This window comes from Streptomyces sp. NPDC002773, from assembly GCF_040295605.1.
In the GTDB taxonomy this organism is placed as follows: Bacteria; Actinomycetota; Actinomycetes; order Streptomycetales; family Streptomycetaceae; genus Streptomyces.
This window is the reverse complement of the sequence record NZ_JBEOVO010000029.1, coordinates 1-86,121: the sequence shown is the minus strand read 5'-3', so window position 1 is coordinate 86,121 and position 86,121 is coordinate 1. Positions and strand designations below refer to the sequence as shown.

Here is an 86,121-nt window from a genome sequence, read left to right as displayed (position 1 = left end):
GCTGACTACCCGGCCAACACCTGGTCCGGCACGCCGGATGCCAGCAACAACTTCTCCGGCTCGTTCACTTTCACCCCGCCCACCAGCGACGTGGCCACGGTGGAGTACAAGCTCGACGCGGCCACCACCTGGCAGTCCGCCACCACCACCGGCGCGGCCGTCACGAAGACGCTCACCTTCCCCGCCGGCAAGCACACCGTCACCACCCGCACCGTCGACCCCGCCGGCAACGTCTCCGCCCAGAGCACCCACGTCTTCTACGCGGGCTCCGGAGCGGCACTCCTCACCCCCGCCCAGGGCGAACGCCCGGCCCGCCGGGTGAGCCTGGCCGCCGAGGGCCTGACCACCTACACCGGCGTCACCTACCAGTACCGCCGCGGAGAGACCGACACCTGGAAGAACGTCCCCGTCGCCGACGTACGCCAGGGCTCGAACACCGTCCCGGCCTGGCCGGTCGCCGTCACCAACGGCAAGCCCGCCGGGCTGACCTGGAACATCACCGACAGCCTGACCGAAGACGGCCCGATCGAAGTCCGCGCCGCCTTCACCGACGGCACCGCCACCGTCTACTCGCCGGCGAACGAGATCACCGTCGACCGCGACGCCGGCACCGCGCCCGCGCAGGAGACCGGGCCCGGCTCGGTCAACCTGCTCACCGGCGACTACCTCCTGTCCTCCGCCGATGCCTCGCTCTTCGGGCTCTCGGTATCGCGAGCGGCTTCCTCCCGACGCCCCGACGCGGGCTCGAACCAGGAGGGGCAGTCGGCGATCTTCGGTCCCCAGTGGACCTCTGGCGCCGTCGCCGACAGCACGGGGTCGGACTGGTCCTACCTGAAGACGACCTCGGCCACCTCGGTCGCGCTGGTCGACGTCAACGGCGAGGAGCTCGGCTTCACCGCCACCACCGGCGGCGGCTGGAAGTCCGAGCACGGTGCCGAGGACATGAAGCTGAGCGGCGCCCTGACGGGCTCGTTGACACTGAAGGACGCCGAGGGCACCCTCACCGTCTTCACCAAGACGGACGCCGCCGCCACCTCCTGGCAGGTCGCCTCCAGCACCGTGGACGGTCTGGCCCAGACGACGACCACGGTCGTCTCCGAAACCGTCACCGTGGGCGGCAAGAAGCTGGCCCGCCCGAAGCTGACCGTCTCTCCGACCTCGGCCGTTTCTGCCGCGACGTGTACGGCGACCCCGTCCACCAAGGGCTGCCGCGCGCTGGAGTTCGTCTACGCCACGGCCACCACCGGCACCGACACCGTCTTCGGTGACTTCGCCGGCCAGGTGAAGGAGATCCGCGGCTGGTCCACCGAGCCCGGTGCCGCCGCGGCCACCGCCAAGACCGTGCAGAAGTACGCGTACGACGCTTCCGGTCGCCTGCGTGAGGCGTACAACCCGCTCATCACGCCGTTGCTGAAGACGCGGTACGGCTACGACACCGCGGGTCGGGTCACCACCCTGACCCCGCCGGGCCAGCTGCCGTGGTCCTTCACCTACGGCAAGGCCGGCAACGCGGCCACCGCCGGTGACGGCATGCTGTTGAAGGCCAGCCGTTCCGGTCTGCAGCAGGGCACGTCGGACGTCGAGTCCGGTACCGCGTCGACGAGCATCGTCTACGACGTCCCGCTCACCGGCACCAAGGCCCCCTACGCCATGGGCGCAACGGACGTCCAGGCCTGGGGCCAGAACGAGGCCCCGACCGACGCGACCGCTGTCTTCCCGGCGGACGCCGTCCCCGCATCGCACTCCGGCGATCAGCTCGCCTCCGGCGACTACCGGCGGGCGTCCGTCACCTACACCGATGCCTCGGGCCGTGAGGTGAACAGCGCCGCTCCGGGCGGCAACATCTCCACCATCGAGTACGACCAGTTCGGCAACACTGTCGGTGAGCTCACGGCAGGGAACCGGGCCCTGGCTCTCGGCGGCACCGAGGCCGAGCGGGCGACCCTCACCGACCTCGGCATCGTCGGCCTGTCCGCCTCTGACCGCGCCGACCTGCTTTCCTCCAAGACCGTCTACGACTCCACGGGTCTGCGAGGGCTGGAGAGCTTCGGTCCGCTGCGTCGAATCGCCTTGAACGGCGAGTCGGCCGTGGCTCGTTCCTGGACGGTCAACGAGTACGACGCGGGCCGCCCCACCGACGGTACGGCCATCGTCGAGAACCAGATCACCAAGGTCACGACCGGTGCCCAGGTCCTCGGCACCACCGCGATGGCCGACGCTCGCGTGACCCAGACGTTCTACGACTGGGCCACGGGCCTTTCCCCCAAGTCGGTCAAGGACCCTGCCGGTCTGGCCATCACCGAGACCACCGAGTACGACACGCAGGGCCGCGTCACCAAGCAGCGCATGCCCGGTGCGACGGGCACCGACGCCGCCACCCGCGTGACCGTCTACTGGACGGCGGCCGGTTCCGGCGCCTGCAAGGGACGACCGGAGTGGGCCGACCAGGTCTGTTCGACGGGCCCTGCCGGCACCATCACCGGCGGGGGCACCCATCCGGCCGAGCTGCCGACCACCACCAGTGAGTACGACTGGTGGGGCAACGTGGCCAAGGTCAGCCAGACCGCCAACGGCGTCACCCGCGCCAGCACCAACACCTTCGACGGTGCCGGCCGACTGACGAAGACCGCCATGACCGGTGGACTCGGACAGGCAGTTCCGGAGTCCTCCATGGAGTACGACCCGGCCACCGGCCGGGCCTTCAAGACGACGTCGCCGAGCGGCGGGAGCATCGTCAAGGAGTTCGACAAGCTGGGTCGCGAGATCTCCTACGCCGATGCCGACGGCGGGGTGACCCGGACCGAATACGACCTGCTCAACCGCCCGGTCAAGGTAAGCGACTCGGCCCCGTCCACGGTGACGTACACCTACGACACCAACGCGGAGCCCCGTGGTCTGGTCACCACGACCACGGACTCGCTGGCCGGCACCTTCCACGCCACCTACGACGCCGACGGATCCGTCGCCAGCGAGAAGCTCCCCGGCGGCTACACCCTGGCAGTCGGCGACGGCACGACGGGCACCACGTCATCAAGGGTCTACACCCGCGACAGCGACGGCCAGGTCGTCTACTCCGACACCGTCGACAAGTCCGTGCACGGCCAGGTCGCCCGGCACAACGGATGGTCCTCCCAGGACTACGCCTACGACGCCGTTGGCCGCCTCGCCCATGTCAACGACACCGTCGGTGACGTCTGCACCAAGCGGACCTACGGATTCGACAAGCGCACCAACCGCACCAGCCTGACCACCGCGGAAGGCGCCGCCGGCGCCGCGTGCCCCACCACCGGCGGAACCACCACCACCCACACCTACGACAGCGCCGACCGGCTCGTCGACACCGGCTACGTCTACGACGCCGCCGGTCGCACCACCGCCCTGCCCGGCAGCCAGATCGGCTACTACGCCAACGACCTGGTCCACCAGCAGACCACGAGCAGTCAGCGGCAGACCTGGCAGCTCGATGCCGCACAGCGCTTCCGTTCCTGGACCGTCGAAGAGAACATCGACGGCACCTGGACCCAGAGCGCGGTCAAGACCAACCACTACGGCAGCGACGGGGACAGCCCGCGCTGGATCGCCGAGAGCGCGACCGACGGCACCATCAGCCGTAACGTCGCCTCGGCCTCGGGCGGCTTCGCCGCCACCACCAGTGGCACCGGGAACACCGTCCTGCATCTGACGAACACCCACGGAGACGTCGCCCTCCAGCTCCCGCTCGACGCTGCCGACGCCCCCGTGGTCCTGGACAACGACGAGTACGGGAATCCCCGCGCCGGCCAGCCCGCGACCCGGTACAACTGGCTCGGTGGAAAGCAGCGTTCCGCGGAGACGGCCACCGGCCTCACTCTCATGGGCGCCCGCCTCTACAACCCGCAGACGGGACGCTTCCTCTCCAGTGACCCCGTCTTCGGGGGTAACGCCAACGCCTACGACTACTGCATGGGCGACCCCGTCAACTGTACGGACCTCACCGGGATGTACAGCATCAGCGGGCTCCTGCCCGAGGCCGCGGTGTGCGCGCTCTACATCTGGCGCTGCGGTGGAATGATGGCGATCACATGGTGGGCGGTCGAGAAGGCGAAGATCTATCGGGACTCGGCCAAGCAGAACGCGTTCCGCCATTGCATCTGGCAGGCCATGCTCACCTGGTCCTACGGCGCCGGAGTGGCCTCCAGCCTCGGGCGCGCTCACGAAAGAGGTGCGGGAACCACGCAGACGGCACGCGTCGACGTCGCCGTCGACACCTACAACAACGTCCTCGGCCGGCAGGTCGGAAACCAAATCACGGCTTGGACGCACGTGGGAGCGCAGAAGGCTGCCTGCAGTCGCTGCTCCCGACTCATCACGCAACACAAGCTGAAGTCGAACAAGACCGGAAGGTTCCTGTAGTGGGCAGTACCCACATTCGGCATCCTCAGACGTATCCGGAGCCGGCGGAGGTTCGCCACAGCGCGGGCCGACTCGCGTTCGCCATCACCGAGTCCGCCGTCACGGCAGTCCTGTCGGCGGGCTGGCTGCTGCTCGCCCTGGCCATGTACATGGAGTCGTACGACCTCGACCCCAGCGCCCCGCAGCCGCGTGGGCACGGGGAGTTGGCCTTGCTCGCGGTCGGTACCCTCGCCTCCGTCGGGGTGACCTGGATCGTCAGGATCACCCGAAGGCCCCGAGTGCGACTGGTCAATGACGGGATCGTCGCCGTGCGACTGCTCGCCGTCGTGGTCGTCACCGGATTCCTGGGCGCCGATCTGCTCAACGGCTGAACGACACGCGTGGCATGAGGGCTCGTCGGCTTGCCGACGAGCCCTTGTCGTTGCCCGCGACGCTGTCGGCCGTCGAGGGGGTGTTCGGGCCCGTCCGGGCACTCGCTCAGGAGCCGTCGGGGGCGGTGAGGAGGGCGCGGGCGTAGTGGGCGAGGGAGCGGTTGTAGCGGGGCAGCAGGGGGGCGAGGGCGCCGAGGGCGAGGGACGCGGCCTCGCGGTCGCGTCCGGTGTCGGCGAGGGCGAGGGCGAGGAAGGCGTCGACGGCTCCGGCGAGGGCGGTCTCGTCGGCGTCGAGCCGGTCGGCGGTGATGTCCCGTTCGGCGGTGAGGAGTTCGACGCTGCGGTCGGGACGGCCGAGGTTGCGCAGGCTGCTGGCGAGCTGGATGACGGCCCGACGCCGGCGGAGCCCGGTGAGACCCTGGTCCAGGGCCCGCTGGTAGAAGCGGACGGCTTCTTCCGGCTGCCCGGTGGAGTCGTGGGCGGCGCCCTGCTCGAAGAGGGCGGCGGCGTCGTCGTCGATCCGCTCGGCGGCGAGTTCGGCGACGCGGGCGCGGAAGTCGGCGGGCTCGTACGCGTCGACATTCTCCCAGAGGGCGGCGACGCGAAGCTCCCAGCCCTGATCGTTCGTCATGCGGCCAGCCTATCCACCCCCGCAGGAGCGTCGGGCTAGTCCATGTGTACGACGAGGTGGGCGCGGGCGCGGCCTCTGGTGGCCAGGCGGGCGTTCGCCTCGTCCGAGGTGTGGACCCAGCGTTCGGCGTGGGCGCGGGTCTTGCCGAAGCGGATGTGTCGTTCGACGAGCCGGGGGACGCGGTGTTCGTCGTCGAGGTGCACGTACCAGGCCTCGTCGAGGAGGGGCAGGACCCCGGCCCAGGCCCCTTCGTCGTGCAGGAGGTAGTTGCCCTCGGTGATGACGAGCGGGACCCCCGGGTCGACGGGGATCGCTCCGGCGACCGGCTCCTCGAGGGAGCGGTCGAAGGCGGGCGCGTAGACCGTCGTGCCGGGCTCGGGGGCGCGCAGCCGGGCGAGGAGCGCGGTGTACCCGGCGGCGTCGAAGGTGTCGGGCGCGCCCTTCCTGCCGGCCCGGCCGAGGCGTTCCAGTTCGGCCCGGGCCAGGTGGAAGCCGTCCATGGGGACGAGGACGGCGAGCCCGTCGAGACGGTCGACGAGCCGCGCGGCGAGCGTGGACTTCCCGGCGCCCGGCGCGCCGGCGAGGCCGAGGACGCGGCGGGTCCCCGCTCCCCGGACCGGCTCGGCCAGGGCACGCGCGCGCGTGGCGAGGCGCTCGAATTGTTGCGGGTCCATGTCGGGCATTCTCACATCGGGCGCGCCGGTTGACGCGGGTAGATTCATACGTATTACGTTTGCCCCATGCCGTCCATCGCACTCGTGACCCTCGTCGTCCGTGACTACGACGAGGCCGTCGCCTTCTTCACCGACGCCCTCGGATTCGACCTCGTCGAGGACACCGACCGGGGCAACGGCACCCGCTGGGTCGTCGTGCGTCCGCGCGGCGCGGCCGGGGTCGGCGGCCTCGGCAACGCCGGTCTGCTCCTGGCCCGCGCCAAGAACGACGCCGAGGAGGCCTCCGTCGGCAACCAGACGGGTGGCCGGGTCGGCTTCTTCCTCCACACCGAGGACTTCGCCCGCGACCACGACCGGATGACGGCGGCCGGCGTGAAGTTCCTGGAGGAGCCGCGCCACGAGCCCTACGGCTCGGTCGCCGTCTTCGAGGACCTGTACGGCAACCGCTGGGACCTCCTCCAGCCGGCCGATCCGGCCGATCCGGCCGCGTAGGGCCGCTGGGAACTCCTGGTCACGGCCGGAGTCCGACGTGTTCGAGGGCGACCGTGCTGAGGTCCGCGATGGCCTGCCGGTCCCCCTGACGCCAGGCGTCGGCCCATCCGCCGGGCGGGACCGGCAGCTTGGCCAGCGCGCCCGGAGGACCGGTGAGGGCGCGCAGGGCGAGCAGGTCGGCGCCTCCGGGAGCCTCGGCGAGGCGGCGCAGGGTGCTGCTGCGCCGGATCCAGAGCAGACGCGGCGGGAGCCAGATCAGCAGGACGAAGAGCACCGGGATGATGATCAGGGCCGCCGTGATCACGTCGGCGACCTGGCTGACGGTCTCCTGGAGCGACGCTCCCGCGTCGGCGAAGCCGGAGCTGGCGTCGGCCGCGGACTGGAGCGGCTTCTCCAGGACGCCGCCGATGAGCGGCACGTCCGATGCCGCGTCCCCCACGTTGCCGAGCTCCTCGGCGAGGCTGTCGCCGGAACTCTCCACCTTGCGCCCCGGTTCGGCCAGCAGCATGATCGTCCCGCGGACGACGAGGGCCGCCCACACCGCGGCTGCGATCAGGCCCGCGGCGATCAGGTCCACGAGCACCTGGCGGTTCCGACGTGCGGGTGTCTGGGCGTAGAGGCGCAACGGAGGGCTCCCGTCCGAGTCATGGCGTCGAGCGTGTCCGACCACCCCGGCCGCCCAGGTCGCGACTCGGCCGACCGGTCGTCGGAGTCAACTCTTCCACCACACCTCACGGACAAACGTGCGAGACACGGGGCACGCCACCGCCCCCTCGGCGGCGCACCGCCGTCTCAGAGGTGGCCGTCCAGGAACTCCCGGGCCTCGGCGGTGGTCAGTGGCCCTGTGCCGTGCGCCACCGCCTCCCCCTCCTTCAGCAGGACGTAGGACGCGGCTCCGGTGATCCCATAGCGCTGGGTCGCGGCCGGACAGCGCGTGATGTCGGCGCGGACCGCCGTCAGCCGATCCGTGTACTCGTCGGCGATGCCGTCCACGACGAGGTCCATCGCCCGGCAGGGCTCGATCGCCTTGGGCCATGTCCCGACGAAGTACGCGAGGACCGGGACCCGGCTCATCCCGAGGATGAAATCGAACTCCGCGTCCTCACGGGGCTGGTGAACCCGCCTCGCCATGGAAGCTCCTGACCTCGTGTTCCGTCATGACCCATTCCCTCCTCATCATCCTGTATCGAGCCAGGCACGTGGTCATCCGCCCCCCGGAAAACCGCTGTCGTGCGGCACCTCCGGCTCCCTACACTCACGTCTCGGCGCGCACCGCTCGGTGCGCCGCCGAGCCGTCCGGGTCCGAGCGCCCGGCCGTCCGACCGAGGGGAGAAGACCGTGCGCAGCCACCGTGCCGTCGCCGTGTCCTCCTCCCGTGCCCGGTACGACGTGATCCTCGCCTCCTCCGCCGAGCGGTGGCGGCTGCGCGCCCGCCATCGCCGCCCGTGACGTCGTCACACCCCTGACCGTCGTCCGGGAATCGCGCTGCCCTGTTCTCCACGCAGCAGCGAAAGGCACGAGACCGTGCGTACCCCTGACACCCTCACCACCACCGCCGTCCGCAACCTCGGCATCCTCGCCCACGTCGACGCGGGCAAGACCACCGTCACCGAGCGGTTCCTGTACCTCACCGGCGCCACCCACAAGCGCGGCGAGGTCCACGACGGCACGACCGTCACGGACTTCGACCCGCAGGAGCGGGACCGGGGCATCACGATCTTCGCCGCGGCCGTCAGCTGCGACTGGGCCGGGCACCGGATCAACCTGATCGACACCCCGGGTCACGTCGACTTCTCCGACGAGGTCGAGCGTTCCCTGCGCGTCCTCGACGGCGCCGTCGCCGTCTTCGACGCCGTCGCGGGCGTCGAGCCGCAGAGCGAGACGGTGTGGCGGCAGGCCGACCGGCACGGCGTCCCCCGCATCGCGTTCGTCAACAAGCTGGACCGCGCGGGCGCGGACCTCGACAGCGCCGTCGAGTCGATCCGTACGCGGCTCGGTACCGTCCCGCTCCCCGTCCAGCTTCCCCTCGGGCGCGAGGACGGCTTCACCGGCGTCGTGGACCTGGTCCGGATGCGGGCGTACGTGTGGGCCGAAGGCGCCGACACGTACACCGATCAGCCGGTCCCCGACGAGTTCCGCGACGAGGCCCGGCACCGCAGGCGACGCCTTGAGGAGACGGTGGCGGAGCTGCATCCGGGAGCCCTGGAGGAGTTCTGCGCGGATTCCGCGCTCTCCGAGGGGACGCTGAGGGCGGCGCTCCGCGACCTCACCCTCGGCGGGGAGGCCGTGGTCGTCCTCTGCGGCTCGGCGTACCGCAACCGCGGGATCGAGCCGCTCCTCGACGCCGTCGTCGCGTACCTCCCGGCCCCGTCGGACATGCCGCCGGTCCGCGGTGAGGTCCCGGCGGACCCGGAGGCGCCGTTCACCGCGCTCGCGTTCAAGGTGAGCGCGACCGCCACCGGCCGAATGACGTACGTCCGCGTCTACGCGGGCACGATCGCGAAGGGGGACACCGTGCTCGACGCCGTCACCGGCCGCACCGAGCGGATCGCCCGCATCCTGCGGGTCCAGGCCGACCGGGCGACCGAGCTCGACGTGGCGCGCGCCGGTGACATCGTCGCCGTCGTCGGGCCGAAGACCGCCCGCGCCGGCACGACGCTGTGCGCCCCCGGCGCGCCGGTCGTCCTCGAACCGCCGACGACCGCCGACCCGGTGGTCTCGGTCGCGGTGGAGGCCCGCCGGAGCACGGACACCGGCCGCCTGGCTACGGCCCTCGCCCGTCTGTCGGAGGAGGACCCGTCGCTGGTCGTGCGCTCCGACCCGGAGACGGGTCAGACGGTCCTCTCGGGGCTCGGCGAACTGCATCTGGAGGTCGCGGTGGAGAAGCTGCGGCGCGACCGGGGCCTTGAGGTCGCGGTCGGCCGTCCGCAGGTCGCGTACCGGGAGACGGTGGCGGAGGGCGTCACGGGCCTCCTGTACCGGCATGTGAAGCAGGACGGCGGCGCGGGCCAGTTCGCGCACGTCGTCATCGATCTCGAACCTCTCGCCATCGGCGCGGAGTTCGAGTTCCGCTCCACGGTCACGGGCGGGCGTGTCCCGCAGGAGTACGTCCGCGCGGTCGAGGCCGGCTGCCGGGACGCCCTCGTCGAGGGCCCCCTCGGCGGGCACCCGGTGACGGGCGTCCGGGTCACGCTCACGGACGGCGCCACGCATCCGAAGGACTCCTCGGAGATGGCGTTCCGTACGGCGGGCCGCTCCGCGCTCCGCGAGGCGCTCCGCGCGAGTGCCATGACGCTCCTTGAGCCGGTGGCCGAGGTCACGGTCACGGTTCCGGCGGAGTCCGTCGGGACGGTCCTCGGCGACCTCGCGGCGCGCCGGGGCCGGGTCACGGACCAGACGAACCGCTCCGGTACGGCGGTGGTGGCGGCGACGGTCCCGCTGGCCGAACTCTTCGGCTACGCGTCCCGCCTCCGCGGCCGCACCCAGGGCCGGGGCACGTTCACGACCCGCCCGACGGGGTACGCACCGGCGCCGGCGCAGGAGCGTGCGTCTGGCGTGCGGTGACCTGAGGGGGGCGGGGCGCGGGTGCGGGGTGGGGCCGGTCTCCGGCCGGGGGCTGGTCTGCGTCGGGTAGCCGGTCCACCGGCGCGGGCCTCAGCCTCCGGTGGCTGCTGTGAGAACCGCTTCCGTCAGGGACAGGGCCGTGCCCTTCTCGAACTCGGCGGTGTACGAGGGCTCACCCAGCGCCGCCCGGGCCGCCGCGGCAATGCGGTCGACGTCACCGCGTTCGTTCTGCGGGAGCGGCGCGCCGTTGCCGCGTCGGGCCGCGTCCGCGGCGCCCAGGAGGAGGGCGGCGCGGGCGTGGCCGGCGGCCGTGCCCAGGGCCGCGGCGGCTCCCGCGATGCCTTCGAGGGACAGGGCGAGGGCGCGCGGTTCCCCCACCTGCCGTGCGTGGCCGAGCGCGCGGGCGTGGTGGACGGCGGCCTCCGCCGGCCGGCCGCGCAGCTCGGCGACGAAGCCGAGTTCCACGTGGATCAGGTGCTTTCCCGCGGTCGACGAGGGGTACGCGTCGCGCATCGTCAGCAGGTGGCGTTCGGCGCCGTCGAGGTCGCCGGAGCGCCGTGCGCCGAGTGCGAGGCCCATGAGCGCGAACACCTCGCCGTACATGTGCCCCTGCTCGGCGGCGGCGCGACGGGCCCGCTCGTGGAGGGTGCGGGCGGCTTCCCAGTCACCGGCGAGGAGCGCCAGCCGGCCGAGGCCACCCAGGAACGCGGAGGCTTCCGCGGCCATGCCCAGGCCCTCGGCGAGGCGGAGACCTTCGGACTGGCGCGCGGCCGCCTCGGCGTAGTCGCCTGCGATCTCGGCGAGGCTCGCGAGGGGCGTGATGGTCTGCAACTCTCCCCATTTGTCGCCGAGTTCGCGGAACGTCCCGGCCGCGGCGAGGCCATCGCGTCGTGCGGCGCCCAAGTCGCCGACGGCCAGAGCGGTCCGTGCCCGGAGAGCCTGGGCCGCGGCGGTCCCCCAGGGGTCGGCGGCGCGGGTGCAGAGGGCGAGGGCACGCGCGTTGACCTCCTGGGCCGCGGCCGGATCTCCCGCGTGGAAGAGACCGTACGCGAACAGCCACAGTGCGCGACCGCGCCTGCCGGGATCGGCGATGTCCGCCTCGGGGCACTCCCGGTCCGGCGGACGGTGGCCGGTCATCATGGCGAACGCGCCGTGCAGAACGTGCAGTTCGGCCGACTCCGCAGTCGGGTCGTCCCGCAGGGCCTCCGCGACCGTGGCGAGGGTGCGCCGCGCCTCGTGGAGGCGGCCGCGCAGCAGCCACCACGGGCAGAGGGCCGTGGCCAGATGGGTGGCGCCGCCGAGGTCGCCGGTCGCCAGGGCGTGTGCGAGCGCGGCACGGGTGTTGGCGGATTCGGCGTCGAGGCGCGCGAGCCATCGCCCCTGCCCCGACCCACGCAGGTGCGGCTCGGCACGGGTGGCGAGGTCGCGGTAGTACGCGTGGTGGCGTGCCGCCGTGGTCGCGAACTCGCCTGCCTCGTACAGCCGTTCGCGCGCGTAGGCCGCGATGGATTCGAGGAGGCCGTAGCGGGGGCCGTCGGCGGTCGGGGTGACGGTGACCAGGGAGCGGTCGATCAGTCGGCCGACCAGATCGAGTACGTCCTCGGCGGGCGTCCCCTGCCCCGCGCACACGGACTCCGCCGCGTGCAGGGTGCAGCCTCCGGCAGGCACGGCGAGCCGCCGCAGCACGGCCTGCTCGGGCGGGGCGAGCAGGTCCCAGCTCCAGTCGATCACCGCACGCAGCGTCTGCTGACGGGCCGGGAGGCCGCGTTGCCCGGAGTTGAGGATCCGGAACCGGTCGCCGAGGCGTGCGGCGAGCTCGTGGACTCCCAGCGCTCTGACCCTGGTGGCGGCGAGTTCGAGGGCGAGGGGCAGGCCGTCGAGACGACGGCAGATCTCCGCCACGGCGTCGCGGATGGCGTCGGTCTCGACCTCGGTACCGACGTCGGCGTCGGCAGGCGCGTCGGGCTCACAGCCGGTTGCGAGCCCGGCCGCGAATCCGGGCACGGCCGCTGTGGCCCGCTCGACGAACAACTGTGCGGCAGCGCCGGGGTCCAAGGGCGCCACGGCGTAGACCGTCTCCCCGGGCAGGCGCAGGGACTCCCGGCTCGTGGCGAGGATGCCCAGTCCCGGCACGGCGTCGAGCAAAGCCGCGGCGAGTTCGGCCGCCGCTTCGATCACGTGCTCGCAGTTGTCGAGGACGAGGAGGGTCCGGCGGCCGCGCAGGGCAGCGGCAAGCAGCGCGGCCGACGGATCGCGGCCAGGTGCGGCAGGTGGGGCCGTCGCGGTTTGGTGGATACCGAGAGCCGTGGCCACCGCCTGGGCGAGGTCGGAGGTGTCGGCGGGCAGGGCGGCGAGTTCCACGAGGTATACGCCGTCCGGGTCGCCCTCCCGCTCGTCGTCCGGCCCCGCCTCCGCAAGGCGGGTCGCCACGGCCAGCGCGAGCCGGGTCTTGCCCACTCCACCCGGGCCGGTCAGCGTGACGAGGCGCTCGGTACGGAGGAGGCGGGTGACGGCGTCCCGCGCAGGGCCGCGCCCGACCAGGGGCGTCCGCGGGGCGGGCAGGTTCGTGCCCACCGCCCCGCGCGCAGGTGGGGTGCTGATGACCGGAGGCACCGACGGCGGCCCCGCGTCCGGCGCGCCGCCGACCCCCCTCACGGCAACGGCCCGATCGGATGGCCGCCCGGTCGTCTGCGGCCCGCAGTCCTGACGCAGGATCGCCTCGTGCAGCGCGGCCAGTTCCCGGCTCGGGTCGAGGCCCAGTTCGTCCGCGAGGAGCGTGCGCAGTTCCGCGTAGCGGGCGAGCGCCTCGCTCTGCCGGCCCGACCGGTGGAGGGCCCGCATCTGTACGGCGCGGAGCCGTTCGCGCAGCGGATGGCCGGCCACCAGGACGGCCACGTCACCCGGGAGCATCGGATCGCCGAACTCGAGGCGTGCTTCCGCCTGTTCCTCCAGAACGGCGAGCCGCTCCTCGTCGAGACGCTGGACGGCGGGGCGTACGAACTCCTCGTCGGCGAAGTCCGCGTACGCGTCGCCACGCCACAGGTCCAGCGCCTCGGTGAGCGCGGCTGCCCGGGCCCGGGGGTCGGGGACGAGGCGGGCCTGCGCCGCGAGGGACCGGAACCGGACGTCGTCGACCCGGGTCGGGCCGTCGTCCAGGAGCAGCCGGTATCCGGCGGGCTGATGGAGGACGCGGTCGCGGCCGATGGCCCGGCGGAGCTGGGAAACCTTGGCCTGCAGGGCGTTGGCGGGGTTCGCGGGGAGTGCGTCGCCCCAGATGTCGTGGACGAGGCGGTCGGCCGGCACCGGACGGCCCTCGTGCACCAGGAGGTCGGCGAGGAGCGCCCGTACCTTCGTCTCGGGCACCCGTACCGGTTCACCGGCCGCGTCCCACACCGCGACTGGACCGAGCACCCCGAACCTCATGGCATGCACCCTACACAGTCATGATCACCAGCGCCTGCGACCTTCGGCTCCGCCATCAGCGGACCGTCAGCGGACCCGAAGCGGGCGACGGCATCGTCTGGGCATCGGGTCGTCGCGGCCCGGCCGACCCGAACCGCACACGCGAGGGAGCACGACCATGACGACCACGACCACGGACAACCACACCTTCCCGACGCAGGAGGAGCAGGAAGCCGGCGACGTCTCACCGCTGTTCCACCCTGCCCGCCTCGGCGCCCTGCGGCTGCCGAATCGTCTGGTCATGGCACCTATGACCCGTAACCGCGCCGGTGCGACGGGTGTCCCGGAGCCGGTCATGGCCACGTACTACGCCCAGCGTGCGTCCGCCGGGCTGATCATCGCGGAGGCGGCGACCCCCAACGCCGTCGGCGCCACGTACCCCAACATCCCGGCGATCCACGACGACACGCACGTGGCGGGGTGGCGCCGCGTCACCGAGGCCGTACGGGAGGCCGGCGGGCAGATGTTCCTCCAGTTGCAGCACGGCGGCCGGGTCGGGCATCCCGAGACCACCGGGCACCACCCGCTGGCCCCGTCACCGGTGCCACTGCCCGACACGATCTTCACGCCGTCCGGGCACCGGCCGGCCGTCGTCCCGAGGGAGATGACGGAGGCCGACATCCGGGCGACGGTCGCGGACTTCGCCGCGGCCGCGCGCCGTGCGGTGGACGCGGGGTTCGCCGGTGTCGAGGTGCACTCCGCCAACGGCTATCTGCTCCACCAGTTCCTCTCCAGCCACACGAACCGGCGGACTGACGGCTACGGCGGCGAGGTCGCGCACCGCATCCGGTTCACGATCGAGGTCGTCCGCGCGGTCGCCGAGGAGATCGGTCCCGAGCGGGTGGGGGTACGCATCGCTCCCGGCGTCACGGCCAACGGCATGCAGGAGGACGACATCGACGAGGTCTACCCGGCGCTCGTGGACGCGCTTCGCGACCTGGGGCTCGCGTACCTGCACATCGTCTTCGCCGACCCGGACGCGCCGCTGTTCAACACCCTGCGCAAGGCCTGGCCCGGCACGATCGTCGCGAATCCGGCCCTGCCCTGGCCCGGCCCGCTGCCCGCCGACGGCGGCCGCGCCGCCGGTGAGCGCCTGCTGGCTGCGGGAGCGGATCTGATCGCGCTCGGCCGCGCCTTCCTCGCCAACCCCGACCTCGTCACCCGCATCCGCACCGGGGCACCCCTCAACCCGATCCGCGACGCCCACCTGATGTACGTCGGCGGCGAGACGGGCTACACCGACTACCCGACGCTCGAAGGATCCCGGTGAGCGCGTCCGAGATGCCGGATGCGAGGTGGATTCCACTTTCCCTTGTTAGATATTTAGCCAAGATGCTAAATATCTGACATGACAGAAGCTCAAGACGAGGCGGGAGCCTTCCGTGCTCTCGCCGATCCGACGAGGCGCCAGATCCTCGAGGACCTGAGAAGCGGCGAGCTCGCGGCCGGCGCGATCGCGGCCAGGTTCGCGATCAGCGCCCCTTCCATCTCACGGCATCTCGGCGTGCTCAAGGGAGCCGGGCTGGTCACCGAGCGACGGGAGGGCAACCGGATCCTCTATGCGCTGGCCGAGGACCGCCTGGCCGTCTGCATCGGTCGGTTCCTCAGCGCCGTCTGCCCCGAGCAGATCGTGCTTCGCCACACCACATGGCGTCCTGGGGCGCAGAGCGAGGGATCATGAGGCAGCCGCGACTGTCCAGCGTCGTCGAGCGACGGCTACTGGTGAACTACCGAGTCGCTCCAGAGGCCGCAGCACGCCTGCTCCCCGGGCCACTGCGCCCGCAGCTGGTGCACGGCTACGCGGTCGCGGGCATCTGCTTGCTGCGCCTGGGGAGCGTCCGGCCTGCTTGGGCGCCCAAGGCGTTCGGACTGCGGAGCGAGAACGCGGCGCATCGGATCGCCGTCGAGTGGGACGGGCCGGACGGCGTCGAGACCGGCGTCTACATCCCACGACGCGACACCGCCTCGCGGCTCAACGTCTGGGCCGGGGGCCGCCTCTTCCCCGGCGAACACGGCCGAGCCGACTTCGAGGTGCACGAGACACCCGATCAGGTGCGCGTCGCACTGGCGACACGGGATGGCGTCACCCGAGTGGATGTCACCGTCGAGCTGTCCGACGAGCTGCGAGGCAGCGAGCTCTTCGCCGATCTCGCCGAGGCTTCCCACTTCTTCCGGCGCGGGTCAAAGGGCTTCTCGGCCACCAGCTCCGGCCGTCACCTGGACGGCATGGAACTGCGGACCGATGCCTGGCACGTGGAAGCCGGCCGGGTGCGCTCCGCCGCGTCGTCCTTCTTCGACGACCCGGACCGCTTCCCACCGGGGAGCGCGACCCTGGACTGCGCTCTGGTCATGCGCGACGTCCCCGCCGGTTGGCGGCCACTCCCGACCATGGCTTCCGAGCAAGGTGCTCGACCGACCCGCTGAAGCGCTCGGTCTCGCCGGTCGCGGGTGGATCTCATGGGGCACGTAGTCTCGCGGGAATGCACTCTCATGGCGTACGGAATGGCTGACGGGCCGCGCCTCGGGCCGGCCTTCGCCTCCTGGTCCGCGGCAGGCGGATCAACGCCGGCCGGGTCGACCTGGGAAAGGTCTAAGAGGCGGAGGGGTGCAGGGACTCGAAGTGGAAGGCGCTGATGTAGCAGTCGCGGGGCTGCTGGATCGCGAAGGTGATGCAGTCGATCACCGACTGTGCGGCGAGCGGGTCCTGCGCTCCGCGCGGGGTGGCGTCCCATTCCGGGGACAGCGGGTCTCGTCCGCTGTCGAAGTCCGGCGGGAACAGGGAGATGACACGGACGCCCTGGGGGCGCAGGCGCCGTGAGAGCGCTTCGGTGAAGCCCCGCTGACCGTGCTTGGCCGCGAAGTAGGCCTCGTGCGCCACCGGGTGCTGAGCACCGGGGACACCGCAGACGGACACCATCGTGACCACGTCGGGGCGGTCGGAGGCGAGCAGCAGCGGCAGGAAGTTCTTGGTCGCGAGGATGGTGCCGGTGCTGCCCGAGGCGAGCGTGTCGGCCACGTCCTCGTCGGAGACCGAGAGGAGGTCCGGGCCCGCCAGCCAGCGCGCGCCGTTGTTCACGAGGACGTCGATACGATCGGTGCGACGACCGACCGCCGCGGCGAATTCACGGATCGACGCGGGGTCGGCGAGGTCGCAGGCGAAGGCGTGCACGCGGTCGCGTGCACCGTCGTCGTCGTGGGCCCGGCCGTGGCCCGTGGCCCGGTCGCGTATCTCGTCGCGGGTGCGTTCGGCCGCTTCCAGGCTGCGTGCGGCGAGGAAGAGTTCGGCCCCGAGGCCCGCGAAGTGGTGGGCGAGCGCGCGGCCGAAGTCGCGGCCCGCGCCGGTGATGACCACGCGGCGGTCGGTGAGGTTCATGTGTGTCCGTCGATTCTCTCGATCACGTACAAGGCGGCCTAGACGCCGGCTTGTTGAGGGCCGTCGGCCGCGGACGGCGTGCGCCGCTGCCGCCGCATGAGGACCGCCATCCAGACCGCCATCCCCGCGAACAGCACGGCGCCCGCAGCCGACATCACCCCCATGACCGCCGCCCCGCCACCGGCGAGGTCCTCCTCACGGGCGACCACCTGCGGATCGTCCGCCCGGTACCGGATCTCCATGGGGGTGCCGGCCGAACTGTTCATGCCGCCGCTCCCCACGGGCAGGGGCGCCGACACGATCCGCCCGTCGACCTCGAACGAGACCAGGCATCCGCCCGCCATGCAGGGGGCGTTCGTCGTCAGCGTCGCCTGCGCCGGGACGCCGTCCTGGAGGGTACGGAGATGCTGGGCCACCGGAAGCGCCACGAACCCCGACAGCGCGCCCAGGAGCAGCGCGAGTGCCACCGCCAACCACAGTCCCGCACGCACCCCGAGCACGCCCTCGGCCATGTCTTCCGCCCCCTGTGTTCATGTCCGTCCGTCTGTCCGTCCAGTCGAACACGATACGCACAGGGCTGAGGCCGAGCCGGGCGACCGCGTCCGACCCTCGCCTGATCCGCGTCCGATCCGTGTCTGACAGGATGCGTGTATCCGCCCTCCACCGCACCTGGGGCGGCGGGTACACGCGCGACGCGAGGAGCGACACCCCATGAGCACCACCCCCGCCGGTTACCTCTCCGACCTCTTCTCCCTCGCAGGGCGCACCGCCCTCGTCACGGGCGGCAGTTCCGGCATCGGCCGGGCCGTCGCGGGCGGCCTGGCCCGTGCCGGGGCGAGTGTCGTGGTCGTGGCCCGCAAGGAGGCCGAGCTCGTCGCGACCGTCGACGAGCTGACGGGAGACGGTTGCCGGGCCGCGTGGGTGAGCGGCGACCTGAGCACCCGTACGGGGATCAAGGCGGCGGCCGAGCAGGCGGCGGCCGTCTTCGGGGAGCCCGACATCCTGGTCAACTCGGCGGGCATCAACCTCCGCCCGCCGCTCGGTGAGCTGGGCGAGGACGTGTGGGACGCGACCATGGCCGTGAACCTGGAGGCGCCGTTCCTCCTCGGTCAGCGATTCGGTCCCGGCATGGCGGAGCGCGGGTTCGGGCGGATCATCCACATCACCTCGCAGCAGGCGCACCGGGCCTTCGTGCAGAGCGGGGCGTACGGGGTGTCGAAGGGCGCCCTGGAGTCGCTCGCCCGTTCGCAGGCCGAGGCCTGGTCCCCGTACGGCGTCACCTGCAACACCCTCGTCCCCGGCTTCGTACTGACCCCGCTCAACCAGCGCCTCGCCTCCGACCCGGAGAAGGTCACCGCCCTCGCCGCCCGCACGATGGTCGGCCGCAACGGTCTCGCCGAGGACTTCGCGGGCGCGGCCGTCTTCCTCGCGAGCGCCTCGTCCGCGTACGTGACGGGCCAGTCCCTCTTCGTGGACGGCGGCTTGTCCGTCCACTGAAACCGTGCCATCGTCGGCACGCTCCGCAGCGGCCCCGGTACAGGTGGTAATAGCGGTAAACCCCCTGCGCAGCGGCACGACTTCTGCTGAGATGTACCCCCGGCGGGTAGCCGGACGATCATGAGGGACGGGGATGCGACGGGGGTTCGGAGAACGCTTGGGGCTGCCCGGCGCGCTGGGCCCCTTACCCCTCGCGCCACTCGCGCCCGAGTACGCCGAGCTGATGGAGCATCAGCGTACGGCGCGGTTACGGCACTTCGGTGAGGCGCTGGTCGGGAACGGGGAGACGCTGTCCTTCGTGGACGGCCTGTTCCTCTGCGCCGGGAACCGGCGACACCGCATCAGCGCCGCCCGTCTGCGCGACCTCGCGGACACGCGGCCTGCGCAGGGCCCTCTGCTGAGGCTCCTCGCCGACGTCCAGACCCGTGACGCGGCCCTCCTGCGGCGCGTCCTGCTCCACCAACTGGTGTCGCTCCTCCAGGATTCCGGCGGGCGTCGCGCGGTCTCCGGGCTCGGTCTCGACCCGGCCGACGAGGCCGTGCTCGTCCAGGCCGTACCCGGCGTGCCCGTCCTCGACGCCCGGCAGCGCAAGGCGGCCGAGTCCCTCGGCGGGCTCTGGCAGCAGCGCCGGTTACGGGCCGTCGCGAGGGCCCTCGACGCCCTCGGCCCGGGCGTGGTCCGGGTGGACCCCGCCCTCGTGCACCTCGCCTCCCGGCTCGCCCGCCGCCTCGGCCGCTGCGACCGTGCGCTCGCCGACGCTCGCGCCGGCCGGGACGCGGAGACGGCACGCACCCACTATCTGGACGTGCTCGGGCTCGCCGCCGACGACGACACGGCGACACGCGGCCTGATCATGCTGGGGCGGCCACGGCGCCACGAGGACGCCCCGCTGACCGCCCGGCTCTCCGGCGACCGGGTCCTGCTCTCCTGGCCGGTGGCGGACGGGCGGAGTTGGCGTACGATCCGCCTCACCCGGGGCACGGACCGGCCGACCGTGATACCCGTGACCGACTCGGGGCAGCCGGGCACCGCCGTCGATCACCATCCGCGCCGCGGAACCCTCGTGCGGTACGCGGTGTTCCCGCTGCGCGACGGGGTTCCCGACGCGCCTCCGCTGGTCTCGGGGCCCCTGCTCATCGCCCCCGGCGTCGAGGACCTCACCGTCACCGACGGGCCCGCACGGCTCACGGCCCGCTGGACCCGCCCGCCCCGCACCGCCCGCGTGACGGTCGCCCTGCATGCTGCCGCTGCCGGGTCCTCTGCCTCCGCCTCTGCCTCCGTCTCCGCCTCCGCCTCCGCCCCCGCCTCCGCCTCCGCCGGGAACGTCCTCGCGCGCCATGACGTGGGTGCCGACGTGGACACGTACACCTTCACGGGTCTCCGGCCGGGCTCCTACCTCGTCCGTGTCGTCTGCCACCACACCTCGCCCGAGGGCCGGGAGGTGGAGTCCGAGGGTGTACGGGCCTCCGGTGCCGTCCATGTGTGGCCTGAGGCGCTCACCTCGTTCACCGCCGAGCCGGACCCGGGGGGCGGCGTCCGGTTCGCCGGGCAGGGCGCGGCGGGCGCCGAGGTGCGGCTCGTGGCCTGGACCGGCCCGGCGGGGGCGCCGCCCGAGGGCACCGGCCTGCGTACGGACGCCCTGCCCGGCGCGCTCCCCTGGGCCGCGTACGGCACGTCCCACCCCGTGGAACCGCCCTCCGCCTTCGCGGGGCTGGTCGTCGCGGTGGCCGTCCTCGGGGAACGGGCCCTCGTCGGGCCCGCGGTACGGGTCGACGTCCCCGCGCCCGTGACCGGGCTCCAGGGGCTGCGCGAGGCCGGCGGGCAGGTCCGGCTCACCTTCGACTGGCCCGCCGACGCCGGTTCGGTGGAGGCCGAGTGGGAGCAGCGGGGCGCCCGGGACCGTGTCCGGGTCAGCCGGTCGGGATTCTTCCGGGAAGGACTGCGGCTGCCGCTCGGTCCGGCCGCGGCCCGGATAACCGTCCGCGCCACCTCCCGCCACGAGCCGCTCGCCGGATCGCCCGCCGCGGACGTGGAGGACCGGACGGTCGTCGTCCGGCGCGCCCCCGCCGTGCTCGACCTCCCCGCGGAGGTCGTCGTCTCGTACCGTCTCGTGAGCCGACGCCGGGGCCTCACGCGCAGGGCGACACCCGAGGCGATCGAGGTGACGGTAACGGGCGCGGGCGTCGACGGCGCGGGCGTCGACGGCGCCCCCGCCGAGGCGGGCCTGCCCGGCTCCCCCAGCGGCACCCCCGGCGGCGCCGCCCTCCCCGGTTCCTCCCCCGCCCCCGTCGCCACCGCCGACGGCCCGCCCCGGCCCTCCTCCCTCCCCTCCCACCCCTCCCGCCCTTCCCTCCCCGACTTCGTGCTCGTCGGTCGTGCCGGTGACGCCGCCACCGCGCGGCCCCGGCACCAGGAGGACGGTGACGTCCTCGTGCGGTTGACCGGGGCCGAGTTGGCCGCCTCGGCGGGCACGACCCTCGCGCTGCCGGCCGGGCCGCTCCGGCCGCCCTACGCGCTGCGCGCGTTCCTGGCCGGTGACCACGCCGGCTCCGTACGCCTCGAAGAACCCGCCCTCTCGACCCTGGTGGTGCGCTGACATGACGACGGTGATCTGCCCGTACTGCTTCGACCGTTCCCAGGCCTCGCGCCTCCCGTACCGCTGTCTGATGTCCCGTACCGGACTGCGCGGGGGCACCCCCTGCGACCCCGAGCGGGACGACCTGTGGGCGAGCTTCACGGGCGCCGCGGCGCCCCCCGCCGCGTACATGCGGGGCCCGGTCTTCGCCGCGCGCGGCGGACTCGGCAGACTGCGCGGCGGAGGCGGGCGGGCCGAGTGCCCGCGCTGCGGGGTGGCCACGCCCGTCCGGGTGTGCGCGGCCTGCCACAGCGACCTGCCCAGCGACTACTGCGCCCAGGACAGCCGGATCATCGCGCTGATCGGGGCGAAGGCGTCCGGCAAGAGCACCTATGTGTCGGTCCTGGTCAACGAGTTGCGGCACCGGGTCGGGCAGGCGTACGGGGCGGCGCTCGCCGCCATGGGCGACGAGAGCCAGAGCCGTGACCGCGAGATGGCCGAGGACCTGTACGAGCGGCTGCGGCTGCCCGGCGCGACCCGGCCCGCCGCGACCGGGTTCAACGATCCGCTGCTGTACCGGCTGAGCCTGCCGAGGCAGGGCCGCCAGGGCAGCCGGCACACGGCGCTCGTGTTCTTCGACGCGGCTGGTGAGGACCTCAAGTCGGCCGAGTCGATGACCCGTTACACCCAGTACCTGAGCGCGGCCGACGGCATTATCCTGCTCGTCGACCCGCTCCAGCTGGGGGCGGTACGGGACGCGCTGCCCGAGGACGGCGGGCCGCCGCTGCCCTCGCGCGAGACCCCGGCCCTGCAGATCGCCGCCGACGTCGCCACCCAGCTGCGCTCGCACCGCCGGAGCGGCTCGCGCGGCCGGGTGGACACCCCGCTCGCCGTCGCCGTCACCAAGTCGGACACGCTGCGGTCGCTGCTCGACCCGCACTCCCCGCTGCTGCGCAACACCCCGCACTCCGGCGGCCGGTTCGACGAGGCCGACCGGCTCGCCGTCCACGAGGAGACCCGGTCGCTGATGGAGGGCTGGGACTCGGGGGCGCTCTGGCGGCAGCTGGATCGGGACTTCTCCACGGTGTCGCTCTTCGGTCTGTCCGCGCTCGGCTCCCCTCCGCCCTCCGACGCCCCCGCCGACGCGCCGAAGTCCGGTCCGCAGCCGGTCCGCGTCGAGGACCCGCTCCTGTGGCTCCTCGGACGGCGCGGTCTGATCCCGGTCGCCAAGCCGCCGCGCGACGGCGGACCCAAGGGGGGGTCCGCGGCATGAGCCTGCCCCAGATGCACTACACGTCGGCGCCGCCCGGACCGGACGGTTCCGGATTCCGGTTCACCGCCGTCACCCCGGGCGTCCCCTCGTCCGTACTCCGCGAGGCCGAGCAGCTCATCGGGTACGAGCCGCCCCGGGACGCCCCGTCGCGCCCCACGCCCTCGGACCTCGCCCTGTTCCCCGAGATGTTCAGCTACACGCGGCTCTCCGACGGCAGCGGACTGCTCAGCCGTACCGTGTACACGGGCGCCGACTACAGCGGACGGTGGGGCAACTTCCACGCCCACGCCGTCCATCTGACCGCGGGCGACCGGCTGCCCGGCGATCTGCCGCCGATCGCCGCGTGGGGCGCGCCGCAGTGGGCCGACCGCACCCCCGAGGACGGCACACCACCGGCGCTCGACGCCTTCACCCCGGCCCACCCGGCCGGCCTCGAGGCGGAGCTCACGGCGTTCGCGGCCGAGCGGCTGCCCCGGCTCGCGGCCGTCCTGGCCGATCTGCGGCGCCTCGCCGAGACCCCGCACGCCCCGCAGATCGTGCTCGCCGAGGAGGACACCCGGCGGATCGCGCACTGGGTGATGCTGGTGAACGCCGCGCTGCCCCGGGACTTCGCCCGGGCCCTGACGTTCACCACGTACACCCGGCGTCCGCAGCAGGCCCGCCAGCAGATCATCGGGGTACGCCCGGAGGACGTCAGGTCCGTGTCCGGGCAGCCCCACCGGTACAGCGTCCACGACTGCTCCGACCCCTCGGCCGCCCCGGCCGCCGGGGCCGATGCCTGGGCGCGCACCGCGGCGGCCGTCTGGGCCGCCGGCGCGCACCAGCTCCTCCGCCGGGCCGCCGAGACCGCCGGGGCGGAGCCGTTCGCGTCGGGACCGCTGGCCGCGATCGCGCTGGCGCGGGGCATCGCGGTCCCCGAGGACGCGCGGACGGACGCGGTCGCGTGGGTACGCGCCCACCCGGGCGCCCTCGACGAGGCGACGCTCACCCGCTTCCTCAGGGCCGTGTGCGATGTGGACTCCGGCGCGCCCGAACTGCCCTCGGACACCCTGGCGGACCTCCTCGGGGCGCTGCAGGGGCGTGTCTCCGTCGCCCTGACGGCCCCGCTCACCGCGCGGCTCGTCAGCCGGGCCGTACGCGGCGGGGCGACGGCCCTGCCGCCGCTGCCGCCGGAGGCGCTGCCCGAGCCGTACCGGGGCGAGCTGGCCGCCGAGTCCGGCGAGGAGCTGCGCCGGGCGCTCCGGGACCCGCTGACGCCGCTGACCCGGGTCATCGAACTGCTGCGGGTGGCGCGGCTGCTCGGGGTCGCGCACGAGGACCTGTCGGCCGGGCTCGCCGAGCGGTTCCGCGACGGTCTCCTGAGCCGGCCGGGCACCGCCACCGCCGAGGCGATCCGGGACGCGCTCGCCGACTCCGGCGCCCTGCGCGACGAGGTGTCCTTCCTCCTCGACGCACGGGCCTCCGACGACCCGCCGGGCGTCTCCCGCGCCCTGCGGGACGCCCGGCTGCCGGTCGACGGAACGCCCGGGTCGCTGCCCCACCTCCGGATGTGCGTGGCGGCCCCGACACTCCGGCCGGGAGGCACGGGGGGCGTCTCCGGTTCCGGTTCCGGTTCCGGCGTACGGGCCGCCGACGGCGCCGGTGTGCGGGAGCGCGAGCGGGAGCAGGCGTGGTTCCGCGACCGCAACGGCGAGCTGCACAAACTGCTCCGGATCGCCGGGGTGCCCCACCACGAGAGCTCCCTGGTCCTGCGTACGGCGTTCGCGCTGGTCTGGGACGACCGCGTGCCGACGGCGGCCGAGGCGTCCCAGCTCCTGAGCGAGACGGGGGCCCGGCCGCACATCGCCGCCGGGACCTGGGACCACCTGGTGGCCGCGGCGGTCGACGCGCCGACCGACGACAAGGAGGCTCCGCTCCTCGCCCGGCAGCTCCTCGCCACCGCGCCCGACGCCGTGGGGCGTTCGATCCTCGACGACCTGAGGCTGCTGTCGCTCGTCCACGACATGGAGGAGCGCAAGGGCAGCGGCTGGACGTCCCGCGTCCGGGCACTCGCCGGCTCCGCGCGGCCCAATGTCCGCGACCGTGCCACGGCCGTGCTCGCCCGGCGGCTCCTCGACCGGGACCGGCCGGGCGACGAACTCGGGGAGCTGGCCCGCAGCGACGACGGCGACCTCATCGCCGCCTACGCCTCGGCGGCCCGTACGCCGGTCTTCCGCAACGTGCTGCGCGAGACCCCCAGCCGGGCTGCGGACTGTTTCGTCGACTGGAGCGCCCACGTCGGGGCGAGCCCCCGGTGGGACCTGACGCGCCGGGCGCTCCTCGACGAGGTGCTGCGGCCCGTCGTCCAGGGCTTCACCGACGGGGAGGTCTTCGCGGTGGAGCAGGCGCTCGGGCGTCTGTCGGCGAACCGCGCGGCCGACTTCGAGGCGTGGAACCGGCCCACCGGCGGTCTGGGCCGCTTCCTCCGGCGACGCGGGCGCAAACCGGCGACGCCGACGTCCCCCTGGCGGGGCGACGTGAAGCCGCCCGACGGAAAGCAGGGCCGATGACGACGAACGAGCTGACGACGAGCGGGCTGAGGACGAGAGAACTGACAGCAAGCGGGCCGGCATCGCACGGGACGACGACGAACGAGCCGACGAGAGGGCGGTCGACATGACGGGTGCCGAGCTCACCGGGATCACCGTCGACGTACTCGTGGCGGTCACGGGCGCGACCGCCCTCCTGGTCTGCGTGACCTACGCGTTCTGGGTGTTCCTGGCCACGGCCTGCCGGAGCGCCGGAAAGGCGCTCGGCCCGTTCCGGCCGGGGCGGTCCGACAAACGGGTCCTCACGATCGGGACGGAACCGGCCCACCCGTCGTACTGGCACCGGCAGTCGTGGATCGACACGGCCGGCGCCGTACGCCGCTCCTACCGCGCGCTGTGGACGCTGTGGCAGTCGCACTGGATGGTCACCGCCGGGCGGCTCTTCCGGGGCCGGCGGCCGGGCTCGAACAGGCGGGGCGCGAACGCCTTCACCCGCCTGGTCATGCGGCTCGTGGCGCCCGGCACGACGCTCGGCGCGACCGTCGCCGCGCTGCTCGCCACCGCGCTCCACACCCTCGTCCTCACCGTGTTCTGCGCACTTGTCGCGCTCGTCTGGACGTCCTGGGTCCTGACCGTCGGCGTCATACGGACCGCTGAGCGCGGCTCGCTGCTGCTGCGCGGGGTGCGGACGGTCTGCCCGCACCCCGGCTGCCACCGGCCGTTCCCGCTCGCGGCCCACCCCTGCCCGCAGTGCCAGGAGGTCCACACCTCGCTGCGGCCCGGGCGGTACGGGGTGTTCCGGCACGCCTGCCGCTGCGGCGCCCGGCTCCCCGCCTCCCTCCTCTCGGGCCGGGGCCGCACCCCCGCCGAATGCCCTTCGTGCGCACGGCCGTTGCCGCCGTCGGTGGGGACGACGCGGGTCGTCCACGTGCCCCTGATCGGCGGCTCGTCCTCGGGCAAGACGATGCTCGTGGCGGCCGTCGTGGCGGGGCTCCGCTCCTGGTCGGAGCGCGGGGACCTCCGGATGGAGTTCGCATCGGACGCCGACCAGCAGGACGGCGAGGCGCTCGACCGGCAGCTCGAACAGAACGACTGGGCGCGCAAGACACAGGGCGACCAGCGCGCCTGGATGATCCTGGTGGGCAGGGGACGGCGCCGACGGCTCCTGTACCTCTACGACCCGATGGGCGAGTCGCTGCACCAGGCCGACCGGGTGCGCGAACAGCAGTACCTCGCGCACGCCGACGGTGTCCTCTTCGTCGTCGACGTCCTGGCCGACCGTACGGTACGGCGCGCCCTGCACGACGCCGACGACACCCTCGCGGACGGGGCGCGGCCCGCCGCCCAGGGGCCCGTCGACACCTACCAGGGACTCACCGGCGAACTCGCCGCGCTCACCGGCGGCCGTGGTGACCTGCCCGTGGCCGTGGTGGTCACCAAACGGGACGTCCTCGACCGGATCGAGTCGCTGCCCGCCCCGGGGGCGCGGGTCGACGAGTGGCTCTGCGCCATCGGCCTCGGCGGCCTCGTCCGCGGTTTCACGCACGATTTCAAGACGGCGGGCTTCTGGGCGATCAGCGCCTCCGCCGCCACCGGCACCGGAGCGCTGGACTCCGAGCGGCGGCGGGCGGCGGAGCCGGTGCTGTGGCTGCTCGCCCGCTCGGGGCTCCGGGTCGGCGCGCTGGTCGAGTCGCGGGGGCCGATCCCCCGGCAGGGGCGCCGTACCGACACGAAGGGACAGGGGGTTCGACGGGGATGACGGTGGTGACTCCGCGCGTGGCGCGGTCCCGCAAGGCGGTCATGGCGCTGTTCGTGACGGCCTGTGCCGTGGTGTTCGGGGCGGCCGTCTTCGGCGTCCTGTACGCCCTGCCCGGCCTCGTCGAGGAGGTGCGGCTGCTGTGGGAGGAGACCTGGTGACCGGTCGCCGGCCGCTCCTCCTCCGTACCCCCGCCCCCGCTCCCTCCCCCTCCGCCTCTTCCGTACTTCTTCTTCCCTTCCCCTCATCCGATCCCCACCCATCCTCAGGAGGATTCTCGTGACCGAGATCCCCGGCGGCCCCATGGCGAACCGCCCGGTGCACTTCATCTGGCTGCTCGACTGCTCGTACTCGATGCTCGGCGAGAAGATCGGGCAGCTGAACTACGCGATCCGGGAGGCGATCCCGGAGATGCGTTCGGTGGCGCACGACAACCCGGCCGCCCAGCTGCTGCTGCGTACGATCACCTTCTCCACCACCGCCCGCTGGCACCACAAGGACCCCGTGGCGGTGGACGACTTCACCTGGCAGGACGTGCAGCCCGACGGCACGACCAACCTGGGCGAGGCCCTGCACCTGGTGGCCGGGGAGCTGCGTACCCCGCCGATGCCCGAGCGGGCCCTCAAGCCGGTGATCGCCCTGGTCTCGGACGGCGTGCCGACGGACGACTGGCGCGCCGGGCTCAAGGCGATCGACGCCACCCCGTGGGGCCGCAAGGCGGTACGGGTCGCCATCGCGATCGGTTCCGACGCCGACCGCAGCGTGCTCCAGGAGTTCCTGGCCAACCCGGAGCTGCGCCCGCTCGACGCGAACAGCCCCAAGCAGCTGGCCGCCGCCATCCGCTGGGCCTCGACGGCGGCGGTCAAGGCGGCGTCCCAGCCGGTGGCCGGCTCGAACGACACCACCGTCAAGCCGGCGCCGTACGCGCCCCCCGTCCTCTCCGACGACGACGACGAAGACGACGTGTGGTGACCGCCCCACCGGCCTGGGAGACCTTCCACGAGAGCATCCAGGGCGTCAACAAGGCGCGGAACCAGGACCGTTGCCTGGTCCTCGGCGCCGGTACGGCCGAGGATCCGCTGGTCCTCACCGTCGCCGACGGGCACGGCTCGGCCTCGTACCCCCGGAGCCACCTCGGCGCGCACTTCGCGACGGACCTGTTCGCGGACCGGGCCCGCGAGTTCGCGATGTCCGTGGCCGACCGCGACCGGGCGGGCTGGCGCGGGCGGCTGCGGGACTACGCCCGGATCGGGCTGCCGGAGCGGCTGGTCAGGGACTGGCAGGGCAGGGTCCTCGGCCACTGGGACCGCCATCCCACCCCGGACGAGGACCCGAAGTCCCCCGGGCCGATCCTGCGGCTGTACGGGTCGACCCTGATCGGCGCGGTCCTCACGCCGGACCTGTTCGTCGCCTGGCAGCTGGGCGACGGCGAGCTGACCGTGGTGGACGGCGACGGCGAGGTGAGGATGCCGCTGGCGCCCGTACGGGCCGAACTCGGCGACGAGACTGCCTCGTTGTGCATGCGGCACGCGTGGCGGTCGGTCCGGGTGCACTGGGAGCCGCTGCCCGATCCGGAGCGGGCTCCCCGGCTGGTCGCGCTGTCCACGGACGGCCTGTCGAAGAGTTTCGTCTCGGACGAGGGCTTCACCGAGTTCGCGGCGGGGCTGCACCGGCGGCTGGCCGAGCGGGGGGTCCCCGGCGTCGCCGAGGACATCCCGCGGTGGCTGGCCGAGGCGTCCCGGCACTCGGGCGACGACACCACCCTGGTCCTCGCCCGCCGCCCGGCCGAGGCCGCCACCACCGACAAGGCCACGTCCGAAGAGGCCGTGAAGGGTCGGGAAAGCAGCCCCGTCGACCCGCGGATCCCCTACTGCGAGGAGAGAGAACGACCATGAGCGGCATGCTCGACAGCGGAGACACGCTGATCACCGACAGCGGGCAGACGATCGTCGTCGACCGCCTGCTCGGCTCAGGCGGCCAGGGCGAGGTGTACCGGGTCGGCCTGCCCGACGGCAGCGTCAAGGCCCTCAAGTGGTACTACCCGGACAGCGCGACCCCGCAGCAGCGCCGGGTCGTCGAAGACCTGGTGACCCGCGACTTCGACGACGACAGGTTCCTCTGGCCGACGGCCTTCGTCAGCGCGGGCGCCGACCGCTTCGGCTATCTGATGGACGTCCGGCCGGACCGCTTCCGCGGGCTGCCCGAGCTGTTCCGGCGCACGGTGAACACGTCCTTCCGGGCCCTGCTCACCGCCTGTCTGTACACGGTCGAGGCGTACCAGGCGCTGCACTCCAAGGGGATCGCCTACCGGGACATCTCCTGGGGCAACATCTTCTTCGACCCGGCCACCGGCGAGGTCCTCGTCTGCGACAACGACAACGCGGTGGTGGAGGGGGACCAGAGCGGGATCTCCGGGACCATGGGGTTCATGGCTCCCGAGCTGGTCCGCGGGGACCCCGGCGCCCAGCCGGGGACCCAGAGCGACCTGCACTCGCTCTCGGTCCTGCTGTTCATGTTCCTGATGAACCACCACCCGCTCAAGGGCGCCCGTGAGCTGGCCATCCACTGCCTGGACGAGAACGCGGAGCGCAAGCTGTACGGCCGCGAGCCGCTGTTCGTCTTCGACCCGCAGTACACGGACAACCGGCCGGACCCCGTCGAGCACTCCACGGTGCTCGCCCTGTGGCCGCTGGTGCCGCCGTCCGTGCAGGCGCTGTTCGTGCAGAACTTCACGGTCGGGCTGCGGGAGCCGTCGGCCCGGGTCCGCGAGTCGCAGTGGCGGGACGCGCTGCGGGCCGTCCGTGACGCCGTGGTGGAGTGCGCGAACTGCGGCCGGGAGAACATGACGGAGCCGGGCGCGGCCACCCCCGGCACCTGCTGGAAGGACGGCTGCCGCAGCACCCTCGTGCTGCCGCCCCGGCTCGTGGTGACGACCCCGCCGCCGAGGGCGGAGCGGCACATCATGCTCGGCCGGGCCGCCCGGATCCATCTGCACCATCTGAGCCCCGAGCCCTCGCGGCACGACTACTCGGAGGGGAGCCTGGTGGCCGAGCTCGTGGAGCATCCGCAGAAGCCGGGGCGGTACGGGCTCGCCAACCGGTCCTCCACGGCCTGGACGGGCACCCGCTCCGACGGCACCACCCAGCAGGTCGTCCCCGGCCAGACGGTGCCGCTGCGCTCCGGGCTCGCCCTGGAACTGGACGGTGGCGCCAAGGCGGAGGTACGCGCCCGCTAGCGCCCGTCGTTCGGGAGCCCGCCAGGGGATCACATGCCGACGATGCCGGCGATCCCCTGGACCAGGGCGAGACCGCCGCTGCCGACGGCCACGTACGGTTCGATGGCGGCGAACGCGGACCGGATGCGGCCCTGGTCGGCGGGGCGCTGCTCGCGCTGGGCGCTGACGAGTTCGCCGTGCACCGCCTCGGCCTGTTCGACGGCGGTGCGGGCCGCCGCCTCGTCGCGGAGCCACTGGACGAGCCGGGCCGCCATCGCGACGGCGCTCGCCGGGTCCGTGCCGTACTGGTGGATCTCCACCCGGCCGTTGTCCCCGATGTTGCTCCCGGACACCTGGCCGTGGAAGTTGTACGTGTTCATGGGTTTCCTCTCGCTCAGGGCTGGGCGTAGCCGGGCTGGGCCGGCGCCCCCTGCTGCCCGCCCGCTCCGTGCTGGTTGACGACGCCGTGGTTGCCGACGTTGCTGCCGTGGATGTCGCCGGAGATGTTGTACGTCTGGGTGCTGATCACCTGCACCGCCTGATCGTACGAACTGGTGTCCACGTGGTGGTCCTTGAGGAACCGTTCGGTGGCGGTGAGGACGCCGCTCTGCAGCCGGTGCAGGTAGTCCCGGGAGTCGGCGCGGTCGTTGTGCAGCATCTGGTCCCAGGACGAGACGCTCTCCCGGATGCTCCCGGTCGCCCCGTGGTCGAAGACGAGCTGCCGTTCGGAGATCTCCCTGCGCCAGTGCTTGAGTTCACGGGCCCTGCCCCGGGCGCGGCCCCGCCGCTCGGAGTTGCGCCGCCAGGCTCCCCGCAGGTCGGACCCCCAGGCGCGCCGGGTGGCGGAGAGCAGCTTCCAGGTGCGCTCGAAGCCGCGGAACGGCAGGGAGCCCACGCGGTTGTAGACGGTGTCGTCCACGGGCGGGATGACGAAGACCAGCACCTCCCAGGAGAGGCTGGGGTGGTGGAGCCGGGCCCGGAGCTGCATGGTCACGATCACCCGGCCGCCGTCGCTGACGCGCTCCAGGCTGAGGAAGGTCCGCATCCCGGCTCCGGGGTGGAGCAGTCCGGTCCGTACGAGGTCGGTGTCGATCTGGGCGCGGGGCCGGCCCTGCGGTCCCTCCAGGAGTTCGTCGGCGAGGAGTGGGACGTGGTCGCCGCTCACGTAGAGCCGGTTGCGGGCGCGGAGCCCTTCGAGGCCCGCGATCTTCGCCATCTCCTTGGCGACGTAGGTGTGCAGGTCCACGGCGTCGAAGGGGACGATGGTCAGCTTGCGTCCGGGGTTGGCCGGGTCCTCGGCGGGCCGCGAGACGTCGATGGGCTGCCAGACGACGTCCTTGATCTTCGTTCCGCTGCCGACGAAGGGGTGGGTGCGGGCGGCGGCGGCCGTGTACGGCACCACGTTGGCCTTGGCCAGTGCCCTGAGCCGGTCCTCCGCCACCTGTTCGACGGGGTCGGCGAGGGTCTCGGGGCGTTCGGTGCCCCAGTACACGTCCTGGGCCGCGTTCCAGGCCCCCGACAGGGCGGCGTGGACGGCCCACCAGGCGCCGGCGAGGGAGCCGAGCACGATCCCACCGCCCGCCCACAGGCCGGCGGTGTTGCCGCTCACCACGCCCCACACCAGGACGGCGAGCCCGGCCCAGAGGGCGAGGAAGAGGCGGGACAGGAGGCGGTCGCGCCGCTCGGAGCGGCGCACCGCCGCCCGCGCGTGGCGGGCGAGGGCGATCAGGTGGATCCCGAGGGGAAGTCCGAGTGCCGTCATCCGGTCCGCGGTGAGCTCGGTGTCCACCTCGTGGGCGAAGTCCTCGTCGAGGTGGACGTGCGCGCACAGCTGCCGGGTCACCGCGTCCTTGCGGTAGGTCGGAAGCGACGGTAATGCTCTGCGTGCCATGCGGTCTCCCCCTGTGTGTCACCGCACACCCTAGGGAAGTCCGCCCACCGTGTCCCCCGGATCGGCGGGAACGATCAGCTGCCTCCGGGCTCCAGCCGCAGCGAGATCGAGTTGATGCAGTACCGCTGGTCCGTCGGAGTGGGGTACCCCTCCCCCTCGAACACGTGGCCGAGGTGCGAGCCGCAGCGGGAGCAGCGGACCTCGGTACGGAGCATGCCGTGGGTGCGGTCCTCGATCAGTTCGACGGCGGAGCTGTCCTTCGGGTCGAAGAAGGACGGCCAGCCGCAGTGGGACTCGAACTTCTCGTTCGACGTGAACAGCTCCGCGCCGCAGGCCCGGCAGGAGTAGACGCCCTGGGTGGTGGTGTCGGTGTACTCACCGCGGAAGGCGGGCTCGGTGCCCGCCTGGCGCAGTACCTGGTACTCCGCGGGGGACAGCTCCGCACGCCACTGCTCGTCCGGCTTCTCGACGTCGTACGCCATGAGCTCGCTCCCTCTGCTGCTGCGACCGCTGCTTCGACTACTTCGACAGGTGGTCGAGGATCCGCGGACCGAGGTCCGTGACGTCTCCCGCGCCCATCGTCAGAACGAGATCGCCGGGTCCGGCCATTCCCGCCACGGCCTCCGGCACCTCGTCCTTGTCGTGTACGGGCGTCACGTCGGCGCCCGCCTTCCGTGCGGCGGCGATGATCAGCTCGCTGGTGACCCCCGGGATCGGGTCCTCGCGGGCCGGGTAGATGTCGAGGACGACGGACGCGTCGGCGAGGGCCAGCGCGTCGCCCATCTCCTTGCCCAGCTCCTGGGTGCGGGAGAAGAGGTGGGGCTGGAAGACGACGAGGAGCCGGGAGGCTCCGGCGGCGCCGCGCATGGCCTCCAGGTCGGCGGTCATCTCGGTGGGGTGGTGCGCGTACGAGTCGATGACCTGGACGCCCTTGGCCTCGCCCTTGAGCTGGAGGCGGCGGCCGACGCCGGTGTAGGCGGTGAGGGCCTGGGCGAGCTCGGCCGGGTCGATGCCGACGCGGGCGCCGGCGGCGAGGGCCGCGGCGGCGTTGTGGGCGTAGTGGCGGCCGGGGACGGAGACGGTGAAGGTGTGCTCGACGCCGTCGAGGGCGACCGTCACCTCGCTCTTCATCCCGTTCGGGACGATCTTCAGGATGCGGGCGTCGGAGTCCTCGGTCTCGCCGACCGTGACGATGCTCAGGCCCTCGCGGTCGGCGACCCGGCGGGCCAGCTCACGGGCGCCCGCGTGCTCGCCGACGACCAGGGTGCCGCCGGGGCGGATCTTGGCGGTGAAGGCCTCGAAGGACTCGTAGATCTCGTCCATGGAGGCGTAGTTCGCGTGGTGGTCCAGCTCGACGTTGAGGACGATCGCGACCTCGGGGTCGTACTTCTGGAAGCTGCGGTCGCTCTCGTCGGCCTCGGCGACGAAGACCTCGCCGTCGCCGTGCAGGGCGTTGGTGCCGGGGCCCGCGAGGTCGCCGCCGATGGCGTACGAGGGGTCGAGGCCGAGCGCGGTGAGGGCGACGGCCAGCATCGAGGTGGTCGTCGTCTTGCCGTGCGTACCGGCGACGGCGATCGCGCGCAGGCCGTCCATGAGGGAGGCGAGCGCGTCGGAGCGGTGGACGACGGGGATGCCGAGCTCGGCGGCGCGGGCCAGCTCGGGGTTGTCGGCGCGGATGGCGCTGGAGACGACGACGGCGGAGGCGTCGTCGGCGAGGTGCTCGGCGGCGTGGCCGATGTGCACGGTGACGCCCAGGGCGCGCAGCGACTGGGCGGTCGCGGACTCCTTGGCGTCGCTGCCGGCGACCTTGGCGCCGCGCTGGGCGAGGATCTTCGCGATGCCCGACATTCCGGCACCGCCGATGCCGATGAAGTGCGGCCGTTCCATGGCGGCAGGGATGGCGGGTGCCATGCGGATCTCTCCCCGGGGTGCGTCGTGCTCGGAAAACCCCAGCCTAGTGGTTCCGGCCGGGTGGCCCCTGCTGGCCACGGCGGGGCCCGGTGCCGTGCGGGGCCCGGGTCCGCGCCCTCTGCCAGGGGGCGCGGACCCGGGCCCCGGTGTCTTCCGGCTGCCTACTCGTCCACCTGCTCACTGTGGGCGAAGAGCTTGAGCACGGGGACGCCCACCTTGTGGCGGGCCCGGGAGGCCCAGTCCCGGTGGAAGAACTCCTCCACGTAGTGCGGGGCGGTGAGCACGATCACCTCGTCCGCCTTCGACTCGTCGACGACCGCCTTCATCTTGCTGAGCGGGTGGTCCTCGACGACCTGTCCGACCGCTTCGCAGCCGGCGTTTCTCAGTGCCTGGAGCGAGTGCTCCAGGGCCACCTCGGCGGGGACTCTGGCCTCCTTGCCCTCCGGTTCGTCGCCCTCGCGGGCGGCTTCCTTCAGTTCGCCCATGGCGACGTCGTCGATGGCACGCAGGAGTACATCGGCCTGGTCACCCCGCGGCTGCATCAGGACGATGAAGGACACGCCCTCGTCGCCGTGCAGTGTGGTGACGAACTCCACGTCGACGGACGTCAGGGGCTTCTCGATCATGAGAACGCTTGTGAACACCTCAGGAGCCCTTCTGCGGAAACCATCCTTCCCCGTGCCCGCACGGGGTCTGCGACATAAGTGTGCCCAGCGGACGGAAAGCGGAACGACAAATTCCGCCGATTGTCAGATCCGACGGTATCGGGTGAAGAGGAAGCCGTCCTGCTCCAGCACGGAAGCCATGGCGAAGCGTGTCGGGACCGCCACCGCGGGCCCTCCGGCGATCCTCTGGGCGCCCCCCGCCGTCATCGTCGGCGAGACGGTCAGACACAGCTCGTCGAGGACGTCCGCCGCCACGAACTGGCCGAGCAGGCGGGGCCCGCCCTCGGTCAGCTGCCGCCGGAGCCCGCGCTCCGCGAGCACCGCCCTCGCCCGGGCCGGCTCCACCCCCGCGCCCTCGCCCGCCACCAGGACCTCGGCACCGGCCGCGCGGGCGGCCGCGACCCGGTCGGCGGGGGCCGCCGCCCCGGTGAGGACCAGGGTCGGCACCAGCGGCCCGGTGAAGAGCGGAAGGGAGAAGTCCAGCTCCAGGGAGGCGCTGACCACGGCGATCACGGGCGCCGGGCCCTGCCCGGCGGCGACGCGGCGGTCCGCGAAGGCCTCACGCGCGCGTGCCGGGCGGTAACCCTCCAGGCGTACCGTTTCCGCACCCACGACGACGACGTCGGCGAGAGCCCGCAGGGTGCCGAAGATCCGCATGTCGGTGTCGGAGGAGAGCGGCTGGGAGCGCCCGTCGTGCTGTCCGGCCCCGTCGAGCGAGGAGACCATGTTGGCCCGCAGCCACGAGCCCCCCGCGGGGAGCTCGGGGTAGGCGTAGGCGTCGGCGAGCTCGTCGAGGGACCACGCCCGGTCGGCGAGCGACCGCTCCCGGGCGGCGAGGGACCGCTCCCGGCCGGCGGCGGACACCTCCCCGGTGGCGGTCTCGGCCTCGGCCCCCAGGGCGTTCGCGGGGTCTGTCGTGTAGGTCACAGGGAACAGGCGTCGCATCCTCGCAGTCTGACATGGCGCTTACAGTGGGGAACTGTGTCGACCCGTGCCCTTACCGAAGCCGCATCCGCCCCAGCGGCCCCGCTCTCGCTCTGCTCCCGAGAGCCCCACGTCCCCGCCGACCGTCTCGTCGCGGAGATGGTGCCGCCGCCGCGCTTCGACTCCGTACGGTTCGACACCTACCTCCCGGACCCGCACCAGCCCAGCCAGACGGACGCCGTCAAGGCGCTGGGTTCCTTCGCCGAGGGCCTGGGCGGAGCGCACGCCTCCGGTTCCGGGAAGCGCCGCTGGTTCGCCAGGAAGCCGGCCGCCCCCACCGGGCCGCGCGGGGTCTACCTGGACGGCGGGTACGGCGTCGGCAAGACCCACCTGCTCGCCTCGCTGTGGCACGCGACCCCCGCCGAGCCCGCGCTGAAGGCGTTCGGCACCTTCGTCGAGCTGACCAACCTGGTCGGCGCGCTCGGTTTCCAGCAGACGGTGAAGACCCTCGGCGAGCACCGGCTCCTCTGCATCGACGAGTTCGAGCTCGACGACCCGGGCGACACCGTCCTCGTCTCCAGCCTGCTCCGCAAGCTCGTCGAGTCGGGCGTCGCGCTCGCCGCCACCTCCAACACCCTGCCGGGCAAGCTCGGCGAGGGCCGCTTCGCCGCCGCCGACTTCCTCCGCGAGATCCAGGGCCTCTCCGCCCACTTCCAGCCCCTGCGGATCGACGGCGAGGACTACCGCCACCGCGGCCTCCCCGAGGCCCCGGCGCCCCACTCCGACCAGGTCGTCACCGAGACCGCGTACGCGGTGCCCGGCGCCTCCCTCGACGACTTCCCGCACCTGCTCGAACACCTGGCCAGAGTCCACCCGAGCCGGTACGGAGCGCTCACCGACGACCTCACCGCCGTCTGCCTCACCGACGTCCGGCCCGTCCCCGACCAGTCGACGGCCCTCCGCCTCGTCGTCCTGGCCGACCGGCTCTACGACCGCGAGATACCCGTGCTCGCCTCCGGCCTCCCCTTCGACCGGCTCTTCAGCGACGAGATGCTGAACGGCGGCTACCGCAAGAAGTACTTCCGGGCGATCTCCCGGCTCACCGCGCTCGCCCGCGACGCGAAGGGGCTTGTGGCGCAGTAGCTTGGGGGCCGTACCCGATCGAAAGGGATTCACATGGCCACCGTGCGCCACGCACACACCGTCTGGCAGGGCGACCTCCTCAAGGGTTCCGGTGTCGTCACCCTCGACTCCTCCGGTCTCGGCTCGTACGACGTCTCCTGGCCGGCCCGTACCGAGGAGCCGAACGGGAAGACGAGCCCCGAGGAGCTGATCGCCGCCGCGCACTCCTCCTGCTTCTCGATGGCCTTCTCCAACATCCTGGCCAAGGCCGGCAGCGCGCCGACCCGCCTGGAGACCAAGGCCGACGTCACGTTCCAGCCGGGCCAGGGCATCACCGGCATCCACCTCACCGTGCGCGGCGAGGTCCCGGGCCTGGACGCGGACGAGTTCCAGCAGCTCGCGGAGGACGCGAAGAAGAACTGCCCGGTCAGCCAGGCGCTCACGGGCACGACGATCACCCTCACCGCCGAACTGGCCTGATCGCCACCACGGATCGAAACAGGCGCCACACAAGGCAGTTGTGACCCGCATGGTTCACGTGCCACCACCGTGCGTGATACACACATGCGGGTCACACGTCATCGCACACCCCCTGTCCGCCAACAGGAAAAGTGGTTGCCTCATGTCCGCGACACGACGTCAGATCCTGTCCCGCACCGGCGCCTCCGCCGTCGGGATCGCCTTCACCGGCGCCCTCTCCGAACTCTTCGCCGGCAGCGCGGCCGCCGCCGGGAGCGGGAACGGGGGCGGCTACGGCCCCCTCGTCCCCGACCCGGCCGGACTCCTCGACCTCCCGGCCGGCTTCCGCTACCAGGTCCTCTCCCGGCAGGGCGAACCGCTCCGCTCCGGCGAGGGCCGCGTCCCCGGCAACCCCGACGGCATGGGCGCCTTCGCCGGCCGCCGGGGCCGTACGCACCTCGTCCGCAACCACGAGAACCGCAGCACCGCGACCGCGGGCGTCCCGACCGTCCCCGGCCTGACGTACGACCCGGCTGCCAAGGGCGGCTGCACGGCGCTCGAACTCGACGGCCGGAACAACGTCCTCGGCGAGCGGGTCGCCATCGCCGGGACCGCCGTCAACTGCGCGGGCGGGCCCACCCCTTGGCGAACCTGGCTGACCTGCGAGGAGAACGAGGACAAGGCCGGGACGAACGGCTACACCAAGGACCACGGCTTCATCTTCGAGGTCGACGGCGCCGACCCGCACCGCACCGGGGCCGTCCCGCTCACCGCGATGGGCCGCTTCCAGCACGAGGCCATCGCGATCGACCCGTCGAACGGCATCGTGTACGAGACGGAGGACGCCTTCCAGCGTCCCTTCGGCCTCTTCTACCGCTTCCTGCCCCACAGGCCGCTCGGCGGCACCGGTTCGCTGCGCGCGGGCGGCGCCCTGGAGGCCATGCGGGTGCCGGGCGTGCCGGACCTGTCGCTGATCCAGGAGACGGGCGCCCGCTTCGAGGGCGTCGAGTGGGTCCCCGTACCGGATCCGCAGGCGGTGGAGACCCCCATCAGGCTCCAGGACTTCGGCCCGAAGGGCATCACGCACGCGCAGAAGCTGGAGGGCTGCTACTGGGGCGGGAACGCCGTGTACTTCGTGTCCTCCTTCGCGCGCGTCAAGGACGGCTCCCGCGCCACGCACTTCGGGCAGGTCTGGAAGTACGAGCCGCACCGGCGCCGGCTCACGCTCGTCGTCGTCTTCGGCCCGAGCACCGACATCCAGCTGCCGGGCGAGTCACCGGACAACATCTGTCTGGCGCCGAGCGGGGGCCTGATGGTGTGCGAGGACGGCGACGGGGCGCAGCACGTCTACGGGGTGAGCAGGAAGGGCGAGGTGTACGCGCTCGCCCGGGGCGCGCAGAACATCGGCACCCCCGAGGCCCCGGAGTGGGGCGAGTTCGCGGGCGTCGCCTTCTCGCCCGACCGGCAGACGATGTACGTGAACTGCTACACCCCGGGGACGACGTTCGCGGTGACGGGCCCGTGGTGCTGACCTGAGCCGTCGCCCTTCCGACCCGGCCGCCCGCGCTCGCGGGCGGCCGGGTTCCGTCGCAGGATCGGGGGAAGACGGGCGGCGAGGCGGCGGAAGGGGAACGGGATGCCGAAGAACGACGGACCGGGCAAGCGCGGACCGCGCCCCGAATCGCAAGCGACACCGGCACGGGCCCTCCGGGAGGTGCTGCGCGTCCCCGAGGGCGAGCGCGTCGACCTCACCGCGTACGACCCCTCGGCGATTCCGGCGGGTCCCACCGACAAGGCGGCCGGTCTGGCCGCGACCGCCACCCTCGCGCCGCACCTCGCGGACCTCCAGGAACGGCTGTACGCGTCGAGCACGGCCGGTGACCGGCGGCGGGTCCTCCTGGTCCTCCAGGGCATGGACACCAGCGGCAAGGGCGGCACGGTCAAGCACGTGATCGGCCTCTTCAACCCGTCCGGCTGCCGCATCCACGCCTTCAAGGCCCCGACCCAGGAGGAACGGAACCACCCCTTCCTCTGGCGGATCATGAAGGCGCTCCCCGCACCGGGCGAGATCGGCATCTTCGACCGCTCGCACTACGAGGACGTCCTCATCGCGCGCGTGCGGGAGCTGGTCCCCCGCGCGCAGCTCGGCCGCCGCTACGAGCAGATCAACCGCTTCGAGAGGTCCCTCGCGGAGGACGGCGTGAGCGTCGTCAAGGTCTTCCTCCACCTCTCGTACGAGGAACAGCGCGAGCGGCTCCTGGAGCGCCTGGACAACCCCGAGAAGCACTGGAAGTTCAACCCGGGCGACATCGAGGAACGCGCGCTCTGGCCGGCGTACCGCGAGGCCTACGAGATCGCCCTGGAGCGCTGCTCGACGGACGAGGCCCCCTGGTACGTGGTCCCCGCGGACCGCAAGTGGTACCGCAACTGGGCGATCAGCCGACTGCTCCTCGAGCACCTGGAGGCCCTGGACCCGAGGTATCCGCCGGGGGACTACGACGTGGACGAGTGCCGGCGGCGGCTCCTGGCGACATGAGGGACTCGGGTGGTGACTCGGGTGGCGGTGCTGTTGCCGCGTCGCGAGCTTGAACGACATTGATCAGATAACTTCCGATCGTGAACACCTCTGTACGAAGAATGGCAACGCTTGGTCTTCTGGGCACCGTCCTTGTCGGTTGCGGCGGAGGCGCCGCCGAGACCGCCCCGCCCAAGAAGCCGACCGCGACCACCAGCGGGAGCCCCTCCCCCCGGGCCAGCGCGGCGGCCGCCGGGCCCAAGCCCGCGCGCGTCCCCGCCGCGCCGCCCACCATGGCGCCGGGGCCCGGCGGTCTCACCCCCGTGTACGAGCGCCGCGCGAAGGGCGCCGAGAAGGTCGTCGCGCTCACCTTCGACGCCGACATGACGGCCGACCAGGGGCCACGGGCCGCGCGCGGCGAACGCTTCGACAATCCGGAGCTCATCGCGACCCTGCGGCGGCTCAAGGTGGACGCGACCGTGTTCATGACGGGCCGCTGGGCGGAGGAGTACCCCGACCAGGCGAAGTCCATCGGCGGCGATCCGCTCTTCGAGATCGCCAACCACTCCTACAGCCACTACGCCTTCGCGTCCCCCTGCTACGGCCTCCCGACCGTCGCGGGCCCCGACATGACGGCCGACGTCCAGCGGGCCTTCGACGCCTTCCGCGACGCCGGGGCCGTCAACGTCGTCCCGTACTTCCGCTTCCCCGGCGGCTGCTACGACGACGCGGCCCTGCGCGCGCTCGCCCCCGCCGGAGTAACGGCCGTCCAGTGGGACGTGGTCAGCGGCGACGCCTTCGCCAAGGACGCCGACGCCGTCGCCGAACAGGTCGTCGACGGGGTGAAGCCCGGCTCCCTCGTCGTCCTGCACTGCACGCGCAGCGCCGCCCCCGTCACCGAGCGGGCGATCCGCCGGATCGTCCCGGAACTCCGGGCCCGCGGCTACCGCTTCGTGAAGGTCTCCGAACTCATGAGCCGCTGACCCGACGCGCGAAGCCTCAGCCCGTACTCACTCCAGCCGTGCCGTGGCCCGGCAGGCGAGGACCGCCGCCGCGGCGGGCAGGAACACGGCACCGGCGCAGGCGAGCCACGGGGGATCCGCCGTCGCCGTGCGCGAGCCGGTGATCAGGGCGGTCATCGCGTGCTTCGCCGGGGAGCCCGTGGTCACCAGGGCCAGCAACGAGCCGAGGACGAGGGCCGCGAGGGACCAGCCGGGGGCGGGGAGGAAGGGCCGGGAGGTCAGCGCGCCGACGGCGGCGCCGGTGAGGCCGCAGGCCAGTGCCGCGAGGAGGCCGGTGGTCGTGGCGGCGAGCGCCGTGACACCTCGCCGGTTGCAGACCGCCGTCACCGCGAGCACGGCGACCGCGCCGACCAGCGCGGGCAGGGCGGTCCCGGTGGCGAGCGCCGCGAGGTGCGCCCGGCCACGGCCGGCGGCCGCCGCGAGCACGCTCCGGGCGGCGGGCGGCTCCTGCGTCAGACAGATCCGTACGGTCCAGGCGGTCACCGGCAGGAGAGCGGCGGCCGTGAAGCCGAGGGCGCCGAGCACCCGCTCGCCCGGGTTGACGCCGACGCCGACGAAGGCCGCGTACAGGAGGAACGGTGCGAGCCAGCGCTGCGAGCGGAGCAGCAGCCCTGTCTGGTAGCGCAGGAGCGCCGTCATACCCGTACGCCTTCGGTGGTGAGGTGGTGGATGTGCCAGGACGCGGCGAGGAGCGCCCCGAGCAGGGCGTCGGAGTGGGCGGCGTCGACGGTGAGGACGGTGGTGGTCTCGCCGGGCCCCGGCGCGGCGACGACGGGATCACCGGGCAGCCGCGCGGGGAGCGGCCGGAGGCCACCGGAGACGGCGATACGAACGAGGGAGACCGGGGGGCTGATTCCGCGCTCGGGCGAGGCCGTCCCGTACGCCTTCGGCTCCGCTGCCGATTCGGGTGCCGGTTCCGCCTTCCGTACCCGGCCCGACGCCACCGCGTACACCGCGTCCGACTCGCCCGCGAGTCGTCGGGGGTCGTGGTCGACGAAGACGATCGTCGCGCCCGCCGCACGCCGTTCGCGTACGGCCGTGTCCAGCTCCGCACGCGCGCGCGTGTCCAGGCCCGTCCAGGCCTCGTCGAGGACGAGCAGGGCCGGCTCTGCGAGGAACGCCTGGGCGACGGCGATCTTCTGGCTGGTGCCCTTGGAGAGCTCCGCCATGTCCGTAGCCGCGTGCTCCGCGGCCCCGAAGCGTTCCAGCCACTCCCCCGCCCCGGCCCGCGCCGCGGCCCGGCCGAGGCCCTGGACCCGGCCCAGGTGGACCAGGTAGTCGGCGGCCGTGAACGGCAGGGCGACCGGGAAGCGTTCGGGGACGTACGCGGTACGGGCCGGGCGGCCCGTGACCCGGCCCTCGCTGGGCGCGTCGACACCGGCGACGAGCCGCAGCAGCGTGGACTTGCCGGTGCCGTTCGTGCCGACGACCCGGACGAGCGTCGCCGCGGGCAGGTCGAGGCCGACCTCGCGCAGGACCCACGGCCCCCGGAGGCCGTGCCTGCGTCCGACCCGCTCCAGCCTCAACTCGACGAGTTCTTCTGCGGGGTGGCCTCGCTGGGGCGGACGACCACGAAGCCCTGTCCCTCCAGCTTCAGCTGCACCGCCTCGCCCGAACCGCCGCGCATCATCGAGCCGAGCGACTGCGAGCGGTGCAGCGAGGTGTGCAGCTGCTCGCTCCAGCCGACGACGGCGTCCGTGTCGACGAAGACGGGGGCCTGCGGGCTGACGGGGATGACGATCGGGGAGCCCTCGCAGATCAGGGCGACCTTGCCGTAGCCGGAGAAGACGGAGTTGAAGAGGCCGCCGCCGGTCATGCCGGCGCCCTTCACCGTCTTGATCTCGTAGTGGAGGGTGGCGTCGAAGCAGAGCACGTTGCGGCCGTTGACCGAGAACGCTTCGCCCTGCTCGATCTCGACGATGAAGCAGTTCTGCGCCTCGTGCGCGAACCAGGCCTCGCCCTGGCCGCGCACGGCCATCAGCGCCAGCCCCTCGCCCGTGACCGCGCGCTTGAGCAGACCGCCGATGCCCTGGCCCTTGCGCTCGAACTGGAGGTCGCCGCGGAAGGCGATCATCGAACCCTGGCGGGCGTGCATCTCGCCGTTGACCGTATACTTGACCGATTTGGCGTTCTGCAGGGTCATGCCCGGGAAGGTGGCGGCCTCTGCGAGGTGCTCGCCGGCAAAAAGATCGCTCTTCATGGGGGCATCCTGGCCGGAAGGGACGATTCCCACAAGAACGGCACGTCACGGCAGTGGCAGACTTGCCGGGTGAGCAGCAACGACACCGATCTTCGCGATGAGAAGCCCCAGTTCGTCCTCCCCCTGGTCGTCCGGATGGAGCGGGACGCGCCCCCGGCCCGTACCGACGCCCTGGAGACCGCAGCGCGCGCCGTCCTGGAGATCCTCACCGACGCCCGTTCCCTCGGCGAGGGCGAGTGGGCCCAGGTCATGACCGACTGGCAGGACGCCAGGATCCGGAAGGTGGTGCGCCGGGCGCGCGGCGCGGAGTGGCGGCGCGCGAGCACGCTGCCCGGGATCACGGTCACCGGTGAGGAGGCGGAGGTACGGGTCTTCCCGCCGGTCCCGCTCGACGGCTGGCCCAAGGAGCTGGCCAAGCTCCAGGTGTCGGGCACGGAGCTCGACGACCCGGCCGCGCCCGGTCCCGTACCGGAGGGGGCGGCGGTGCTGTGGTTCAGCCCCGAGCTCGACATGTCGGCGGGCAAGGCGATGGCGCAGGCCGGGCACGGGGCGCAGCTGCTGTGGTGGGCGATGACGGAGGACGCGCGCGAGGCGTGGCGGGAGGCGGGTTTCCCGCTCGCGGTACGGACGGCGGCGGCCGGGGAGTGGGCGGGCCTGACGACGAGCGGTCTGCCGGTGGTGCGGGACGCGGGCTTCACGGAGATCGCGCCGGGCTCGTGCACGGTGGTGTCGGCGTTCCCGGCGTTCCCGGCGTTTCCCCAGGTGTCGCCGAACCTCAAATGAAGCTCTGAACGTCCCCCTCCTGGGGTTCGAACGTTCCCGCGAGGGCCATCACGTGGGTGACTGGGGACCGAAGGAGGGGGACATGACGGAACTCGGCATCGGCATCGGCTGGCGTCCCGAGATCGCGGAGGCGGTGGAGGGACTGTCCGGCGTCGACTGGGTGGAGGTCGTCGCGGAGAACATCTGCGCGGACCACCTGCCCGACTCCCTGACCCGGCTGCGCGGGCGGGGTGTGACGGTCGTCCCGCACGGCGTCTCGCTGGGTCTCGGGGGCGCGGACCGGCCCGACCCGGCGCGGCTCGCGGCACTCGGGGAGAAGGCGGTGGCGCTCGGGGCGCCGCTGGTCACGGAACACATCGCGTTCGTACGGGCCGGGGGGCCGCTCACGGCGACCCCGCTGCTCGAAGCGGGCCACCTGCTTCCGGTGCCCCGGACCCGGGACGCCCTCGACGTGCTCGTCGAGAACGTGCGGATCGCCCAGGACGCGCTGCCCGTGCCGCTCGCCCTGGAGAACATCGCGGCGCTCGTCAGCTGGCCGGGCGAGGAGATGTCGGAGGGCCGGTTCCTGGCGGAGCTGGTGGAGCGCACGGGGGTACGGCTCCTCATCGACGTCGCCAACCTGCACACCAACCACGTCAACCGGGGCGAGGACCCAGCGCGTGCGCTGTCCGAACTGCCGGTCGAGGCGATCGCGTACGTGCATGTGGCGGGCGGTGTCGAGCGGGACGGCGTCTGGCACGACACCCACGCACACCCGGTGCCGACGGCGGTCCTCGACGTCCTGACGGACCTCACGTCACGGGTATCACCGCCGGGCGTACTACTGGAGAGGGACGACGACTTCCCACCGGCGGATGAGCTGGCGAGCGAGCTGGAGACGATCGCCACGGCTGTGGGCATACGTTCCGCAAGGGCGATGGGGGTCCCCCCGGACGAAGTCTGGGGGAGGGTGGGCACAGCCCACGCGCGCGGCGCCCGACGGCCGACACCCGCACCCCCTGCCACCGCCCCCGCCACCCCCGCCCGCCAGCGCCTAGGCCTCGCCCAGGCCTCACTCCTCTCCTCACTGGTCGCCGGCACCCCCGTCCCCGAGGGCTTCGACAGCCGGCGGCTCGGCGTGCAGAGCCGGGCTCTCGCGGCGAAGCGGGCCGGGGTCGTCGCGAAGGTCGCGCCCGAGCTGCCGGAGATCCTGGGCAAGGACTTCCGGCCCGCGTTCCTCGCGTACGCCAGGTCCCGCCCCATGACCGGCGGCTACCGCCGGGACGCCCTCGACTTCGCCGAGCACCTGCTGGTGGCGGGACGGCCGGAGGACCCGCAGGCCCGGCGCCGGCTGACCCGGTGGTGGCAGGACCGTTCCGGCAGCCGCCCTCCGGGCCGCGCCACCCGGCTCGTACGGGCCGCTCGTCACGCACTGGCCGGAAGGTGAGACGCCCATGAACGTCCTGATCGTCCTTTTCTACCTCGCCGCCACCGCCGGCATCACGCTGGTCATCAGCCGGGTCGTCCGGACGCGCGGCGGGCCCGGCGGGCCCGTCCACGACCGGTACGAGGTCGCCTTCCTCAACGGCGGCCCTGCCAGGGTCGTCGACAGCGCCCTCGCCGCCCTCCAGGCGGACGGCAGGCTGGCGATCGGCGGCCCGGGGATCGTGGCCGTCGTCCGCCCCGTCGCGTACGACCCGGTGGAACGTGCCGTGCTCCAGACGCACGCCGCCGCCCCGCACGGAGCCCTGCACCATCTGCGGCTCGCCGTGATGCGGCATCCGGCGGTCCAGGAGATCGGTGACGGACTCGCGGCGCGCGGGCTCGTCGTCGCCCCCGCGGCCCAGCGCACGACGGCCCGGTGGTGTGCCGTACTCGGCTTCACGGCCTTCGTCCTGTTCCCGCTGTCGATCGTCCTGACGATCCTGGACTTCGCCGCCACCGACGAGGTGTCGGTCCCGTTCGTCTTCGCGGTGGTGCCGGCGCTGCTGGCCTGCGGGATCACGGCCATCGTCTGCGGGCTGGTCTCCGCCGGGCAGGTCACCCCGGCCGGTCGGAACGCGCTCTTCGCATACGGGCGGGGATACGGTCATCTCGCCGACGCCGGCCATCTCGTGGCCGTGCACGGGCTGCGGGCGCTGCCGGATCTGGTGCTGCGGGAGCAACTCGTCGCCGCCGCCCGGTTCTACGGACCGCCGAGGCGGGGCAGGCGTCCCGCGCCGCACGTGGCCATGGACGACTGGGGACCGGCGCCCGTGTGGTGCGCGGGAAGCAGTTCCTGCGGCGGAGGCGGTGGAGGCGGCGGCTCCGGGTCGTGCTCCTCGGGTTCCTGTTCCGGAGGAGGTTCCAGCTGCGGAGGCGCGGGCGGAAGCTCCGGCGGAAGCTCGTGCTCCAGCTCCAGTTCCGGCGGCAGCTCGTGCTCGAGCTCGAGTTCCGGCGGGAGTTCGTGCTCCAGCTCGAGCAGCTCCTGAAATGACGCCGGTGCGGCGCGCGTGACGCGCGCCGCACCCGGAGCCGGACCCGGTGTCGCTGGACCGGCAGGCAACGTTCCCGCCTGCCGTCTGATCTTCCGGGTCGGGGGTGGCGCGCCCGGCCGGGAGCCGGGCCGCCACCAGGTTCGTACGGCCGTCAGGCCAGGCCCGCCACCAGCTCGGCGACGCTCTTGCGGCGACCGGTGTAGAACGGGACCTCCTCGCGGACGTGCATCCGCGCCTCGGAGGCGCGCAGGTGGCGCATGAGGTCCACGATGCGGTGCAGCTCGTCGGCCTCGAAGGCGAGGAGCCACTCGTAGTCGCCGAGCGAGAAGGAGGCGACCGTGTTGGCGCGGACGTCGGGGAAGCCACGGGCCATCTTGCCGTGGTCGGCGAGCATCCGGCGGCGGTCCTCGTCCGGCAGCAGGTACCAGTCGTAGGAGCGCACGAAGGGGTAGACGGAGACGTAGTCGCGGGGGTTCTCGTCGGCCAGGAAGGCCGGGATGTGCGACTTGTTGAACTCGGCGGGGCGGTGCAGCGCCATGTTCGACCAGACCGGCACGAGGGCGCGGCCCAGGCGGGTGCGGCGGAAGAGGTTGTACGCCTCCTGGAGCTCGTCGCTCGTCTCGGCGTGCCACCAGATCATGACGTCGGCGTCGGCGCGCAGACCGGACAGGTCGTACGTACCGCGGACGGTGATGTCCTTGGCCGCGAGCTGGTCGAACAGCTCCTGGACCTCGTCGGCGTAGCCGCCGCGGTCCTCGGGCAGAACGTCGCGCAGCTTGAAGACGGACCACAGGGTGTAGCGGATGACCTCGTTGAGGTCCTTCGCCTTCTTACCGGCGTTCGGGATCTTTTCGGGCGCACTCATACGCCTATTCTCGCCCGTCACCGGGAGTGCCCCGCACCGGGGTCGGTCCTTTTCGACGTGGCGATGATCTCGTCGGCGATCCCGTCCGCGATCTCGTCGGCGGCGCGGTGGGCGGAGGCGATGCAGGCGGGGATGCCGACACCGTCGTACGCGGCGCCCGCGACCCGCAGTCCGGGGAGCGCGGCGACGGCCTCGCGGACCCGGGCGACGCGGGCGAGGTGGCCGACGGGGTACTGGGGCAGGCCGCCGAGCCAGCGGGTGACCGTGGTGGCGACGGGTCGGGCGGCGAGCCCGGTGGCGGCGGCGAGGTCCTTGAGGGAGGCGGCGACGAGGTCGGCGTCCTCGCGGTGGACCTGGTCCTCCTCGCCGTGGCGGCCGACGGAGGTGCGCAGCACGAACAGGTCGGGGGCTCCGTCGGTGACCCACCGCCACTTCTGCGAGGAGAAGGTGGAGGCCTTGATGGTGTGGCCGTCGACGGGCGGCACGAGGAACCCGGAGCCCGGCAGGGCGGGCAGGTCGGAGCGGCGGAAGGCGAGGGTGACCAGGGCCATGGAGGCGTACGCGACGGCTTCGAGCTCGGCGGCCGCGGCGGGCGCGTGGGCGGCGAGGAGCGCGGCGGCGGGCCCGGCGGGGGTGGCGAGGACGACGGCGTCCGCGGTGAGGACCCGGTCGCCGCTCACGACCTGCCAGCCGGTGGGGCCGGTGCGGCGCAGTGCGGTGACGGGGGCGTCGGTGAGGATCTCGCCGCCGGCGGCGCGGATCGCGTCGGCGACCGCGCCGGGCAGGGTGCCGACACCGCCGTCGACGCCGAGGAAGACGGAGCCGCCGAGGCCGGTAGCGGCGCCCGCCGCGTCGGCGGGGACGGCTGCGCCTGCCTGCTGGACGGCGCGGACGGCGGCGGTGAGCGTGGGGTGCTCGCGGGCGGCTTCGAAGAGGGCGGGGACGGCGGCGCGCATCGAGATGCGGTAGGCGTCACCGGCGTACACGCCGCCGAGGAGGGGTTCCACGAGCCGGTCGACGACCTCGTGGCCCATGCGGTCGGCGACGTAAGCCCCGATGGCGATGTCGTCGCCGATCTCGGACGGGGGCAGTTCGCGGTCGAGCCCGATCCGGCGCAGGCCCTCCTCGGAGAGGAGTCCTTCCACCGCGCGGGCGTCGCCGGGGACGCCCATGACGTGGCCCTTCGGCATGGGGACGAGCTCGCCGCGCGACCAGACGGACGCGGTGGTGGTGGCGGGGGCCTGGAGCCGGTCGCCGAGGCCGACGGCCCGGGCGAGGGCGACCGCCTCGGGGCGGCGGGCGAGCAGCGACTCGGCGCCGAGGTCCACGGGTGCGCCCGCGATCTCCCCGGCGAGGAGTTTGCCGCCGAGCCGGGGCCCCGCTTCGAGGAGGGTCACCCGGTGGCCGGCGACGGCAAGCCGGTGGGCGGCGGCGAGCCCGGCGATACCGCCTCCGGCGACGACGACATGGGATCCCAGGGATCGCGTGGTGTCCGCGTTCATGGGACCACTCTCTCAAATCGCCCGCCCGCTCCCGTTCCGAGGCCTGACCGTGACCGCATCGCTACCGCCTGAGGGCAACCCGTACCAGGGGGTCGTACGTCGAACAGGCGTCGAAGCGGCACCACTCACCACCACCTTGGGGGGACGCGATGCGGAGCACACGTACCACGGCGAGAACACGGGCGGCGGCAGCCGCCGCCCTGCTGACCACCGCACTGCTCGTCACGGGCTGCGGCGCCGACGGCGCCGGGATGGGTTCGGCCGACAAGAAGGACATGAGCGCGGCGGAGCCCGCCACCGGGTCGAAGGGCGGCATGGCCGAGGCCTCGGGCCGGGGAGCGGCCGACGCCGCCTCGGGCACCGAGCAGCAGCAGGTCGGGCCGGCGTCCAAGGCACCGGCCCAGCAGCACGTCATCCGTACCGCCTCCCTCTCGGTGGAGGTCGCCGACGTGACGAAGGCCGTGGCCACGGCCCGCCGGGTGACGGCGGGCGCGGGAGGGCGGGTCGAGAACGAGTCGACGGAACGCGTCGACGACACGCACGTCACCTCGCACATCGTGCTGCGGGTGCCGCAGGAGCGGTACGACACGGTGCTCGCCGAGCTGGCGGGCACGGGGAAGCTCCTCGGCCGCAAGGCGGACGCCAAGGACGTCACCGAGCAGGTCGTGGACGTGGAGAGCCGGATCGCGACCCAGCGCGCGAGCGTGGCGCGGGTGCGGGCGCTGATGCAGCGCGCGGAGAAGCTGGCGGACGTGGTGACCCTGGAGGGCGAGCTGAGCCGCCGTCAGGCGGACCTGGAGTCGCTGCTCGCCCAGCAGGCCTCGCTGAAGGACCGTACGTCCCTGGCGACGATCACCCTCCAGCTGACGGAGAAGGAGAAGCCCAAGCCGGAGGAGCGCGAGGAGGGCCGTCCGGGCTTCGGTGACGCCCTGGGAGGCGGCTGGAACGCCCTGGTCGGCGCGGTGACCTGGATCGGGCTCGTCCTGGCCGCCCTGGCGCCGTGGCTCGCGGTCGCCCTGATCGCGTTCGCCCTGTGGCACCGCCTGATCCGCCCGCGCCGCGCGGCCCGGAAGCCGGCGCACTCCCCCGCCCTCCCGGACACCCCGCGCAACGCCGCCGGGGCGGCCACGGCTCCCGAGCCTCCGGAGACTCCCGAGAAGTAGTTTCTTCTCATGAGCGAACGACTGGTGGTCATCGGTGGGGACGCGGCGGGGATGTCCGCCGCGTCGCAGGCGCGCAGGCTCAAGGAGGCCGGGGAGTTGGAGATCGTCGCCTTCGAGCGCGGTCGCTTCTCCTCGTACTCGGCCTGCGGCATCCCGTACTGGGTCGGCGGTGACGTCGCCACCCGCGACGAGCTGATCGCGCGCTCCCCCGAGGAGCACCGGGAGCGCGCCATCGATCTGCGGATGCGGACGGAGGTCACGGAGATCGACGTGCCCGGCCAGCGGGTTCGGGCACGGGATCTGGACGCCGGTACGGAGGCCTGGACGGGATTCGACAAGCTGGTGGTCGCCACCGGGGCCCGGCCGAAGCGCCCCGCGCTGCCGGGCATCGACGCGCCGGGGGTGCACGGGGTGCAGACCCTGGGCGACGGGCAGGCACTGCTCGACTCGCTCGACCGGGCACCCGGCCGGAAGGCGGTCGTGGTCGGCGCGGGGTACATCGGGGTGGAGATGGCCGAGGCGCTGCTCGGCCGGGGCTACGAGGTGACGGTCCTGCACCGGGGCGAGCAGCCGATGGCGACCCTGGACCCGGACATGGGCCGTCTGGTGCACCGGGCGATGGACGGTCTCGGGATCACGACGGTCGCCTCGGCGGAGGTCACGAAGATCCTGACCGGCGACGACGGCAGGGTCCGTGCGGTGACGACGGACGAGGCCGAGTATCCGGCGGACGTCGTGGTCCTCGGCATGGGCGTGGAGCCGGAGACTTCCCTCGCGGGGGAGGCGGGGCTGCCGCTCGGGTCGCACGGCGGGCTGCTCACCGATCTGGCGATGCGGGTCCGGGGGCACGGGAACATCTGGGCGGGCGGCGACTGCGTGGAGGTCCTCGACCTGGTCTCGGGCCGCGAGCGGTACGTGCCGCTGGGGACGCACGCCAACAAGCAGGGCCAGGTCATCGGCACGAACGTGGGCGGTGACTACGCGACGTTCCCCGGGGTCGTGGGCACGGCGGTGTCGAAGGTGTGCGACCTGGAGATCGGGCGGACGGGCCTGCGGGAGAAGGACGCCCGGGCAGTGGGGCTGCGGTACGTGTCGGTGACGGTGGAATCGACGAGCCGGGCGGGGTACTACCCGGGGGCCGCGCCGATGACGGTGAAGATGCTGGCGGAGCGGCGTACGGGCCGGCTGCTCGGGGTGCAGATCGTGGGCCGGGAGGGCGCGGCGAAGCGGGTGGACATCGCGGCCGTGGCGCTGACGGCGGGGATGACGGTGGAGGCGATGACGGCGCTCGACCTCGGGTACGCGCCGCCGTTCTCACCGGTGTGGGACCCGGTCCTGATCGCGGCCCGCAAGGCGACGGCGGCGGTCCGCGCGGCGGGCTGACGGCAGCGGAAGAGGCTGTTGCCGCCCGGGGCCCTCGGCGACGGAAAGGCGGTTGCCGCCCGGGCGATCCCGCGGGCGGCAACCGCCTTTGCGTCCGACGGGTCAGACGGCCGTCCGCGTGTGCACGTACTCGACGAGACGGCTCAGCGCGTCCGGGTCCATCGACGGCATGACGCCGTGGCCCAGGTTGAAGACGTGGCCCTCCAGGTCCTTCGCGGCGGCGAGGACCTCGTCCGTCTTGGCCTCGACGACCTCGCGCCCGGCGAACAGCACGGCCGGGTCCAGGTTGCCCTGGAGCGCCTTGCCGGGGCCGACGCGGCGGGCGGCCTCGTCGAGCGGGACGCGCCAGTCGACGCCGACGACGTCCGCGCCGGCCTCGCCCATGAGGCCGAGCAGCTCGCCCGTACCGACGCCGAAGTGGATGCGGGGGACGCCGTAGCCGGCGACCGCGTCGAAGACCTTCACGGACGCGGGCATGACGGAGCGGCGGTAGTCGGCGGGGGCGAGCGCGCCGACCCAGGAGTCGAAGAGCTGGACGGCGGAGGCGCCGGCCTCGATCTGGACCTTGAGGAAGGCCGAGGTGATCTCGGCGAGGCGGTCGAGGAGGTCGGCCCAGAGCTGCGGGTCGCCGTACATCATCGCCTTGGTGCGCTCGTGGCTGCGCGAAGGACCGCCCTCGACGAGGTAGCTCGCGAGGGTGAAGGGCGCGCCGGCGAAGCCGATGAGCGGGGTGTCGCCGAGTTCGGCGGTGAGCATCCCGATGGCCTCGGTGACGTAGTGGACGTCCTCGGGGGTCAGGTCGCGCAGCCGGGCGAGGTCGGCGCGGGTGCGGATCGGGTCGGCGACGACCGGGCCGACGCCGGGCTTGATGTCGAGGTCGAGGCCGATGGCCTTGAGGGGGACGACGATGTCGCTGAAGTAGATGGCCGCGTCGACCTTGTGGCGGCGGACCGGCTGGAGGGTGATCTCGGTGACCAGCTCGGGCCGCATGCACGATTCGAGCATGGGGATGCCCTCGCGCACCTTGAGGTACTCGGGGAGCGAGCGCCCGGCCTGCCGCATGAACCAGACGGGGGTGTGCGGTACGGGCTCACGCCGGCATGCCTTGAGGAACGCGGAGTCGTGCGTCCGCGACTGCTGCTTCGTCTGCTGGCCCTGCGGGCTGTCGTTGGCACTCACGCCCAGAATCTTCGCATGTTGGCGGGAAGCCGCTCGTCCGGGCAGGGTGTCCCTCCCCGCACGGAGGCCCCGTTCCGCCTACTCTTCCCCGCATGGCTGCGGCTCAGGGACATTTTTCCGATCATTCCGACGGCGATCGAGGGACGGACGAGACGGCGGACAGTACGGAGGCGAACGCGGTGCCACCGGCGTTCCGGCGGGCGGTGGAGGCCCTGCGTGCGGCGCGGCTGCGGCCGGAGATCGAGGTCGACCCGACGAGGCCGCCGCAGCGCCTCGCGCCGTACGCGTACGCGGTGGAGGCGGCCGTCGTGGACGGCGAGGAGGATCTGGCGGACGGGCGGCTCGTACTGCTGCACGATCCGGACGGGCACGAGGCCTGGAAGGGTACGTTCCGTCTGGTGACGCTCGTACGGGCGGAGCTGGAGCCGGAGATGGCCGCGGATCCACTGCTGCCCGAGGTGTGCTGGTCGTGGCTGACCGGGGCGATGGAGGCCAGGGGTCTCGCGTACGGGGAGGCGAGCGGGACCGTCACGATGGCGGGTTCGCACTACTTCGGCGGGCTCGCGGAGCGCAGGCCGGCGACGCAGATCGAGATCCGGGCGTCCTGGACGCCGCGCGAGGGTCTGGGCGGGGTGCCGGACACGGGGGCGCATCTGGCGGCCTGGTGCGATCTGCTGTGCCAGATCGCGGGGCTGCCGCCCGCTTCGGGCGAGCCTGGTGCGGCGGGGACGGTGTCGGGCGCGGGGGTCGTCTCGTTGCCACAGCGGCGGGGTCCGCAGCAGGCCTGAGGGCCGTCGCGGTGGCGTCCCGGCTCTCCCTCGTGGGGGTGACGGGGCGGGGTCCGCTCGTAGGATGATCGATCACGCGTCCGAATTGCCCTAATTGTTACTCACCAAATCGTGATCTTTCCCTAAAGGCGGGCGGCCCAGCTGCCGAAGGAGTGAGTGACCCCTTCCCAGCACGGGTTCGCCCCCGGCTTCTTCCCCGAGCCGGCTCCGTCCCGCACCCTTCCCCCCAGGAGGCCTGGTGTCCGTTCTCCTCGAGCAGCCCGCAAGCCTGGTCGCCTACCGCCCGAACAAGCCGACGGCCATGGTCGTCGTAGCCGATCCGCGCGTCCGTTCCACCGTGACCCGCCACCTGTGGGCCCTCGGAGTACGTGACGTGATCGAGGCTTCGTCCATCGCGGAGGCACGTCCCCGCGTCGGCAACCCGCGCGACATCTGCGTTGCCGACGTCCACCTGCCCGACGGCAGCGGCCTGACCCTGCTGTCCGAGACCCGCGCCGCGGGCTGGCCCAACGGCCTCGCCCTCTCGGCCGCCGATGACATCGGCGCCGTACGGAACGCCCTGGCGGGCGGCGTGAAGGGCTATGTCGTCACCGGCACCCGGAACAACATCGGGCACCCCACCCGGCCCGGCGCCGCCCCCATCGGCGCCGCGGCCGCCCGTCTCGGCCACCGCCGCCCCCCGGGTGCCCCGAGCCACCCGGGCGGCTACCGCGAGCTCTCCGGCCGTGAGGTCGAGGTGCTCCGGCTCGTCGCGGAGGGCCAGTCGAACAAGGCGATCGGTGTCTCCATGGGCCTCTCGGCCCTCACCGTGAAGAGCCACCTCGCCCGCATCGCCCGCAAGCTGGGCACCGGCGACCGCGCCGGCATGGTCGCGGTGGCCCTGCGAACGGGGATCATCCACTGACGGACCGGTGGACATCGGGCAAGCGCCCGCCGACGGAACGTTCCGTCGGCGGGCGCTTGCCGTTCACCGATACCCTTGACACGTGACCGACGCCCAAGAGACCGCAGCAGACACAGCACTGCGCACCACCGGGGGCGGCCCCCCGGACGACGATGTCCCTGCGAATGGGCTTCCGATCCCGTTGCTGGAGCCCCGCGAGGGGGTGCCGCCCGTCGTCGAGACCGAGGACGCCCTCGCCGAGGTGATCGCCGCCTTCGCCGCCGGCAGCGGCCCCGTCGCCGTGGACGCCGAGCGCGCCTCCGGCTACCGCTACGGCCAGCGCGCCTACCTCGTCCAGCTCCGCCGCGAGGGCGCGGGCACCGCGCTCATCGACCCCGTGGGCTGCCCCGACCTCTCCGGGCTCGGGGAGGCGCTCGCCGGGACCGAGTGGATCCTGCACGCCGCGACGCAGGACCTCCCCTGCCTGCGCGACATAGGCATGCTGCCGACCTCGCTGTTCGACACCGAGCTCGCCGGGCGGCTCGCCGGCTTCCCCCGGGTCGGCCTCGGCGCGATGGTCGAGTCCGTCCTCGGCTACGCCCTGGAGAAGGGCCACTCCGCCGTGGACTGGTCCACCCGTCCGCTGCCCGATCCCTGGCTGCGGTACGCGGCCCTCGACGTGGAGCTCCTCGTCGACCTGCGGGACGCCCTGGAGAAGGAGCTCGACCGGCAGGGCAAGCTGGAGTGGGCGCACCAGGAGTTCGACGCGATCGCCTCCGCCCCGCCCGCCCCGCCGCGCAAGGACCCGTGGCGCCGGACCTCCGGCATGCACAAGGTGCGCCGCAGGCGTCAGATGGCGGTCGTACGGGAGCTGTGGACGGCCCGTGACGCGGTCGCCCAGCGGCGTGACGTCTCCCCCGGCAAGGTGCTGAGCGACACGGCGATCGTGGAGGCGGCGCTCGCGGTGCCGGTGAACCTGGCCGCGCTCACGGCGCTGCCCGGTTTCGGCCACCGGATGGGCCGTCGCCAGCTGGAGCAGTGGCAGGCCGCGGTGGACCGGGCCAGGGCGCTGTCGGAGAGCGAACTGCCGCAGCCCGGGCAGCAGGTCGCGGGCCCGCCCCCGCCGCGCGCCTGGGCGGACAAGGACCCGGTCGCGGCGGCCCGCCTCACGGCGGCGCGCGCGGCGGTCTCGACGCTCGCGGAGGAACTGAACCTTCCGCAGGAGAACCTGATCACTCCGGACACGGTGCGGCGGGTGTGCTGGGAGCCGCCGGCTCCGGGCGACGCGACGGGCGTCGCCGCGGCCCTGACCGGCTATGGGGCCCGGCCGTGGCAGGTGGAACTGGTGACGCCGCTCCTGACGGCGGCGCTGACGGCGAAGGCGTAGTTCTCCCCCACCCGCCTCTTCCCGTAACCGGGGGCTCCGCCCCCGGACCCCCGTGCCCTCAAACGCCGGCGCGGCTGAGATTTGCGCCCGTCGGGCGGAACTTCCGCCCGCCGGGCGTTTGAGGGCACGGCCGCAGGCCGAACGGGGTCTGGGGGCTTGCCCCCGGTTTCGGGAAGGGGCGGGGTGGGGAATGAGTCCGCCGCAGGCGCCCCCCACCCGCACGCATGATCCCGCCCCCGTCCGGGGGCTTTCGTGTGCGCGGAGAGTGTGACCTTCGCCGCTTGGACCCCAGGGGCTGGGCAGCTTGGTTACCCACAAGTAGCATGGGGGAAGCAAGCGCACGCTTAGGCGTGTGCCGCAGCAGTGCCATCCCGCACCCTGGAGGAGAGCCATCGTGCCTCGTACCGTCAGGGACGTCGTCTTCGTCGACGGCGTCCGCACCCCGTTCGGCAAGGCGGGCCCGAAGGGCATCTACCACGAGACCCGCGCCGACGACCTCGTCGTCAAGGCCATCCGGGAGCTGCTGCGACGCAACCCGGGCCTCGACCCGGCGCGCATCGACGAGGTCGCCATCGCCGCGACCACGCAGATCGGTGACCAGGGTCTGACCCTCGGCCGTACGGCGGGCATCCTCGCCGGGCTGCCGCAGTCGGTACCGGGCTACTCCATCGACCGCATGTGCGCCGGTGCCCTCACCGCCGTGACGAGCGTCGCCGGTTCCATCGCCTTCGGCGCCTACGACGCCGTCATCGCCGGTGGCGTCGAGCACATGGGCCGCCACCCCATGGGCGAGGGCGTGGACCCGAACCCGCGGTTCGTCAGCGAGAAGCTGGTCGACGAGTCCGCCCTCTTCATGGGCATGACCGCCGAGAACCTGCACGACCGCTACCCGAGCATCACCAAGCAGCGCGCCGACGAGTACGCCGTGCGCTCGCAGGAGAAGGCCGCCAAGGCGTACGCCGACGGCAAGATCCAGCAGGACCTGGTGCCGATCTCGGTCCGCCGTACCGACGCCTCCACCGGTGAGACCGGCTGGGGCCTGGTCACCGCCGACGAGCCGATGCGTCCGGGCACCACCCTGGAGTCGCTGGCCAACCTGAAGACGCCGTTCCGCGTCCACGGCAACGTCACCGCGGGCAACGCGGCCGGTCTCAACGACGGCGCCACCGCCTCGATCATCGCCTCCGAGGACTTCGCGCGGGAGAACGACCTCCCCGTCAAGATGCGCCTCGTCTCGTACGCCTTCGCCGGCGTCGAGCCCGAGGTCATGGGCTACGGCCCGATCCCCGCGACCGAGAAGGCGCTGGCCAAGGCCGGCCTCTCGATCGAGGACATCGGCCTCTTCGAGGTCAACGAGGCCTTCGCGGTCCAGGTCCTCGCCTTCCTGGAGCACTACGGCATCGCCGACGACGACGCCCGCGTCAACCAGTACGGCGGCGCCATCGCCTACGGCCACCCGCTCGCCTCCTCCGGCGTCCGTCTCATGACGCAGCTGGCCCGCCAGTTCGAGGAGAACCCGCAGGTCCGCTACGGCCTCAACACGATGTGCGTCGGCTTCGGCATGGGCGCCACGGTCATCTGGGAAAACCCCCACTGGGAGGGCAAGTGAGCACCACCGCCGAGCTTCTGAAGGGCGCCGCGGAGCTCTTCCCGGACGAGGTCGTCACCAGCGCCCACGTCCGCCACTTCGAACTGCCCGCGGGTGCGGGCCGGTTCGCGCTGATCACGCTCGACAACGGCTTCGACCACACCAAGCCGACCACCTTCGGCCCGCAGTCGCTCGCCAACCTGAACACGGCGATCGACCAGGTCGAGGCGGAGGCCGCGAACGGTGAGATCGTCGGCGTCGGCCTCACCGGCAAGCCGTTCATCTTCGCCGTCGGCGCCGACCTCAAGGGCGTCGAGCTGCTCAAGAAGCACGACGAGGCGCTCGCCATCGGCAAGGGCGGCCACGACGTCTTCAAGCGTCTGTCCGCGCTCGCCGTGCCGACCTTCGCGTACTACAACGGCGCGGCCATGGGCGGCGGCGTCGAGGTCGGTCTGCACTGCTCCTACCGCACCGTGTCGAAGGCCCTGCCGGCCTTCTCGCTGCCCGAGGTCTTCCTCGGGCTGGTGCCCGGCTGGGGCGGCTGCGCGATCCTGCCGAACCTGATCGGCGCCGAGAAGGCCGTCTCGGTCATCATCGAGAACTCGCTGAACCAGAACCGCCAGCTCAAGGGCAAGCAGGTCTTCGAGCTCGGCATCGCCGACGCCCTGTTCGAGGGCGCCGACTTCCTGGAGCAGTCGCTGATCTGGACGGCTTCCGTCCTGAACGGCTCCGTCACCGTCGAGCGCCCCGAGATCGACCGCGGCGAGGGCTGGGACCAGGCCGTCGCCAAGGGCCGCGCCATCGCCGACTCCAAGGTGCACGGCGCCGCCCCGGCCGCCTACCGCGCCCTCGACATCATCGAGGCCGCGAAGGACGGGGACCTGCAGAAGGGCTTCGACGCCGAGGACCAGGCCCTCGCGGACCTGATCATGGGCGGCGAGCTGCGCTCCGGCATCTACGCCTTCAACCTGGTGCAGAAGCGCGGCAAGCGCCCCGCCGGCGCCCCGGACAAGTCCCTCGCGCGCCCGGTCACCAAGGTCGGTGTCGTCGGCGCCGGTCTGATGGCCTCCCAGCTGGCCCTGCTCTTCCTGCGCCGCCTCGAGGTGCCGGTCGTCCTGACCGACATCGACCAGGAGCGCGTCGACAAGGGCGTGGGCTACGTCCACGCCGAGATCGAGAAGCTGCTCGGCAAGGGCCGGATCAACCAGGACAAGGCCAACCGTCTCAAGGGCCTGGTCTCCGGTGTCCTGGACAAGGCCGAGGGCTTCGCGGACGCGGACTTCATCATCGAGGCCGTGTTCGAGGAGATGTCCGTCAAGCAGAAGGTGTTCGCGGAGGTCGAGGCGGTCGCCCCGGCGCACGCGATCCTCGCCACCAACACCTCCTCGCTGTCGGTGTCGGAGATGGCCTCCAAGCTCCAGCACCCGGAGCGCGTGGTCGGCTTCCACTTCTTCAACCCGGTCGCGATCCTCCCGCTCCTGGAGATCGTCCGCGGCGAGAAGACGGACGACGCCTCGCTGGCCACCGCGTTCGGTGTCGCGAAGAAGCTGAAGAAGACCGCGGTCCTCACCAAGGACGCCCCGGCGTTCGTCGTGAACCGCATCCTGACCCGCTTCATGGGCGAGATCCAGAACGTCATCGACGAGGGCACCTCCGTCGAGACGGCCGAGAAGGCCATCGAGCCGCTCGGTCTGCCGATGTCGCCGCTGGTGCTCCTCGAGCTCGTCGGCCCGGCGATCGGTCTGCACGTCTCCGAGACCCTGAACCGCTCCTTCCCGGACCGCTTCACCGTCTCGCCGAACCTCAAGCGTGTGGTCGAGGCCGGCAAGCGCGGCTTCTACGTCTACAACGCCGAGAACGGCTTCAAGCCGGAGCTCGACCCGGAGGTCGCCGCCCTCCTCGTCCAGGGCGACTCCGTCCTGACCGAGCAGCAGGTCCGCGACCGCGTCCTGGACGCGGTGGCGCAGGAGATCGGCCTGATGCTGGAGGAGGGTGTCGTCGCCGAGGCGCAGGACATCGACCTCTGCCTGATCACGGGCGCGGGCTGGCCCTTCCACCTGGGCGGCATCACGCCGTACCTGGACCGTGAGGGCGTCTCCGAGCGCGTCAACGGCAAGCGTTTCCTCGCGCAGGGCGTGGCGAGCGTTCCCGCGTAACACCCCGGTACGGCACTTCGGTACGTACGCGTACGGCCCCGGCACCTTCTCCAGGTGCCGGGGCCGTTCCCGTATCGGCGGATCGACCGGGGGTCGGATCACCCTATGGAGCGCCAGCCGTCGAGCAGGAGCGTGTCCGCCGCCTTCTGGCGGGTGGTGAGCAGCGAGGTCCCGCCGATCAGGACCATCGCGACGAGACGCCCGTCGAGTCCCGTGGTGAGGACGGCGTCGAGGTCGCCCCGGGCGTCCCCCGTCTCCGTCCACTGGATGCCCTCGGCCTCCTGCTCGCTCGGGTAGGCGGCGAGGGCGAGCCGGCCGTCCGCGGACTGCTGGGCGATGACGGTGTGGTCGGTGCCGTCGACGAGGCAGCGGGTGACGGCGAGCCGCCCGGTGCCGGCCGCGTCCCCGAGGGGCGTGGGCGCGAGGGAGCGCTCCGGCGACCAGGCGCAGACCCGGCCGTCCTGGTCGAGGTAGAAGAGGGTGGCGTGCCCGGAGGGGCCCGTCGTGGCCGCCAGGGTGCCCATGGCCACCGAGGCCGGGACCAGCTCCTCCCGGAGCGGCTTCGCCCCGGGCTCGCGCTGTACGTAGCGGACGAGGCCCTTGGCGTGCGAGCTGTACAGCTCGACGAGGCCCGAGCCGTTGGTGAGGGCGACCGGCGAGGGGTCGGTCTTGGAGCCGAGGAGGTCCCACCAGGGGTGCCAGCCGCCGGCGTCCTTCTGCGCGCGTACGCTCACGCCGCCGCCGCCGTTGCGCATGAAGACGTGCGCACGGCCCTGGGCGTCCACCGCGACGACGGGGTTGCCGGTCCAGGGCCCCTTGCCGTTGGAGTGCCCGATCGGGCGCCAGGCGACGGCCGGGCGGCCCGTCTGGAACTGGACGCTGTGCACCACCTCGACGTGCTCGTCCTCCCCCGCGGCCGGCCGCAGCGCGACGAGGTGGACGTAGCGGTCCGGGCCCTGGCCGACCGCCAGGAAGGGCGTCAGACCGTCGCCGCCGAGCGAGACGGGTCTGCTCCAGCGGCCGTCGGGCTCCTCGGTCCAGCGCACCACCTCACCGTCCCTGGGCAGATAGGCGCTGAACCGGCCCTCCACCCCTCTGGTCAGCCAGTCGCCCTGGAGTACGGGGGCGGTGGTGGAGCCGTGGGAACGGGCAGCGGGGGCCTGGGATCGGTTCGCCATGGGGGGATCCAGTACTCCGGTCGTCGGAAGGAGTTCGGGCACGGACCGACTGTAGTCGCCCTGCCGAACGGTCCATTCCGCGGCCGCTGCGTCGGCCTTCACCGGCCGCCGCGCCGTCCGCCCTGTCGCCCGCCCCTTCGCCGCTCAGTAGCGGGCGTCCGGGCCCTCACGGCCGAGCCGGCTGTGGCCGCGCCCGTACACGAAGTACACGACGATGCCGATCGCCATCCAGACGGCGAAGCGGAACCAGGTCTCGCCGGGCAGGTTGAGCATCAGCCAGAGCGAGGCGGCGATGGAGAGGATCGGCAGCGCGGGCACCCAGGGGGTGCGGAAGGCGCGCGGCAGGTCCGGGCGGGTGCGGCGGAGCACGATGACGCCGAACGCGACGAGGACGAAGGCGAAGAGGGTGCCGATGTTCACCAGGGTCGCGAGTTCGTTGATGCTGGTGAAGCCGGCGACGATCGCGATGACCACACCGAGCAGGATCGTCGGGCGGTACGGGGTCTTGTACTTCGGGTGCGTGACGGAGAAGAAGCGCGGCAGCAGGCCGTCACGGCTCATCGCGAAGAAAACCCGTGTCTGGCCGAGGAGCAGGATCAGACAGACCGTGGTGAGGCCGACGGCGGCGCCGAAGCTGATGACTCCCGCGTAGAAGGGATGCCCTGCGGCCTTGAAGGCGTCGGCGAGCGGGGCGCTCACGGACAGCTCCGTGTAGTGCTGCATGCCGGTGACGACCAGGGCCACGGCCACGTAGAGGACCGTGCAGATGAGGAGGGAGCCCAGGATGCCCCGGGGCATGTCCCGCTGCGGCAGCTTGGTCTCCTCGGCGGCGGTGGCGACCACGTCGAAGCCGATGAAGGCGAAGAAGACGACCGAGGCGGCGGTGAAGATGCCCATGACGCCGAAGTTGGTCGGCTCGTACCCGAAGAGCAGCTGGACGAGCGGCGAGTCCCAGTTGGAGCCGCCGCCCTCGGGGGTGACGGCCGGCGGGATGAAGGGCTTGTAGTTGTCGCCGACGATGAAGAACAGGCCCGCGATGATCACGATCATCACGACGGTCACCTTGATGGCGACGACGACGGCGGTGATGCGCGCGGAGAGCTTCATGCCGAGGACGAGGACCACGGTCAGGACCAGGACGAGCACGAAGGCCAGGAGGTCGAAGGTGCCGCCCGGGACGTCCGGGCCTTCCATCCAGGTCGGTAGGTGCCAGCCGATGTTGTCCATGAGCGAGCGGACATAGCCCGACCAGCCGACGGCGACCACCGCCGTACCGAGGGCGAACTCCAGGACGAGGTCCCAGCCGATGATCCAGGCCGGCAGCTCGCCGATCGAGGCGTACGCGAAGGTGTACGCCGATCCGGCCACCGGCACCGTCGAGGCGAACTCGGCGTAGCAGAGGGCGGCGAGGGCGCAGACGATGCCCGCCGCGACGAACGCGAGGGCGGTGGCCGGGCCCGCGTTCTCCTTGGCGACCTTGCCGGTCAGGACGAAGATGCCGGTGCCGATGATGACGCCGACGCCGAACACCGTCAGATCCCAGGCGGAGAGGGATTTCTTGAGCGCGTGCTCCGGTTCCTCCGTGTCGCGGATCGACTGCTCGACCGTCTTGGTCCGGAACATCCCGGAGTTCGCCCGTGGCTGCTGGTCCGTACTCACCTTCGTACCTCCCTGCCGGCTGTCCGCACTGTGGTCAGAATGCACGGCAATGGGCCGGTCGGCACTCCGAAGAGTGAGCCGACCGGCCCAAGGGTGACGCGGGGTGACGGCGATCCGTCAGTCGCGGGCGGGCTCCACGGCCTGCGCGCTGGTCTCGAAACGGCCGTCGAGACGTGAGACCAGACCGGTGACCTGGCGGGCGATGTCCGGGGCGGTCAGTCCGATCTCGGCGAGCACCTCGGCGCGCGAGGCGTGGTCGAGGAAGCGCGGCGGGATGCCGAAGTCACGCAGCGGTACGTCCACCCCGGCGTCGCGCAGCGCCTGCGCGACGGCCGAGCCGACCCCGCCGACGCGGCTGTTGTCCTCGACCGTGACGACGACCCGGTGGCGCTCGGCCAGCGGGGCGAGGGCCTCGTCGACCGGCTTGACCCAGCGGGGGTCGACGACGGTGGTGGAGATGCCGTGGTTGTCGAGGAGGTTCGCGATCTCCAGGCACATGGGGGCCAGGGCGCCCACGGAGACCAGGAGGACGTCGGGCCGGTCGGAGCCGGGCTCGCGGAGCACGTCCATGCCGCCGACGCGGCGCAGGGCGGGCACGGCGGGGCCGACGGCGCCCTTGGAGAAGCGGACCACGGTCGGGGCGTCGGTCACGTCGACGGCCTCGCGCAGCTGGGCGCGGACCTGGTCGGCGTCGCGGGGGGCGGCGAGCCGCAGGCCGGGGACGACCTGGAGGATCGACATGTCCCACATGCCGTTGTGGGAGGCGCCGTCGGTGCCGGTGATGCCGGCCCGGTCCAGGACGAAGGTGACCCCGCACTTGTGCAGGGCCACGTCCATCAGGACCTGGTCGAAGGCGCGGTTGAGGAAGGTGGCGTACACCGCGAAGACGGGGTGCAGTCCGCCGGTGGCGAGGCCGGCGGCGGAGACCGCGGCGTGCTGCTCGGCGATGCCGACGTCGAAGACCCGTTCGGGGAAGGCCTTGGCGAACTTGTCGAGACCGACGGGCTGGAGCATGGCCGCGGTGATCGCGACGATGTCCTCGCGCTCCTTGCCGAGCGCGACCATCTCCTCGGCGAAGACGCCGGTCCAGTCGGCGCCGGAGGAGGAGATCGGCAGGCCCGTGTCGGGGTGGATCTTGCCGACGGCGTGGAAGCGGTCGGCCTCGTCCTGGAGGGCCGGCTGGTAGCCGCGGCCCTTCTCGGTGAGGCAGTGGACGATCACGGGGCCGCCGAAGCGCTTGGCGCGCGTCAGGGCGGACTCCAGGGCCTCGATGTCATGGCCGTCGATGGGGCCGACGTACTTGAGGCCGAGGTCCTCGAACATGCCCTGGGGGGCGATGAAGTCCTTGAGGCCCTTCTTGGCGCCGTGGAGGGTCTCGTAGAGCGGCTTCCCGACGACGGGGGTGCGCTCCAGGATGTCCTTGCCGCGGGCGAGAAAGCGCTCGTAGCCGTCGGTGGTGCGCAGGGTCGCCAGGTGGTTGGCGAGGCCGCCGATGGTCGGCGCGTAGGAGCGCTCGTTGTCGTTGACGACGAGCACGAGCGGGCGGTCCTTGGCGGCGGCGATGTTGTTGAGCGCCTCCCAGGCCATGCCGCCGGTGAGGGCCCCGTCGCCGATGACGGCGACGACGTGGTCGTCCTTCTTCAGGACCTCGTTGGCCTTGGCGAGTCCGTCGGCCCAGCCGAGGACCGTGGAGGCGTGCGAGTTCTCGATGACGTCGTGCTCGGACTCGGCCTGCGAGGGGTAGCCGGAGAGGCCGCCCTTCATCTTGAGCTTCGAGAAGTCCTGGCGGCCGGTGAGCAGCTTGTGGACGTAGCTCTGGTGGCCGGTGTCCCAGAGGACCTTGTCCTTCGGGGAGTCGAACACGCGGTGCAGGGCGATGGTCAGCTCGACCACGCCGAGGTTGGGCCCGAGGTGCCCGCCGGTCTTGGAGACGGCGTCCACGAGGAACGTCCTGATCTCGTCGGCCAGCTGGTCCAGCTGTTCCGGGGAGAGCCGGTCCAGATCTCGCGGTCCCCTGATACGGGTCAGCAGAGCCACCCGTTCCTCCTTGCGTTTGAGCTGGTCGAGCTTGCCGATTTGTCGAGTCTAATGTTCCGTCTTGGATCGTGGGCATCGGGCCGGGGGATCACGCGTCACCCTCACGGCCTACGCACCGCTGATCTGTACGGGCCTGTACGTGCCGGTGCACTGCTCCGGACGCAGCAGTGCCCGGCGCCGGTTTCACGGCGCCGGGCGGTGTGGCGAGCGTTACGCGCGCGGGACGGGGTCCGCCACGCGCGCGGGACGGGGTCCCTAGGCTCGTCCTGCTGTCTTCTGCGTCTTGCGGGAGACCGAGTCGATGATCACCGCGATGAGCAGGACCGCTCCGGTGATCATGTACTGGATCGCGTTCGAGGACAGGTTCATCTGGTTGAGGCCCTGGACGATCGACTGGATGACCAGGATGCCGAGGAGCGCCGACCAGACCTTGCCGCGTCCGCCGAACAGGGACGTACCGCCGATGACGGCGGCGGCGATGCACATCATCAGCTGGTTGCCGCCGCCGAGGGAGCGGTCGGCGCCGCCGGTCGCGGAGGCGAGGAACAGGCCGCCGATCGCGCCCATGGTGCCGGAGATCATGAACACCGAGATCCGGATCCACGAGACGTTGATGCCGGCGCGGCGAGCGGCCTCGATGCCACCGCCGACGGCGAAGACCTGACGGCCGTACGTCGTGCGGCGCAGGACGAAGTCGGTGACGAGCAGGATCACCAGGAAGATCACCAGGGAGAGCGGCAGGCCCTGCTCCTGGTTGAAGCCGTACGCGGCGACGAGGACCAGGACCGCGAGGACGGCGGTGCGCAGGATCATCTCGCTCTGCGGGCGGTACGGCAGCTCGGCGGCCTTGCGGCGGCTGGAGTCGCGCAGCTGGGCGAGGTAGAAGGCGGCGACGACGGCCACGGCGAGGCCGTAGGCGGCGGCGACGTCGGAGAAGTAGTACTTGGTGAGGTCGCCGACGAAGCTGCCGATGGGCGTCGGGATGGTCGACCGCTCACCCATGACCCAGGTCTGGAGACCGGCCCAGCCGAGGAAGCCGGCCAGGGTGACGACGAAGGCGGGCACGCCGATCTTGGCGAAGACCAGGCCGTGGAAGGCGCCGAGCAGGGTGCCGGACAGGATGCCGAGGAGGATCGCGAGGCCGTCCGGCATGTCCGTGCCGAGGACTCCCCAGACCGCGCCGGCGAGGCCCGCCACGGAGCCGACGGCGAGGTCGATCTCGCCCAGCAGCAGCACGAAGACGATGCCGACGGCCATGATGCCGGGGCCGACCGCGTACAGCGTGATCTGGTCGAGGTTGTACGAGGTGATGAAGTTGCCGGTGAGGGCCTGGAAGACGATGCCGATGACGATCAGGCCGACGACGACGGGCAGCGAGCCGATCTCACCGGAGCGGATCTTGCGCTTGAACTCGTCGACGTACCCCTTGAAGCCCTGCTCGCGCACGAGGAGGCGGGGGTCGACGGCGGGGACGGCGGCGGCGGCCGGGGTCTCGGTGACCGGGGCTTCGGCGGCGGTGGCCTGCTCGTCCGGGGTACGGGGGTCGGGCACCGCGGCCTCCTCGCTCGCGGTGGGAGGGGTCTTGCTCACTTCGCTACCTCCGCGTTGCGGGCCTGGCGGCGGGTCACGGCGTTGTCCGTGGCACCGGTGATCGCGGCGATGATCTCTTCGTGCGTGGTGGTGGCGACCGGGAAGGTGCCGTTGTTGCGGCCCAGGCGGAGCACCGCGACGGTGTCGGCGACGGCCTTCACATCGGCCATGTTGTGGCTGATGAGGATGACGCCGAGGCCCTGCTCGCGCAGGCGCTCGACCAGGTCGAGGACCTGGGCGGTCTGCTCGACGCCGAGGGCGGCGGTCGGCTCGTCCAGGATCACGATCTTGGGGTTGCCGACCAGGGCGCGCGCGATGGCGACGACCTGCCGCTGGCCGCCGGAGAGGGCGGCGACGGGGATGCGGACGCTGGGGATGCGGATGGAGAGCGTGGAGAGGAGGTCCTTGGCCCGCTTCTCCATGGCGACCTCGTCGAGGACGCTGCCCTTCTTGATCTCGCGGCCGAGGAACAGGTTGGCGACGACGTCGAGGTTGTCGCAGAGCGCGAGGTCCTGGTAGACGGTCGCGACACCGAGGTTCTGGGAGTCGTGCGGGCGCTGGATCTCCACGCGCTCGCCCTCCCACTCGATGACGCCCTCGTCGATGGGGTGCACACCGGCGATCGTCTTGACGAGCGTGGACTTTCCCGCTCCGTTGTCGCCGACGAGCGCGACGACTTCTCCTGCGTGGACTTCGAGATCGACACCGGAGAGGACCTGAACCGCTCCGAACCGCTTGAAGATCCCGCGCAACGCCAGCACGGGCGTCTGGGACACGTGAACCAACTCCTTCGCCGCCCGCGGGCGGCGGCATGTCGCGCCGCCGGTGCAGCGCCAAAGTTCGAGAGGGGGGTGGGCTTCGTCCGGCCCCCGGGCCGACAGCGGGGTCTGGGTCGGCCGGGGGCCGGACGGGCGAAAGGACGGATCGTGGGCCGCGCGCCGGCCGGAGGGGGTGTTCACCCTCTGTACGCGGGCCGTGGCGGCGGCCTCCCCGGCCGCTCCGTGCGGGGGGCGGCCGGTGTGCCGTACGCGGCCGGCGGCGGGATCCGTGGTGCCAGGCCCTGGGGGCCCGGCGGGGTGGGGCCAGGGGTTACTTGATGCCCAGCTCGGTGCACTTGGCGGCGAGGTCCGAGGTGCAGAGGTCCGCGGCCTTGTAGATGCCGTCCTTGACGACCGTGGTCTGGATGTTGGTCTTGTCGACCACGACCGGCGGGAAGAGCGTCGACGGCACGCCGTCGGTCGCGCCCTGGGCGCCGAGGTCCTTGCCCTGGAGCAGGTTCACCGCGAACTTGGCGGCCTCGGGGGCCAGCTGGAGCGGCGACTTGTAGATGGTGAAGGTCTGCGAACCGGCGATGATCCGCTGGACGCCCGCGACCTCGGCGTCCTGGCCGCCGACCGGGATGTTCTTGATGCCGGCGTTCTCGAGCGAGGTGATGATGCCGCCGGCCATGCCGTCGTTCGCGGAGTAGACCGCGTTGATCTTGTCCTTGCCGAGCGAGGAGATCGCGGCGGACATCTTCTCGCCCGCGATCTTCGGGTCCCACTCGCCGGAGGCCTCGTAGGCGACCTTGCCGACCTTGCCGTCGAGCGCGGCGTGGGCGCCGGCCTTGAACAGGGCGGCGTTCGGGTCCTTCTCGTCGCCGTTGATCATCACGACGTTGGCGGTCGCGGCCTTGCCGCCGAGGGCGGCGAGGAGCGCCTGGCCCTGGAGCTCGCCGACCTTGTTGTTGTCGTGGCTGACGTAGGCGTCGGCGCCCTTGACGGCACGGTCGTACGCGACGACCTTGACGCCCTTGGCCTTGGCCTCGGTGACCCAGCCCTCGGCCTTGGTGGCGTCGACCGAGCCGAGGGCGATGACCTTGACGCCGTCGGCGATCAGCTGGTCGAACTGCTGCTTCTGCTTGACGACGTCGGAGACCGCGTTGTTGTAGACGACCTCGCAGTCACCGCAGGCGGCCTTGACGGCCTTCTCGAACTGGGGCTTGTCCAGGGTCTCGTAGCGCGCGGTCTTGTTCTCCGGAAGGAGCAGGCCGATCTTGGTCGAGCTGCCCTTGTCCGCGCTGTCGTCGCCGCCGGCCTGGCCGCAGGCGGCGAGCGTGAGGGCCATCGAGACCGCGGCCGTGGCTATGACGGCACGACGCGTCACTGCGTTCATGTGGGTTTTGCCTCCCTGACGAGGCCGCGACGTTGCGGCCGAGGTGGCACGAAGTCAACTCGGCCGCAACGTTGCCGTCAAGAAGTAAATTCTTAACGAGATGACAACGGTGGTGTTCGTTATCTAAGTGAAGGCAAGCCGGGAGACCGGCGCGGCAGCGGGCAGCGCACTCTCCAACAGGGTCGAATCGCCCATTTCACTCAGTACGAGAGCGAGGGCGCCGAGCACCTCCGCGCGCCCTCCGAGGGCCCCCTGGGCCAGTGAGAGCTGCCGGGCCGCGCTGGGGATCGCGTACCGCGAGACGGAGTCCCTGATGGGCGCGAGGACCAGCTCACCGGCCTCTGCCAGGTCGCCGCCGAGGACCACCCTGCTGGGGTTCAGGAGGTTGCAGAGGTTGGCGATGCCGCTGCCGATGTGCCGCCCCACGTCGGCGATCACACGGCGGCAGCCCGGGTCGCCCTCCCGGGCCAGCTGGACGACCCGTTCCATGGTGAGATCGGGGCCGTGGCTCGGCTGGAGCAGCGGCAGGACGTACCGGGCGGCGGTGAAGGTCTCCAGGCAGCCGCGGTTGCCGCAGCGGCAGACCGGTCCCGACTCGTCGAGCGTGATGTGCCCGATCTCGCCGGCGGTGCCGCCGGGCCCGCGGTAGACACGGCCGTCGATGACGAGTCCGGCGCCGACACCGCTCGCCACCTTGATGTACGCCAGGTCCTTGACGCCCCGCCCACTGCCCCAGACCAGCTCGCCGAGGGCGCCCAGGTTGGCGTCGTTGTCGACGTGCACGGGGACGCCGAGGCGGCCGGAGAGCTCCTCGGCGGGGTTGATCCCGCTCCAGCCCGGCAGGATCGAGGTCGACCCCAGGGTCCCGGAGGAGACGTCGATCGGGCCCGGGACGCCGAGTCCGACGCCGATCACCTTGTCCGGGCCGATCCCGGTGGCCAGGATCAGCCGTTTGACCAGCTGTTCCGCCCGGTCGAAGCCCTCGGCGGCGGAGGCGTCCACGTCCAGCGGCTCGGCCTCCTCGGCGAGCACCTGGTGGGCGAGGTTGCCGACGGCGACCCGGAGGTGGGTGTGGCCGAAGTCCACTCCGATCACGATGCCGGCGTCACCGGAGAGCGAGACGCTGCGGGCCCGGCGGCCGCCCGCGGACGTGGGGGTGACGTCGACGGTGCCGCCGTCCTTCAGCTCCCGGACGATGTTGGAGACCGTGGCGGCGGACAGGCCCGTCGCCCGGGCGATCTCCGCCTGGGTGAGCGATCCGGCCATGCGCACCGCCCGGACGACCCGTTCGAGATTGGCCCTGTGCAGAGACGTCTGCGACCCCGGAGTCTCCATCGACTCACTCACTCCCACCGTTTTCTCCAACATGTGAACTCTAAGGGGACGCTTTCGCCTTGCTCCCCGTCAAGACCTTGAGAGGCGGAGGGTCTGTGACACACGACGGGAAGGGCCCCCGGGCGCGGTGCGCCGGGGGCCCTTCGGATACGGGAACGAGGGGTTACGCGCTCACTTCACGGCGCCGGCGGTGAGACCGGCCACCACCTGCCGCTGGAAGATGATGTACGCGGCGAGGACCGGGAGCATCGCCATCACGAGTCCGGCGAAGAGCCCGGACCAGTCGCCCTTGTAGCCCTGGCTGACGGCGAGCTGGACGAGGCCCTGCGAGAGCACCTTCCGCTCCGGCTCGGTGTTGAGCACGGTCGGCAGCAGGTACTGGTTCCACTGGCCGAGGAAGTTGAAGATGCCGACGCTGATGAGACCGGGCTTGGCCATCGGCAGCATGACCTGGAAGAAGGTCCGGGTGTGCGAGGCGCCGTCGACGAAGGCCGCTTCCGCCACCGAGGTCGGCAGGGTGCGGAAGAAGGCGGTCAGGAAGAAGACGGTGAAGGGCAGCGAGTACGCGATGTAGACGAGGATCAGGCCGTGCAGCGTGTTCAGCAGGGCCATGTTCTGCATCACGTAGAACAGCGGCACGAGCGCCAGGATGATCGGGAAGCTCATCCCTCCGATGAAGAGGAAGTAGATGAAGCGGTTGCCCGGGAAGTCGAAGCGGGCCAGGACGTAGGCCGCCATCGAGCCGAAGAGTAGGGTCCCGAGGAGCGAGCCGCCGACCACCAGGAGGGTGTTCAGGAAGTAGTCGCTCATGTGCGCCTCGGTCCAGGCGCGTGACCAGTTCTCGAAGTGCAGCTTGTCGGGCAGCGACCACGGGGACGTGAAGATCGCCCGGTCGGTCTTGAAGGAGGTCATGACCGCCCAGAGCAGCGGCATGACGACCATGATCGCCCAGACGATCAGCACGCCGTGCGAGAAGACGTTGAGGGCCGCGCCCTCGGCCTTGGCGGTGCGCCGGGGCGCGGGCGCCGCCGTCTTCGTGACCGCGGGCCCCGGGCCGCCCGGGGATCCGGGGTTCTCGACGCCGGTGGGGACAGTGTCGGTCGTCTTCATCAGAACTCCAGCCGCTCGCGCCGGCCCAGCTTCATCACGACGGCCGCGAAGGCCAGCGTGACGAGGAGGAGCGCGACACCGATGGTCGTGGCGTAGGCGGCCTGACCGTCCCGGAACGCCTTCTGGTACACGTACAACGGAAGGACGATGGTCGAGTAGTCGGGCCCGCCGCCGCTGGGGCCGACGGTCATGATCTGGACGACGGCGAAGGACTCCGCGCCGAGCGCGAGGATGCCCATGTAGATCCAGCCCGACTGCACGGTGTCCCAGAGCAGCGGCAGGGTGATCTTGAAGAACGTGGTGAAGCGGTTCGCGCCGTCGAGCAGGGCCGCCTCGTAGAAGTCCCGCGGAATGGACGCCATGCCGGCCGAGAAGAGGACGACGAAGAATCCGACGGTGGACCAGACGAGTACCACCATCACGCAGATGAGGGCGAGGTCCGGATCTCCGAGCCAGTCCGGCTGGACGTTGCCGAGACCGACACCCTTCAGGACGGAGTTGATGGCTCCGCTGTTCGGGTTGTACGCGAACTGGAAGAGCAGTGCCACGATCGCGATCGACAGCACCTGCGGGAAGAAATACACGATCTTGTAGAAGGACGAGCCGCGCACACCCGCGATGGCCGCGCCCCTGCGGCGCCGACCGCCGACATTGAGCATGAAGGCGAAGAACAGCGCGAGCCCCACGGTCACGATCGGGAGCACCACAGCGAAGGTCAGACTGTGCTGGAGCGATTTCCAGAAGATCTCGTCGTCCAGCATTCTGCTGTAGTTGTCGACTCCGACCATCCCGAATTCGGGGCTCAGTCCCGTCCAGTCCGTGAAGGAGTAGTAGATGGACTGGATGAAGGGCCAGATGACGAACAGCGCGTAGAGCGCGAGGGGGGCCGCCAGGAACCCCACGATGAAACGGTACTTGCCGTGTTGCATTTCCTACCGACCCCGATCTTCCCGCGGAGGCGCGCCGCTGGTGCCGCGCGCGAAGGGCCCGGGGCCCGCTCCCGGTCGGCGGGAAGGGGCCCCGGCACAGCTCACTGGTGCTTGTAGTGCTTGATCGAGGAGTCCTTGGCCGCCTCGTCGGCGTACTTCTGGATCTTCTTGATCGTCTCGGCCGGGGTCGCGCGGCCGGCCATCATCTCGCCGATGCCGGCGACACCGATCTTCTCCTTCTGGAGGGCGACGTACCAGTCCTGGAGGCGCGGGTTGACGACGTTCTGGCCGGCCTTGTCCAGGGCCGCGACGCCGGACTTGAGGCCCGGGGTCAGCTCGATGCCGTCGGTGCCGCCGTTGAACGCGGTCAGGGACTTCACGGACTGGGTGAAGTTCTTGGAGGACGCCTCGCTGAGCATGATGCGCAGCTGCTCCATGCCGCCCTCGGCGTTCGCCGCCTTCGCCGGGACGATGAAGGGCTCGCCGCCGGAGGCCCAGATGGTGCCGAACGGCATCTTGTCCGAGGCGTCGATGCCGGTCGGGGCGGAGACGGCCAGGTTGAAGTCGGCCGGCATGGTCTTCGCGGCCTCGTTCTCGACCCAGGAGCCGTTCGGGATGAACAGCGCCTTGCCCTCGGTCCAGGCGGTCTGCGACTGGATGTGGTCGAGGCCGGGCGTGCCCTTGAGGATGTAGCCCTTCCGGACGAGCTCGTAGTACGCCTCGAAGCAGGCCTTGACCGCCGGGTGCTCCCAGGCCTTCGGCTCCAGGTTGTCGATGGCGTCCAGGACCTCGCGGCCGCCGACCTTGCCGATCATCGGGTAGAGCGAGAAGGGGACGTAGTACGGGTGCTTTCCGGCGTACGTCCAGCCCGCGATGCCCTTCTTCTTGGCCTTCTCGCAGACGGCCAGCATCTCGTCCCAGGTCTCGGGGTACTTGGCGTCGAGCGAGTCGAGCAGCTTCTGCGAGTACCAGACGCCGTAGACCGTGTAGGCGTAGTACATGATCCACACCGGGTCGCCGTCGAACTGGCCCATCTCGACGATGCCGGGCCGCAGGGTGTCGCGGACCGTCTTCTTGGGGTCGTCGATGGACGGCGAGTCCAGGAGCGGGGTGAGGTCCGACAGCTGCTTCTGGCCGACGAGGACACCCATGTCCATCTGCTCGGCGCCGGAGTTGTCGATGAGGTCCGGCGGGTTGCCGCCGTTGAAGCGCGGCTGGAGCGTGGTGGTGATCTTCTGGGTGGGGGTGAACTTGACCTTCGCCTTCGGGTAAGTGGTCTCGTAGATCTTGACCGCGTCCTTGGCGTACTGCTGTCCGAATCCACCGTCGAAGAGGACGAAGTCGAGCGGTGCCGACTCGTTCACCCCGAGCGGGTTCTTTTCGGACTTCTGGCCCTTCTCGACCTTTCCGTTGCCACCGCTGTCACTGCTCGCACAGGCGGAGAGGAAGCCCATCGTCGGTACGGAGATCAGACCGATAGCGGCAGAACGCTTGATCAGATCGCGACGGCCGAGGCCGCCCTCGTCGGTCTGTGCGGAGGTGGATCCCATGCTCAAGTCCTCGCCTTCATTCAGGACTCAGGCGGTGTACCGGTCGCCCGTACTCGCTCGCCACAGGCGAAGGGCCCCGCCACCGCGGTCATTTGCAGCCGGGTCGTGCAGGCGTCGGGCCGTCGCGTGATGGAAACGACTGGCTGGACGCCGACAGGTATAGTCCACTTCCCTTCGCCGGAGCAAGATCGAAACCAGGTTTCGGCAGCCATCTTTCCCGAGTTGAGACCTCCGGGATAAGCACGGCGGATCTGCGGCGTTTCGTCCAAGCATTCGCGCGGCGGCACCCTTGACAGGGGGTCAGGCCGAGCCATACAGGGGGGTCCTGGCGAAGTCCAGGGGCGCGGGCCGGACGCGAGACACACAAAGAGGGACATACGGTCGAGAACGAAACAGTCGTGTCACAGACCCGCCACCCGATGAAGATTTTGTAAGGAGGACCGGGATCATAGGGGGGTCCCGCCCACGCCCGTCCTCGCGACGGGGGCGCGGCGGGCCTGCCTCATCCCATACAGATCTGGAGTATTACGTGGCCAAGACTTCTGGCCTGAACCGCACGGGCCTCGTGTCCCGTGTCACGGTCGCGGCGATAACCGCCGCGCTGGTGGGCACCACGACCGCCGCGGGGGCGGCCGAGACGCCGCAGCCCACTGCTTCCGGCATCGAGCAGACCTCGCAGGCGACGGCCTTCGCGGCCACTGCCGCCGCCACGCCGAGGAACTACCTCTACGGCGTCAACAGCGCGGGCACCATCTGGGGCTACAAGCCGGTCGGCGGCGGCACCATCCAGCGGCTCGCGGACAACTCGGGCACGGGCTGGAACTCCCACAGCCACTTCAACCAGGCCGACATGGACGGCGACGGCGGCTCCGACGGCTTCTACGCCGTCCGCAGCGGCCGCCTGCACTACGCCGACGTCGGTGCCCCCCGGGACATCGGTGGCGGCTGGCACATCTACAACAAGATCCTCTCCGCCTCCAACACCGGCGGCGGCGTGGCCGACGACATCCTCGCCCGTGACAGCGCAGGCGTGCTGTGGCACTACCTGGGCTACGGCAACGGTGGGCTGAGCGGGCGCATCCGGGTCGGCAGCAACTGGGACGTGTACACCGCGATCGCCGGCAAGGGCGACCTCACCAGCGACGGCCGGGCCGACATCGTCGCCCGCGACCGTTACGGCGTGCTGTGGCTGTACAAGGGCACGGGCAACTACGCGACGCCCTTCTCGGGCCGGACCCGCATCAGCAGCGGCTGGAACGCCTACAACGCCGTGGTGTCCTCGGGCGACCTGAACTTCGACACCAAGGCCGACCTGGTCGCCCGCGACGCCGCCGGCCGGCTGTGGCTGTACAAGGGCACGGGCCGCGCCTCCGCCCCGTACGCCGCCCGCGTGCAGATCGGGACCTCGGGCTGGAACAGCTTCCGCGCGATGTTCTGATCGGCTCGGGCACGACGCGAGGGCCGCTCCGGCACGACGCAAGGGCCCCGCTCCTCTTCCGAGGAGCGGGGCCCTTTCCGTACTACCCGATCAGACCGTGTCAGCCACGGATCAGGTTGCGGAGCACGTACTGCATGATGCCGCCGTTGCGGTAGTAGTCCGCCTCACCGGGGGTGTCGATGCGGACGACCGCGTCGAACTCGACACCGGTGTCGGTGGTGACCTTGACCGTACGCGGGGTCGTGCCGTTGTTCAGCTCCTCGACGCCGGTGAAGGAGAAGGTCTCCTCGCCGGTCAGGCCCAGGGTCGCGGCCGTCTGGCCCTCCGGGAACTGGAGCGGCAGGACGCCCATGCCGATGAGGTTCGAGCGGTGGATGCGCTCGTACGACTCGGCGATGACGGCCTTGACGCCGAGCAGCGCGGTGCCCTTGGCGGCCCAGTCGCGGGACGAGCCGGAGCCGTACTCCTTGCCCGCCAGGATCGCGAGCGGGGTGCCCTGCTCGATGTAGTTGCGGGAGGCGTCGTAGATGAACGACACCGGCGCGTCGGCCTGGGTGAAGTCGCGGGTGAAGCCGCCCTCGGTGCCCGGCGCGATCTGGTTGCGCAGGCGGATGTTGGCGAACGTGCCGCGGATCATGACCTCGTGGTTGCCTCGGCGCGAGCCGTAGGAGTTGAAGTCACGACGCTCCACACCGTGCTCGGTGAGGTACTTGCCAGCCGGGGTGTCGGCCTTGATCGCGCCGGCCGGGGAGATGTGGTCGGTGGTGACCGAGTCGCCCAGCTTGGCCAGGACACGGGCGCCGACGATGTCGGTGACCGGGGTGGTCTCCATCGTCATGCCCTCGAAGTACGGGGGCTTGCGGACGTAGGTGGACTCGGTGTCCCACTCGAAGGTGTTGCCGGTGGGGATCGGCAGCGCCTGCCACTGGGCGTCACCCGCGAAGACGTCCTGGTAGGACTTGTTGAACATGTCCTCGCCGATGGCGTTGGCGACGACGTCGTTGACCTCGGCCTCCGTCGGCCAGATGTCGGCCAGGTAGACCGGCTTGCCCTCGGTGTCGACGCCGAGCGCGTCCTTGGTGATGTCCACCTTCATGGAACCCGCGAGGGCGTACGCGACGACCAGCGGCGGGGAGGCCAGGTAGTTCATCTTGACGTCGGGGTTGATGCGCCCCTCGAAGTTGCGGTTGCCCGAGAGCACCGAGGTCACGGCCAGGTCGTGGTCGTTGACCGCCTTGGAGACCTCCTCCGGCAGCGGGCCGGAGTTGCCGATGCAGGTGGTGCAGCCGTAGCCGACGAGGTTGAAGCCGACCTTGTCGAGGTACGGGGTGAGACCCGCCTTGTCGAAGTAGTCGGTGACGACCTTCGAGCCCGGGGCGAGGGTGGTCTTGACCCACGGCTTGCGGGTCAGGCCCTTCTCGACGGCCTTCTTCGCGACGAGCGCGGCGGCGACCATGACGTACGGGTTCGAGGTGTTGGTGCAGGAGGTGATGGCCGCGACCGTCACCGCACCGTGGTCGATCTCGTAGGTCGAGCCGTCGGGGGCGGTCACGGTGACCGGCTTCGACGGGGCGCCGTTGGGGTGGTTCGCCGGGGCGTCGGAGGCCGGGAAGGACTCCTTGCCCTGCTCGTCCACGTCGTCCACGTAGTTGCGGACGTCCTGGGCGAACTGCTGGGCGGCGTTCGCGAGGACGATGCGGTCCTGCGGGCGCTTCGGGCCGGCGATCGAGGGGACGACCGTGGAGAGGTCGAGCTCCAGCTTCTCGGAGAAGTCGGGCTCGGCGGCCGGGTCGAGCCAGAGGCCCTGCTCCTTGGCGTACGCCTCGACGAGCGCGACCTGCTGCTCGGAGCGGCCGGTGAGCTTGAGGTACTTCAGGGTCTCGCCGTCGATCGGGAAGATCGCGGCGGTGGAGCCGAACTCCGGCGACATGTTGCCGATGGTGGCGCGGTTCGCGAGGGAGGTGGCGGCGACGCCCTCACCGTAGAACTCGACGAACTTGCCGACGACGCCGTGCTTGCGCAGCATCTCGGTGATCGTGAGGACGAGGTCGGTGGCGGTGGTGCCGGCCGGGAGCTCGCCGGTCAGCTTGAAGCCGACGACGCGCGGGATGAGCATGGAGACCGGCTGGCCGAGCATCGCGGCCTCGGCCTCGATGCCGCCGACGCCCCAGCCGAGCACACCGAGGCCGTTGACCATGGTGGTGTGGGAGTCGGTGCCGACGAGGGTGTCGGGGTACGCCTGGCCGTTGCGGACCATGACCGTACGGGCCAGGTGCTCGATGTTCACCTGGTGGACGATGCCGGTGCCCGGCGGGACGACCTTGAAGTCGTCGAACGCGGTCTGGCCCCAGCGCAGGAACTGGTAGCGCTCCTTGTTGCGGCCGTACTCCAGCTCCACGTTCTGGCCGAAGGCTTCCGCGGTGCCGAACTTGTCGGCGATGACCGAGTGGTCGATGACCAGCTCGGCCGGGGAGAGCGGGTTGACCTTCGCCGGGTCGCCACCGAGCTCCTTGACGGCCTCGCGCATGGTGGCGAGGTCGACGACACAGGGAACGCCGGTGAAGTCCTGCATGATCACGCGGGCCGGCGTGAACTGGATCTCCTGGCTCGGCTGGGCCTGCGAATCCCAGCCACCGAGGGCCCGGATGTGGTCGGCGGTGATGTTCGCGCCGTCCTCGGTGCGGAGCAGGTTCTCCAGGAGGACCTTCAGGCTGTAAGGGAGGCGCGCGGAGCCCTCGACCTTGTCCAGCTTGAAGATCTCGTACGACTCGTCACCCACGCGCAGCGTGCTGCGGGCGTCGAAGCTGTTCGCCGACACGACAGTCTCCTTCATCAGTGTGCGCGGTTACCGCGCAGCGACAATATGCGGCTGCCGCCGCGGGGTGCCGCCCGACTCCCCGCCGATCCGCTAAGGTAAGGCTTGGTTAGGTAACCCTTACCGGGTGGGCGGCTGCGGTGCGCCGTAAGCAGTTATCTCGATGTCGAGATAACTCTAGTGCATCCCCGCCGCTCGGTCATGCCCGGCATACCTGACCGCTCTCATCCAAGCGAGGCGTTTACTCACCGAACCCAGTCGTTCGGCCATCCGTCTCAGTGAACCTAGTCGTGCGGGCAATCGCACTGGGGGTTCTGGGCGGCCGTACCGGCTGGGGTGGATCTTGCAGGTCTGTACGTCGAGCTGTCGTACGTGGACGCGGTAGGCGAGCGACAGCGACGTCCGCTGGTGGACTGTGCGACGGCCCGTTTCGAGGACGTAGTGCCGGTGCGGCCGTTTCGGTGGTCGCGTGGTGAGCATCACTTCTCGGGCTGGTACTGGGCGACGACCGGGCCAAAGAAGACGGTGGTGCTCTTCAGCCTGCCTGGAGACGAGCCAGCACAGATCGAACTACCGGGAGGGCTGGATGGCCCTCTGCGAAACGTGCGGCAAGAGGATGACCATCGCAGCACGCGGCCCCACGCCCACGGGGTGTTCACCAACCTGCTGCCAGGCAGCTCGCCGGACACGCAGGCAGAGCGACACGGAAGTCGCTCAAGAATCCGCATGCGCAGCCCCTTCCATCCCTCCACCGAGGCTGAAGCAGCCGACGAAACTGCACCGTCTGCTCGACCCACCTCAAACACAAGGGCAACGGACCTCGAAGCCGGACGTGTTCCACGACCTGCCGCCAGGAGGCACTCCTCCTGCGCAAACAGGCTCCGCTCGGCATCGAGATCAGACCGTCGCTGCAGTCTCACTCAATCCACAGTCCGGGAGGCGACCGCGTCAATCCCTGATGCCCGCAGCTTGCGGGCCAGCAGCTCCATCTCGGGCAGCGTCCCTGAGTAGTGACCGCTGAGGACCTGCTCCAGCACAGCCTTGACGCCGCCCAAGCCGATGCCGAGTTCCGCCCGCAGCACGCGCATGACGGTGGCGTTGCTCGCCGGCCCGCTCACGCGCAACCTCGCGCGCCCGTGCTCGGAGAGCAGTCGGTTACGCATTTCATCCGACAGGTCACCGCCACAAACGGCCAGCGCGAACCCACAGGTCGAACACGTCGACTCAACATCCCACCGCAGCGTCTCACCCACCAGCGCCTGCACACCGCACCACTCTGCCTCGGCACCGCACCCCTGGCACACAGCGAAGCACCTGATGGACTCGACCAAGATCGGCTTTTCCATAATTCCACCCCGCGCCAGAGAAGAGGTTGAGCGGCAAGTCGAACGTCTTCTCAGTGCTCACGAATCCTTGACCACCACCAGCCACCCATCCTGAAGGCGTCCACCGGCCCAGGATTCGGCAGAGTGCGGCGCTCGAACTCATCGTCGATACGAGCAATCAGCCGGCCGAGATCGCGCCGGGCATCGCGGGAGGTGAAGCATGACCTCTTCCAGATCATCGCGGGCATACTCCACCTCCAGTCCGGGCTGCCAGACCAGGGATGCGTTCAAATAACGGCCGGGTTGCCTGAACGCCCACTCGAAACGGGCGAGCGCATCAGCAACTACGCCAGGCCACATACGCTCATCCTCGACGCGGCGGACAGCTGCACGAGTCCTCGCGGAAACGCCCCGGATCAGCCGAACTACAACGTTTCTGCGGGGCCGCCACCGCTCAGCACGGACGGCCTTCGGGCGCCTACGCGGCATCGCCCTTTCTGATCAGCATGCCGTCATCCTGCCATGAACGCAGCCTGCTCCACACGCACGATCCAGCCCCCGCCACCCGGGGTGCTCTTACTTCCTCACCAACAGTCACGCGCTCATCGGTCACTTCGTGATGCCGACACCCGCCGACGAGTGCTCTTACTGGACACCTACGCAGCCAATCGGTGCCTCACGGAGCTGTCTCACCCAATCCAGTCCCCGCAGGTCCATGCGATCACGGCGACTGCCTTCACTGAGACAGGACACCTGTGACCGCCGTCACCCAAGCGAGGTGCCTGGCAGGGAACCGGTCGTTGCGGTACTGGGTGCCCGTACCGGTCGGGACGCGGCGCGCAGGACGATGGGCGCCTGGCGGCCTAGGCCGTTTCTTTCGGATCACCTACGCTGACCAGATGAAGATGGCGGCGACGTGGAGTCCGGCCAGGTAGATGGTGGCGGTCTTCTCGTAGCGGGTGGCCAAACCGCGCCACTGCTTGAGCTTGTTGATGCACCGTTCGACGGTGTTCCGCTGCTTGTATGCCTCCCGGTCGAAAGCAGGCGGGCGGCCGCCTGATCGGCCCCGCTTCCTGCGGTTGGCGACCTGGTCGGAGGGTTGGGGGATCACCGCCCGGATCCCGCGCCGGCGGGGGTGGGTCCGGATCGCGCGGGACGAGTAGGCCTTGTCGGCCAGGACCGTGTCCGGTGTGGTCCTGGGCCGGCCGATCGGCCGCGGCACCCGCAGGCGGGCCATGACCTCGGGGAACGCGGGTGCATCGCCTGCCTGTCCGGGCGTGAGGACGAAGGCGAGCGGGCGGCAGCGGCTGTCTGCGGCGAGGTGGATCTTGGTGGTCAGCCCGCCGCGGGACCGCCCCAGGGCATGGTCGTCCGGCTCGCCGGCCTGGGCCCCTTCTTGACGGGCTCCGGCGGCGTGCTGATGGGCCCGAACGATCGTGGAGTCGACCGCGACGACCCAGTCGAGGTCACCTTCGGCGTCGGCCTGGGCGAGCAAGGCGATGAAGACCTTCTCCCAAGTGCCGTCGGCTGCCCACTTCCGCAGCCGGTTGTGGGCGCCTTTCCACGACCCGAAGTGCTCGGGCAGATCCATCCACGGCGTTCCGGTGCGGTACTTGAACGCGATCGCGTCGATCACCTTCCGGTGATCACGCCACCGCCCTCCCCGCTTCGGAGTGCGGTCCGGTAACAACGGCTCGATCCTCGCCCACTGGACGTCAGTCAACGACACACATCGACCAACGCCCTGGTGGGTCATCCATCCAGTGAAACTGGGTGTGCCCAGCGCAGGGAGGTGCCCGGCGACGCGCCGCTGGGGTCGACACCTCCAGCAGGCTCAGGAACTCTGGCATTCCCCGCGCAAGTCGCCCGGACAGATCAGGCTGCCGTAAAGCAGGACCCTCTCGGGCTGACCGCTCGGAAAGATGGTCACCTCGTAGCTCTCCTGTGACATGCCGCCCAAGGTCATGCGTACCCGGTCGGGCGACGTCCACATCGCGTCCCGGAGTCCGTCCTCCTCGCCCATGAAGCAGCCGACCTCCCAACGGCATTCCCCGAGCAGGCCGTCCTGGTGGACGTAGAGGCAGCGCGCAGGGTCGAAGTCGTTGTATTGCACCATTACCAGCCTGCGGTCACCGCGGCCCGGTGCCGCCTGTGTCTTCACCTCCCACTCGTCACCGTCGAGCAGGCCGAAAGTTCCGGCGATCCAGGTCAACGGGACGCCCAGGAGCAGCAGCAAGGTGGCCAGTGCCGTGCGCAGCGGGGACTTCACCAGACCGCGCAGGACCAGAGCGGCCAGGAGGATCAGAATCACGCCGGACAGCAGGAACGCCTGTTCACGAGGCCAGCTCAGCAGCATCAGGCCACCCTGGCCCCCCGTCGCTGCCCCGGCCAGGGCTGCGGTGCCGAGAAGGAACGCCAGCGTCAGCAGCAGGAAGACTGACCGTCTTCGTTCGCGTATGAAGCTCATGATCCCCCGAGCGATATGGATCACGCAGCCTAAGGGAGAAGGCGAGGTAGAGGCCAGAGCTTGCCTGCGGAACGGGGCTGCGAACCCTCCTCCCTGTCCCGCAACATGCTCACGGTCATCCGGGCCGGAGCCAACCTGGAGCGACCAGAAGCGGCACCGCCCGAGGGCCACCCGGACGCTCACTCCTGCGGCGTCTCCTTGCCGGACTCCACCTCCCCGCCATCTTCATCTGATCGGCGAGGTGATCCGAAAGAAACGGCCTAGCAGTGATAGCCGTCAGGACACTCGGCGAGCAGTACACCGAAGACCCAGAGGAAGAGGACCGGCACGCTGGACACCGCTCCCATGAGGGCGAAGCGCCGGCGAGCTTGCCGTCGACGCCCGATGAGCGCCACCACGAACCCCGCGGCGGGCGCGACCACCGCACTACCCAGAGCAGCCAACCCGAATATCCTGCCGAACTCCTCCCGCACCTCCGGAAACCCCACCGCGAGAGCGATCACGGGAGTCAGCAAGATGAGAGGAGCTGCCACCCACCACCACGACAACCCGGTGATCACCCGATCCACCCCGGAAGGCATCCGGCGATCAGGCGGCACATCACCGGTACGCGGGTCCGGACCGGCGCTGAGAGATGGCATGCCCAAATCATAGGCAGCACCGCGGCCTGTCCCCCGCTCCACACCTCCGGTCGGTGACGGGAAGGTGGGCGTCGTGCCTGCCGATCATGAGGAGTACGAGGCGACGTGCTCAGGGGCAGAGCCCCATGATGTGGTCGTCGAAGTCGGGGAACTCGCCCGCGGCCGCTTCCAGCACGGCGGACGCCTCAGCACGGTGGTCCGGCGCGTGGCGTTCCGCGATCGCCGTCAGCTCGGGGTGGGGGCGCGGGACCCAGTCGGGCTCGTACGAGGTGGCCGCCTCCCAGGGGCCGTAACCGGCGGCCAGCAGCCAGAGCAAGGCGCCGAGGTCCCGGGCGACGACGCCGGTCTCGCCCTCGGAGCCGAGGAAGACGACCGGCTGCTCGACGACCGGGCGGCCCGGGCGGACCAGCCAGAAGGCGGCGTATCCGCCGGTGCCGTCCCGGCCGAAGGCGCGGAAGGCGTCGCCGGTCAGCTCGGCGTTGCGCGTCCAGGACCGGAACCAGTCCGTCGTCTCGTCGGCGGAGAGGAAGGCCGCGAAGGGCTCGAAGTCGACGCCGGAGCCCTCCGCGTGTTCGAAACGGACCGCCATGGCGGCGGCGAGCCCAGGGGGAAAGCGGCGGTCTTCGGTCGGCGTCATGCGGACAGGTTAACGACGCGGCGGGGCCACACTGTCGGCGCGTGCGGGCGTGCGTGGCAGGGCGGGGGCGCCCTGGTTCGTGCGCCGGCGCGACACGGCGGGCGACGCCCGTCACCGCGTGCCGGCGCGACACGGCGGGCCCGGGCGTCACCCGCCTTCGCCTCCCGGCGCGACGCCGCGGGTGCCGTCCTTCTTCGTGCGCCAGGCGCGACACGGCGGGTGACGCCCGTCACCGCGTCCCGGCGCGTGTCGTCGAGCGGCGGAACGTGCGGCGGTAGGTGTCCGGGGGGACGCCGAGGGTGCGGTTGAAGTGGCGGCGCAGGGTCGTGGCCGTGCCCATGCCCGTGGCGGCCGCGATGGCGTCGACGCTCTCGCCACTGGATTCGAGGAGTTCCTGGGCGCGTCGGATCCGCTGGGTCAGCAGCCATTGCAGCGGCGTGGCGCCGGTCACCGTACGGAAGTGGCGGCCGAGGTGGCGCGAGCTCATGTTCGCCCGGCGGGCCAGGTCCTCCACGGTCAGCGGCTGGTCGAGCCGCTCGATCGCCCACGGGAACAGCTCGGTGAGCGGGTGGTCGTCCTGGGCCGGCACCGGGGCGGTGACGAACTGGGCCTGGCCGCCGGACCGGTGCGGGGGCACGACCAGGCGGCGGGCGATCGTGTTCGCGTGCGCCGAGCCGTGGTCGAGGCGGACCAGGTGCAGGCACAGGTCCATCGCGGCGGCCTTGCCGGCGGAGGTGAGCACGCTGCCGTTGTCGACGTAGAGCACGTCCGGGTCGACCTCCACCAGGGGATGGCGGGCGGCCAGGACGTCGGTGTGCGCCCAGTGCGTGGTCGCGCGGCGGCCGTCGAGCAGCCCCGCGGCGGCCAGGACGAACGCGCCCGTACACAGCGACGCCACCCGCGCGCCCGCCTCGTGGGCCGCGCGCACCGCGTGGACAAGCTCGGCGGGCGGGTCCACGTCGACGTCGGCCCAGCCGGGGACGATCACCGTGTCGGCGTACGGGAGTTGGTCGAGCCCGGCGTCCGGCTCCAGCCGGAACCTGCCGAACCGCACGGGGCCCGGCCCGCAGACGACGAGGTCGTACGCGGCATCGCCGAACACCTCGTGCGCCACGGAGAGTTCGAAGTGAAGCATCCCGTCGGTGACGGCCAGGGCGACGGTTTCCATGTCCGTAATTGTACGGCCCATGTCGTTCCGGACACTGGTTGCGGCGGTCGGCCCCTGACAGGCTCTTCGTATCCGAGCAGGACAGCGGGCAACGGAGGAACTCATGGGATCGGTACGGACAGTTGCGGTGTTCGGCGCGTACGGGCACACCGGGCGTTTCGTGGTGGCGGAGCTGCTGGACCGGGGGTTCGTCCCCGTCCTCTCCGGACGTGACGCCGGCAAGCTGGCGGAGTTCGCGGCGTCCGGTACGGAGCTCTCCGGCCTTGAGGTCCGCCCCGCCACGGTCGACGACCCGGCCTCCCTGGACCGCGCGCTGACCGGCGCCGACGCCGTGGTCAACTGCGCCGGTCCCTTCGCGTCGACCGCCGCCCCGGTGATCGAGGCGGCGCTGCGTGCCGGTATCCCGTACGTGGACGTGGCGGCCGAAATCGAGGCCAATGTCGACACGTTCGCCCACTTCGCGGAGCCCGCCCGCGCCGCCGGTACCGCGGTGGTCCCCGCGATGGCGTTCTTCGGCGGCCTCGGTGACCTGCTGGTCACGGCGGCGATGGGCGACTGGACGTCGGCAGACGAGGTGCACGTCGCGTACGGGCTGAGCAGTTGGCACCCCACGGCCGGGACCCGTACGGCGGGAGCGGTCTCGCGGGAGCGCAGGGACGGGCGGCACGTCCGCTTCACCGGCGGGCGGCTCGAGTACCGCGACGACTCCACGGCCACCACCCTGAAGTGGGCCTTCCCCGAACCGCTGGGGGTGAGCCCGGTGATCGGTGACTTCACCATGGCCGACGTCGTCACCGTACCCAGCCATGTGGACGTCCCGGAGGTCTGCACGTACATGGCCGTGGCGGCGGCCCAGGACCTGGCCTCCTCGGACACCCCGGCACCGGCTCCGGTCGACGAGCGCGGTCGGTCCGCGCAGACCTTCCTCGTGGACGTGGTCGTACGCAACGGAGACGAGGAGCGGCGCGCGGTGGCGCGCGGCCAGGACATCTACGCCGTCAGCGCACCGCTCGCGGTGGAGGCCGTCGACCGAGTGCTCAGCGGACGAACCAGGACGAACGGGGTCGCCTCGGCCGGCGCCATCTTCGACGCACCCGACTTCCTCCGCGCCCTTTCCGACCACCTTTCGGTCGAATTGCCGTAGGCGGGGGCGCGATGGTCCCCGTACGGGCGCCGTGCGATTGCCGCCGCCGTACGAGGGGCCGAGGATCGGAGCATGTTCAGCGGCGCGCATGTGATTCTGTACACCCGGGACGCGGAGGCCGACCGAGCCTTCCTCAAGGACGTCTTCGGCTTCGAGCACGTGGACGCCGGGGGCGGCTGGCTCATCTTCAAGCTGCCGCCCGCCGAGGTCGCGGTGCATCCCACGACGGACGAGCCGAAGCACGAGATGTACCTCATGTGCGAGGACCTCACACAGACCCTGACGGCCCTCGAGGACCGGGGCGCCGAGATCTCACGCGCCATCACCGACCAGGGCTGGGGCCTGCTCGCCGCCGTACGGCTGCCGAGCGGCACGGAACTCCCCCTGTACGAGCCGCGCCACCCCACCGCGCACGGGCTGTCACCCTGACGGCCTACCCCGATGATCAGGGTCATCTCATATCTGAGATAACGTGACGGCATGGCAGACGACTACCTCGTACGCATCGGCAAGCTCATCCGTGACGCCCGGCAGCACCGTGGCTGGACGCAGACGCAGCTCGCCGAGGCACTGGCCACGAGCCAGAGCGCCGTCAACCGGATCGAGCGCGGCAACCAGAACATCAGTCTTGAGATGATCGCCCGGATCGGCGAGGCCCTCGATAGTGAAATCGTGTCCCTGGGGTATGCGGGACCCATGCACCTCAGGGTCGTCGGCCGGCGCCGACTCTCCGGCTCCATCGACGTCAAGACGAGCAAGAACGCCTGCGTCGCGCTGCTCTGCGCCTCCCTCCTCAACAAGGGCCGCACGGTCCTGCGCCGGGTCGCCCGCATCGAGGAGGTCTTCCGGCTCCTGGAGGTGCTCAACTCCATCGGGGTGCGCACCCGCTGGATCAACGACGGCGTCGACCTGGAGATCGTGCCGCCGGCCGAGCTGGACATGGACTCGATCGACGCCGAGGCCGCGATCCGCACCCGCTCGATCATCATGTTCCTCGGCCCGCTGCTGCACCGCATGGACCGCTTCAAGCTGCCGTACGCCGGAGGCTGCGACCTCGGTACGCGCACGATCGAGCCGCACATGATCGCGCTGCGCCGCTTCGGTCTCGACGTCACCGCCACCGAGGGCATCTACCACGCCCAGGTGGAGCGCTCGGTCTCCCCCGGCCGCCCGATCGTGCTGACCGAGCGCGGTGACACGGTGACCGAGAACGCGCTGCTCGCCGCCGCCCGGCACGACGGCGCGACCGTCATCCGCAACGCCTCCTCCAACTACATGGTCCAGGACCTGTGCTTCTTCCTGGAGGCGCTCGGCGTACGGGTCGACGGCATCGGCACCACCACCCTGACCGTGCACGGCGTGCCGCAGATCGACGTGGACGTCGACTACTCCCCCTCGGAGGACCCGGTCGAGGCGATGAGCCTCCTGGCGGCGGCAGTAGTCACCGAGTCGGAGCTGACGATCCGCCGAGTCCCGATCGAGTTCATGGAGATCGAGCTCGCGGTCCTGGAGGAGATGGGCCTCGACCACGACCGCTCGGCCGAGTACGCGGCGGACAACGGCCGCACACGCCTGGTCGACCTGACGGTCCGCCCCTCGAAACTCGAAGCCCCGATCGACAAGATCCACCCGATGCCGTTCCCCGGCCTGAACATCGACAACGTCCCCTTCTTCGCCGCCATCGCCGCGACGGCCCAGGGCAAGACCCTCATCCACGACTGGGTCTACGACAACCGCGCGATCTACCTCACGGACCTCAACCGCCTCGGCGGCCGCCTCCAGCTCCTCGACCCCCACCGCGTCCTGGTCGAGGGCCCCACCCGCTGGCGCGCCGCCGAAATGATGTGCCCCCCGGCCCTGCGCCCGGCGGTGGTCGTCCTCCTCGCGATGATGGCGGCGGAGGGCACGTCGGTCCTGCGGAACGTGTACGTCATCAACCGGGGGTACGAGGACCTGGCGGAGCGACTGAACTCGATCGGCGCGCAGATCGAGATCTTCCGGGACATCTGACGGAACAGCACCCGCCGCACCCCTTCTGCCCTGAAAAACGTGAGGCAGAGGAGGTGCGGCGATGCGTGTGGGACTTCTCCGGGACTCTGCTGGGCTTCCTGGCCTTGGCAGCCCCGGCCTGGTCCACCCCTCGTGCACCTGCTTCCCATCTGGCGCTACTTCCTCCGGACCCCCGTCTCCGGTCGGCATGGGTGTGGGGTGGAACCGAAGATGTCTTCGGTCCAGCGCATGGTGATCAGCCGCGCGCTCGCGAAGTAGCGGGCCCCGTCGAGGCAACATCCCAGCAAGAC

Annotated in this window: 72 protein-coding genes; 35 read left to right on the top strand and 37 right to left on the bottom strand. The window is 71.7% G+C overall.

Going from position 1 to position 86,121, the window contains the following annotated elements; translation table 11 throughout:
• Together ABT034_RS27925 and ABT034_RS27920 are read left to right on the top strand one after the other, a co-directional pair.
• Nucleotides 1-4,392, top strand: a 4,392-nt coding sequence (locus ABT034_RS27925) for an RHS repeat-associated core domain-containing protein (protein ID WP_351219813.1), incomplete at its 5' end; no start/stop codon positions are given.
• Nucleotides 4,392-4,763 carry a hypothetical protein gene (locus tag ABT034_RS27920; RefSeq protein WP_351219812.1) on the top strand — a complete coding sequence of 124 codons (372 nt, stop codon included), beginning with the start codon at nucleotides 4,392-4,394 and terminating at the stop codon, nucleotides 4,761-4,763. The genes ABT034_RS27925 and ABT034_RS27920, both read left to right, overlap by 1 nt.
• Before the next feature lie 106 nt (nucleotides 4,764-4,869).
• Here the strand turns inward: ABT034_RS27920 and ABT034_RS27915 are convergent, their stop codons facing one another.
• Both ABT034_RS27915 and ABT034_RS27910 read right to left on the bottom strand, forming a co-directional pair.
• Entirely contained in the window at nucleotides 4,870-5,394 is a 525-nt protein-coding gene (locus tag ABT034_RS27915; RefSeq protein WP_351219811.1) for a tetratricopeptide repeat protein, read from the bottom strand.
• 35 nt (nucleotides 5,395-5,429) lie between these two features.
• Nucleotides 5,430-6,068, bottom strand: a complete 639-nt coding sequence (locus ABT034_RS27910) for a nucleoside/nucleotide kinase family protein (protein WP_351219810.1) — start codon at nucleotides 6,066-6,068, stop codon at nucleotides 5,430-5,432.
• A 66-nt stretch (nucleotides 6,069-6,134) separates the two neighbouring features.
• Here ABT034_RS27910 and ABT034_RS27905 point away from each other — a divergent pair, with 66 nt between their 5' ends.
• Nucleotides 6,135-6,560 carry a VOC family protein gene (locus ABT034_RS27905; RefSeq protein WP_351219809.1) on the top strand — a complete coding sequence of 142 codons (426 nt, stop codon included), beginning with the start codon at nucleotides 6,135-6,137 and terminating at the stop codon, nucleotides 6,558-6,560.
• Nucleotides 6,561-6,579: 19 nt separating this feature from the next.
• Here ABT034_RS27905 and ABT034_RS27900 read toward each other — a convergent pair whose 3' ends face one another.
• Complete coding sequence (locus ABT034_RS27900; RefSeq protein ID WP_351219808.1) at nucleotides 6,580-7,185, bottom strand: hypothetical protein; 606 nt, start codon at nucleotides 7,183-7,185, stop codon at nucleotides 6,580-6,582.
• 167 nt (nucleotides 7,186-7,352) lie between these two features.
• Nucleotides 7,353-7,691, bottom strand: coding sequence for a thioredoxin family protein (locus ABT034_RS27895; protein WP_351219807.1), 339 nt, complete (start codon nucleotides 7,689-7,691; stop codon nucleotides 7,353-7,355).
• A gap of 393 nt (nucleotides 7,692-8,084) precedes the next feature.
• Between ABT034_RS27895 and fusA the strand changes: the two genes are divergently transcribed.
• Nucleotides 8,085-10,124, top strand: coding sequence for an elongation factor G (gene fusA, locus ABT034_RS27890; RefSeq protein WP_351219806.1), 2,040 nt, complete (start codon nucleotides 8,085-8,087; stop codon nucleotides 10,122-10,124).
• A 90-nt stretch (nucleotides 10,125-10,214) separates the two neighbouring features.
• On the opposite strand, the gene ABT034_RS27885 is transcribed toward fusA, so the two are convergent.
• On the bottom strand, nucleotides 10,215-13,547 hold the full coding sequence (locus tag ABT034_RS27885) for an AfsR/SARP family transcriptional regulator (RefSeq protein WP_351219805.1): 3,333 nt from the start codon (nucleotides 13,545-13,547) through the stop codon (nucleotides 10,215-10,217).
• A 157-nt stretch (nucleotides 13,548-13,704) separates the two neighbouring features.
• Between ABT034_RS27885 and ABT034_RS27880 the strand changes: the two genes are divergently transcribed.
• From ABT034_RS27880 to ABT034_RS27870, 3 genes are all read left to right on the top strand, one after another.
• On the top strand, nucleotides 13,705-14,856 hold the full coding sequence (locus tag ABT034_RS27880; protein WP_351219804.1) for an alkene reductase: 1,152 nt from the start codon (nucleotides 13,705-13,707) through the stop codon (nucleotides 14,854-14,856).
• 78 nt (nucleotides 14,857-14,934) lie between these two features.
• Nucleotides 14,935-15,267 (top strand): metalloregulator ArsR/SmtB family transcription factor, encoded by a 333-nt coding sequence (locus tag ABT034_RS27875; RefSeq protein WP_351219803.1) that lies wholly within the window; start codon nucleotides 14,935-14,937, stop codon nucleotides 15,265-15,267.
• Complete coding sequence (locus ABT034_RS27870) at nucleotides 15,264-16,010, top strand: DUF2071 domain-containing protein (RefSeq protein WP_351219802.1); 747 nt, start codon at nucleotides 15,264-15,266, stop codon at nucleotides 16,008-16,010. The genes ABT034_RS27875 and ABT034_RS27870 overlap by 4 nt, the downstream gene beginning before the upstream one ends.
• 166 nt (nucleotides 16,011-16,176) lie before the next feature.
• On the opposite strand, the gene ABT034_RS27865 is transcribed toward ABT034_RS27870, so the two are convergent.
• Nucleotides 16,177-16,959 carry an SDR family oxidoreductase gene (locus ABT034_RS27865; RefSeq protein WP_351219801.1) on the bottom strand — a complete coding sequence of 261 codons (783 nt, stop codon included), beginning with the start codon at nucleotides 16,957-16,959 and terminating at the stop codon, nucleotides 16,177-16,179.
• Between the two features lie 38 nt (nucleotides 16,960-16,997).
• Nucleotides 16,998-17,471: a hypothetical protein gene (locus ABT034_RS27860; RefSeq protein WP_351219800.1), complete on the bottom strand. Its 474-nt coding sequence runs from the start codon at nucleotides 17,469-17,471 to the stop codon at nucleotides 16,998-17,000.
• A 199-nt stretch (nucleotides 17,472-17,670) separates the two neighbouring features.
• Between ABT034_RS27860 and ABT034_RS27855 the strand changes: the two genes are divergently transcribed.
• The 9 genes from ABT034_RS27855 to ABT034_RS27815 all read left to right on the top strand — a co-directional run bounded on the left by ABT034_RS27855 (nucleotide 17,671) and on the right by ABT034_RS27815 (nucleotide 29,823).
• The gene (locus ABT034_RS27855) at nucleotides 17,671-18,456 is read left to right on the top strand and encodes an SDR family NAD(P)-dependent oxidoreductase (protein WP_351219799.1); all 786 of its coding nucleotides are present in this window, start codon (nucleotides 17,671-17,673) and stop codon (nucleotides 18,454-18,456) included.
• A 223-nt stretch (nucleotides 18,457-18,679) separates the two neighbouring features.
• Nucleotides 18,680-21,052 (top strand): thioesterase domain-containing protein, encoded by a 2,373-nt coding sequence (locus tag ABT034_RS27850; protein WP_351219798.1) that lies wholly within the window; start codon nucleotides 18,680-18,682, stop codon nucleotides 21,050-21,052.
• Between the two features lies 1 nt (nucleotide 21,053).
• The gene (locus ABT034_RS27845; protein WP_351219797.1) at nucleotides 21,054-22,304 is read left to right on the top strand and encodes a TRAFAC clade GTPase domain-containing protein; all 1,251 of its coding nucleotides are present in this window, start codon (nucleotides 21,054-21,056) and stop codon (nucleotides 22,302-22,304) included.
• Nucleotides 22,301-24,853 carry a GTPase-associated protein 1-related protein gene (locus tag ABT034_RS27840; protein ID WP_351219796.1) on the top strand — a complete coding sequence of 851 codons (2,553 nt, stop codon included), beginning with the start codon at nucleotides 22,301-22,303 and terminating at the stop codon, nucleotides 24,851-24,853. Before ABT034_RS27845 ends, ABT034_RS27840 begins: the two co-directional genes overlap by 4 nt.
• Before the next feature lie 106 nt (nucleotides 24,854-24,959).
• Nucleotides 24,960-26,591, top strand: a complete 1,632-nt coding sequence (locus ABT034_RS27835; RefSeq protein WP_351219795.1) for a TRAFAC clade GTPase domain-containing protein — start codon at nucleotides 24,960-24,962, stop codon at nucleotides 26,589-26,591.
• Entirely contained in the window at nucleotides 26,588-26,749 is a 162-nt protein-coding gene (locus tag ABT034_RS27830) for a hypothetical protein (RefSeq protein WP_351219794.1), read from the top strand. Before ABT034_RS27835 ends, ABT034_RS27830 begins: the two co-directional genes overlap by 4 nt.
• A gap of 142 nt (nucleotides 26,750-26,891) precedes the next feature.
• Nucleotides 26,892-27,560 carry a vWA domain-containing protein gene (locus ABT034_RS27825; RefSeq protein WP_351219817.1) on the top strand — a complete coding sequence of 223 codons (669 nt, stop codon included), beginning with the start codon at nucleotides 26,892-26,894 and terminating at the stop codon, nucleotides 27,558-27,560.
• Entirely contained in the window at nucleotides 27,557-28,483 is a 927-nt protein-coding gene (locus tag ABT034_RS27820) for a PP2C family serine/threonine-protein phosphatase (protein ID WP_351219793.1), read from the top strand. The genes ABT034_RS27825 and ABT034_RS27820 overlap by 4 nt, the downstream gene beginning before the upstream one ends.
• Nucleotides 28,480-29,823 carry a protein kinase domain-containing protein gene (locus ABT034_RS27815; RefSeq protein WP_351219792.1) on the top strand — a complete coding sequence of 448 codons (1,344 nt, stop codon included), beginning with the start codon at nucleotides 28,480-28,482 and terminating at the stop codon, nucleotides 29,821-29,823. Before ABT034_RS27820 ends, ABT034_RS27815 begins: the two co-directional genes overlap by 4 nt.
• Nucleotides 29,824-29,852: 29 nt before the next feature.
• Here ABT034_RS27815 and ABT034_RS27810 read toward each other — a convergent pair whose 3' ends face one another.
• The 6 genes from ABT034_RS27810 to ABT034_RS27785 all read right to left on the bottom strand — a co-directional run bounded on the left by ABT034_RS27810 (nucleotide 29,853) and on the right by ABT034_RS27785 (nucleotide 35,214).
• Nucleotides 29,853-30,182, bottom strand: coding sequence for a hypothetical protein (locus tag ABT034_RS27810; RefSeq protein WP_351219791.1), 330 nt, complete (start codon nucleotides 30,180-30,182; stop codon nucleotides 29,853-29,855).
• 14 nt (nucleotides 30,183-30,196) lie between these two features.
• Nucleotides 30,197-31,693, bottom strand: a complete 1,497-nt coding sequence (locus ABT034_RS27805) for an AbeC-like domain-containing protein (protein ID WP_351219790.1) — start codon at nucleotides 31,691-31,693, stop codon at nucleotides 30,197-30,199.
• A gap of 74 nt (nucleotides 31,694-31,767) precedes the next feature.
• Nucleotides 31,768-32,175: a peptide-methionine (R)-S-oxide reductase MsrB gene (gene msrB / locus ABT034_RS27800; protein WP_351219789.1), complete on the bottom strand. Its 408-nt coding sequence runs from the start codon at nucleotides 32,173-32,175 to the stop codon at nucleotides 31,768-31,770.
• A 37-nt stretch (nucleotides 32,176-32,212) separates the two neighbouring features.
• Nucleotides 32,213-33,604, bottom strand: coding sequence for a UDP-N-acetylmuramate--L-alanine ligase (gene murC, locus ABT034_RS27795; protein ID WP_351219788.1), 1,392 nt, complete (start codon nucleotides 33,602-33,604; stop codon nucleotides 32,213-32,215).
• Between the two features lie 161 nt (nucleotides 33,605-33,765).
• On the bottom strand, nucleotides 33,766-34,248 hold the full coding sequence (locus ABT034_RS27790; protein WP_351219787.1) for an indole-3-glycerol phosphate synthase: 483 nt from the start codon (nucleotides 34,246-34,248) through the stop codon (nucleotides 33,766-33,768).
• A gap of 105 nt (nucleotides 34,249-34,353) precedes the next feature.
• On the bottom strand, nucleotides 34,354-35,214 hold the full coding sequence (locus ABT034_RS27785; RefSeq protein WP_502973072.1) for a pyrimidine reductase family protein: 861 nt from the start codon (nucleotides 35,212-35,214) through the stop codon (nucleotides 34,354-34,356).
• 36 nt (nucleotides 35,215-35,250) lie between these two features.
• Here ABT034_RS27785 and zapE point away from each other — a divergent pair, with 36 nt between their 5' ends.
• The 5 genes from zapE (at nucleotide 35,251) to ABT034_RS27760 (ending at nucleotide 40,272) form a co-directional block, all read left to right on the top strand.
• The gene (gene zapE, locus ABT034_RS27780) at nucleotides 35,251-36,336 is read left to right on the top strand and encodes a cell division protein ZapE (RefSeq protein ID WP_351219785.1); all 1,086 of its coding nucleotides are present in this window, start codon (nucleotides 35,251-35,253) and stop codon (nucleotides 36,334-36,336) included.
• Between the two features lie 33 nt (nucleotides 36,337-36,369).
• Nucleotides 36,370-36,795, top strand: coding sequence for an OsmC family protein (locus ABT034_RS27775; protein ID WP_351219784.1), 426 nt, complete (start codon nucleotides 36,370-36,372; stop codon nucleotides 36,793-36,795).
• 142 nt (nucleotides 36,796-36,937) lie between these two features.
• On the top strand, nucleotides 36,938-38,305 hold the full coding sequence (locus ABT034_RS27770) for an alkaline phosphatase PhoX (RefSeq protein ID WP_351219783.1): 1,368 nt from the start codon (nucleotides 36,938-36,940) through the stop codon (nucleotides 38,303-38,305).
• Between the two features lie 105 nt (nucleotides 38,306-38,410).
• Nucleotides 38,411-39,310 (top strand): PPK2 family polyphosphate kinase, encoded by a 900-nt coding sequence (locus tag ABT034_RS27765; RefSeq protein ID WP_351219782.1) that lies wholly within the window; start codon nucleotides 38,411-38,413, stop codon nucleotides 39,308-39,310.
• Between the two features lie 101 nt (nucleotides 39,311-39,411).
• Complete coding sequence (locus ABT034_RS27760) at nucleotides 39,412-40,272, top strand: polysaccharide deacetylase family protein (RefSeq protein WP_351219781.1); 861 nt, start codon at nucleotides 39,412-39,414, stop codon at nucleotides 40,270-40,272.
• A 27-nt stretch (nucleotides 40,273-40,299) separates the two neighbouring features.
• On the opposite strand, the gene ABT034_RS27755 is transcribed toward ABT034_RS27760, so the two are convergent.
• From ABT034_RS27755 to ABT034_RS27745, 3 genes are read right to left on the bottom strand one after another with little or no spacing between them, the layout of a single operon-like run.
• A complete protein-coding gene (locus ABT034_RS27755) occupies nucleotides 40,300-40,950 on the bottom strand; it encodes an ABC transporter (RefSeq protein WP_351219780.1) in 651 nt (216 codons plus the stop codon).
• Nucleotides 40,947-41,837 carry an ABC transporter ATP-binding protein gene (locus ABT034_RS27750; protein WP_351219779.1) on the bottom strand — a complete coding sequence of 297 codons (891 nt, stop codon included), beginning with the start codon at nucleotides 41,835-41,837 and terminating at the stop codon, nucleotides 40,947-40,949. Before ABT034_RS27750 ends, ABT034_RS27755 begins: the two co-directional genes overlap by 4 nt.
• Entirely contained in the window at nucleotides 41,834-42,511 is a 678-nt protein-coding gene (locus ABT034_RS27745) for an AIM24 family protein (RefSeq protein ID WP_351219778.1), read from the bottom strand. Before ABT034_RS27745 ends, ABT034_RS27750 begins: the two co-directional genes overlap by 4 nt.
• A gap of 69 nt (nucleotides 42,512-42,580) precedes the next feature.
• On the opposite strand from ABT034_RS27745, the gene ABT034_RS27740 reads away from it, so the two are divergent.
• From ABT034_RS27740 to ABT034_RS27730, 3 genes are all read left to right on the top strand, one after another.
• Nucleotides 42,581-43,294: a peptidyl-tRNA hydrolase gene (locus ABT034_RS27740; RefSeq protein ID WP_351219777.1), complete on the top strand. Its 714-nt coding sequence runs from the start codon at nucleotides 42,581-42,583 to the stop codon at nucleotides 43,292-43,294.
• Between the two features lie 82 nt (nucleotides 43,295-43,376).
• A complete protein-coding gene (locus tag ABT034_RS27735) occupies nucleotides 43,377-44,720 on the top strand; it encodes an MbnB/TglH/ChrH family RiPP precursor modification enzyme (protein WP_351219776.1) in 1,344 nt (447 codons plus the stop codon).
• A gap of 7 nt (nucleotides 44,721-44,727) precedes the next feature.
• Entirely contained in the window at nucleotides 44,728-45,744 is a 1,017-nt protein-coding gene (locus ABT034_RS27730) for a TIGR04222 domain-containing membrane protein (RefSeq protein WP_351219775.1), read from the top strand.
• 157 nt (nucleotides 45,745-45,901) lie between these two features.
• On the opposite strand, the gene hemQ is transcribed toward ABT034_RS27730, so the two are convergent.
• Nucleotides 45,902-46,615, bottom strand: coding sequence for a hydrogen peroxide-dependent heme synthase (gene hemQ / locus ABT034_RS27725; RefSeq protein WP_351219774.1), 714 nt, complete (start codon nucleotides 46,613-46,615; stop codon nucleotides 45,902-45,904).
• A gap of 17 nt (nucleotides 46,616-46,632) precedes the next feature.
• On the bottom strand, nucleotides 46,633-48,117 hold the full coding sequence (hemG, locus tag ABT034_RS27720) for a protoporphyrinogen oxidase (RefSeq protein WP_351219773.1): 1,485 nt from the start codon (nucleotides 48,115-48,117) through the stop codon (nucleotides 46,633-46,635).
• Between the two features lie 149 nt (nucleotides 48,118-48,266).
• Here hemG and ABT034_RS27715 point away from each other — a divergent pair, with 149 nt between their 5' ends.
• Both ABT034_RS27715 and ABT034_RS27710 read left to right on the top strand, forming a co-directional pair.
• A complete protein-coding gene (locus ABT034_RS27715; RefSeq protein ID WP_351219772.1) occupies nucleotides 48,267-49,280 on the top strand; it encodes a DUF4349 domain-containing protein in 1,014 nt (337 codons plus the stop codon).
• A 9-nt stretch (nucleotides 49,281-49,289) separates the two neighbouring features.
• Nucleotides 49,290-50,663, top strand: a complete 1,374-nt coding sequence (locus ABT034_RS27710; protein ID WP_351219771.1) for an FAD-dependent oxidoreductase — start codon at nucleotides 49,290-49,292, stop codon at nucleotides 50,661-50,663.
• A gap of 102 nt (nucleotides 50,664-50,765) precedes the next feature.
• On the opposite strand, the gene hemE is transcribed toward ABT034_RS27710, so the two are convergent.
• A complete protein-coding gene (gene hemE, locus ABT034_RS27705; RefSeq protein WP_351219770.1) occupies nucleotides 50,766-51,842 on the bottom strand; it encodes a uroporphyrinogen decarboxylase in 1,077 nt (358 codons plus the stop codon).
• Nucleotides 51,843-51,934: 92 nt separating this feature from the next.
• Between hemE and ABT034_RS27700 the strand changes: the two genes are divergently transcribed.
• From ABT034_RS27700 to ABT034_RS27680, 5 genes are all read left to right on the top strand, one after another.
• On the top strand, nucleotides 51,935-52,630 hold the full coding sequence (locus ABT034_RS27700) for a DUF3000 domain-containing protein (protein WP_351219769.1): 696 nt from the start codon (nucleotides 51,935-51,937) through the stop codon (nucleotides 52,628-52,630).
• A gap of 238 nt (nucleotides 52,631-52,868) precedes the next feature.
• Nucleotides 52,869-53,534, top strand: a complete 666-nt coding sequence (locus tag ABT034_RS27695) for a response regulator transcription factor (protein ID WP_073817496.1) — start codon at nucleotides 52,869-52,871, stop codon at nucleotides 53,532-53,534.
• Between the two features lie 82 nt (nucleotides 53,535-53,616).
• Nucleotides 53,617-54,900, top strand: coding sequence for a ribonuclease D (locus tag ABT034_RS27690; protein WP_351219768.1), 1,284 nt, complete (start codon nucleotides 53,617-53,619; stop codon nucleotides 54,898-54,900).
• A gap of 394 nt (nucleotides 54,901-55,294) precedes the next feature.
• Nucleotides 55,295-56,509 carry a thiolase family protein gene (locus ABT034_RS27685; protein WP_351219767.1) on the top strand — a complete coding sequence of 405 codons (1,215 nt, stop codon included), beginning with the start codon at nucleotides 55,295-55,297 and terminating at the stop codon, nucleotides 56,507-56,509.
• Entirely contained in the window at nucleotides 56,506-58,644 is a 2,139-nt protein-coding gene (locus ABT034_RS27680) for a 3-hydroxyacyl-CoA dehydrogenase NAD-binding domain-containing protein (RefSeq protein ID WP_351219766.1), read from the top strand. Before ABT034_RS27685 ends, ABT034_RS27680 begins: the two co-directional genes overlap by 4 nt.
• A 98-nt stretch (nucleotides 58,645-58,742) precedes the next feature.
• Here the strand turns inward: ABT034_RS27680 and ABT034_RS27675 are convergent, their stop codons facing one another.
• The 10 genes from ABT034_RS27675 to ngcE form a co-directional block, all read right to left on the bottom strand.
• On the bottom strand, nucleotides 58,743-59,822 hold the full coding sequence (locus ABT034_RS27675; RefSeq protein WP_351219765.1) for a PLL family lectin: 1,080 nt from the start codon (nucleotides 59,820-59,822) through the stop codon (nucleotides 58,743-58,745).
• 144 nt (nucleotides 59,823-59,966) lie between these two features.
• Nucleotides 59,967-61,445: an amino acid permease gene (locus tag ABT034_RS27670; RefSeq protein ID WP_351219816.1), complete on the bottom strand. Its 1,479-nt coding sequence runs from the start codon at nucleotides 61,443-61,445 to the stop codon at nucleotides 59,967-59,969.
• Nucleotides 61,446-61,598: 153 nt separating this feature from the next.
• Nucleotides 61,599-63,518 carry a 1-deoxy-D-xylulose-5-phosphate synthase gene (dxs, locus tag ABT034_RS27665; RefSeq protein ID WP_351219764.1) on the bottom strand — a complete coding sequence of 640 codons (1,920 nt, stop codon included), beginning with the start codon at nucleotides 63,516-63,518 and terminating at the stop codon, nucleotides 61,599-61,601.
• Nucleotides 63,519-63,773: 255 nt separating this feature from the next.
• Nucleotides 63,774-65,069 (bottom strand): sugar ABC transporter permease, encoded by a 1,296-nt coding sequence (locus ABT034_RS27660; RefSeq protein WP_351219815.1) that lies wholly within the window; start codon nucleotides 65,067-65,069, stop codon nucleotides 63,774-63,776.
• Nucleotides 65,070-65,104: 35 nt separating this feature from the next.
• Nucleotides 65,105-65,893, bottom strand: a complete 789-nt coding sequence (locus ABT034_RS27655; protein ID WP_351219763.1) for an ATP-binding cassette domain-containing protein — start codon at nucleotides 65,891-65,893, stop codon at nucleotides 65,105-65,107.
• Between the two features lie 304 nt (nucleotides 65,894-66,197).
• On the bottom strand, nucleotides 66,198-67,262 hold the full coding sequence (locus tag ABT034_RS27650) for a sugar ABC transporter substrate-binding protein (protein ID WP_351219762.1): 1,065 nt from the start codon (nucleotides 67,260-67,262) through the stop codon (nucleotides 66,198-66,200).
• A gap of 123 nt (nucleotides 67,263-67,385) precedes the next feature.
• The gene (locus ABT034_RS27645; protein ID WP_351219814.1) at nucleotides 67,386-68,597 is read right to left on the bottom strand and encodes an ROK family transcriptional regulator; all 1,212 of its coding nucleotides are present in this window, start codon (nucleotides 68,595-68,597) and stop codon (nucleotides 67,386-67,388) included.
• Nucleotides 68,598-68,768: 171 nt separating this feature from the next.
• Complete coding sequence (locus ABT034_RS27640; RefSeq protein ID WP_351219761.1) at nucleotides 68,769-69,707, bottom strand: carbohydrate ABC transporter permease; 939 nt, start codon at nucleotides 69,705-69,707, stop codon at nucleotides 68,769-68,771.
• A complete protein-coding gene (locus tag ABT034_RS27635; protein WP_351219760.1) occupies nucleotides 69,707-70,636 on the bottom strand; it encodes a carbohydrate ABC transporter permease in 930 nt (309 codons plus the stop codon). The genes ABT034_RS27640 and ABT034_RS27635 overlap by 1 nt, the downstream gene beginning before the upstream one ends.
• A gap of 101 nt (nucleotides 70,637-70,737) precedes the next feature.
• Nucleotides 70,738-72,186, bottom strand: a complete 1,449-nt coding sequence (gene ngcE / locus ABT034_RS27630; protein WP_351219759.1) for an N-acetylglucosamine/diacetylchitobiose ABC transporter substrate-binding protein — start codon at nucleotides 72,184-72,186, stop codon at nucleotides 70,738-70,740.
• Between the two features lie 529 nt (nucleotides 72,187-72,715).
• On the opposite strand from ngcE, the gene ABT034_RS27625 reads away from it, so the two are divergent.
• Nucleotides 72,716-73,624, top strand: a complete 909-nt coding sequence (locus ABT034_RS27625) for an FG-GAP repeat domain-containing protein (RefSeq protein ID WP_351219758.1) — start codon at nucleotides 72,716-72,718, stop codon at nucleotides 73,622-73,624.
• Between the two features lie 100 nt (nucleotides 73,625-73,724).
• Here ABT034_RS27625 and acnA read toward each other — a convergent pair whose 3' ends face one another.
• The 8 genes from acnA to ABT034_RS27585 all read right to left on the bottom strand — a co-directional run bounded on the left by acnA (nucleotide 73,725) and on the right by ABT034_RS27585 (nucleotide 82,677).
• A complete protein-coding gene (gene acnA, locus ABT034_RS27620) occupies nucleotides 73,725-76,442 on the bottom strand; it encodes an aconitate hydratase AcnA (RefSeq protein ID WP_351219757.1) in 2,718 nt (905 codons plus the stop codon).
• Nucleotides 76,443-77,359: 917 nt separating this feature from the next.
• Nucleotides 77,360-77,704, bottom strand: a complete 345-nt coding sequence (locus tag ABT034_RS27615) for a hypothetical protein (RefSeq protein WP_351219756.1) — start codon at nucleotides 77,702-77,704, stop codon at nucleotides 77,360-77,362.
• Nucleotides 77,705-77,835: 131 nt separating this feature from the next.
• Nucleotides 77,836-78,012 carry a hypothetical protein gene (locus tag ABT034_RS27610; protein WP_351219755.1) on the bottom strand — a complete coding sequence of 59 codons (177 nt, stop codon included), beginning with the start codon at nucleotides 78,010-78,012 and terminating at the stop codon, nucleotides 77,836-77,838.
• Nucleotides 78,013-78,650: 638 nt separating this feature from the next.
• A complete protein-coding gene (locus ABT034_RS27605) occupies nucleotides 78,651-79,520 on the bottom strand; it encodes an IS5 family transposase (protein WP_351219754.1) in 870 nt (289 codons plus the stop codon).
• Between the two features lie 78 nt (nucleotides 79,521-79,598).
• Nucleotides 79,599-80,255: a hypothetical protein gene (locus ABT034_RS27600; RefSeq protein WP_351219753.1), complete on the bottom strand. Its 657-nt coding sequence runs from the start codon at nucleotides 80,253-80,255 to the stop codon at nucleotides 79,599-79,601.
• A 236-nt stretch (nucleotides 80,256-80,491) separates the two neighbouring features.
• Nucleotides 80,492-80,872 (bottom strand): hypothetical protein, encoded by a 381-nt coding sequence (locus ABT034_RS27595; protein WP_351219752.1) that lies wholly within the window; start codon nucleotides 80,870-80,872, stop codon nucleotides 80,492-80,494.
• A gap of 109 nt (nucleotides 80,873-80,981) precedes the next feature.
• A complete protein-coding gene (locus ABT034_RS27590) occupies nucleotides 80,982-81,509 on the bottom strand; it encodes an SMI1/KNR4 family protein (RefSeq protein ID WP_351219751.1) in 528 nt (175 codons plus the stop codon).
• Nucleotides 81,510-81,738: 229 nt separating this feature from the next.
• Nucleotides 81,739-82,677 (bottom strand): helix-turn-helix domain-containing protein, encoded by a 939-nt coding sequence (locus ABT034_RS27585; protein ID WP_351219750.1) that lies wholly within the window; start codon nucleotides 82,675-82,677, stop codon nucleotides 81,739-81,741.
• 103 nt (nucleotides 82,678-82,780) lie between these two features.
• Between ABT034_RS27585 and ABT034_RS27580 the strand changes: the two genes are divergently transcribed.
• The 3 genes from ABT034_RS27580 (at nucleotide 82,781) to ABT034_RS27570 (ending at nucleotide 85,831) form a co-directional block, all read left to right on the top strand.
• Nucleotides 82,781-83,821, top strand: a complete 1,041-nt coding sequence (locus tag ABT034_RS27580) for a saccharopine dehydrogenase family protein (RefSeq protein WP_351219749.1) — start codon at nucleotides 82,781-82,783, stop codon at nucleotides 83,819-83,821.
• Nucleotides 83,822-83,893: 72 nt separating this feature from the next.
• A complete protein-coding gene (locus ABT034_RS27575) occupies nucleotides 83,894-84,250 on the top strand; it encodes a VOC family protein (protein ID WP_351219748.1) in 357 nt (118 codons plus the stop codon).
• A gap of 51 nt (nucleotides 84,251-84,301) precedes the next feature.
• On the top strand, nucleotides 84,302-85,831 hold the full coding sequence (locus ABT034_RS27570) for a helix-turn-helix domain-containing protein (RefSeq protein WP_351219747.1): 1,530 nt from the start codon (nucleotides 84,302-84,304) through the stop codon (nucleotides 85,829-85,831).
• The last annotated feature ends 290 nt before the right edge of the window (nucleotides 85,832-86,121 follow it).

Bases quoted from the DNA above. Each gene is read 5' to 3' on its own strand.
- ABT034_RS27915 (WP_351219811.1), bottom strand. From the start codon at position 5,394: ATGACGAACGATCAGGGCTGGGAGCTTCGCGTCGCCGCCCTCTGGGAG.
- ABT034_RS27910 (WP_351219810.1), bottom strand. From the start codon at position 6,068: ATGGACCCGCAACAATTCGAGCGCCTCGCCACGCGCGCGCGTGCCCTG.
- ABT034_RS27905 (WP_351219809.1), top strand. From the start codon at position 6,135: ATGCCGTCCATCGCACTCGTGACCCTCGTCGTCCGTGACTACGACGAG.
- ABT034_RS27895 (WP_351219807.1), bottom strand. From the start codon at position 7,691: ATGGCGAGGCGGGTTCACCAGCCCCGTGAGGACGCGGAGTTCGATTTC.
- ABT034_RS27885 (WP_351219805.1), bottom strand. From the start codon at position 13,547: ATGAGGTTCGGGGTGCTCGGTCCAGTCGCGGTGTGGGACGCGGCCGGT.
- ABT034_RS27880 (WP_351219804.1), top strand. From the start codon at position 13,705: ATGACGACCACGACCACGGACAACCACACCTTCCCGACGCAGGAGGAG.
- ABT034_RS27875 (WP_351219803.1), top strand. From the start codon at position 14,935: ATGACAGAAGCTCAAGACGAGGCGGGAGCCTTCCGTGCTCTCGCCGAT.
- ABT034_RS27870 (WP_351219802.1), top strand. From the start codon at position 15,264: ATGAGGCAGCCGCGACTGTCCAGCGTCGTCGAGCGACGGCTACTGGTG.
- ABT034_RS27865 (WP_351219801.1), bottom strand. From the start codon at position 16,959: ATGAACCTCACCGACCGCCGCGTGGTCATCACCGGCGCGGGCCGCGAC.
- ABT034_RS27860 (WP_351219800.1), bottom strand. From the start codon at position 17,471: ATGGCCGAGGGCGTGCTCGGGGTGCGTGCGGGACTGTGGTTGGCGGTG.
- ABT034_RS27855 (WP_351219799.1), top strand. From the start codon at position 17,671: ATGAGCACCACCCCCGCCGGTTACCTCTCCGACCTCTTCTCCCTCGCA.
- ABT034_RS27850 (WP_351219798.1), top strand. From the start codon at position 18,680: ATGGAGCATCAGCGTACGGCGCGGTTACGGCACTTCGGTGAGGCGCTG.
- ABT034_RS27845 (WP_351219797.1), top strand. From the start codon at position 21,054: ATGACGACGGTGATCTGCCCGTACTGCTTCGACCGTTCCCAGGCCTCG.
- ABT034_RS27840 (WP_351219796.1), top strand. From the start codon at position 22,301: ATGAGCCTGCCCCAGATGCACTACACGTCGGCGCCGCCCGGACCGGAC.
- ABT034_RS27835 (WP_351219795.1), top strand. From the start codon at position 24,960: ATGACGGGTGCCGAGCTCACCGGGATCACCGTCGACGTACTCGTGGCG.
- ABT034_RS27830 (WP_351219794.1), top strand. From the start codon at position 26,588: ATGACGGTGGTGACTCCGCGCGTGGCGCGGTCCCGCAAGGCGGTCATG.
- ABT034_RS27825 (WP_351219817.1), top strand. From the start codon at position 26,892: ATGGCGAACCGCCCGGTGCACTTCATCTGGCTGCTCGACTGCTCGTAC.
- ABT034_RS27815 (WP_351219792.1), top strand. From the start codon at position 28,480: ATGAGCGGCATGCTCGACAGCGGAGACACGCTGATCACCGACAGCGGG.
- ABT034_RS27810 (WP_351219791.1), bottom strand. From the start codon at position 30,182: ATGAACACGTACAACTTCCACGGCCAGGTGTCCGGGAGCAACATCGGG.
- ABT034_RS27805 (WP_351219790.1), bottom strand. From the start codon at position 31,693: ATGGCACGCAGAGCATTACCGTCGCTTCCGACCTACCGCAAGGACGCG.
- msrB (WP_351219789.1), bottom strand. From the start codon at position 32,175: ATGGCGTACGACGTCGAGAAGCCGGACGAGCAGTGGCGTGCGGAGCTG.
- murC (WP_351219788.1), bottom strand. From the start codon at position 33,604: ATGGCACCCGCCATCCCTGCCGCCATGGAACGGCCGCACTTCATCGGC.
- ABT034_RS27785 (WP_502973072.1), bottom strand. From the start codon at position 35,214: ATGCGACGCCTGTTCCCTGTGACCTACACGACAGACCCCGCGAACGCC.
- ABT034_RS27775 (WP_351219784.1), top strand. From the start codon at position 36,370: ATGGCCACCGTGCGCCACGCACACACCGTCTGGCAGGGCGACCTCCTC.
- ABT034_RS27770 (WP_351219783.1), top strand. From the start codon at position 36,938: ATGTCCGCGACACGACGTCAGATCCTGTCCCGCACCGGCGCCTCCGCC.
- ABT034_RS27765 (WP_351219782.1), top strand. From the start codon at position 38,411: ATGCCGAAGAACGACGGACCGGGCAAGCGCGGACCGCGCCCCGAATCG.
- ABT034_RS27760 (WP_351219781.1), top strand. From the start codon at position 39,412: ATGGCAACGCTTGGTCTTCTGGGCACCGTCCTTGTCGGTTGCGGCGGA.
- ABT034_RS27755 (WP_351219780.1), bottom strand. From the start codon at position 40,950: ATGACGGCGCTCCTGCGCTACCAGACAGGGCTGCTGCTCCGCTCGCAG.
- ABT034_RS27745 (WP_351219778.1), bottom strand. From the start codon at position 42,511: ATGAAGAGCGATCTTTTTGCCGGCGAGCACCTCGCAGAGGCCGCCACC.
- ABT034_RS27735 (WP_351219776.1), top strand. From the start codon at position 43,377: ATGACGGAACTCGGCATCGGCATCGGCTGGCGTCCCGAGATCGCGGAG.
- ABT034_RS27730 (WP_351219775.1), top strand. From the start codon at position 44,728: ATGAACGTCCTGATCGTCCTTTTCTACCTCGCCGCCACCGCCGGCATC.
- hemQ (WP_351219774.1), bottom strand. From the start codon at position 46,615: ATGAGTGCGCCCGAAAAGATCCCGAACGCCGGTAAGAAGGCGAAGGAC.
- hemG (WP_351219773.1), bottom strand. From the start codon at position 48,117: ATGAACGCGGACACCACGCGATCCCTGGGATCCCATGTCGTCGTCGCC.
- ABT034_RS27715 (WP_351219772.1), top strand. From the start codon at position 48,267: ATGCGGAGCACACGTACCACGGCGAGAACACGGGCGGCGGCAGCCGCC.
- ABT034_RS27710 (WP_351219771.1), top strand. From the start codon at position 49,290: ATGAGCGAACGACTGGTGGTCATCGGTGGGGACGCGGCGGGGATGTCC.
- ABT034_RS27700 (WP_351219769.1), top strand. From the start codon at position 51,935: ATGGCTGCGGCTCAGGGACATTTTTCCGATCATTCCGACGGCGATCGA.
- ABT034_RS27675 (WP_351219765.1), bottom strand. From the start codon at position 59,822: ATGGCGAACCGATCCCAGGCCCCCGCTGCCCGTTCCCACGGCTCCACC.
- ABT034_RS27670 (WP_351219816.1), bottom strand. From the start codon at position 61,445: ATGTTCCGGACCAAGACGGTCGAGCAGTCGATCCGCGACACGGAGGAA.
- ABT034_RS27650 (WP_351219762.1), bottom strand. From the start codon at position 67,262: ATGAACGCAGTGACGCGTCGTGCCGTCATAGCCACGGCCGCGGTCTCG.
- ABT034_RS27645 (WP_351219814.1), bottom strand. From the start codon at position 68,597: ATGGAGACTCCGGGGTCGCAGACGTCTCTGCACAGGGCCAATCTCGAA.
- ABT034_RS27640 (WP_351219761.1), bottom strand. From the start codon at position 69,707: ATGAAGACGACCGACACTGTCCCCACCGGCGTCGAGAACCCCGGATCC.
- ABT034_RS27635 (WP_351219760.1), bottom strand. From the start codon at position 70,636: ATGCAACACGGCAAGTACCGTTTCATCGTGGGGTTCCTGGCGGCCCCC.
- ngcE (WP_351219759.1), bottom strand. From the start codon at position 72,186: ATGGGATCCACCTCCGCACAGACCGACGAGGGCGGCCTCGGCCGTCGC.
- ABT034_RS27610 (WP_351219755.1), bottom strand. From the start codon at position 78,012: ATGCCCGCGATGATCTGGAAGAGGTCATGCTTCACCTCCCGCGATGCC.
- ABT034_RS27605 (WP_351219754.1), bottom strand. From the start codon at position 79,520: ATGACCCACCAGGGCGTTGGTCGATGTGTGTCGTTGACTGACGTCCAG.
- ABT034_RS27595 (WP_351219752.1), bottom strand. From the start codon at position 80,872: ATGCCATCTCTCAGCGCCGGTCCGGACCCGCGTACCGGTGATGTGCCG.
- ABT034_RS27590 (WP_351219751.1), bottom strand. From the start codon at position 81,509: ATGACGCCGACCGAAGACCGCCGCTTTCCCCCTGGGCTCGCCGCCGCC.
- ABT034_RS27585 (WP_351219750.1), bottom strand. From the start codon at position 82,677: ATGGAAACCGTCGCCCTGGCCGTCACCGACGGGATGCTTCACTTCGAA.
- ABT034_RS27580 (WP_351219749.1), top strand. From the start codon at position 82,781: ATGGGATCGGTACGGACAGTTGCGGTGTTCGGCGCGTACGGGCACACC.
- ABT034_RS27575 (WP_351219748.1), top strand. From the start codon at position 83,894: ATGTTCAGCGGCGCGCATGTGATTCTGTACACCCGGGACGCGGAGGCC.
- ABT034_RS27570 (WP_351219747.1), top strand. From the start codon at position 84,302: ATGGCAGACGACTACCTCGTACGCATCGGCAAGCTCATCCGTGACGCC.